The sequence below is a fragment of the Gilliamella sp. wkB7 genome, assembly GCF_001693435.1.
In the GTDB taxonomy this organism is placed as follows: Bacteria; Pseudomonadota; Gammaproteobacteria; order Enterobacterales; family Orbaceae; genus Gilliamella; species Gilliamella apicola_N.
This window is the reverse complement of record NZ_CM004509.1, coordinates 57,672-173,014: the sequence shown is the minus strand read 5'-3', so window position 1 is coordinate 173,014 and position 115,343 is coordinate 57,672. Positions and strand designations below refer to the sequence as shown.

Genomic DNA, 115,343 nt, shown 5'->3' with positions numbered 1-115,343 from the left:
TTGCTTTTGGTACATCTGGAACGATCAAATCCATTTACAAAATACTGTTGGATTTGGGTGTAAGTGATGGGATCATAACTCAAAAACGGTTAGATGATCTAATCAGTTATATTTTAGAATTTGAATCTTTCTATGATATTCAATACCCTTCTCTTTCCGATGAAAGAAAAAATGTTTTTGTTAGCGGCCTTGCTATATTTAGCGGTGTTTTTGATGCATTAGAGTTACAAGACTTAAGATATTGTCCCGGTGCTCTACGAGAAGGCGTATTATATGAACTCATTGATGGTCCCAATTATCGAGATATTAGAGAAACGACAGCTGAGACTCTCTCTCAACATTATAATATAGACGAACGGCATGCAAAGCAGGTTGTTAAAACAACCAAGTATTTATATTCACAGTGGAAAAGACAATCTCCTATTATTATTCCAATGCATTTAGAATCAATATTATACTGGGCAGCACAATTACATGAAGTAGGATTAAAAATCAATTTTTCTTCTATACATAAACATTCAAGTTATATTTTACAAAATAGTAATCTTCCTGGATTTAATGAAGAACAACAGCTTCTTTTATCTTCTCTTGTTCGTTATCATAGAAAATCAATAAATATTGATAATTTGCCATATTTCAGCCTTTTTGAATATAAGCATATTATTTCATTATTACAGATATTGAGATTATCAATATTAATCAATAATCAGCGTAATAATGATCTGAATTTAAATGCTTTTCGTTTGAAGTTAATTGATGACAAATTAACAAATATTACTTTAGAGATAGATGAGGGATTCATTGAAAATAATAAACTTATTTTGCTTGATTTAGAACAAGAACAAAAATATTGGAAAACAGTCAATGACTGGAAGTTATCAATTAAAATATTTTAAATAAATTTAATTAATATGTTTTTACCGCTAGTTAAACTAGCAGTAAAAACATTTCTTGAGTAAAAAAATTACTTTATTGACCTAACCCTATCATTTTCCACCATAATAAACCAATGGTGAAAACAATAATTAAATTCACAACACTACATACAAAACCAACTTTCCACCATGTTTTTACCGGTACAAATCCTTCAGCGAATAATAGTGGATTCCTAGCATTGGCAAATTGTGTAATTGAACCAAAATAATTTGTACAAATAACTAGTGCAAAGATAGCTATCATTTGTGGTAGACCGAGTGCAATTGCTACAGATAAAAATACAGGAAACAAAGCTGCAATATGAGCATTACCGCTGGCAAAAAAGTAGTGTAAATAAACGTAAACGGTACACAATATAATAATAACAAGCACCCAACTACTTTCACCTAAATGCCCTTCTATTGCATTACCTATAGTATTACCTAACCACTTAGTTACACCAAGTTTGTTTACTTGTCCTGCCATCATAAGTAAAGCTGCAAACCAAATTAAAGTATCCCAAGCAGCTTTTTCTCCTTTAATATCATCCCAACTCAATACGCCTGTTAAAATTAATAGAGTTAAGCCAATAAAAGCTGTAGTAGTTGAGTCAATATCCAATTTATTACCAAAAATCCAAAATACCAAAAGTAGTATCACTGTACTTCCCATTATAATTTCTTTACTGGTAACGGGACCCATTTTTTTTAGTTCTTCCGTTGCTAATTTTGGTGCTTCAGGTGTTTTTTTAAGTACTGGATTGGTCAAAAAATAGATAACTAACGGAATGATAATGAAAGAAGCTAAACAAGGAGCAATAGCAGCAATAAACCATTGACCCCAACCTAATGTTATGCCAAGCGAAGATGTTACTAATTTAGCCGCCAGTAGATTTCCAGTGAATGCCGTTAAAAACATTGCCGATGTAATATCATTGATATGACTGATCGTTAGCATCAAAAAAGTTCCAATGCGGTTTCGTGAATCATCTTTAGGATTTGAATTAAAATTAATGGCTAAAGCTTCAGCAATTGGGTAAATTACGCCTCCCGCTCGAGCTGTGGTACTTGGAATTGCAGGTGCTAAAGCAATATCAGTTACTGATAATCCATAGGCTAAACCTAATGTATTTCGTCCGAGAATTTTCACAAGATAATAAGCGATACGTTTACTTAATCCTGTTTTAATAAAACCACGAGCGATCATAAAAGCGATAACAATAAGCCATATCAATGTACTATTTAATTCGCTTAGCGCGATTTTAATTGATTCTGTTGCAGAAGTAGCTCCAGATGGTCTTAACACCGCAAAAATGGTAATCGCCAGTAAACCAATTGCGCCAATAGGCATAATTTCTGCAACAATACAAGCAATAGTAGCCACAAAAATAATACTTGTCCGCCATCCTTCTATACTGATTCCATCAGGAGGTAATACAAATAGCCATAAAATGGCTGAAATAGCAGCGATAATAATAAATGGTAGCCATTTAACCGGTGGCTTTTTTATTGTATCCATTGCATTTTCCTTCTTGTTTTAAAAAGATTTAATTTAGTTTAAAAAAATTACTTTTTAGATAATTATTTAATTTTGTTAATCGTTAATTATTTGGCAAGTGAAACTATAGGTGTTTATTAATTTTATTATTTTTTTCAATGAATTTATCGAAAAACATTTACTTTATATATTTGCTACTTTATAGATCATGATATTCACTTATTCATTGTGCAATACATACACCTTTAAGAAAATTTAGGTATAATTAAATAATAACATTAGATTAATTTTGACTAGATGTTTATCATTACCTAAATTCACGGAGATCACCTTTAGTAGGTGAAACTTAATAACAAATTGGTTATCAAGTTTCTGATAGTATAAATATTCCACCTAAACAACGGCTTTTCTAGTCTAATCAAACTTCAATAGAACCGTTGCTTTTAATAAAATCGAATATATTCAAACTACTAATTTAATATTGATGAATATAATCTGTAGCTTTTTTGCCTGCCTGTAAACCAAAGATAATGATATCTGCAACTGCATTTCCACCAATACGATTGGCACCATGTACGCCTCCAACCACCTCACCAGCGGCAAAGACGCCTTCAATAACATGATGTTGAGTATCTAATACTTGTGTTTCCGGATTGATAGTTACTCCTCCCATAGTATGATGTATTCCTGGTGCAATTTTTATCGCATAAAATGGGCCTTTATTAATAGGATGACGCATCCCTGTTGTTCGACCAAAATCTTCATCATGTTTATTCAAAATAAAATTATCATAACGTTTTATTGTTTCAGTCAATGTATTTGCATCAATGGATAACTGTTTAGCTAATTCATCAATAGTATTGGCTTGAGTCACAAAATTACGTGAAACATACTCCTCTACCGATTTATTTTCATCACGAACTTGTTGATCAAATAAGATATAAGCATAATGTTCTGGTAAATTATTGATACTATTGGAAACTTTATCGCGTGTATCTAATTCATTAACAAAGCGTTTTCCATCTTGTGATATTAATATTGCACCTCCACCACGAATTGATTCAGAAATGAGGTAAGCGGTTGTTTGTTCTACAGTAGGATGAATTTGAATTTCTTTCATATCCACCGTACCTGCACCAAGCTTTTCTAGGATGGTAATTCCCGATCCTGTTGCTCCTTTATGATTAGTTGTCACAAAACCTTTGAGATCAGGGCGATATTTTTCAACCATTTCTCTATTTGCGCCAAATCCACCGGTAGCAATGATTACTGCTTTTGTTTTAATGGTATGAATTGAACCATCTTCTTGGGTAACTTCCACCCTGTTTACTTTATGATTTTCAGTTAAAATCTTAGTGACGTTGGTATCAAGCATAACTTCAATACCACGATTATTGATATTTTTTACCAATCCACTTATTAAAAAACCACCTACGGCAGCCCCACTTTCTGGTCGATGAGTTCGATCGATACTCATGCCTCCAGTTGTGGTAATACCACTTAACGTAATGCCATTTTTATCTAACCAATCAATAGCATCTGGAGCATTGTCGACAAAATAACGTAACAAATCAGGATTATTTTTGTTTTTTCCTCCAATCATTGTTTCTTTATAGAAAAGATCTTTACTATCGATGATTCCTTTCAGTTTTTGAAATTTAGTTTCTGCAGCATTCATACCGGCCGATGCTTTATTGGTATTTCCCCCAATGACTGACATTTTTTCAATAATGACTACATTGGTACCTAAATCATGTGCACGAATTGCCGCTGCTAATCCCGCTCCTCCGCTTCCAACAATAACAATATCAAAAGATTTATCATCTGGATCACCACCTTCGGCCAAAATGGCATCTTTATTGGATTTAACCATGGCCTTAGTTACCGCTTTTTTAAATGCTTCACATTGAGTTGTAGCACCAGAAATAGTGTCAACATGAGGACTATTTGAACTAATAATTCTATCTTTTATTTCATTAAAATTACTTAATACATTATCATCAAAATTATTTGCATTAACTAATTGCATATCTTTAATATAGTCTTTTGCTAATTCAACATTGATCGTAAATTCATAGGATTCATCATTGACTTTCTCTTGATAATTACCTGGTTTAAATTTTTTGTTATTTAAATTTACATCTCGAATTAAACTTTCAACTAATGGAAAATGCCATAATGGCACTGGGATTTTGAGTTCTTCTCGCTTATCGCTATTGATAAACAATTCAAGCTTTTCACCATTTTTGATTCGACTTGTCCAATCTGGATAGGCAATGCAGGCTCGACCAACAGCAACTAAATCATAACCATTTTTTAAGGCAGTTTCTAAATCGGTTTGATTAATTACATTACCAACCCCGACAACTGGAATTTTAGCTAATGTGTCAGAACGCATTGCAACATATTTTTTAATCAATGGTGTTGGATCTTCAATATTGACAATTGAGGATCTTAAAATCGTTCCCATTGAAAAATGAACATAATCTAAACCTTTTTCAGCTAATTTCTCAAGTAAATACATAGTATCATCAAAACGAATACCTGGTATTTCTAACTCTTCTGGTGAAAAACGATAGCCAATAATAAAATCAGAGTTCCCAAACTGCTTAACAATATTGTGAGTTATATCCAAAACGGCTAAGGGAAATCTTGTTCGATTATCCCGACTCCCTCCCCATTTGTCATTGCGTTGATTTGAATTTGGTGAATAAAATTGCTGAATTAAATAGGTATTAGCACCGTGGATTTCTATACCATCAAAACCTGCTTGGATAGCTCGTCTAACTGCTTCTCCAAATTTTTCGATCATTTGATCTACTTCGTTAGCCGTTAGTTCTATAGGTGTAGCTGCTTCAGGTCTAGGGGCAGCAATCGCACTAGGGCCTACAGGGGAAAGTCCACCAATAAGCTTGGGCTCCACCATTCTACCTCCATGATAAACCTGAATGATTGCTTTTGAACCTTTTTCTTTAATTGCATGAGCTATTTTTGCTAAACCCTCAATTTTGTCATCACTATCTAGTCCAATAGCACCAGGAAAAGCTAACCCTTTTTGATCGACAAAACCACATTCGACAATAATAGTTCCAATTTCTCCAGATCTAGCATTGTAATATTCAATTAGATCGGATGTTACAGAACCTTCATAAAATCCAGAACAAGTAGTCATTGGTGCCATAATTATGCGATTCTTTAATTCAACACCATTGGGTAATGTTAATGGTTCAAAAGCATTTTTCTTTGTCATTTTAGGTACCTGATAATTACTTAAATTAATTTATAATTGGTAATAATAACATTACTAATAATCATCCTCTACCGACAATAGCTTCATTAGCAAGGTTAGTATCATTTTTTCGACAGAAATTTTTTTTAAATTTATTAAAAAATTATAAAATAATTTACTTTTTAAATAATTAAATATTGTTTATTTTGTATCATTTTTTCCATTTTTGATTAATAAAAATGGATTTTTAGTCTAAAAAAAAACACTATAACTATTTCATTTACTTGCAAATTTTTTAATACTTTATTCTTGAACTTTAATTCTAATCAGTTAGAATGCTTAAAAAATTATATAAAAAGGAATGGTAGATGATTGTGGCACATACACACAAACTGAAAGAAACATTAAAACATCATTCTTTTTCTATTTTAATTAATGATCCTCCATTATGGAGGATTTTTTATTTTAAGCCTATCTTTTTTTATTTTCATCTCAGATTACCAATCAAATTCAATATAAGTACACCAAAACAGGAGCAAGCATGAAACCTTTGATCCCTTTTTATAATCCAAGTATTAGTTATGAAGATAATTATGCTCAAGGGCCTTTTGGACTTTTCAGTCAATTAGATAAGGCAGAACAAGTAACAACTCTGCCTACTAAATTTTTAAATGTTGATGTGAACTTACCGTTTGGAATGCCTGCCGGTCCATTATTAAATGCAAATTATATCAAAGCAGCTTTTGTATATGGATTTGATTTATGTGTGTACAAAACAGTTAGGACAAAAATGCATAAATGTCACCCTTTACCAAATGTTTTGTCCGTACATCCTAAAGGTAAACTAACCAGTAACCTTGATACAGTTTTAGCCGATACCAATTATAATCAGCCATTATCAATTACTAACTCCTTTGGCGTTCCTTCTTTTGCTCCTGACGTTTGGCAACCAGATATGGCTGAGGCAGTTAAAGCAGCGAGTCATGGTCAATGTGTAATTGGTAGCTTTCAAGGAACGCAAGGCAATGGCGCAATTGAAAAAGACTATGCTTTAGCAGCAAAATTAGTTAGAGAAACTGATGCCCCCATTCTAGAAGCCAATCTGAGTTGTCCTAACGAAGGTGCAAGTAAACTACTTTGTTTTGATACGGATAGAGTGGAGCGTATTGTTAATGAAATAAAAACAGCCGTACCTGATCGCCCTCTTATTTTAAAATTAGCTTATTTTCCTGATGATGAAAGAATTGTGTCGTTATTAAAACGAGTTGGCTCAATTATTGATGGTTTAAGTACTATTAATACCCTTTCGGCTAGACCTGTAGATGCAAATGGCCATCCAGCATTAGGAGAAAATAGAAAAGAAGGTGGAGTCTGTGGTGATGCTATTCGTTGGGCAGGTTTGGATATGGTGACTCGTCTAGCTAAATATCGTCAGCAAATGGAATTAAACTTTGCAATTATTGGCGTTGGCGGCGTAAGCTCAAGTGAACATTATCAGGAATTTATAAAAGCTGGTGCTAACGCAGTAATGAGTGCTACAGGCGCTATGTGGAATCCTTTACTTGCAATAGAAATCAAAAAGAGTTTAAAACAATAATAAATGGATACTCTAAAAAGTTACAGGGTAACTTGTATACCCTTTAACTTTTTAAATTAATTTAATCTTATTTATAACAATATTACTTTTATTTATTTTTATTGAAATAAATATAACCGAATATAAGATGTGCTAGAAAAACAGTAACAAGAATAATTCTAACATGTAATGAATTAAAGATAATAAAAGGTATGAGTAATACAATAAATACCATTAAAAGCATTTTAAATAAACTTGTTTTTGAAGCTTTTTTCTCAATCAACATTTTTTGAATGTAAATTTGATAATATTTACTTTTAGTAAAATAAGAATAAAGGCGATCAGAACTATTCAGCCAAAGATAAGCTGTTAATAAATAAAAAGGCACAGTAGGTAAAACTGGCACAAAAATACCAACGGTTCCTAATATAAAAGAAACACTTCCCAATAATATAAATAAACTTTTTTTTAACATTAAAAAATTTAGCTCTAAGTAAATTTACTGTTTAATTAACATCAATTTAATATAATACAGCTGATGTTTTTTTTGAAAAATGCTTTTGTTAGCCACATCATCCCTATTCTGCTGACTATGAACATCAGTAATATAATTAAGTTTCTGTTCATGTTCTGTAATGAAAGAGTAATTAAAGTACTTTATATTTCATTAATTTTAATATGATCTATGGAAAGTTCGAATATATTCATATCTTATTAATATATAGAGAAGTCAATTCTATTATCATTTTCTCCTATTTTAGAACTAGGATATTACCGCAATAATTAAGTAATATGCTTATTAATGATTTTAAGACATAGACCAATTTATTCACACTATAAAACATAAACTATAGTGTTTATATATTGAAAGTCGATATAGATTTTATATTATTACGACCAAAAGTATTATCATAAAATATATAAAACATAGAATCGAGAAACCCATCGTTATTTTCAACTTTTAATTCACCATTTTTGAACTCTTATAATTAATAGGTACTTTTTCTGGGATTATTTCTTACCATTAATAAACAACAGCAGAACTGACTATTATAGTGTCAATTTTTTGGATATTTATAATAATCAAGTAAAGTTTTTAAGTATGTGTTTTGTTACTTAATTTCAGCTTTCTTTAATACACAATATTAGATATCTTAAGTCAATAAAAGAAGATGATTAAAATATTAACTTAGACAAACTGTTGCAATTTCTCAATGGAATCGGATACAACAATACCTGACGTTAGAAATTTATGTAAGTTATCTATAGCGTTAGAATTCAAAACAGATTAAGCCTAGGCATTTTATGAATAGAATTCACCCACGCCCGTTGTAGGGCTTAGATATTTAAAGAAAAACTGATACTGTTAGACATTATGCTTATTTGTCATCATGGCTTTGATTAGTGATGGTCGAAAATGGATTATCTGAAAATGACAGCAATTTGACACTAAGAATTTTACAATAAAAAAAGCGCTTTCGTGGAGCGCTCTAATTGAATGAACTTCTATAATAATTGGCGGAACGGACGGGGCTCGAACCCGCGACCCCCTGCGTGACAGGCAGGTATTCTAACCAACTGAACTACCGCTCCGCTTTTTAGATTCCTTTAATGAACAACATTAAAGTAGGCGTGATATTAAAGATTATTTTCTTGTTCGTCAATCATATTTTTAAAATCATTGTTCAATTGAATATAAAAGCATCATTAATGTAATTTCCACATGGCTTCACCACTTTTCTTTTCAATTTTTTTTAGGATTGATTCATGTTCAGAAAGCTCGTATTCCGTTGCCTTTATAATCTTTAACGGATTACCTGTACGTTCTATTCTTTTGATAACACTTCCCTCTGTTGAAGTTGAAAGATGTTCATCCGAACTAAAAGCCAGAGTTGTTTGCCCGCCTGTCATAGCTAAATAAACTTCAGCTAAAATCTCGGCATCAAGTAAAGCGCCATGAAGAGTTCGATGAGAATTATCTATCTGATAGCGTTCACAAAGAACATCTAAATTATTACGTTTACCGGGAAACATTCGTCTTGCCATAGCTAAAGTATCGGTTACGATACAATGCTCAGATGTTTTAAAATCTAGACCACAAAGCCGGAATTCATAATCCATAAATCCGACGTCAAATGAAGCGTTATGAATCACTAGCTCTGCGCCATCAATGAATTTAATAAAATCATGAGCAATATTTTTGAAAATCGGTTTATCTTTAACGAATTCATCACTTATGCCATGAACTCTAAAAGCCTCTTCATCAATTAAGCGTTCAGGATTAATATAGACATGAAAATGATTGCCAGTTAATCGACGGTTAACCACTTCAACAGCACCAATTTCAATAATCTTATGACCTTCATAATGATTATTGCCCTCTTGATTCATACCTGTGGTTTCTGTATCTAATACGATTTGGCGAGTACAATTAGTTATCACATTATTCTCTTTTTATGTATTAATAAATGTTGGGAAAAACAAAATAATGGTATAGTCTAGCACTAAAACTCTTTGATGTTGATATCTGCGAAAATTGAAGTAAATAATTTAATCAAATTAGTACAAATATTTTACTATTTTATATCAAAATCACATTCAAAATGTTATTTGATTTTTAAAAAAGATTAATAAAATGTTAAAACAAATTGAAATATACACAGATGGTTCTTGCCTTGGTAATCCTGGTCCTGGAGGATATGCCGCAATATTAAAATATAAGCAAAACGAAAAAATCTTATCTCAAGGTTATTTTAAAACAACAAACAATCGCATGGAATTATTAGCCGCTATTGTTGCCTTAGAGCAATTAAAACAAACTTGCAAAATAAAACTCTATTCAGATAGTCAATATGTACGTAATGGGATTACCAATTGGATACATGGATGGAAAAGAAATGGCTGGAAAACATCCAATAAAAAACCTGTTAAAAATGTAGATTTATGGATGCGTTTAGACAAATTGGTTCAAACGCATGAAATTGAATGGATTTGGGTAAAAGGTCATGCTGGACATATTGAAAATGAACGTTGTGATGTAATTGCCAAATCCATGGCTCAAGCACCAAGCTTATCCGATGTTATATTTGAACAATCATTATCTGAAAATGAAAATAATGACGATAGTGAAATGAATTTATTTTGATAGATTATCGATAATAAGTGTAAATTTTTAATAAATTGCAATAGGTAATATTAACGGAGTCAATAATAAATGTTTCACTTACATGTCATTCCCGCATTAAAAGATAACTATATATGGTTATTAGAAAATTCACATAATCAGGTCATCATAGTCGATCCTGGTGATGCACAAGTGGTCATTAATTATCTTAATCAACATAAACTATTACCACTTGCAATTTTACTTACTCATCACCATATAGACCACGTTGGAGGTGTTAGTGGGCTAAAAACCAAATATCCTGATATATTCATTTATGGTCCAAGTGAGATTAATTTACCAATTACCTATCTAACTAATCAACATGAAGTTAGTATTGGTGATTTCAATTTTGAGGTGTTCCATTTACCTGGACATACTTTGGGACATTTAGCTTATTATTGTCATCCTTATCTGTTTTCTGGTGATACATTGTTTTCTGCTGGATGTGGAAGAATTTTTGAAGGAACTTATCAACAAATGTTAAGTTCGCTTAAAAAATTAAAACAGTTGCCTGATGATACTCTTGTTTGTGCTGGACACGAATACACTTTAGCAAATTTAAATTTTGCTAAAAATATGGTTCCAGATGACAAAGAAATAAACAAATATTTTGATAGTATCCATAATAAATCAGTGACTTTACCTTCTATTTTAAATGAAGAAAAACAAATTAATTTATTTTTACGATGCGAAGAAAAATCTTTACAAGATAAATTCAATTTTAACGATGAATTAGAGCTGTTTGCTTTTTTTAGGAGCCTAAAAGATAATTTTTAGGTATAATAGTAATCTTAAACAATATAGAACTTAGTCTGTCTAATGAAAAAATTATTAATATTTACAGTGTTATGCTCTTTTTTAGGTGCATGTCAGCAGTATAGTGGGCCACGCCATAATGCAGTTGTTAGAATAAAGTACTCAAAAAATACCGTAGTGAGTAATAGACAAACTGTCAGTAATAGTAATTATGTATCTATCACGCAAAATCCATGGCAGTATATAAACAATCAGATTAATGTTAATGTTCCCGATAATAGTCGCATTAAAGCTGAAAGAGAAATATTATTACGTGATCCCCAAGGATTTGAAACAATCGCATTACGTTCGGAGCCTTATGTTTATTATATAGTTAATCAATTACGTAAAAATAATTTACCTGTTGAGTTAGCTTTAGTTCCTTTAATTGAAAGTGCTTATGATCCATTAGCAACATCATCTGCTCAAGCGGCGGGTTTATGGCAATTTGTACCTATAACAGCAAAAGAGTATGGCTTAAAACAGAGTAATTATTTTGATGCTCGCCGTGATTTAATTGCATCAACAAATTCAGCCATTACATTATTACAAAATTTAAACGAACGCTTTAATGGCGATTGGTTGTTAACGCTTGCTGCTTATAATGCTGGTGAAGGGCGCGTTAGAAGAGCAATCGAGAAAAACCATGCTAAAGGTTTATCCACTGACTATTGGTCTTTAGAATTACCTAATGAAACAATGCATTATGTTCCTAAAATTTTGGCAATCGTGGATATTGTAAAAAATAATACCCGATATGGTATTAAATTACCTGATTGTAATTATGAAAATTCATTGGTCAGAATTGATATAACTAAAAACATTTCATTGGCTAAAATTGCTCAATATACAGGATTGTCACTCAATGAGTTAACAACCTATAATGCGGGGTATGTACAGCAAACCGTAAATGGTCCTTTCCATTTGCTTATTCCACATGCTCAAGCCAAAAGTTTATTCCAAAAATTACAAGCAGAAAATCTTGTAGCAAATGAAATAACTGAGCTTTTGCAAGATGTACCACATGCTCCGATGCCATTTGAAGTTAAATCATCGGCAGTACAACATAATGATCTAAATCATCAAAAGATCAGTTCAATTGTGGAGAATAATAGTAACAATACTCAAATCACCTATCAAGTGAAAGCGGGTGATAATCTTTATAGCATTGCGCAAAATTATCGAGTGAAAATTACCGATCTGTTGTTGTGGAATAACTTAAAAAATCAGAGAATTAAAGAAGGTGATGTCCTAACAATTAACCTTGTGAATGCAAATCCAATTTAAAACTTACATAAAGAGGATTATGATCTGATGCAGTTGTACTAATTATTTGTGCTGCATCAGGCTGTAATCCTCGATAAAAAACAAAGTCTAAAGGTCTTCCCATAAATGTTTTTCTAATATCAACGCTGAAATTTACGGGGTTAAGTCCAATTGAACTCACTAGATAAAATAATAAATCTAAGCGCTGTTTACTCCATGCATTAAAATCCCCTGCTAATATTACTGGACCATGATGTTCTTTAATACGTTTTAATAAAATATGGATTTGTTGGCGATAAACCTTAATTCCAATACTAAAATTAACAGCATGAATGTTTGCTACCAATAATTGTTGTAATGAATTTTTAATAGGATAGATAGTTATTAACGCTGATTTGGGAACCCGAATTAGTGGCTCTATTTCTCTAAAAGACAAAAGATCTGTTGGTAAATTATCGGCTATAGTCATAACACCAGCATAAATATCTTTCAAACAATATGCTGGAACATGATCTGCTATTTTATTGTGTCGTGAAATAAAATTTAATAATTGAGGTGTAGTTTGGGCTTCTTGTAATAAAATTAGTTTAGCTTTATCCGCATAAAGCTCTAAAATATTGATACATTCCGCCCTCTTTTGCTTAAAAATATTCCAAACTAAAATTGAAAAATATTCTTGATCAATGAGTGGTTGCTTTACCACTATATGATGGTTAGGTAATATCAATTCTACATCGCTATTTCTCTTATATCTTAATGTATAATTGCGTTTTCTGAACATTTTAAATATTGGTTTTTTGTTTTACATACTCATCAAAGGATAAGGTATCACTTTGCTCTTTTTTCTTTTGTTTTTCAATAGACAAAATACGCTGTTGAACAAAATCGCTATCAGTCAATATTGCTAAAGGTTCTGCTGAGAGTTGTTTTTTATATTGAGATGCAAGGACTAAACCAAATTTAGAAGTGCCTAAATCACTGATAGCTTCAAGCGTTCTAGCAGATAAAGTTAATTCAGGTTGGTCAAACATCACATCCAACTTTTCACAAACCTTTCGATATTGTCGATGCTCGTCATTATGATCCAAAACATCCGCGACTCTAAGCAAATCTTTAAACAAATTATGCCCAACTTTAGATAATGGTTCCCGATAACTATCACAGCCCATACCTATTTCCAAACCAGGCTTACGCCCTTCCATGATTACTCGATTCCAATTTATTTTAGAACACTCAAGTTCTTCACTACTCATTTCTGGTGCAGGCGCTAATGCACACCAAATTAAGAAAAGATCGATAAAACGAATTTGTTCTTCGGTGATACCAATAGGTGAAAAAGGATTGATATCTAACGCTCGAACTTCAATATACTCAATACCGCCACGCATAAGTGCATCAGATGGCGATTCTCCAGATCTTGGTACCCGTTTAGGGCGAATCGGTGCATAAAACTCATTTTCAATTTGTAATACATTATCATTCAATTGACGATAATGGCCATTTACTTTGACACCCAACTTACTAAATTGTGGTGACTTAGTATGGGTGGCTCGTTTAAGGCCTTCAACATAAGTATCTAAATGATTAAATGTTATACCTAACTGTTTTTGTGCATCATTTGTGTAGCCAATATCACTTAGTCTTAATGACGTTGCATAAGGTAAATAACAATTTCCGTTTGTTTGTTCAATAAAAGCTTTCGCTTTTTCTGGGTTTTGAATAAATGAAGAACATATAGATGGAGAGGCGCCGAATAGATAAGGAATAACCCACCCAAAGCGATAATAGTTACGGATTAAAGTAAAATAGCCTTCAGAAATAACGGCTTTACCTTCTTCAGTATTTTTTACGCCATCTCTAGCTTGCCAAAATGCCATTGGTAATGAAAAATTATAATGAACCCCTGAAATAGTTTGCATCATTGCGCCATAACGGTTTTTTAAACCTTCACGATACACCGTTTTGAAACGTCCTTCATTTGATGATCCATATTGTGCCAAAATAATGTCATCTTCGTTTGCGACAAAACATGGCATACTTAAAGGCCACATCAATTCATCGCCAATATTAACACTAGCATAACGATGCAAATCACGTAAAAATGTTAACATATAATCAATATTGGTATTAACTGGCGTAATGAATTCAAGTAGAGATTCAGCAAAATCAGTTGTGATCCAAGGGTGCGTGAGCGCGGAGCCTATATTGGCTGGAAAAGGTGTTTTTGATAAGGAACCATCAGGTAAAATACGCAAAGTTTCTCGCTCAACACCGCGTTGAATGCCTTGTAAAATTGTATAATGTTTTTCTAACCAGCTAAGTGCTTTAGAAACATCGGGTATCATAATTTTGCGTTTCCATAATTAAGATTGATTTTTGCCATATTAACATAAATTACAGCCTATCATGGGCTATTTTTATAATATACAATCAATAAATTAATATTTGTTCATCTTTAAAGATAAACTTCACTATTATATTCATAATAGAGCTGTTAATTAAAAATTATCAGATAAACATTATTTTATATTTAAATAGAAACATAATAATCTGTAGAGGGCAATCTTTTCGAGAATAATAAGAGTCAATAGAGTTGATAATTAACCTACTCTATTGATTTAAAATTTAATTATAGTTTAACTTTCACTTTGCTTTTTTTGGTTAGCAACATAATCTTCATCGACAGGTGTGACGATTTTATTTTTGTGATCAATAAGATAGGTTTTACCAAAACCAATAACAATGCGTCCTGATGTTGGTGCAATTTTAAATAAGTTAAAATCATTCATCTCACAAAGCATATAAACCATCTTGCTCACCCGTTTAGCAAGCTGATCGATTACTTTCTCAAAAATTGGTAAATTTTTATCAACAATTTCAGCTGTTGCTTGAGAACTTAAACGTCTACGTGCATAAATATTTTTTGTCTTAGATTCATCATCAATAATAATAAAAGAAATTTGAGGATTGATTTTCATATTTTGACTATGTGGTGCTAAATCAGAAATAAGAACATAATAATCACTTCCATCAAAGAAATAAGGTGAATAACTGGTTTCAACTCCTCCATCTTTATTTATAGTTGATAGTATGACTGTTAACACGGTTTCATGTAAGCTATCTAATGTATCTTGAACGTTATTAGTTTTGGATTCTGCCATAAAAACTCCTTATTTAATTTAACTTTTATTTTTTTACTTAATCTGTTATCTCTTTTTTTATAATATTAATTGATTGCATTGTTTGAAATAAGACGATATATCCGAATGAGAAATTATAATAAAACTACTATTTGTTAAGTTAGTTTGTAACAATTTTAGTAATTGATGTTCTGAATGTTTATCTAATGCATTTGTCGTCTCATCCATAAATATCCAATCAGGTTTATGCAATAAAATCCGCGCTATCACTAAACGCTGTTTTTCACCTCCAGATAGTCTATTTAAATCGTAATCTAGTAACTTTTTTTCAATATCTTGAGCTAAGAAACCTACCTCTGCTAAAATTTGTTTAATACTGTCTAAATCCTTTTCTAATAAAGGGTTAGGATAAGCCACTGCATGAGCTAATCCTCCCATAGGAAAATAAGGATTTTGTGATAAAAAGAGTTTATTAGCTTTTGGTAACTCAATATAACCTTCATAGTAGGGGTAAATTCCTGATAATAATTTAAACAAGGTCGATTTACCTATTCCTGACACTCCTGACAAGATGATAGATTCCCCTTTATTTAATCGCAGTTCGGGTACTTTAAGCAAAACCTTACCACTTGGATTTTTTATAATTAGATTATTTATTAATAAAATATCCGTATCTTTTTCAAATTGCCTTTGTTGGTTATGCATATCAGCTATCAATCTCGCACGATTAATAAACTGACATAAACGGTGGCTACAGGCAGTCAGCTCAGCTAAATTATTATAATTGAAAATAAACCACGATAAATTAACCACCACATTACTAAATGTCTTACTAATTTGCATTAATGATCCAAGGCTAACTTTGCCAATTAGGTAAATAGGTAATGCAAAAAAAGTGGGTATTTGTAAAACAGTAAGATTATAAGGTCGAGTAAAACAACCTAAAAATAACTGTCGTTTAATTAACTGATACCAATTTGTCATGATGTTACTAAAATGCTGATCGAGTATCTCTCTTTCAACTTTTTCTCCGTTTAATAAGGCTATCGGTTCTTTTGATTCTCTAAATCGAGTTAAAGCAAAACGGTAATCCGCCTCTTTATGCTGTTGTTGAATTAATAAAGCTTTCAAAGGATTACCAAGCCAATGAGTCAGGTAAGAACAGATAATGACATATATTGGCGCTAACCAAACCATATAGTGTGAAAGACTAATATCAAAACCCAATAGATTAAACGATAAAACGAAGTTATCTGTAATTTGCCATAGCAATATAAAATACGTAACTAGACCGATGAGTTGAGTGATAAAAGAAAACCCCTCATTGGTTAATTTATCAACAAACAACTGGCAATCTTCAGCAATGCGTTGTTCAGGATTATCTATTTCACCTTGTTTATTATTCAAAAACCAATAGGTTTTATTATTTATCCAATGATCTAATATCGTATCATTAAGTACTTTACGCCATATAATAACGGTAATTTTTCTTAAATAATCTGACATTAAAAAAGTAATGGCACCTAGGATTGTTAATAAAATAAAAACGCCAATTTGATTTACTACTTCTTGTAAATTATATTTTTCCAGTGCATTGTAGAAATTTTTATTCCAACCAATCATCTCCAAACTAATTTTAATTAAAACAATTTTTAAACTTATCACAATGAAAGCGTAACAAAATCCCCATTTACCTTGCTTAGTTTTGGTGCAGAGTTTTATAAGCAAAAAAATATTTCTTAATGTTTGCAAAACTTTTACTCTCAATAAATAACCATTGTTAAAAGCCACCTACTCTGCTTTTTAATCAGAAACGGTGTCCTTGTTTATATTCAGACGATCTTTTAAAAATTTACCACCACATCAACAGTGAAAGTTCTTCCCGGTGCTGTTTGTAGCTCAATCGGATTGGTTGCTTTTACATTATCTTGTGGATTTTTATAATATGTACTAAACATTGGCCACTTAAAGTAACGTCGATCGAAAATATTTAAGACTGATGCCCTAAAAGTAATATTTTTACTAGGATGCCAATTAAGATACGCATCATAAATAGCATATCCTTTAGGTTTGAATACTTCATCGTTAGATGAACTATCTTTTGACACACGTGTCACAGCTTTAGAGAACGTTCCAACTAACTCAGTATCAAAATTGTATTCTGGATGATGCCATTTAAGGCCAATAGTACCTTGTAAAGGCATTGCTTCATTAAAATATGACTTCTTTTCACCAGGTGTTTCTTGTTTTTTACCATGTTGATAAGATGCGGAAGTATTTAAAGTCCAGTTATTTGAAAACCGCCACTCAGCCGATGATTCCAATCCCCAAAGATTTACTCTTGATAAATTTTTATATGTATAATCTTTAGGGCCAACACGAATAAAGTTTTTAATATAATTACTATAGTCAGCTTTAAAGGCACCAAAGCTAAACCAACCATTGGTATAATCGCCCCTTAATCCTGCTTCGTACGATTTAACTTTTTCTGGTTTTAAATTAGGATTAGGGATCAAATTCATCGATACCGATGGCAAAGAAGTATATAACTGTTGAGCTGTTGGCATTTTAAAGCCTTCAGCATAACGGGCATAAATTGAATATTGATCTGTAAGGTTGAATAAAGTTCCTAATTGAGGAATCAAGCGATGAGAAGTTAATTTACGAGGTTCTTTTCCTTTAATAACAGCATAATAACTATCAATATCAGGTTTAATTTTATAAGTAGCATAACGTAAACCAGGTTTAACTTTTAAACGTTCCGTAAATATATGAAACTCATCTTGCAAATAAATATCTGCTCGCTGAGTTTTAGAATTAGCAAAATTGAATCCACCTCCAATGGTAGTTATACCATTTTTTGTACTTTTATTACGGTAATCGCTGTGGGTAATATCGCCTTGAAATCCATACACTAAATCATGATCAACATTCAAAAAATCCAAATTTGAATTGAATTGTAAATCAACTTGCCAAAATTTCTCTTTATAATCATTTGTAGTATAGGTATAGATTGGATTACGCTTTCTATCGATTTGTTCACGACGAGATTTTAGATAACGTTCTTGGGGAGAATAAGAGATCATTGTTTTGATTTGATCGATAAAAGGCAAAGCGGGTGACCATGAGTCTTCTATAGCATAACGCTTTCTTGTCTGTATTTGAGTTCTTCTATAATCACCATTAAAAGTACCAGAAGATTGTAAACCATAATCGTATAACTGTTTAACAAAAGAATTAGAGCGGAAATTTTCAAAAGTTAATTTTGTCTCACGATTATCATTATGATAAACCAGTTTTGACAACATATTTTCAGCTTTTGCATCTAACGGATTGAGTTTATTACATCTAATTGCGTTTTCGCCTCGAGGACATCCCCATATCCCCCCATTCGCTTTAGCTTTTTTTAGCTTTGTTTCTTGATAGTCACGTCGACTAAAACTGATAAGTGCTTCTAAATTTGGCATTAATTCTAATGCCAGCATACCTGTTTTTGTATTCTGCTTATTCAAGCTATCATAAGCACCCTTAATTTGTACTGCATAAGGTTTACCTTTCAATAAATCATTAGGATCTAATGTTTTGAATGCAACAACTCCACCTAATGCATCCGCTCCCCATAAAACTGAACCCGGTCCCCGCACGATTTCAACAGTTTTAATTGTCGATAAATCGATAAAATTACGATTACCGTCTTGCAAACCTTCGATTACTCTTGCACCATCAACCTGTAATTGCACCCGATTCCCAGACATCCCTCTAATTCTGATTCCACCCAAATTAACATAAGGGTCGGTCCCTGATGTTTGTCTATTTACCGAAATACCGGGAAGATAACGGACTAAATCTTCCATTGTTGTCATTTGATGATCATCAATGGTCTTTTTACTTATGATATCGACAGTTTCTGGAATGGTTAATTTAGCTTTTTTTTGCCGACTTGCTGTCACAGTTATTGTTTCTAATTCATCATTATCCGCCAATACAGGCAAAGAGATTGAAGCAATTACAAAAGTTAAAAAGATATTATTTACTCTCATTCACACACCATAAAACATATTAAAACTTATAAAGTATTGCTCCAATATTTGATGTTTATCATATTTATTGCGCTAATCTAACAAATTTACTTAAAGCGATCAATGATAATAATTATTACTAACATTTAATAATGATTATCATTAGTATTTATATTGAACGTTTTTAATATTAAGTGAGATAACGAGATTTAGATTTATTATCGAGGGACAGATAAGTAAAATTGAGTTATCAAAATGAGATTGTTATTACTAAAAAATTTATAACAAATCACAAGTAGAAAATTGATTAGCCATTATCGACTAATCAAAATAGAATTAATTATTTTTTCGCTAATAAAACTAAAATTTCCATATGTGATGTATGAGGGAACATATCAAATAGTTGAACCTTTACTATTTGATAATTGGATAAAAAAGTTAGATCCTCGGTTAACGAAGTCAAATTACAACTGGAATATAAAACATAGTTTGGTTTAACATTTTCTAAATATTGCATCAAATCTTTACCTGCTCCACGACGAGGAGGATTAAGTAAAACTAAATCAGGTATATCTTGCATACCAATGGCGTACTGTGTTGCATCGAGTGATTTGAATGTCAAATGTTTAAAATCTAAAGTATTTGCTGTTTTTGAGGCGCACTCAATAGCATCAGAATTAATTTCGATACCTGTTAATTTAATACCATTTGATGCGGCATTATTGACACAACTCAAACCAAACCCGCCTACCCCACAAAAGAGATCCCAAATAGAGTTAATTGGCAGAGTTGCAACCCACTCGCTTGCTGTTTTATAAAGGTTTTCCGCGATATAAGTATTCGTTTGAAAAAAACTTTTGGACTTAATATACAGTGGAATATGATTTAATGTCATAGGTAAAAAAGCATTATGAGTTAGAACAATTTCTTGATCACCTTCTAAAATTGCTGCATGCTTAGGTTGAATATTAATTGAAACAACAAGTAAATTTTGAATCTTCTCTTGCAACTGTTTATAGGTATCTCTGATTTTTTGAACGAATTTATCTGATTTTACTACGAACCTTAACATATATTTGTGTTCGCCAGCACTGACGCTCTCGTTGATAATTACAAATTTCAATTCACCTTTTCGCTTATTGATATTATATGGAACTAAACCCTGTTTCCGAATGTAACTACGAACTATTTTAAGGATGCTTTGCATACTGTGGGTATAAAGAGGACAATCACACAAATCAACAGTTTCATCACCATTTTGAATACCTAATACTGGTTTTTCAACGGTCCCAAGCACAGCCATTTTAGCTTTATTACGAAAAGCTGCCTCGCGACTCGCAAAAGGAGATTTAACGTCTAATGGTTTAAAAGGAATTAATTGTTCTAAAATTTTATTTTGTTTAATTTCAAGTTGAGTTGGATAAGAATAGTCAATCCACTGACAAGATGAACATTTATTTTGTTGATAATAACTACATTGCATCACTATATAACCTTTTTTTATAATCAATAATTATATACTTAAACTATGCTAATAAATATTAGTTTTCAATTTTATACTAAAACGTACCCTTAACCTGAAACTTCTTTACAAAAAAATTATGTATTTAATTTACACAACTAATTTATTAATCGCGATGATTTGACGAAACAACGGTATATGATAGGATATTGCCATGAAAATTACAGGAAAACTCTAATGTCTATTAAATTAAAAACCCCCGCTGAAATTGAAAAAATGCGTGTAGCAGGAAAACTTGCTGCTGAAGTATTAGAAATGATTGAACCCTATGTAAAACCAGGTATTAGTACTGGTGAGCTTGATAAAATCTGTTACGATTATATTGTTAATGTTCAAAAAGCTATACCAGCCAATATTGGTTATAGTGGTTATCAACATACTACTTGTATTTCAATCAATGATGTCGTTTGTCATGGTATTCCAAGTTTTGATAAAAAATTAAAAGATGGTGATATTTTAAATATTGATGTAACTGTTATTAAAGATGGTTATCATGGCGATACGTCCCGAATGTACATAGCGGGTAAACCAACTGTTGCCGGTGAAAAACTTTGCCAAGTTACCCAACAAAGCTTATATGAGGCAATAAAAATTATCAAACCAGGTATTCGTTTAAAAGAAATTGGTAAAACAATCCAAAAATATGTTGATAAATTTGGTTTTTCATCAGTCCGTGAATATTGTGGTCATGGTATTGGCGAAGTGTATCACGACGAACCGCAAGTTCTACATTACGATGCAGATGATGGCGGTGTGATTTTGAAGTCAGGAATGACCTTTACCATTGAACCAATGGTGAATACTGGTGATTGGCGAACACGCACAATGAAAGACGGTTGGACAGTGAAAACTAAAGACCATGGTCTTTCTGCCCAATATGAACACACTCTTTTAGTGACAGATAATGGTGTTGAAATTTTAACATTGCGTAGCAATGAAGATTTTCCACGAATTATTGAACATTAAATAAAGAAAGATTCAACAATTTTATTATTGTTGAATCTCCTCATTTCTCAAAATTTATCCAATACTCTTAGATTCGAATTTTTTTCCTCTAATTTCTTGTTTAATTCATCAACTTTACTTTTATATATTTTTTCTTTCAAAATTTTAATATAAGGTCGAAATAGTTCATCAGTACGACAATCAAGGCTCAATATAGAAAATAACCACATTAACATGCGTAAACAAAATCGTTTATATTTTGGTTTCATAAAAATTAATATAAAAGTGTATAAAGTTTACGGCGATAAGCACTTGCTAAAGGATTACTTGTTCCAAGAGCAGCAAGAAGATCCAGTAATGTTTTTTTCACCTGTCCATCCCCAGCATTTAGATCATGAGTTAATGGTTTAAATAACAATTCTAGTGCTTCTTCATGTCGCCCTACTTGCATTAATTGTGATGATAATTGAATCATAAGTTCAACATTATCAGGTTGTTTGGCAAGTTCAGCTTGCAATTGTTGTAGTTCAGGTGAATTGGCTGCTTGCTCAAGCAATTCTATTTCAGCTTGCAATCCATGAAAATCAGAATCTTGATCTTGAAGAGGAATTGTTGCTAATACTTCTTTAGCTTCACTAAGCTGTTTTTGTTCTATTTGAGCTTTAACTAACATTAAGGCGATATCTGTTCTTGGTTTACCTAAATGATCGGTTAATGTTTTCCATGCTTGTCTTAATAATGGTAAAGCCTGTTCATATTTGGCTTCATTAAACAAATTTTGTGCTTCAATCAATTTAAGTTCATCTTCATTTGGTAGAACTTTCTCTAAAAACGCTCTAATCGTTTCTTCTGGTTGTGGACCTTGAAAACCATCAATAGGTTGTCCATTTTGAAATAAATAAACAGTTGGGATAGCGCGTAAACCAAATTGTGCAGCTAACATCTGCTGCTCATCACAATTTACACTGGCTAATACAAACTGCCCATGATATTCATTTGCTAAATTAGTTAATGTTTGTGTCATTGCTTCATAATTTGGGCTTCTAGGAGACCAAAAATAAAATAACACTGGATATTTAGAAGAGGTTTCTATAACCTCTTGAATATTTTGCTCATTAACATCAAAAATGAATTGGTTTTGCATAATATGTCCTAGTAATATGATGAGTTATTATTTGTTCTTTAAAATTTTATCCATTAATCTATCTGGAAGCAAACGTTTAGCAATAGCTGCAATTTTAGTTACTTTTGTTACCCTGTAACGTATTCTTGGTTTCGGATGTTCTAATGCATGAAACAGATAGGGCAAAACAGCTTCAGGAGGCAGAGTAAAACGTTTTGCAATTGTCGGATTTTTCACAATATTTTCTTTTTCTGTTTGATTAACATTATTAGAGAAATAGGTTTTTAATGGACCCGGCTCAATTAGACAAACTTTAATACCTGTATTACTCAATTCTAATCGTAACACATCAGACCAAGCTTCTAATGCATATTTACTTGCACTGTATGCGCCTCGACCTGGTGTAGCTATAATACCAACAATTGAACTTGTTTGAATAATTCGACCTACATTTTGTGATAACATGGCTGGCAATAGTAGCTGAGTCAACTGATGCACACCAAAAAAATTAGTAGAAAATTGTGATTCCAACTGCTCACGATTTATGCTATTTAATCGTCCATAAACACCAAATCCAGCGTTATTGAATAATGCGTATAACCTACCCCCTGTTAATGCCAATACTTCTTGTGCAGCATGAGTAACTGATTCAGGATTATCTAAATCAAGTAGAACACATTCAAATCCTTGCTCCATGAGTTTTTTTCGATCGGCTTCTTTACGGCATGAAGTAATGACACGATATCCACGTTTTTTAAGGGCAATCGCTGAAATTAAGCCAATCCCACTAGAACAACCCGTAATAAAAATCGTTTGCAACTTTGTTTGCTCCGTTATATTAAAATATTGTCAAGTTTGTTTATAGCAATTATGATAGCACAACTAAATTCAAGTTACTTATTGTAAACCAAGAGGATCAAATGAAAATTGCCATTATTGCCGCAATGGAAGAAGAAGTTGCTATACTTAAAAGCAAAATAACCCATTACCATGTAGAACGCCATTTAGAGTACGACTTTCATCTTGGACAAATCGCAAATTGTGAAATTGTTTTACTGCAATCTGGTATTGGTAAAGTAGCTGCGGCATCTGGTACTACTTTATTATTAAATAATTATAAAGTTGATGCTGTAATCAATACGGGATCAGCAGGAGGACTCTCTTCTGAACTTAATATTGGCGATATTATTGTGTCAAAAGATGTATTTTATCATGATGTTGACTTAACCGCTTTTGGTTATAAGCCTGGACAAATGTCCGGTTGTCCGGTTGCATTTGAAGCCGATTCAAAATATCAATTATTAGCCAAAACTTGCATTAAAAAACATGGTGTTAATGCTATCGAAGGATCAATTGGTAGTGGTGATGCTTTTATAAATGGTAAATCTAATTTAGAAAGAATAAGGCAAACTTTCCCTGACGCAATTGCGGTTGAAATGGAGGCTGCCGCAATCGGTCATGTTTGTTGGTTATATAAGACGCCATTTGTCGTAGTTCGTGCAATTTCAGATAATGGGGATAGTGAATCTGCTATTGATTTCCAATCGTTTTTGAAAGTAGCTGCAGCTCAATCATCATTGATTGTTGAATCAATGTTAAGTGAGCTTGCTTAAAACGCCAATTACCAATATTTATAAAAGTTATAAGCCATATGTTCTAAATAAAGGCTCTCTCCAACCAGATAACAGTTCTGGTTGGCTTCCGTTTTTATCTGCTTGCCATTTTACATATTGATTAATTAATCGCCGTGAAAGTAATAAATCTTGATTCAATCCAGTATGAGAACAAATATCTTGGGCAATAAGTTTTAATTCATCACTAATTTTTTTGTAATTAGGGTAACTCGTTATCCTACAAATTGGCGATAATTCCGGAACAGGTTCTGACAAAATATTTAATATTTTCTGTCCATATAAACGAATTTCTTTCCCTTTCAAGCCTAAATTACCCAGTTGTGCTAATGAATTTGGCGAGTATCGGGCAATGTTCCATAATGTCTTTTCATGTACAACGAAATTCAATGCTAAATCTTGTTCTTTCGCTAATTTATAACGCCAACTGGCTAATTTATATAATTGTCCTAAACTTCGCCCTTTTAATTGCCAACTGTTTTTGATATTCAGATAAGCATCATTTGGATCTATTGTTTCACATTTACGGGCGACAACCATCTGGCTTTCTTGATAAGCTGCTTCTAAATATCCTTTTGAGGTTAATTGTGCTTTTAAAATATTGACTAAAGGATACAAATACAATACATCATTAATCGCATATTCACATTGTTTATCCGTCAATGGTCTCTTTAGCCAATCAGTTCTCGTTTCACTTTTATCAAGTTCCACCTGTAAATATTTATTAACTAAGTTTGCATAACCACTACTTAGTGGATTATCCAAAAATGAAGCCAAGATTTGGCTATCAATAATAGGTGTTGGAATAGAGCCAAATTGATGAAAAAAAACTTCAAGATCTTCGCTACAGGAATGGAAATACTTTTCAATGTTAGGATTACTTAAAATGCTTAAAAAAGCATGCCAATTAGTAATATTAATTGGATCAATGAGCGCTGCGTGCTCACCATTAAAAACTTGTAAAAGCCCTAAATGAGGATAGAACGTTCGTGTGCGAACAAATTCAGTGTCCAAGGCCAAAGCAGTGCTGTTTCCGATTTTTGAACAATAATCAATTAATTGCTCATTATTAACTATATATTGATAAGACAAAGTTTAAATTCCTACATAGAAAAATTAAAGAACTCAGTGGTTTTTTCATCGAATGTTACGTCAATGACGACTATTTCAGAACGTGTCATTAAGCGAATTGGAGGCCCCCAAAAACCAAATCCACTACTTACAATACTGGTAAAATGCTGTTTTGTATTTTTATATATTCCATAATTATTTTTATAGATTAATTTTTCAATAAGGTTAATAGGAAATACTTGACCAGCATGGGTATGCCCAGAAATCATTAAATCGACACCTAAATTTGCAGGTTCATTGAGATCATGTGGCTGATGATCTAACAATATAATTGGTTCGTCGGTATTAGAAAACATGATTAAATCTGACAATGATGCACGTTTAATATCATAATGCGATGAAGAAAAATCATCCCGACCGATGAAAGTAACACCTACGTTATCAAGATAAACGACACCATCTTTTAAAACTTTCATATCAGCTTGTTTAAAAGCATTGATAATATCTTGTTCATGATTATTTTCTTCTTTAATATTCAAATATTCATGATTACCAAAAATAATATAGGTTCCATATTTTGACTTAAATTGCTGAAATTGTTTATTAAAACCTTTTTCAGTAAAAGGTTGTAACCGTCTATCTAATGTATCGCCAGTAATTACAATAAAATCTGCATTGAGTTGATTTACTTTATCAACCATGTCTTGAATTCTATCAGAAGAAGTCATGTCATTAATATGAATATCACTCAATTGCACAATACGAAGTTTATTGACCTTTGCCCTTTTATTAATTTTAACTTGATAGTTAACTACGCTAGGCTCTATCGCCATTTCATGACCGTAATAAAATAATGAAAAAACACCAAGAATATACACAACTTTAGTTGCTAGTTGAGGTTTTAATCTTTTTTTACTGATCCAACGCCCAATATCAAAAATTAATGACATAAAAACACTGCAAATCATTATTGCACAAACATTATTTAAGATTAGTGGAAGCCAATATGTTGAAATGTTTTCAGATAACCTTGATAAGACAATTGATAATCCAGCCATAATAACAACTGTCCAATAAACAATTTGGTAATAACTTGTTAAAGAAAAGTTAAACCAAAACTGCCATCGTTTTCCTAGATAGACAGCCATTAAACCACTAATGATAATAGCTATAGAAATGGCTATGAAAGCTGCAATAGTCATAATTATCCAAACAATAGAAGTCAAAAAATGTTATGATAACAGAATTTATTTCAATAGCACCAATATGTTTTATGAATATTAAAAAAGATCAATTATTTTCTACCCCAATTGATAAACTAGGTGATTGGACATTCGATGAAAAAGTTGCCGAAGTATTCCCTGATATGGTTCAACGTTCCGTACCGGGTTATTCGAATATTATTTCCATGATTGGAATGCTCGCAGAAAGATTTGTTCAACCCAATTCAACAATTTATGATTTAGGTTGTTCATTAGGAGCTGCTACTCTATCCATTCGTCGGAATGTCAATGAAAAAAACTGCCGTATTATTGCTGTTGATAATTCACAGCCAATGGTTCAACGTTGTAAAAGACATATCGAATCTTATAAAGCCATTACCCCAGTCGAAGTGATTTGTGACGATATTTGCAATATTGATATGCAAAATGCCTCAATGGTGGTACTGAATTTTACTTTACAATTTTTAACACCTGAAAATCGCCAACAAGTTTTAAATAAAATTTATCAGGCATTAAAACCTAATGGGATCTTGGTTTTATCTGAAAAATTTAGTTTTATTGATTCAACCGTTGATGATTTGCTGTTTAATATGCATCATGATTTTAAACGTGCAAATGGTTATAGCGAACTTGAAATTAGTCAAAAACGAAACATGCTAGAGAACGTCATGCTTACTGATACCATTGAAACCCATAAAAAACGTTTATCGGATGCAGGTTTTAAACATATCGATACTTGGTTTCAATGTTTTAATTTTGGCTCAATCATTGCCATTAAATAACGCATTAATCTACATTATCAAAAAGGAAAAAAGAATGATTGATTTTGGTGATTTTTACCAGATTATCGCAAAAAATAAATTGAGCAAATGGCTTGAAGTATTACCTGCACAACTTGCCAATTGGCAAAAAAGTAACATTGATAATCGTTTTAATCAATGGCTCAACAGTATTAAACATCTACCTACGATTAAACCTTATCAAATTGATCTATTAAATAGTGTAACGGTCGAAACTGAACAACCGATTTCAATCGGTGACCAACAACGTATTACTCAATTACTTAAAAATATGATGCCTTGGCGTAAAGGTCCTTTTCATCTTTATGGTATTAATATCGATACTGAGTGGCGTTCAGATTGGAAATGGGAACGATTGATTCCGCACATTAATAATCTTGAAGGACAAACAGTTTTAGATGTGGGATGTAATAGTGGTTATCATTTATGGCGAATGGTTGGAGCAGGCGCTAAGCTAGCGGTTGGTATTGATCCTATGGCACTTTACCTTTGTCAATTCGAAGCGATTCGCAAATTGTTGGGTAACGATCAACGTGCTCATTTATTACCGCTTGGAATAGAAGAACTGCCTAAACTCAATGCGTTTGATACCGTATTTTCTATGGGCGTTTTATATCACAGACGTTCTCCTTTGGATCATCTATTTCAATTAAAAGATCAATTGATTGATGGTGGGCAACTAGTACTTGAAACTTTAGTTATTGATGGTGAGCTACATCAAGCTTTAATGCCAGGCGAACGTTATGCGCAAATGCGAAATGTCTATTTTATTCCATCGGTTCCAACGATGATTAATTGGTTACATAAATGCGGATTTTCTGATGTTAAGATGGTTGATAAATCAGTAACGAGTTTGGAAGAACAACGTAAAACCGAATGGATGACATCAGATTCATTAGCTGATTTCTTAGATCCAAATGATTCAAGTAAAACCATTGAAGGCTACCCTGCACCAATGCGGGCAGTATTTATAGCTAAGAAATAAGATTAATTAAGCAACCAACCTCTCATTCTGTTGAAAAGCCCATTTTCTAAGGATGAGCGGTTAACTGATTAAATCAAATATCGTTAACTTTTAGCCCTGATAAAGAACTAAAATTAATTGTAAAAGTACTCTTTAAAACTTTCTGATTTCTATTTTTTAATCACTTTTATAGAATGATTTATAATGTGGAAATTAGGGTTAACAATCAATAATATTTACCATTTTTATCTAGAGTACTTCAAAAAATAATGAAAATTGTAAAAAAGTTTGAGGAAAACTATACGTTTCAGTATAAAACTCATTTATTGATCATTAACCAATACTTTTCGTTATCATCTATATAAGTTAATCTGCAAACAATATTTACAGTTAATTATTTGAAACTAGCTCATTTTATGGACAAATCTCATTCATTGAAAGTATTGCGGGTACAATTCGATGATCAGTATATTCAAAACGAAATAGAAAACGAATATCATAATGATTTAGTACATTAATCAAATTTTCGTTATGACAAAATTCATGATTAAATCTTATCCGCAGATCTTCCGCAAGGTATTGCGCAAGTATGGTTTGGCTATCGGATGGGATTTTAAATTCAAATAAAATATTGTTGCTATTATAGCTAATATTAGTAATTTCGGTGCCATCTGCTGTTTTGAAAGGAAATTTGCCCTTTTTACCTAATAGGGAACTTTTTGCACTCTCAACAATCGCTGAACTTACTTTATCAACCGAAAGTATATCATCATCGCTATAAACGGGAGAAAACACCATAATTCCAGAAAGCAATACCATTAATTTAACCAAATTTCTCATTATTTTATCCTTTAATCCTGCTTTATCACTCTTTTTAGTAAAATGAAGTTTATTCTGGTATACCTATATCAATAGATAATAATAGTAATATTTTATCTTTTTTAATTATTATTTAAATAAATGAAATTTGTTAATTATCATACACAAAATTTTAGAAAAAAAGAGTATCTAATAAATTTATATTTGTCGTTTTAGTCAATATTGCTAATCAATCATTTTTGCGTTGAACCCCACAAATAGAGTGGAATCAGATAAAAAATAAATTTTTATTTATTTTTTAAGTGACATTGTCACATTTATAAAGGCTTGGTCATCTCTATTTTGATGCGTTTAACTCTATTTGTTAATCATTTTATCTATTAAAGTAGTCATAAATATTGATAAAGCGAAAAAGCGTTAAATACCAAAGAGATCATTGGTGTAATAATAAATATTGAGGTGCGATTATATTGATTGAATAAAGTGCATAAAAAAGGTAACACAATGGTTACCTTAGGATATAACAAAAAGATTATTTCTTATTTGGATGAGGATCTTTAACTGAATCACCTTGACCTGACATAATATACCAGCCATTTTTACTATGAGGTTTTTTATTATGTTCTGGGCAAGGAGGTAACGATTTTTTACTTTGGTTTGAATATACATAGCCACAATCAGCACATTTAAAAGTGCCAGCTGAAGCGTCACTACCGTATGCAGCAAATTTTTGTACCATTATAAGCTCCTCCAGTAAATTAATATGAATGATAAGTACAATACTTATCAATTTTATATATAAACGCTGATCTAGCAATAAATCAAGCTAAGAAATGGTTTTATTTTGACCATTTTCATTATTTAAGCATTATTAAAATAGTTAATTTACAAAAAAATTAATTTGAGCAACTTATCACGGATTTATATAAGTTAATTGATGCTGGTCATCAAAACTTATCATAATTTGACCATTAGGATGAGTAACAATTTTTACAGCCGAAAAATCAGTAATTGTGAGTTGTGCGCCAACACTTAATAAGTTCTCTCCCCCAATGCCAACAAGCTGGCTACTCAACCTATTTGTCATGAAATGCTTGCGCTCGCCATACCAGAAAATTATCCAAAAGATCTGAGCAATAACTTTCAAGAAATATTAAATCATTACTCATTATATCAACTTGATAACATTACCTATCCTTGTCTAGCTAAGCAAACCGAACAATTTTTAAAAAGTAATCAAATGAGAGCCAACAAAATTTTTGTAAAAGGTGATCTGACAACTCTGCTAGCTTTAGTTGCTAGTGGTAACGCTGTCGCTTTAATTCCCCAAAGTATGCAGCAATTTCTACCAGTAAAGGTTAAACTGCTCATTCCTGAACAAAATACTGTTCAATGGGAAATTGCAATGGTTTGGAATCACGAAATTAACAATGATTATCGTGATAAATTTATAAAAATCGTCAATACTCAAAAATAATCAACAAGGCATTGATAATTTGTAAAAATATTATGTAACCTAAATAAGTTATAATTATTTAACTTTTCGAAAAAAGATACCAAACAATAAAAATTGCTCCGACTATTATAAATGTTTTAACTAAACGATTTTTTATATCATTACTCACCTTCTTTATCTCAACTGCATCGATGAATTGATCGAATGATTGAATAAAATCATCAAATGAATTGGAAACATGAGCTATTCCCTGATCTTCATTCGACCATAGATAAATAGTTCCATAGTCGTCTTCTTTTAATGAGATTAAATAACTATTAAGGTTATGATCGTAAGCAAAAGGTATCATGAATTGCAATTCTGGATTTTCAATCAATAGTTCATTATATATTCGTGTTATGGTCGAATGACCATATTTGATGCTATAAAAACCACTCAAATATTCACAATTATGATCATTCACTTTAGGAAAATCCCCACCATTAAATTCATGGAAAAAATCGAGAAAAGAAGAAGGAATTTTCTCATTAAATAGTCGGTTGAAATCAATAATATCTTCATAGGTTAATTTTTGTTGACTATTTTCAAGTATCAATGCCATTTTGTGTTTCCTTTTTAATATTAACTATTTTATATCCTATGGTAATCACCCCATGACATATACAATTCTGATATTAATTGTTCAATGATGTATCGTTTTGCATTCCTATAAAATCATTATAAATTAGATAGATAACTACATCTATTTTTAAAGTTAAAGATGATAATTAAAAAATAGTATTGCGAGCGTCTATTAGATCTTATTTCATAATAATAATCAAATGGAGAATGTTTTCGTCGTTCAATGTGATTAACTGAACTGATTGTAACAGAAAACTTGCACAAATTTTTGTCGATTTTGTCCTTTTTGTTTTTTTTAAGAATATAAATACAAAGTAGTCTTATATTTTTTAGAATTTACGTAAAAATTGGGATTCTGTTCACAATTGAACATTTAAATAAAAAGTATTATTTTCTTATAACCGTTAATTACTGATTTTCCTGTATTTGCTTTGATATTTCTATAATCAAGAAAACTATCACAATCCAAGTTAAAAATTGGATATAAACCTATTTTTCTTTGTTCTGAATTACAATAAAACGGCATAATATCTATTGATTAAATGATTTTATATTATTTAATATTTTAACAATTTCAAAAAAATTTATTATTTTAAATGTTAGTAGTTTTTTAAGTCATCTCAATTCCAACATTCGATGATTCTTAAAATAATATTGTTTTGATTTTCTATTATTAATTAGATAATAACGTAAAACTAATAACTAACTTTGCCAAGAAGTTTGAGGTCTTACCTATGTTTCAGTATAAAATGTCAAATTATCTTTAGATCTAATATTATTTATAAGTATCATAATCGAATAATTAATTAGTTTCAGTCTAATCATTTTTAAATATATATTCTCACAGTTGTATTTCACTAAAATTATGCTAGTTTTATTAATATACTACTCTATCGGGTACTTGTTCACCAAATCATACGATAGGTTTAATATTTAACTAGAGTGATTGGAGATTTTATTTAAAGTTGAAAACTTTCGGTTGATGTATTTTGATTGTCGATATTATTAACCAAACGACTTTAGAATCATTAGTTGCTTAAAATTTGTTACTATTTAGTAATATATTAATGTGCGATTTGCAATAGGAATAATTTATTGAAATTCAATGAATTTAATCATCATATTGTAAAAAAGCATCATTTTCAAAAAAGAAAACAAAAGAATTAAATAAATCATATAATGTTAATTTGTCTAATTGATTCTTAGCTACATCAATAATACTTTCAATATCCCCTTTCTCTAATGTTGGTATCCAATTTTCTTCAATAGCTTTCTTAGGTAAATTAATTTGGTAATTTTTGTCAATATCCTCATCATCACAAAAGAATCCCATTGTATCAAGTGTCCAAGATTTTGAATCAGGAGGCAAATAAAACCAATCATTTGGCATGTTTTCAATATCAATCAATACATCTTGTATAGATATTAAAGCCATTTTTACTCCATAATATTTATAAATAATTTTATTTGTCTTGTAGACAATTTTCTTTTACTAATGTATTAGGATAGATTTGAAAATAGCGCTTAAACGAGACTGGACATGTCACTAAAGGCGAATATTTTAAAGCCCATGGCAAACTTTTAATCGGCTTGCTGAACAGTTTAATTATCCAACCATCACTACCGTTTGGCGACATAAATTTAAAACTTATGGAATCGTCATTTAGGATTTCAATATCTCCAATCTTGAAAATACTTGGTGTTAACCAACCAGTCAGCCCACCAATAACAACATGATCAACAATTTTTTTGCTCTGATAATCAAGCAAATAGATGTACAACTCTTCGTCATAAAGTCCCATATCAATATCGATGACAAACAATAAAAGATAACGATTGTTATAAAGATAAGCTGCTTTTAAATCACAAACTTCCAGTTTGTCATGAAAACAAACACCATCGACTTCAACCTGCGCACCTATTATGCCCTTTTTATTGCGAGGTAACGCTTTTAAAATAATATTGGATAGTGGTTCTATCATGATCATTTCCTAATAAAAATGCTTAACTCTTATACAATAATATTAACAAAAAACTTTATCAATATAAAAGTAGAGATATTCATTATCAGAATAGTAAGTTGGATCTTCTTATAAATAGCATTGATTTTATTAATTGAATTATTATATGAAAAGAAGTATTTTTACTCCCCTTCCTTTTATTTGTAACAAATTATCGCTTTTGATAAATCAAGTAACTTAGTCTAAAAAAGGGTTCTATTTAACGTTTATAATATCTAACCTATCCTGTTTTTTAACACTGATTTACAAAAAGATTTTTTAAATTATCAATTGCACTCATTGACTCATTTCTATCAAAAATATATTAGACAGATGGAAAGGTATGAGCGCTTTGTGGTGATATAATCAAATAAAACATGTTCAACATTAGGATATGTAAATAATTTTTTTACATAGGGAATATGGTTTTAATCTACTGCATTATTAAGGCTATCTGCGACTACTGAACCAATCAACGATCTTCTAATACCACCCATTAAAATAACAACAAGAGCACAAGCTGGAATCTTGACGATATATTACTAATTACCTAACCTTCCAAATCAACTTCCTGTAATAGTTCCCCAATTCCCATTCCTTGTTCTACAGTTTCTTTGGAATTAATTTTAGCCTTAAATCAGCAATCGATTATGAGTTTTTTGGATAGAGGTTTTAAATCAATAACTTAGTTATTAATCAATTAGTTAATTATGCATATAAAAACATATTAAGCACTATAAAATCATTTTCGATCGCCAATATACCGCCATTTTTTATTTAATCTAGTTTGTTATTATTGAAATAAAATGACTCAATTTCTATTTAATTAATCATGTTCTAACGGATTTAATCTCACGGCATCTTCGAAGTGATCGGGAGCAAAATGAGCGTAGCGCATGGTCATTTTAATATCGGTGTGACCTAATATTTTTTGCAGGACTAATATATTGCCACCATTCATCATAAAGTGGCTCGCAAAAGTGTGGCGTAATACATGTGTTAATTGTCGATCAGGTAGCTCAATACCAGTTCTATCTAATGCCGAGCGAAAGGCCGAATAACAACCAGTAAAAAGCTGGCCATTTTTATTGGGAATTTGTTGAAATAACTCATCACTAATTGGAATTGTGCGGTTACGTTTACCTTTAGTATTAATGTAGGTGATTTTTCCGTCTTTGACTTGAGCGCTTTTTAAGCTTTCAGCTTCACTCCATCTGGCACCAGTTGCTAAACAAATTTTAACAATAATGGGTAAATCGGTTGCACTACTTTGCTGACAAGAATTGAGTAAAGATTGAATTTGTTCTTTGGATAAATAAGCCATCTCTTGTTCATCAGTTTTAAATGAACGAACGAGTTCTAAAGGATTTTTATGCTGCCACTCCCCTAACCGAATTAATTCGTTAAACATCGCTTTAAAGTAGGTTAATTCAAGGTTCATCGTTCTAGGAGCAACCGTTTTAATGCGATCAGTTCGATATATCTCACCATCAATCCGCTTTTGGCGATAAGTAGTAAATTGTTTTGCAGTGAAATTTGTTGCTAATGGATTGTTCATACAATCACTGGCAAAAAGCATTGCTTTTAATCGAGTTTGACCATCTTTTAAGGTTTGACCGTGCAGCGAATACCAGCTTTGGATTAATTCAGATAAACGACGCTTATCAATTTTTTCATTAATCCAGGGTTTTTGATTTGCTTGCTCTTCAAGATAATTTTCATATGCTAATGCCTCCCCTTTGGTGGCAAAATTTTTACGGATCCTACGACCGCCAGGGAGATATTTTTCAAATAACCATTTTCCATTAGGTTGTTTTCTTACTGACATAATTACAATTAGTCCTTTGCTAATCTAAATCAATTGTCCTTTTAATTCGCTAAATTCTTGTTCAGTAATGGCTCCCTTATCTTTTAAGCTTGCCAACCGTTCAAGTTTAACTAAAGTTTCATCGGAAATAATCGCTTCTTTAGATTGTTCAGCTGGTTTAAATTGTCCTTCACCTGTCGCTAACCATTGTAATGATGCACCAGTTTCATCCATACATTTGACAACAAGATCAGAAGGAAAGAGATCTCGTCGATAACGGATTGATAAACTTGCTGCTGATGTTCCTAAATAATTGCTGTATTCGACTTTGGATTTAAACCCATAAGCCTCAATGATTCTGTCCAATACTTTGGCACCACCAGAATTAAAATTAATACTCATTTTGAATTAAGCCTAAGTTAATTTTAAAATAAAAATATAATTGACATTAAGCTTAGCTTAATGATAAATTATATTTAGTTTAATTTTACATATAAATACACATAATTACATATAAGCATATTTATGTTAGGAATAATGCACTATGATGACAACAATTTCAATCACTATTTCTGCTCCGTACGTCACTGTTGATGAATTTGCACGAGTTTCAGGCATGAACCCGCGTACTGTTAAAAAATATGTACATGAAGGATTGCTACCAACGCGAAAAAAAAGAATCACAGGTAAACATGACCGCTCAACAACATTAATTAATATGACCGCCCTTACGCTTGAAGGGGCGAAAGCATTTAATCCTGAACTAAATTTGATGGAGCAATAATATGAGCCAGGCTATCTATTTAAGTCAAAAATCGACTACCCAACCGTTAGTTATTTTTATTCAAATCAATAAACATAATCCAAATGGTTGGATTGAAAAAAGTAATGGTAAAGCCATTAAATTAAAGCAAGTTAATCATCGCCAAAACTAACTCAAACCATTTGATAAAGCCTTTGTCTCTTTCGAAAGACATGGCTCTTTTTTGATTCAAACTACATTTATATAAGGAAGAGCGATGAATAATATTGAACAATCTCGTCAACTTGAACATATAAGACATCTATATCAATTAATTCATGGACATCGCAGCTTAGTTCGCAGCAATTTTAATCGGTTAAAGCCAGGACAAAAAAGACTGTTATTAGCAGCCGCAGGCATAACATCATTAAACACAAGATTGTCGTATTCAGAGCATAATTTAAACTTTGATCAGCTTAACGATAATGAAGTAGATAACTTAGAGATAGGACTTCGCCGTTTACAAGCTATTGTGGATGTTTTTGCTCACTGTGAAGCACAAGATTTTACCAAACAATAATGAATATCAAAATGAGGAAAAAACATATGAACTCAAGCAATATTACTCAATCTAAATTAAACGATATATCGGGAAAAGTTAAACAAAAAACCGAACAACGACTTTGTGATCTTTATATAAATCGCTTAATGCAAATAGGCGGTCATATTTTAGATCAAAATTTAACTGCTAGCGAAGTAAATGAATTGCTTTATCAAGAAGCAGAAAAACTTCGCTATCAAAGTTATGAGACTAACGCCTAATGCGAGATATTATAGACCAAGCAAATGATTTGGCTCAGCTTGAACTCGATAATTTACTTGCTAATCGTCAAACTTTTACCGGCGAATCAGCAAAGGATTGTATCGAATGTGGCGAGCCAATCCCTGAAAAACGTAGACAATTGTTAAAAGGTTGTCAACTTTGTATCGATTGTCAAAGTCTAAAAGAACTGCGAGCCAAACGATAATTGCTACCGAGAATTTATGACCAGTCAATCTTTCTCTTTACCTTTTATTCCAGCTAAAAATAAACATTCACTATTATTAGCTCTGCGTGATTACTATGAAAATATTGGGCAATATTTACCTAATAAAAAATTAGTAAGAACGCCAATAGCCCAGTTTGATTATGAAAAAAAAATGCCACAATCTATCAGCTATAATGAAATTAAATTGTGGCAAGTTGATCAAGAAGACCACCCATTCCGTACTCAATTTTTTAGTGATTTACCTGATTTCTTAGCTGGTTATTTTGCTGATAAATATATTAATCTTTTTCATGCTGAAGGAAGAAAACAAGCCAATAGTTTTTTACGACAAACTTTAGGTGGCAATATTCAGGCAAGAATATCGCAAGTCAAAGCACGTTATCAAGTAGACACGCCCAGTGCCTTATCGATTAATTTTTCCGAGGAATTTGCCCGATTAGCCACATTGAGTACAAAAAAGTTAGTAAAATTAAGTGTTGACATAGTCAATTATCTAAATAAACACATCCAGACCTGTCTTGCCGATCAGGCCTTTTGTTTAACAGATAATAATATTGAGAGCAATAGTTTAGAGCAAAAACTTTATCGAACAGTCTTAAAAGAATTAAATGGAATTAATATTATACCCCCCTATTTTAATGATTTTAAAAATCACAAATTAACTAATGATAATTGTATTAAAGCATTAGCTAAAATAACCAATCATGAATGGTGGCAACGTAAATTAAAAACTCGCAGAGATTTTGAACATGAACATTTTGCAATTGCCGTAGGCCAAGTACAAAAAAAGGCATCTCCTTATGCTAGTCGTAGCTGTCAAATGGAATGGCAAGAACAAAAACGTCGCAATCAAAAATATCTTGAAAAGATGGCAATAGAAAATCCAGAAACGGGTGAACAAATACCATTGGAGTTACAAGTTTATAAATCGGTAGCTAATCCAGCAATAAGACGTGTAGAACTTATGACACGAATGCGCGGCTTTGAAGATTTAGCAGATCAGTTAGGTTATCAAGGTGCTTTTATAACCTTGACAGCCCCAGCTAAATATCACAGTGTGCATGCTAAAGGCGGCTTTGTTGAGAACTGGCAAGGTAACACTCCACGAGAAACACAAGCCTACTTATGCAAAATTTGGTCACGAATTCGGGCTAAATTAAATCGTGAAAATATTCAATTTTTTGGTTTTCGTGTTGCCGAACCTCATCATGATGGTACACCTCACTGGCATATTTTAATCTTTATGCATCCAAAAGATATTAAAAAAGCTTTTTATAGTATGTGGATATATGCTATGGATGAAGATGGAGAGGAAAAAGGTGCAGCCATCAATCGTTTTGAATTTAAAAATATTGATAAACAAAAAGGATCTGCAACTGGCTACATCGCCAAATATATTGCCAAAAATATTGATGGATATGCACTAGAAAACGAAATTGATACGCAAACAGGCGAAAACTTAAAACTATCATCTAAAGCGATAACCGCTTGGGCCAGCCGCTGGAAGATTCGCCAATTTCAACAATTAGGGGGGGCACCCGTCAGTGTATGGCGAGAACTGCGTCGTTTAAAAAATAAAAAAGTAGCCAATGATATTATCGATCCAGTATTAGCATCGGCCGATATTGGTGATTGGGCAGCTTATACTACTCATCAAGGTGGACCATTAGTCAAACGCAAGGATATTAAAGTCCGACTTGCTTATGAGGATAAAGTTAATCAATATGAAGAAATTATCAAAAAAATTAAAGGGGTCTATGCACCGATTCATGGTTTTGCATCTTTTATTTGCACCCGATTAATTAAATGGAAGCTAGTTCCCAAAAATATCAGTAATGGCGTAAAAACTAATGATGTATCTTTATTGCGGGCGGAACGCACGCCTTGGAGTTCTGTCAATAACTGTACTCACACAGTTAATTTTGAACAACAAAGACAAACTATTAAGCAACAACTGAAAATTATCGGTTTACCAGATAATGATTTAAATGTGAATCAACTCTACTTAAGACGAAGTATCAGACTAAATGCGCATCAGCATCTTATGTTAACTGATTCTCTAAATGGGCTTCATCTAATAGTAAATAATCATTATATTAAACAGAAAAAAAGACCACTTAAAAACTATATCAATGCCACATTTAACTAAAGCAAAAAAGACATTATTGGTGTTTTTTACTTAGTGAATAGTGTAAGATGTTAAGTTAAAAATATATAAAAATGCTAAATATTTTAGCAAAAAATAAACAAATATACTAAATATATTAGAAATTATTAACTACTTTTGTTTTAAGTCATTTTAAAGTGACTTGATCGAAAAAGTAATTATTATGTACTAAATATAAAAACAGCATTTGAGGAGAAATTGAAATGAATGAATTGGAAAAAATAAAAACAATAGAACGTGCAGAACTACTTTCACGAATCATTACTGAACATATTCATTTACGGGAGCCGGATAAAGACATAATAATGTTTTGGTTTCGGGATTTACTTGAGCCATTAAAGGAGCAAATAGCCACTAAACATCCGGATAACCCAAATAATCCATAATCACTTTAGGATAGTTGAAAATAGTTCATGCCCACTTAACTATAATCATCAACTATCCACTATATAATCTAAAAAACTAAACTTAATGAAAGCTTCTCTTTATATCCTAATAACATAAATTTATTCATTATTTGCTAATAATTATTGTCAATAATTCATTATAGCAATGACTATTTATATAAATTAAACTTTAATACTTAAATTTTTAATTAACATCTGAAACCAGACAAATACTCATTTTTTTTAGTCAAAATACATGATTTTAATTGTCTAAACTCTCACTACAAAATCTTATCAACAATAATTATTAATCAATTGATTAATAACAAATTTTAAAAATTAACTTTTCATTATAAATTAGGAGGAAAGAGTGAAAAACTGTATAATTAAACAGTGTTAAGGAGTTGCTTTTTTTATCCTTTGATTCTTGATAACTGATATCAGGATTGGAATATGCTTATTAAAAAGGATAGTAAAAAATGATAGCAAATTTCGCATTACAACATTAATTGATTAAATGTTTATTTTCGGCTTTTGCTGGAACATTAGTCTTTTTAGTGTTTAGCTGTTTTAATTGGCAATCTGAACTTACCTGCGACATAGCTATGGCCAAGGTAGTTGGTCGGGAGTCAGCTTAATTTAAATTCGAAATAAAAATTAGTTAAATATATCAAAGGAAATGAAAAGTCATGAAATTAACCGAACACTTCACATTAGAAGAATTTACTCGCTCAACAACAGCCACTCGACTAAAAATAGATAATCATGTGCCAGATGAATTAATGGTAAATATTTATCTGACAGCTAATAAATTAGAATCAGTTAGAGAAGTTTTAGCCCATCCAATCATCATCACATCTGGATACCGCTGCCCTGCTTTAAATAATCAGGTGGGAGGGTCGCAAACCAGCGCCCATACCAAAGGGTTAGCAGTTGATTTCCACTGTGCTTACGGTAATCCAAAACAAATTTGCCAACGATTAATTATGGCTGACGTTGAATTTGACAAAATCATCCAAGAATATAATCAATGGGTTCATATTGAATTTAGTCACATAAACCAACGCCGTCGTGTACTTACTGCAGTTAAACAAAACGGAAAAACTATTTATTTACCAGGATTAATATGAACAAAAACAACGTCACTATTGCTTTTGCATTTATGTTATTGTTTTTTATTATTAGCGATTTACTGCATGCTAAACAATTAGCACAAAATGAAGCTAGTCAATTGGCTCAAAAATTAGGTCAATTACAGCAAATAATTATAAAAAATAATCAAATTATTGCTAATAATGAAAAAAATAAACAGTCTTTAGAACAGCAATCGTTACAAAATCAGGAACAGATTAATGGTCAACTCAAAGAGAATTATTGCGCTAACCAGCTGGTGCCTCTGCCTATTTCTGGTAGCTTGTACAACCGAGCGAAAAATCTTCGTCAGTCAACCAATACCAGCGAATTTACTCATTAGTTGTCAGCCGAATTTGCCTCCAAAACCAATGACCTTTGGTGATAGTCTTAAATACAACGAACATCTATTGCATGTCATTGAAAAATGTAATGCGGATAAACAGGCCATTCGAGAGATTAATAACTCTGACGGCAACTGATTTTTGTTAATTGAAATACAATACTTTATCGTATTGTATTTCAATTTGTCACAATTTGGCTTAATTGCTTAAAAATGATTTAACAACGACCATAATATTAAAAAGATATTTATAACGAGTGACCCTCACACCTCGGCGGTGCAATGGTTTTAATAGATCGATACCTTTGTTGTCCGCCGAGATCTATTTATTAAAACATCATCAATGTCGCTGTTAAAAATAAGTCTAAATTAACTATGGAGTAATTTAAAAATGATTGTTTATACCATGCAAAATGAAACTATTGATGCACTAGCCTATCGAGTTTTTGGTAAAACAGCGGGAATTGTAGAAATAATTTATCAAAACAACCCAAAACTATGTGAATTGCCAGCGATATTACCTATGGGTTTAGAAGTAAACGTTCCAGAATCAGTATCTGAAAAAAATTTTAATTCTATAAATTTATGGGACTAACTTAATGACAGAACCCACCAGTTTAACTTTTACCTCATTTATAAGCGCTTTTTCATTATCAATGATTTATCCAAACATTGAAAATGGGATTATCTTAGGCGCTCTTTGTGGTTCTATTTTATTAGTAATTAGTGAACAATGTATTTCTCTTTTGCGTCGTATCGTCCTATTTCTTATCTCATTTTCTATGGGGTTACTCTTAGCTGAGATGACGCTGTATTTACTCATCCCAATTTTTCCAACCAATATTCAAACTAAAATGCCACTTGGCTTAGGTGCATTAATTTCATCAGCTATTAGCGTTAAATTATTACTATGGTTAATTAAAAAATTCGATGATCCAACTAACTTTTTCAATTACTTTAGAGGCAAAAAATCATGATAACGACACTTAATACTATTTTTTGTTTAATGATTGCAGTGCGATTATTTACTTTTGATCGTAACAATTACCGCTACAAAATTAAATACTGTTGGTTAGCTTGGTTGATGATTGTATCAAGTGCTGCTGTTAGCTTATTTTCATTTATCGATCTACCCCATCGTGCTTATCTAGCTCAAGTTGTGATGAACATAACATTATTACTTTGTTTATTTAAAAGTAAAGGCAACATAAGCATTCTAAGTCGTTCAGCAAAATCGGCTAACAAAACAAATTCACAATAAAATAATTGTGATAAATTGAAAAATAGCCGTTTAAGCAAGTAAATAGCTGAATTAAATATTTGGACCAATGCGAATGGATTGAGAATTGAGAATTGAGAATTGAAAGTTATTTTATTTCAACCTCAGCTATCTTTCACTAAATTAAAATTAACTGTTTTAAAGTAACCAAGATTATTCATAAATATTAGAAGGATCGGTATGAAAAAAATTAACGATTTAAAAAAATATCTGTTAAAAAAAAATCTGCTAGACAATAACTCAGCAACTAAAAATCAATTTATCGTCAAAGATGGTATTGTTGAGCCTTTCTCTGTGGACAATTCAGGATTCCAATACCATTTCACCTTATCGATGAATTTAACTAATTATCGCTACCCTTTTGAAGATTTAATCGCCAGCATAGTCATTTGGATGCAAGCCAATCAGCCAGATGCCATGATAAGTCTACAATCGCGCCAACAAGCAATTAAATTTAACATTGCAAATATCATTGGCAATCAGTGTGATTTAACAATTGAATTAACATTATCAGAACGGATCAAATCAATACAACAGCAAGATAAATTGGAATTTAACTCATTAACCGACCGAATAATTTTGCAAGAACCATTAGAAAAGTATGGCTATTAATAACTGTTACTTTGCGTAGCAAATAAAATGCTGACATTAGCATAGACATTTCAAATTTAATGACAAATAGATGTTATTAGGGGCTTTAAACCCCCTTTCTCCGACTTTTTTGATGTTAAAGATTCTTTTTTAATATTCATTTAACATAGTGTTTTATTATTTTATTTAAAACAAAAAATGATTAATCAAGAAGTTATTGATTAAATTATTTCAAATAAAACATAAATTTTAGTTAACTCACTGAAAATTTGTAATCCCAACCACTACAACTACACTTACTTTATTTTTAATTGATAAAATTTCATCATAGTCGTTATGGAAAATTATCATCCCGCCGACCTAGTCGACATTCTTCGAAAAATTGAAAACCTGATTCGCCCTGGTGTAATTTATCAAACCAATGGCGATCGGGTTAAAGTCCGTACAGGTGAATTAATTACAACTTGGTTACCTTGGTTTAGTCATCGTGCAGGTAAAAGCCGTACTTGGTGGCGCCCATCGGTAGGTGAACAAGTATTTATTTTGAGCCCTCATGGTAACCTTTTGTTAGGTTGTGTATTACCTAGCATTTATTGTGATACAAATCCTGCTCCAGCTAAATCTGAAGATGGTTATTTTGTGACATTCCCTGATGGTGCATCATTTGAATATGAACCAGAAACTAGTCAATTAACCATCAAAGGTATCAAAATCGCTGTGATTGAGGCCAGTGAGCAAATAACCGCTAAAGCAGGTAGCAAAATTCAACTTGATGCTCCGTTAGTAGAGTGTAGTGATCATGTAACATTCAAATCTTTTAGTGCAAGTGGTGGTGGAGCTAAAGGGAATACAGGTACATTAACTGGTAATGTCATTCATAAACAAGGTCAATTATCATCAAACGGTGTTGTATTAGATTCTCACATCCACATTGGCGTTAAAGCTGGTGGTGATTCAACAGGAAAACCACAATGAGTTATATAGGCATGAACAGCAAAACAGGACGAACAATTAGCGATATGGAACATATCAATCAATCAGTTAAAGATATTCTTACCACACCAATTGGTTCCAGAATAGAGAGGCGCAATTATGGTTCATTACTGTTTTTACTTTTAGATAACCCGAATACAGAAGCAACAAAATTACGCGTGGTTTCAGCAACGGTATTGGCACTATCTCAATGGGAACCAAGAATAAAACTTGATACAGTCGATGTTTTACCTGATAAAGAAAAATTAACCTTACAAATAACGGGCTCACGAATAGACAAACCAAATCAAACCTTTACTAGCGAAATTGAGGTAGCAACATGGCGACATTAACTGATCTTTCAAAATTACCTTCTCCAAATGTGATTGAATCGTTAGATTTTGAGGAGATTTTTAATCGTCGCAAAGCTAAATTTCTTTCACTTTATAGCGCTCAAGATCAAGAAGAAGTTGCTAAAACATTACAATTTGAAAGTGAGCCAATAGTAAAACTATTACAAGAAAGCAGCTATTATGAACTGCTCCTACGACAAAGAATAAACGAAGCATCACAAGCACTTATGATTGCTCACGCTAAAGATCAGGATTTAGATAATTTAGGAGCAAACTTTAATGTTCATCGTTTGATCATTCAAGCTGAAGATAATAGTGTTGTACCAGCTATTAAAGAAATCAAAGAAGCTGATAGCAACTTTAGAATGCGAATTCAATCAGCATTTGAAGGCTTATCGGTCGCTGGACCTCGAGCTGCTTATGAATTTTTTGCTCGAAGTGCTGATGGCCGTGTGTTAGATGCCGCAGCAGAAAGTCCATCACCAGCTTGTGTTACATTAGCAATATTAGCACGTGATAATAATGGTATTGCCTCTGATGAATTGATTGAAATTGTTAAAAAAGCGGTTAATCAAGACAATCGTCGTCCGATTGCCGATAGGGTAACCGTTAAATCGGTAGAATTAATTAATTATCAAATCAAAGCAAAACTTTACTTATATCCAGGGCCTGAATCAGAACCAATTAGAAAAACAGTCATGGATAATTTGCAAGCTTATATTAGTGAAAAACATCGAATTGGTCGAAGAATCAGTCGCAGTGCAATCATTTCAGCATTACATGCTGTTGGTGTACAACGTGTTGAACTTCAAGAGCCTGCACAAGATATTATCATCAGCCGTGAGCAAGCTAGCTATTGTTCAAATTATCAAATTGAGGTAGCAGGTTATGGTGAATAAAACACTACTTCCGCCTACAGCTACCAAACTGGAAAAAAAACTTTCACAAACGATTACTTGTGATCCTCCTATACCACTACGCACACTTTGGGATCCACAAACATGTCCATATGAATTACTACCTTATTTGGCATGGCAATATAGTGTAGACCGTTGGGATGAAAAATGGTCTGAGCAGATCAAACGAAAAGTTATAGCTGAAGCGTTTGAGATTCATAAATTCAAAGGTACTAAAGAATCAATTCGCCGTGCTGTCGAGCCATTTGGTTTTTTAATAAAAATTAGTGAGTGGTGGCAAAACGATCAAATTCCAGGTTCTTTTGCGCTAGAAATTGGCGTATCAGATACTGGCATAACCGAAGAATCTTATAAAGAACTTAGTCGCATAATTGATGATGTTAAACCCGTATCACGTCAATTATCAAATTTGGTTATTCAATTAATATCTAAAGGTTCCTTACCCATTGGTGCTAGTAGCTATGATGGTAATGCTTTAGACATCTATCCCTATATTGCAGAATCAGTAACAACGCAGCATGAGAACCATCTTGGGATAACTATTCACTTAATCAATACGTTAGATATCTATCCCTATATTACTGAAACAATAACAACGCAATATGAAAGCCATTTTGGCACAACTATTCATTTAATCGATACTATGAGGATAACAAAATGAATCAAACATATTATACAGTTTTAACCCAAAAAGGGGTTGCATTATTAGATAATGCAACCTCATTAGGCGTTCCACTTAAAATAACTCAAATGGCAGTGGGTGATGGCAACGGTAATATAACTAAACCCGATGCAACCCAAACCAAATTAGTTAATGAAGTTAGGCGTGCTGCTATCGACACATTATTCGTCGACAATGAAAACCCTTGTCAAATTATTGCAGAACAAGTCATACCTGAAACTGATGGTGGCTGGTTTATTCATGAAATTGGCTTATTTGATGATGAAGATAATCTGATCGCTGTAGGTAACTACCCTGCAACTTATAAGCCTAACTGCCTTGAAGACAGTAGTCGAACACAAGTGATTAGAATGGAGTTCATTGTCGATAACACAGAAGCTATTGAGCTGAAAAACGAAACAATCGAAGTATTTGCTGCGCGGAAATACATTGAACCAAGAGCCGACGCTACTCAAACGGCTGCAACTCAAAAATATGTTAATGATACAATTACCGCAAAAATCACTGCCCATGAAAAATCAACCAATCACCCAGATGCCACCACTAGTGCCAAAGGTTTTGTGCAACTGAATTCAGCAATTAATTCTAAGCTCGAAACTCAAGCCGCAACACCACGAGCGGTCAAAAAAGTGTATGATAATGCAGTAAAACGTGCTGGTGACACAATGACGGGTCAATTAACATTATCAAATAACGGATTGAAAATAAATTATGCTAACAATGATTCAATGACATTGATGACTTTAAGCGATAAATATTCACATTCGTTTTATGATGCTAAAACTAACACATCGAAAAGCAAATTAGACTACAATTCAACCCAAAACATTTGGCAATTCAAAAATGTAGATGATGTAACTATTAACGATAAGTCAGTTCTAAAAGCAGGTGATCATGGGATTGGTACATATGACGGTGCTAATTTGGATGATCCAGAAAAACGATTGTTAGCCGGTTTCTATGGCATAGATACCGATCAACTTCTCTCAAGTCTCCCAAATGTACATGGTTCTGGAACGCTGGCAGTGTATGGTAGTAAAACTCGATGGACTAGATTCATTGAGCAATTATATATTGCAGAGACTACTCTACCAAGAACACCAAGACTTTTCAGCCGTTGTGGAGCTTATAATAGTAAAGATGCTTGGGTTGAGTCTATCACAGAAGCAAATATAGACCGTTTTTTAACAACACCTGTCGGCGTGCCACAACCGTGGCCTAGATCCTTTGCACCAAAAGGCTATTTATTGTGCAACGGAGCTAGTTTTGATGCAAATAAATATCCGAAACTAAGTTATGCGTATCCGAATGGAAAATTACCAGATTTACGAAAGTGGGATGGTAGTAAAGATATTCAATTTATCTATATAGTTAAAGCTGAATAATCAGGAGGATATTGATGAAATACCAATTACAACCAGAATCAGCAGTATTAGATAATAGCGGCTTAACAATTTCAACCGGCTGGGTCGTTGTTTATAATGTTGACGCTAAAGGTGAATTTTTACAAGCCACCTATCAATATTTACCAATTGGTGTTGGCTTACCGGCTAATGCTTATTTAGAAGCACCACAAAGCGTTAAAGAGAATCAGGCAATCATTCATGATGGTCAACAATGGACCTATCCTAAAGATTTACGTGGCACTAAGATTTACTCAATTGAAACGGGGGGAGAAACTATCCTTCAAGAGGTCGGTGAAATTCCTGATGGTTTTACTGAATTAAAACCAACTAGTGAATTTGATAGCTGGGATGGGAAAAAATGGCAGTTTGATAAAAATAAACAACATCAATATGAAGTCAATCAAGCTTCAATCAAGAAAAATCAACTTCTCTCTGAAGCAGCTTCACAACTCAGTTATCTACAAGATGCGGTTGATTCACAAATTGCTAGTGAGCAAGAAACACAATTACTCGTTGAATGGAAAAAATATCGAGTGCTAATAAATCGTATTGATATTGAACTAGCGCCAAATATTGAATGGCCAAACCAACCAAAATAAAGTTAATTAATCAACAAAAACCTTAGTAATTTCACTAAGGTTTTTTTATTTACATCTTATATTTCTAACGATTTGCTATTTTAGCTGTTTGTAATCATTTTTTTTACAACCCCATCCATTAACTAATTTTTTTAGACTATGTCACTATCTTTAGCAATCCATTTTATAAAATGTAAATCTAATGCACTTTATAAGGTATTCATAAACTAGACATTTAAAATAAACACAATCAGCTCATTCGCTCACCCTATTGGCGATTCGAATTTAGTTTATAGAATAAAAATATGAGTCAAAAATTTTATATGTTAATTACCCAACAAGGGGTTGCATTACTAGCCAATGCTACCGTTTTAGGTATTCCACTCAAATTAAATATGAAATCCATTTTGGCACAACTATTCATTCAATCGATACTATGAGGATAACAAAATGAATCAAACATATTATACAGTTTTAACCCAAAAAGGGGTGGCATTATTAGATAATGCAATCTCATTAGGCATTCCACTTAAAATAACTCAAATGGCAGTGGGTGATGGCAACGGTAATATAACTAAACCCGATGCAACCCAAACCAAATTAGTTCATGAAGTTAGACGTGCTGCTATCGACACATTATTCGTCGACAATGAAAACTCTTGTCAAATTATTGCAGAACAAGTCATACCTGAAACTGATGGTGGCTGGTTTATTCATGAAATTGGCTTATTTGATGATGAAAATAATCTGATCGCCGTAGGTAACTACCCTGCTACTTATAAGCCCAACTGCCTTGAAGACAGTAGTCGAACACAAGTGATTAGAATGGTGATCATTGTCGATAACACAGAAGCTATTGAGCTGAAAAACGAAACAACTGAAGTATTTGCCGCGCGGAAATACATTGAACCAAGAGCCGACGCTACTCAAACGACTGCAACTCAAAAATATGTTAATGATACAATTACAGCAAAAATGACTGCTCATGAAAAATCAACCAATCACCCAGATGCCACTACTAGGACCAAAGGTTTTGTGCAACTGAATTCAGAAATTGATTCTAAGCTCGAAACTCAAGCCGCAACGCCATTAGCGGTCAAAAAAGTGTATGATGTGGCAAACGGAGCAGTAAAACGTGCTGGTGACACAATGACAGGTCAATTGACATTATCAAGTAAAGGATTGAAAATAAACAATGCTAACAATGATTCAATGACATTGATGACTTCAAGCGATAGTTATTCACATGTGTTTTATGATGCTAAAACTAAAAGATCGAAAAGCAAATTAGACTACGATTCAACCAAAAACATTTGGCAATTTAAAAATGTAAATGATGTAACTGTTAACGATAAATCAGTTCTAAAAGCAGGTGATTATGGAATCGGTTCAGCAGAAGGTGGTGCCCCATTAAGTAATGCAAACGACATATTGTTAACCGGTTTCTATGGCACAGACACATTTAATCGCCCTGGTCTTCCTGATTTAGGATATGACAATCATTGGTCAACGCTGGCAGTTTATGGTAGTGGAAGCCAATCGGCTGGTCATGTTGAGCAATTATATGTTCCGGCATCCAAAGGACCTAGAATTCTTAGCCGTAATGTATTTCATTTAAAAGATAAAAAGGAATGGATTGAGTCTATCACGGAAGCAAATGTAGATCGTTTTGTACCACCAGTCGGCGTACCACTACCATGGCCTAAATCTAAACCACCTGTAGGATATTTGGAGTGTAATGGAGCTGACATTGATGCGGAAAAATACCCGAAACTAGCTTATGCATATTGGGATAGAAAATTACCAGATTTACGAAATTGGGATAATTCTAGAAATAAAGATCGCCCTGATGGTAAAAATATTACATTTATGTATATAGTTAAAGCTGAATAATCAGGAGAATATTGATGAAATACCAATTACAACCTGAATCAGCAGTATTAGATAATAGCGGTTTAACAATTTCAGCTGGTTGGGCCGTTATTTATAACGTTGACTCAAAAGGTGAATTTTTACAAGCAACCTATCAATATTTACCAATTGGTGTTGGTTTACCGGCTAATGCTTATTTAGAAGCACCACAAAGCGTTAAAGATAATCAGGCAATCATTCATGATGGTCAACAATGGACCTATCCTAAAGATTTACGTGGTACTAAGATTTACTCAATTGAAACGGGGGGAGAAACTATCCTTCAAGAGGTGGGTGAAATTCCTGATGGTTTTACTGAATTAAAACCAACTAGTGAATTTGATAGCTGGGATGGGAAAAAATGGCAGTTTGATAAAAATAAACAACATCAATATGAAGTCAATCAAGCTTCAATCAAGAAAAATCAACTTCTCGCTGAAGCAGCTTCACAACTCAGTTATCTACAAGATGCGGTTGATTCACAAATTGCCAGTGAGCAAGAAACACAATTACTCATTGAATGGAAAAAATATCGAGTGCAGGTAAATCGCATTGATATTGAACAAGCACCTAATATCGAATGGCCAAACCAACCAAAATAAAGTAACGAATAAACAAAAACCTTAGTAAAATTTCACTAAGGTTTTTTTATTCACATCTTATATTTCTAACGTTTTGTTATCTTAGCTGTTTGTAATCATTTTTTTTACAAATCCATCCATTAACTAACTTTTTTAGACTGTGTCATTATCTTTGCCAAGCCATTTTATAAAATGCAAATCTAATGCATTTTATAAGGTATTCGTAAACTAGACATTTAAAATAAACACAATCAGCTCATTCGCTCGCCCTATTGGCGATTAGAATTTAGTTTATAGAATAAAAGTATGAGTCAAAAATTTTACACGTTAATTACCCAACAAGGGGCTGCATTACTAGCCAATGCTACCGCTTTAGGTATTCCACTCAAATTAAATATGAAATCCATTTTGGCACAACTATTCATTTAATCGATACTATGAGGATAAAAAAATGAATCAAACATATTATACAGTTTTAACCCAAAAAGGGATTGCATTATTAGATAATGCAACCTCATTAGGCGTTCCACTTAAAATAACTCAAATGGCAGTGGGTGATGGCAACGGTAATATTACTAAACCTGATGTAACCCAAACCGAATTAGTTCATGAAGTTAGACGTGCAGCTATCGACAAATTATTCGTCGACAATGAAAACCCTTGTCAAATTATTGCAGAACAAGTCATACCTGAAACTGATGGTGGCTGGTTTATTCATGAAATTGGCTTATTTGATGATGAAAATAATCTGATCGCCGTAGGTAACTACCCTGCTACTTATAAGCCCAACTGCCTTGAAGACAGTAGTCGAACACAAGTGATTAGAATGGTGATCATTGTCGATAACACAGAAGCTATTGAGCTGAAAAACGAAACAACTGAAGTATTTGCCGCGCGGAAATACATTGAACCAAGAGCCGACGCTACTCAAACGACTGCAACTCAAAAATATGTTAATGATGCAATTACAGCAAAAATCACTGCTCATGAAAAATCAACCAATCACCCAAATGCCACCACTAGTAACAAAGGTTTTGTGCAATTGAATTCAGAAATTGATTCTAAGCTCGAAACTCAAGCCGCAACGCCATTAGAGGTCAAAAAAGTGTATGATGTGGCAAACGGAGCAGTAAAACGTTCTGGTGACACAATGACAGGTCAATTGACATTATCAAGTAACGGATTGAAAATTAACAATTCTAACAATGATTCAATGACATTGATGACTTCAAGCGATAGTTATTCGCATGTGTTTTATGATGCTAAAACTCAAAGATCGGAAAGCAAATTAGACTACGATTCAACCGAAAACATTTGGCAATTTAAAAATGTAAAAGATGTAACTATTAACGATAAATCAGTTCTAAAAGCTGGTGATTATGGGATTGGTGCAAATTTCGGTGCTCCATTAAGTGATCCAGAAAAACGATTGTTAACCGGTTTCTATGGCATAAGTACCGATAAATTTGCCTCAAATCTCCCAAAGTTCACATATAATAATTGTAGTGCAGCGTTGGCAGTTTATGGTGGGGATGGTTATTACAATGGTCACGTTGAGCAATTATACGTTACTGATTATGAATTACCAAGACTTTTTAGTCGTTGTGGATTTTACACTAGAAAAAGGGCTTGGGTTGAGACCATCACAGAAGCAAATATAGATCGTTTTTTAACGCCAGTCGGCGTCCCACTACCATGGCCTAAATCTAAACCACCTGTAGGATATTTGGAGTGTAATGGAGCTAACATTGATACGGAAAAATACCCGAAACTAGCTTATGCATATTGGGATAATAAATTACCAGATTTACGAAATTGGGATAATTCTAGAAATAAAGATCGCCCTGATGGTAAAGATATTACATTTATGTATATAGTTAAAGCTGAATAACATTCAAGAGATGGAAGAAATTCCTGATGATTTTACAACTTAAAGACTAGCCAAAATAAAGTAACTAGTAAACAAAAACCTTAGTAATTTCACTAAGGTTTTTTTATTCATATTTTTTATTCCAGCGATTTGCTATTTTAGCTGTTTGTAATAATTTTTGTCACAAAATAATTGATTAACAATTTTTTTGTGACTGTGTCACTATCTTTATTAAGCTATTTTATAAAATGCAAATTTAATGCACTTTATAAAGTATTTATAAACTAGACATTTATAACAAACACAATCAGCTCATTCGCTCACCCTATAGGCGATCCGAGTTTTGTTTGTAGGGTAAAATATGAGTCAAAAATTTTATACGTTAATTACTCAACAAGGGGCAGCATTACTAGCCAATGCTACCACTTTAGGTATTCCACTCAAATTAAGTAAGATGGCTGTTGGTGATGCAAATGGTAGTGCGACAACACCAGATGCCAGTCAAACCAAATTAATTCATGAAGTATATAAAGCACCGCTTAATACATTAACCACGGATGAAAAAAATCCTAATCAAATCATCGCTGAATTAGTTATCCCTGAAAACCAGGGGGGGTGGTTTATTAATGAAATTGGTTTATATGATGAAGATGATACTTTAGTCGCTGTCGGTAATTGCCCTACTACCTATAAACCAAAACTATCCGAAGGCAGTGGTCGAACACAAGTCATACGAATGATTTTTGTGGTTGATAATGTTAGTGCGGTTACCCTTAAAATTGATCCATCTATAGTATTAGCCACCCGTCAATATGTGGAAGATTTAATTACCAGCAAAATGGCCAATCATGAACAAACTACTAATCACCCTAGTGCCACCACAAACTCAAAAGGGTTTGTTCAGTTAAATTCAGCCATTGATTCTAATCTTGAAAACCAAGCAGCAACACCTTTGGCAGTTAAACAAGTTAATGAGCGCGTAAACGAAATTACTGATAAATTTCATTGCGACGGACTTGAATCTCGCATCTATTCAGAAGATAAGCGATTTTGCTTGCTTATACGTAACGATGGTTCAATTGTGGGATATGATGTTAATGAAAATAAAATAATATGGCATTTTCAAAGAGAGGGATTCTTAAATGCAAAAATATCAGTGGATAATATTTTTGATTTAGAACACTTTATTAGTAATAAATCGATTCCAGTTGGAACCCCACAACCTTGGCCATGTAAACAACCTCCTGAAGGCTGGCTTGAGTGTAATGGTTCACCTTTCGATAAAGAACAATATCCTAAACTAGGTGCCGTATACCATCGTTGGCTACCAGATTTGCGAGGTGAATTTATAAGAGGTTGGGATCACTGGAAAGGAGCAGATCCAAATCGAGAAATATTAAGCTGGCAAGATTGCATGATTCAAAGTCACAACCATAGTACACTAATTGCAACCTACAATGAGCAAGGTGATGGTAATCCATGGGGTTCTGGTAGTGATAGATATGAAGAAGATTATATTTTTGACACAGCATATACGGGCGGACATGAGACCCGTCCCCGCAATGTTGCATTTATGTATATAGTTAAAGCAGAATAATTAGGAGGATATTGATGAAATACCAATTACAACCAGAATCAGCAGTATTAGATAATGACGGCTTAACAATTTCTGCCGGTTGGACAATTGTTTATAACGTTGATGCCAAAGGTGAATTTCTACAAACAACCTATCAATATTTACCAATTGGTGTTAGTTTACTGGCTAATGCTTAATTATTTGCTGAATTGAAAAACTATCGAGTGCTGGTAAATCGCATTGATATCGAACAAGTGCCAAATATCAAATGGCAAAACCAATCAAAATAAAGTTAATTAATCAACAAAAACCTTAGTAATTTCACTAAGGTTTTTTTATTCATATTTTTTATTTCTAGCGATTTGCTATTTTAGCTGTTTGTAATAATTTTTGTCACAAAATAATTGATTAACAATTTTTTTGTGACTGTGTCACTATCTTTAGCAATCCATTTTATAAAATGTAAATCTAATGCACTTTATAAAGTATTCATAAACTAGACATTTATAACAAACACAATCAGCTCATTCGCTCACCTTATAGGCGATCCGAGTTTTGTTTGTAGGGTAAAATATGAGTCAAAAATTTTATACGTTAATTACTCAACAAGGGGCAGCATTACTAGCCAATGCTACCACTTTAGGTATTCCACTCAAATTAAGTAAGATGGCTGTTGGTGATGCAAATGGTAGTGCGACAACACCAGATGCCAGTCAAACCAAATTAATTCATGAAGTATATAAAGCACCGCTTAATACATTAACCACGGATGAAAAAAATCCTAATCAAATCATCGCTGAATTAGTTATCCCTGAAAACCAGGGGGGGTGGTTTATTAATGAAATTGGTTTATATGATGAAGATGATACTTTAGTCGCTGTCGGTAATTGCCCTACTACCTATAAACCAAAACTATCCGAAGGCAGTGGTCGAACACAAGTCATACGAATGATTATTGTGGTTGATAATGTTAATGCGGTTACCCTTAAATTTGATCCATCTGTAGTATTAGCTACCCGTCAATATGTGGAAAATTTGATCACCAGCAAAATGGCCAATCATGAACAAACTACTAATCACCCTAGTGCCACTACAAACTCAAAAGGATTTGTTCAGTTAAATTCAGCCATTGATTCTAATCTCGAAAACCAAGCGGCAACACCATTGGCCGTAAAGAAAGCATACAATCTGGCAATTGACGCAGCAAAAAAAGCATACAATCTGGCTACTGATGCAATAAAAAAAGCTAATGATTTAATATCTGCTCATGAAAAATCAACTAATCACCCCAATGCTACTACAAACTCAAAAGGGTTTGTTCAGTTAAATTCAGCCATTGATTCTAACCTCGAAAACCAAGCGGCAACACCATTAGCCGTAAAGAAAGCATACAATCTGGTTACTGACGCAATAAAAAAAACAAATGATTTAATATCTGCTCATGAAAAATCAACTAATCACCCCAATGCTACTACAAACTCAAAAGGGTTTGTTCAGTTAAATTCAGCCATTGATTCTAACCTCGAAAACCAAGCGGCAACACCATTAGCCGTAAAGAAAGCATACAATCTGGTTACTGACGCAATAAAAAAAACAAATGATTTAATATCTGCTCATGAAAAATCAACCAATCACCCCAATGCCACTACTAAATCTAAAGGTTTTGTGCAATTAAATTCTTCAATCGATTCAACTATTGAAAATCAAGCAGCAACACCATTAGCTATTAGAAAAGTGTATGATGTGGCAAATGGAGCAATAAAACGTTCTGGTGACACGATGACGGGACAATTGATATTATCATCTGATGTAGGAATAAAACACAAATATAATGACAGTGAAGATTTGATGGTATTGAAGACATTTGACGATAATTATACACATCATTTTTATAATGCAAAAACAAATCAATGGCAAAACAAATTAATTTATAATTCAACAACAAATTCGTGGTGTTTTGAATATATTAATGACGTTATGATTAATGGCAAATCAGTATTAAAAGCAGGAGATGCTTATCAAAACTACGGTTTATTAAATAATACTGATTTAAATACACTCACGGGCACAAAATTCGGGTTTTATGGTCAAATTACAGATGCTAATGCAACTTCTAGCTCAAATTACCCTATCCAATTGGCTGGAAATTTAGCTGTATACCAAAATTATGCGGATATAGGAGTAGAAGGCTGCACGCAGGTATATTATACATATAGTAACAGTAGAATATTTATTAGAAATTATTTTTCACGCACAAAAACATGGACTAAATGGACTGAAAAAATCACAACAGCAAATATCAACAATTATCTACCTATCGGTATTCCTCAACCATGGCCATGTAATCAACCTCCTGAAGGTTGGCTTGAATGTAATGGTTCTGGTTTTAATAAAAATCAATTTCCTAAACTGGGTGCTGCATACCCCCAAGGTTTTCTGCCAGATTTACGAGGTGAATTTATTCGGGGTTGGGATAATGCTAGAGGAGTTGATAAAGAACGAGGGATCTTGAAGTGGCAAGCTCCCCAAATTTCAGCGCATAAACATGTTGGAGGATGGGGTGAAAATCGTAGTGATTATAATAGTTCTCAAATGCAAAGATCTGCACCATTTGGATGTACTGGCAACACAGGCTATTGGGCTGGTGCAAAAGGTAGTGATTTTGATAATGGATTTTTCTATACAAACGACGCTACCAATGGCAGTATAAATGTTTCTGCAGGAACTACTTCATGGCATGATTTAAATCCCAATGGATTAGTTGGTAATGAAACTCGCCCCAGAAATATCGCATTTATGTATATAGTTAAAGCAGAATAATTAGGAGAAAAATAATGAAATATCAATTACAACCAGAATCAGCAGTATTAGATAATAAAGGCTTAACAATTTGAGCTGACTGGGCAATTGTTTATAACATTGACATTAAAGGTGAATTTCTACAAACAACCTACCAATATTTACCAATTGGTGTTAGTTTACTGGCTAATGCTTAATTATTTGCTGAATTGAAAAACTATCGAGTGCTGGTAAATCGCATTGATATCGAACAAGTGCCAAATATCAAATGGCAAAACCAATCAAAATAAAGTTAATTAATCAACAAAAACCTTAGTAATTTCACTAAGGTTTTTTTATTCATATTTTTTATTTCTAGCGATTTGCTATTTTAGCTGTTTGTAATCATTTTTTTTACAACCCCATCCATTAACTAATTTTTTTAGACTATGTCACTATCTTTAGCAATCCATTTTATAAAATGTAAATCTAATGCACTTTATAAAGTATTCATAAACTAGACATTTATAACAAACACAATCAGCTCATTCGCTCACCTTATAGGCGATCCGAGTTTTGTTTGTAGGGTAAAATATGAGTCAAAAATTTTATACGTTAATTACTCAACAAGGGGCAGCATTACTAGCCAATGCTACCACTTTAGGTATTCCACTCAAATTAAGTAAGATGGCTGTTGGTGATGCAAATGGTAGTGCGACAACACCAGATGCCAGTCAAACCAAATTAATTCATGAAGTATATAAAGCACCGCTTAATACATTAACCACGGATGAAAAAAATCCTAATCAAATCATCGCTGAATTAGTTATCCCTGAAAACCAGGGGGGGTGGTTTATTAATGAAATTGGTTTATATGATGAAGATGATACTTTAGTCGCTGTCGGTAATTGCCCTACTACCTATAAACCAAAACTATCCGAAGGCAGTGGTCGAACACAAGTCATACGAATGATTATTGTGGTTGATAATGTTAATGCGGTTACCCTTAAATTTGATCCATCTGTAGTATTAGCTACCCGTCAATATGTGGAAAATTTGATCACCAGCAAAATGGCCAATCATGAACAAACTACTAATCACCCTAGTGCCACTACAAACTCAAAAGGATTTGTTCAGTTAAATTCAGCCATTGATTCTAATCTCGAAAACCAAGCGGCAACACCATTGGCCGTAAAGAAAGCATACAATCTGGCAATTGACGCAGCAAAAAAAGCATACAATCTGGCTACTGACGCAATAAAAAAAGCTAATGATTTAATATCTGCTCATGAAAAATCAACCAATCACCCCAATGCTACTACAAACTCAAAAGGGTTTGTTCAGTTAAATTCAGCCATTGATTCTAATCTCGAAAACCAAGCAGCAACACCATTGGCCGTAAAGAAAGCATACAATCTGGCAGTTGACGCAGCAAAAAAAGCTAATGATTTAATATCTGCTCATGAAAAATCAACCAATCACCCCAATGCTACCACAAACTCAAAAGGGTTTGTTCAGTTAAATTCAGCCATTGATTCTAACCTCGAAAACCAAGCGGCAACACCATTAGCCGTAAAGAAAGCATACAATCTGGTTACTGACGCAATAAAAAAAACAAATGATTTAATATCTGCTCATGAAAAATCAACCAATCACCCCAATGCCACTACTAAATCTAAAGGTTTTGTGCAATTAAATTCTTCAATCGATTCAACTATTGAAAATCAAGCAGCAACACCCAAAGCGGTTCGTGATACTTATGAGTACGCAAGAGTAGTCGATAATAAAGCAATAACTGCTCATGAGCATGCCAATAACGCTCATAATAGAATTAGTGAGACCAACAATGCATTATCAAATATAACAGATAGATTAAAATATTTAAATGACCGCTCTCAACTCTCTACAGCTAACAAACGTTATGTTTTTGTTATCCAAGACGATGCTGCTGCAGGTGTATTTGATGTTGTTAATGACAAATTTGTCTGGAGTTTCAATAATGATGGTTTGTGTGCCGGCTATGTTGATTCATCACGAGTTGGGGGATTAGATCAATTTGTTAAAGATAGAACGACACCGGTGGGAGTGCCGATGCCATGGCCACAAGTTCATCCACCTACTGGATATTTTGAATGCAATGGAGCTGAATTTGATAAAAACCAATTTCAAAAACTAGCTGCTGCATATCCATCTGGAAAATTACCAGACTTACGAGGTGAATTTATTAGAGGTTGGGATAATACGAGGGGATCTGATCCATCTCGAATGATTTTAAGTTGGCAACAAGATACAATTCGAAACATTTATGGTAATGTGTGGCCAATTTCAGAAACATTTGGTCATCATGGCGGTACAGGTGATGGAGCATTTAGAGCGTTTAGCAAAATGGCTAAAGGAACGCCGACTAGCACTGATGAAGGGGGCGCTGGTGGATTTAGTTTTGATGCATCACGTGTTGTACCTGTTGCTCATGAAAATCGACCACGTAATGTCGCATTTATGTATATAGTTAAAGCAGAATAATAAAGAAAAGACAAAGTTAGTTTACTGGCTAATGCTTAATTATTTGCTGAATTGAAAAACTATCGAGTCCTGGTAAATCGCATTAATATCGAACAAGTGCCAAATATCAAATGGCAAAACCAATCAAAATAAAGTAACTAGTAAACAAAAACCTTAGTAATTTCACTAAGGTTTTTTTATTCATATTTTTTATTTCTAGCGATTTGCTATTTTAGCTGTTTGTAATAATTTTTGTCACAAAACAATTGATTAACAATTTTTTTGTGACTGTGTCACTATCTTTATTAAGCTATTTTATAAAATGCAAATTTAATGCACTTTATAAAGTATTTATAAACTAGACATTTATAACAAACACAATCAGCTCATTCGCTCACCCTATAGGCGATCCGAGTTTTGTTTGTAGGGTAAAATATGAGTCAAAAATTTTATACGTTAATTACTCAACAAGGGGCAGCATTACTAGCCAATGCTACCACTTTAGGTATTCCACTCAAATTAAGTAAGATGGCTGTTGGTGATGCAAATGGTAGTGCGACAACACCAGATGCCAGTCAAACCAAATTAATTCATGAAGTATATAAAGCACCGCTTAATACATTAACCACGGATGAAAAAAATCCTAATCAAATCATCGCTGAATTAGTTATCCCTGAAAACCAGGGGGGGTGGTTTATTAATGAAATTGGTTTATATGATGAAGATGATACTTTAGTCGCTGTCGGTAATTGCCCTACTACCTATAAACCAAAACTATCCGAAGGCAGTGGTCGAACACAAGTCATACGAATGATTTTTGTGGTTGATAATGTTAGTGCGGTTACCCTTAAAATTGATCCATCTATAGTATTAGCCACCCGTCAATATGTGGAAGATTTAATTACCAGCAAAATGGCCAATCATGAACAAACTACTAATCACCCTAGTGCCACCACAAACTCAAAAGGGTTTGTTCAGTTAAATTCAGCCATTGATTCTAATCTTGAAAACCAAGCAGCAACACCTTTGGCAGTTAAACAAGTTAATGAGCGCGTAAACGAAATTACTGATAAATTTCATTGCGACGGACTTGAATCTCGCATCTATTCAGAAGATAAGCGATTTTGCTTGCTTATACGTAACGATGGTTCAATTGTGGGATATGATGTTAATGAAAATAAAATAATATGGCATTTTCAAAGAGAGGGATTCTTAAATGCAAAAATATCAGTGGATAATATTTTTGATTTAGAACACTTTATTAGTAATAAATCGATTCCAGTTGGAACCCCACAACCTTGGCCATGTAAACAACCTCCTGAAGGCTGGCTTGAGTGTAATGGTTCACCTTTCGATAAAGAACAATATCCTAAACTAGGTGCCGTATACCATCGTTGGCTACCAGATTTGCGAGGTGAATTTATAAGAGGTTGGGATCACTGGAAAGGAGCAGATCCAAATCGAGAAATATTAAGCTGGCAAGATTGCATGATTCAAAGTCACAACCATAGTACACTAATTGCAACCTACAATGAGCAAGGTGATGGTAATCCATGGGGTTCTGGTAGTGATAGATATGAAGAAGATTATATTTTTGACACAGCATATACGGGCGGACATGAGACCCGTCCCCGCAATGTCGCATTTATGTATATAGTTAAAGCAGAATAATTAGGAGAAAAATAATGAAATATCAATTACAACCAGAATCAGCAGTATTAGATAATGACGGCTTAACAATTTCTGCCGGTTGGACAATTGTTTATAACGTTGATGCCAAAGGTGAATTTATACAAACAACCTATCAATATTTACCAATTGGTGTTGGCTTACCAGCTAATGCTTATTTAGAAGCACCAAAAAGTGTTAAAGATAATCAGGCAATCATTCATGATGGCCAACAATGGACCTATCCTAAAGATTTGCGTGGCACTAAAATTTACTCAATTGAAACAGGTGCAGAAACTACCCTTCAAGAGGTAGGTGAAATTCCTGATGGTTATACTGATTTAAAACCAGCCAGTGAATTTGATAGCTGGGATGGAAAAAAATGGCAATTTGATAAAAATAAACAGCATCAATATGAAATCAATCAAGCTTCAACCAAGAAAAATCAACTTCTCGCTGAAGCAACAACGCAAATCAGTTATTTACAAGATGCTGTTGATTCACAAATTGCCAGTGAGCAAGAATCACATTTATTAAGTGAATGGAAGAAATATCGAGTGTTAGTAAATCGCATTGATATCGAACAAGTGCCTAATATCGAATGGCCAAACCAACCAAAATAAAGTTAATTAATCAACAAAAACCTTAGTAATTTCACTAAGGTTTTTTTATTTACATCTTATATTTCTAGCGATTAGTTATTTTAGCTGTTTGTAATCATTTTTTTTACAACACCATCTATTAACTAATTTTTTTAGACTATGTCACTATCTTTAGCAATCCATTTTATAAAATGTAAATCTAATGCACTTTATAAAGTATTCATAAACTAGACATTTAAAACAAACACAATCAGCTCATTCGATCGCCCTATAGGCGATTCGAATTTTTTTATAGGAATGAAAATATGAGTCAAAAGTTTTATACGTTAATTACTCAACAAGGGGCAGCATTACTAGCCAATGCTACCACTTTAGGTATTCCACTTAAATTATGTAAGATGGCTGTTGGTGATGCAAATGGTAGTGCGACAACACCAGATGCCAGTCAAACCAAATTAATTCATGAAGTATATAATGCACCACTTAATTCATTAACCACGGATGAAAAAAATCCTAATCAAATCATCGCTGAATTAGTTATCCCTGAAAATCAGGGGGGGTGGTTTATTAATGAAATCGGTTTATATGATGAAGATGATACTTTAGTCGCTGTCGGTAATTGTCCTGCTACCTATAAACCAAAACTATCCGAAGGCAGTGGTCGAACACAAGTCATACGAATGATTATTGTGGTTGATAATGTTAATGCGGTTACCCTTAAATTTGATCCATCTGTAGTATTAGCTACCCGTCAATATGTGGAAAATTTGATCACCAGCAAAATGGCCAATCATGAACAAACTATTAATCACCCTAGTGCCACTACAAACTCAAAAGGGTTTGTTCAGTTAAATTCAGCCATTGATTCTAACCTCGAAAACCAAGCAGCAACACCATTGGCCGTAAAGAAAGCATACAATCTGGCTACTGATGCAATAAAAAAAGCTAATGATTTAATATCTGCTCATGAAAAATCAACCAACCACCCCAATGCTACTACAAACTCAAAAGGGTTTGTTCAGTTAAATTCAGCCATTGATTCTAACCTCGAAAACCAAGCGGCAACACCATTAGCCGTAAAGAAAGCATACAATCTGGTTACTGACGCAATAAAAAAAACAAATGATTTAATATCTGCTCATGAAAAATCAACTAATCACCCCAATGCTACTACAAACTCAAAAGGGTTTGTTCAGTTAAATTCAGCCATTGATTCTAACCTCGAAAACCAAGCGGCAACACCATTAGCCGTAAAGAAAGCATACAATCTGGTTACTGACGCAATAAAAAAAACAAATGATTTAATATCTGCTCATGAAAAATCAACCAATCACCCCAATGCCACTACTAAATCTAAAGGTTTTGTGCAATTAAATTCTTCAATCGATTCAACTATTGAAAATCAAGCAGCAACACCATTAGCTATTAGAAAAGTGTATGATGTGGCAAATGGAGCAATAAAACGTTCTGGTGACACGATGACGGGACAATTGATATTATCATCTGATGTAGGAATAAAACACAAATATAATGACAGTGAAGATTTGATGGTATTGAAGACATTTGACGATAATTATACACATCATTTTTATAATGCAAAAACAAATCAATGGCAAAACAAATTAATTTATAATTCAACAACAAATTCGTGGTGTTTTGAATATATTAATGACGTTATGATTAATGGCAAATCAGTATTAAAAGCAGGAGATGCTTATCAAAACTACGGTTTATTAAATAATACTGATTTAAATACACTCACGGGCACAAAATTCGGGTTTTATGGTCAAATTACAGATGCTAATGCAACTTCTAGCTCAAATTACCCTATCCAATTGGCTGGAAATTTAGCTGTATACCAAAATTATGCGGATATAGGAGTAGAAGGCTGCACGCAGGTATATTATACATATAGTAACAGTAGAATATTTATTAGAAATTATTTTTCACGCACAAAAACATGGACTAAATGGACTGAAAAAATCACAACAGCAAATATCAACAATTATCTACCTATCGGTATTCCTCAACCATGGCCATGTAATCAACCTCCTGAAGGTTGGCTTGAATGTAATGGTTCTGGTTTTAATAAAAATCAATTTCCTAAACTGGGTGCTGCATACCCCCAAGGTTTTCTGCCAGATTTACGAGGTGAATTTATTCGGGGTTGGGATAATGCTAGAGGAGTTGATAAAGAACGAGGGATCTTGAAGTGGCAAGCTCCCCAAATTTCAGCGCATAAACATGTTAGCGCATTGGGTGAAAATCGTAGTGATCTTAATAGTTCTCAAATGCAAAGATCTGCACCATTTGGATCTACAGGCATTAAAGGCTGTTGGTATGGCGGAGCAAGTAGTGATTATGATAATTCACTTTTCTATACGAACAATGGTACCAATGGTAGCATAAATATCCCTGCTGGTACTACTTCATGGAATGATCTAAACCTTCCTGGATTAGTCGGTGATGAAACTCGCCCCAGAAATATCGCATTTATGTATATAGTTAAAGCAGAATGATTAGGAGAAAAATAATGAAATATCAATTACAACCAGAATCAGCAGTATTAGATAATGACGGCTTAACAATTTCTGCCGGTTGGACAATTGTTTATAACGTTGATGCCAAAGGTGAATTTATACAAACAACCTATCAATATTTACCAATTGGTGTTGGCTTACCAGCTAATGCTTATTTAGAAGCACCAAAAAGTGTTAAAGATAATCAGGCAATCATTCATGATGGCCAACAATGGACCTATCCTAAAGATTTGCGTGGCACTAAAATTTACTCAATTGAAACAGGTGCAGAAACTACCCTTCAAGAGGTAGGTGAAATTCCTGATGGTTATACTGATTTAAAACCAGCCAGTGAATTTGATAGCTGGGATGGAAAAAAATGGCAATTTGATAAAAATAAACAGCATCAATATGAAATCAATCAAGCTTCAACCAAGAAAAATCAACTTCTCGCTGAAGCAACAACGCAAATCAGTTATTTACAAGATGCTGTTGATTCACAAATTGCCAGTGAGCAAGAATCACATTTATTAAGTGAATGGAAGAAATATCGAGTGTTAGTAAATCGCATTGATATCGAACAAGCGCCTAATATCGAATGGCCAAACCAACCAAAATAAAGTTAATTAATCAACAAAAACCTTAGTAATTTCACTAAGGTTTTTTTATTTACATCTTATATTTCTAGCGATTAGTTATTTTAGCTGTTTGTAATCATTTTTTTTACAACACCATCTATTAACTAATTTTTTTAGACTATGTCACTATCTTTAGAAATCCATTTTATAAAATGTAAATCTAATGCACTTTATAAAGTATTCATAAACTAGACATTTAAAACAAACACAATCAGCTCATTCGATCGCCCTATAGGCGATTCGAATTTTTTTATAGGAATGAAAATATGAGTCAAAAGTTTTATACGTTAATTACTCAACAAGGGGCAGCATTACTAGCCAATGCTACCGCTTTAGGTATTCCACTTAAATTATGTAAGATGGCTGTTGGTGATGCAAATGGTAGTGCGACGACACCAGATGCCAGTCAAACCAAATTAATTCATGAAGTATATAAAGCACCGCTTAATTCATTAACCACGGATGAAAAAAATCCTAATCAAATCATCGCTGAATTAGTTATCCCTGAAAATCAGGGTGGTTGGTTTATTAATGAAATCGGTTTATATGATGAAGATGATACTTTAGTCGCTGTCGGTAATTGCCCTACTACCTATAAACCAAAACTATCTGAAGGCAGTGGTCGAACACAAGTCGTACGAATGATTTTTATGATTGGTAATGGTAATGATCTTTCTCTTAAAATTGATCCATCTGTAGTATTAGCTACCCGTCAATATGTGGAAGAATTAATCACCACTAAAATAGAGGTATTAGAGCAATTCGTTAAAGATAAAATTACACCGGTGGGAGTGCCGATGCCATGGCCACAAATTCATCCACCTACTGGATATTTTGAATGCAATGGAGCTGAATTTGATAAAAACCAATTTCAAAAATTAGCTACTGCATATCCATCTGGAAAATTACCAGATTTGCGAGGCGAATTTATTCGGGGTTGGGATAATGCTAGAGGCGTTGATCCAAATCGAATGATTTTAGATTGGCAGCAAGATGCTATTAGAGATATATGGGGCCGCTTATCTGTCGTTGGTCGAAGTGCGGGTCAAGGACCAATTGAAGCAGAAGGAGTTTTTAGTTCTGATTCTCGATGGAGTGCTGCAGTGAGAACAGGCAGTGCTGATGATTGGGGGAGAGTTTATTCCTTCAATGCATCACGTGTTGTACCAGTTGCCAATGAAAACCGTCCCCGCAATGTCGCATTTATGTATATAGTTAAAGCAGAATAATTAGGAGAAAAATAATGAAATATCAATTACAACCAGAATCAGCAGTATTAGATAATGACGGCTTAACAATTTCTGCCGGTTGGACAATTGTTTATAACGTTGATGCCAAAGGTGAATTTATACAAACAACCTATCAATATTTACCAATTGGTGTTGGCTTACCAGCTAATGCTTATTTAGAAGCACCAAAAAGTGTTAAAGATAATCAGGCAATCATTCATGATGGCCAACAATGGACCTATCCTAAAGATTTGCGTGGCACTAAAATTTACTCAATTGAAACAGGTGCAGAAACTACCCTTCAAGAGGTAGGTGAAATTCCTGATGGTTATACTGATTTAAAACCAGCCAGTGAATTTGATAGCTGGGATGGAAAAAAATGGCAATTTGATAAAAATAAACAGCATCAATATGAAATCAATCAAGCTTCAACCAAGAAAAATCAACTTCTCGCTGAAGCAACAACGCAAATCAGTTATTTACAAGATGCTGTTGATTCACAAATTGCCAGTGAGCAAGAATCACATTTATTAAGTGAATGGAAGAAATATCGAGTGTTAGTAAATCGCATTGATATCGAACAAGCGCCTAATATCGAATGGCCAAACCAACCAAAATAAAGTTAATTAATCAACAAAAACCTTAGTAATTTCACTAAGGTTTTTTTATTTACATCTTATATTTCTAGCAATTTGCTATTTTAGCTGTTTGTAATCATTTTTTTTACAACACCATCTATTAACTAATTTTTTTAGACTATGTCACTATCTTTAGCAATCCATTTTATAAAATGTAAATCTAATGCACTTTATAAAGTATTTATAAACTAGATATTTAAAACAAACACAATCAGCTCATTCGATCGCCCTATAGGCGATTCAAATTTTTTATAGGAATGAAAATATGAGTCAAAAGTTTTATACGTTAATTACTCAACAAGGGGCAGCATTACTAGCCAATGCTACCGCTTTAGGTATTCCACTTAAATTATGTAAGATGGCTGTTGGTGATGCAAATGGTAGTGCGACAACACCAGATGCCAGTCAAACCAAATTAATTCATGAAGTATATAAAGCACCACTTAATTCATTAACCACGGATGAAAAAAATCCTAATCAAATCATCGCTGAATTAGTTATCCCTGAAAATCAGGGTGGTTGGTTTATTAATGAAATCGGTTTATATGATGAAGATGATACTTTAGTCGCTGTCGGTAATTGCCCTATTACCTATAAACCAAAACTATCCGAAGGCAGTGGTCGAACACAAGTCATACGAATGATTATTGTGGTTGATAATGTTAATGCGGTTACCCTTAAAATTGATCCATCTATAGTATTAGCCACCCGTCAATATGTGGAAAATTTGATCACCAGCAAAATGGCCAATCATGAACAAACTACTAATCACCCTAATGCCACCACAAACTCAAAAGGGTTTGTTCAGTTAAATTCAGCCATTGATTCTAATCTCGAAAACCAAGCGGCAACACCATTGGCCGTAAAGAAAGCATACAATCTGGCTACTGACGCAATAAAAAAAGCTAATGATTTAATATCTGCTCATGAAAAATCAACCAACCACCCCAATGCTACCACAAACTCAAAAGGGTTTGTTCAGTTAAATTCAGCCATTGATTCTAACCTCGAAAACCAAGCAGCAACACCATTGGCCGTAAAGAAAGCATACAATCTGGCTACTGACGCAATAAAAAAAACAAATGATTTAATATCTGCTCATGAAAAATCAACTAATCACCCCAATGCTACCACAAACTCAAAAGGGTTTGTTCAGTTAAATTCAGCCATTGATTCTAACCTCGAAAACCAAGCGGCAACACCATTAGCCGTAAAGAAAGCATACAATCTGGCAGTTGACGCAGCAAAAAAAGCTAATGATTTAATATCTGCTCATGAAAAATCAACCAATCACCCCAATGCTACTACAAACTCAAAAGGGTTTGTTCAATTAAATTCAGCTACTAATTCAACAATTGAAAATCAAGCAGCAACACCCAAAGCGGTTCGTGATACTTATGAGTACGCAAGAGTAGTCGATAATAAAGCAATAACTGCTCATGAGCATGCCAATAACGCTCATAATAGAATTAGTGAGACCAACAATGCATTATCAAATATAACAGATAGATTAAAATATTTAAATGACCGCTCTCAACTCTCTACAGCTAACAAACGTTATGTTTTTGTTATCCAAGACGATGCTGCTGCAGGTGTATTTGATGTTGTTAATGACAATTTTGTCTGGAGTTTCAATAATGATGGTTTGTGTGCCGGCTATGTTGATTCATCACGAGTTGGGGGATTAGATCAATTTGTTAAAGATAGAACGACACCAGTGGGAGTGCCGATGCCATGGCCACAAGTTCATCCACCTACTGGATATTTTGAATGCAATGGAGCTGAATTTGATAAAAACCAATTTCAAAAACTAGCTGCTGCATATCCATCTGGAAAATTACCAGATTTGCGAGGCGAATTTATTCGGGGTTGGGATAATGTTAGAGGAGTTGATCCAAATCGAATGATTTTAGACTGGCAGCAAGATGCTATTAGAGATATATGGGGACGGGTATCTGTCGTCGGTCGAGGTGCTGGTTATGGACCAGTTCAGGCAGAAGGAGCTTTTGCAATTGATTCTCGATGGAGTGCTGAAGTGAAAGCCGGCAACGCAGATGAATGGGGACGACTGTATTCCTTTAATGCATCACGTGTTGTACCAGTTGCCAATGAAAACCGTCCCCGCAATGTCGCATTTATGTATATAGTTAAAGCAGAATAATTAGGAGAAAAATAATGAAATATCAATTACAACCAGAATCAGCAGTATTAGATAATGACGGCTTAACAATTTCTGCCGGTTGGACAATTGTTTATAACGTTGATGCCAAAGGTGAATTTATACAAACAACCTATCAATATTTACCAATTGGTGTTGGCTTACCAGCTAATGCTTATTTAGAAGCACCAAAAAGTGTTAAAGATAATCAGGCAATCATTCATGATGGCCAACAATGGACCTATCCTAAAGATTTGCGTGGCACTAAAATTTACTCAATTGAAACAGGTGCAGAAACTACCCTTCAAGAGGTAGGTGAAATTCCTGATGGTTATACTGATTTAAAACCAGCCAGTGAATTTGATAGCTGGGATGGAAAAAAATGGCAATTTGATAAAAATAAACAGCATCAATATGAAATCAATCAAGCTTCAACCAAGAAAAATCAACTTCTCGCTGAAGCAACAACGCAAATCAGTTATTTACAAGATGCCGTTGATTCACAAATTGCCAATGAGCAAGAAGCACAATTACTCATTGAATGGAAAAAATATCGAGTGATGGTAAATCGCATTGATATCGAACAAACACCAAATATTGACTGGCCAAAAAATCCAAATAATTAATTTTAAGAATAATCTCTGTCATTTAGCTATACGATTTAGGATAATAAATGACAGTTTTTAAGTTTGTTATATACATTATATCTGATAAAGATTTTCAATATAAATTGTAATGATTTTAAGTACAAATCCAATCACTAACTCCTTTGTAATAAATATGTAAATATTGATAAGTACATTAACTTTACAATATGTAAATTACAACGGAGAACTTATGGCTAACGACTATCATCACGGCGTCCGAGTCATCGAAATCAACGAAGGTTCACGCTCTATCAGAACAGTATCAACTGCTGTTATTGGTATTGTTTGTACTGGCGATGATGCCGATGAGACGCATTTTCCACTTAACACCCCAGTTTTGATTACCAATGTCAATACCGCAATTGGCAAAGCTGGCTCAATAGGAACACTTAAACCAACACTAGAAGCAATTGCAGATCAATGTTCACCTGTTATTGTTGCGGTTCGAGTTGAAGAAGGTGCAACTATTGAAGAGACTGAAGCAAATATCATTGGTACTACGACTGAAGATGGCAAATATACTGGTATGAAAGCACTGCTTTCAGCACAAACTCAATTAAAAGTAAAACCACGTATTTTAGGTGTGCCTGGTTATGACTCATTACCTGTTGCAACTGCGTTAGTCTCATTAGCACAAAAATTACGTGCCTTTTGTTATGTTTCAGCTTTTGGTGCTAAAACCAAAGAGCAAGCGGTACTTTATCGCGATAAATTAGGTGCTCGTGAAGCAATGGTAATTTGGCCAAATTTTATCGGCTTTGATAACACACAAAAACAAAACGTCACTTTAGCTGCAACGGCTAGAGCTTTAGGGCTACGTGCCCAAATTGACCAGAAAGTTGGTTGGCATAAAACTTTATCAAATGTTCCTGTCAATGGTGTTACGGGCATTTCTAACGATGTATTTTGGGATTTGCAAGAAGAAAGCTCTGATTCAAATTACTTAAACGAACACGATGTAACTACCTTAATTTGCAATCAAGGCTATCGCTTCTGGGGATCTCGAACTTGTTCTGCTGATACATTATTTGCGTTTGAAAACTACACTCGTACAGCACAAGTATTAGCTGACACTATCGCTGAAGCACAATTTCAATTAGTTGACGCACCAATGCATGCTTCTTTAATTAAAGATTTAATTGAATCAATTAATAATAAATTCCGTGAATTAAAATCTAACGGTTATATTATTGATGGTAAAGCATGGTTTGATCCTGAAGCTAATACAGCAGACATTCTAAAAGCAGGTAAATTATATATTGATTATGATTATACACCTGTCCCGCCACTTGAAAATCTTATGTTACGCCAACGCATTACCGATAAATATTTGGTTGATCTGGCTAATTCTGTCGCCACTAACTAAGGGGGAATAATTAAATGGCTCTACCAAAAAAACTCAAATACTTCAATGTTTATGTCAACGGAACCTCTTTTGTTGGTGAAGTAGAATCATTCACACCACCAAAATTAACACGAAAATTTGAAAATTATCGTGGTGCCGGCATGCCAGCAAGCGTTCCAATCGACATGGGATATGAAGATGATGCATTAAATATTGAATGGACAATCGGTGGGTTAGCTCATGAAGTACTAAAACAGCATGGTAGTTCACTCAATGGCGTCACTTTACGTTTTGCAGGTGCTTATCAAAAAGAAGATAGTGAAGACTTTGTTAAAGTTGAAATTATCGTTAACGGTCGTCATAAAAAACACGATCGTGGTGAACTTAAACTGGGTGGAAGCAACCTAACCAAAATTACGACGAAATGCACTTACTATAAAGAGATCGTCGATAACGAAGAAATTATTGAAATCGACGTGATCAACATGATCGACAAAGTAAACGGTGAAGATCGTCTATCAAAAGCACGCAATGCAATTGGACTATAAAAATTATATTTACAATTAATTATTTAGATAAAAAAGCCCGAAAGGGCTTCTTACGAGGGGAAACAAATGGCTAATATAAAAAAAATCACTTTAAAAACTGGAATTACATCAGGTAAATCCACCATAAACGAATTAACTATTCGCAAACCTTTAACAGGTGATTTACGTGGAGTTAAATTACTCGAATTTATTGATTTAGATATCGATTCATTAGCAAAAGTATTACCACGCATTACAACACCATCTATTGCTGAACATGAAGTATTTAATTTAGATTTAATTGACTTATCGGAAATTACTAAAGAGGTAATTAATTTTTTGTCCCCGAACTCGAACGATGCCAACAAGGAATCCCTAACCGAGTAGAAGAGGCAATGGCAGATATTGCGTTAATCTTTCATTGGCAACCGTCTGCCATGGATGAACTAAACTTATCTGAACTCATGGAATGGCGAGAGCATGCTCGTGTCAGAAATGGTACTAATTATCAAGAATAATCACTAAATAAATTATAAAAAATAAAAGGCACCATTTGACATTATTGATTTTTATATAATTTTAAAAATAGAATCATATTTAATTAATGCGCTCAATATAAACATCATTAATCAAAATCAGAAATACAGAGTTAATTAATTATGACCAAAAAATCTAAGAAAAAATCAAAACAAGAAAATAATAGATTTGGAGCTAATAATACGAATAAGCCTCAGTCTAATGTAAAGTCTTCTGAATTTAATGATTTAAAAAAAGTTAATGAGCAGGCTAATTCTATCATCGTTAACAAAATTTCAGATAATGAAGAAAAAAGAATCTCGAAAAGTAAAGAAATAAAAGAAACTAAAGTAAATGTCGTCAAACCGACATTAAAAAAATTAGAAAAAACATTTTATTTCCCTATTAAATTTAAGCCTGCAATAAATAAGGTAGCAAGACAAGTTAAAAGTCTACGTGATCTACAAGGAAAACCAATTAAATCATTTGACAATATTAAATTTAAAATTCAATCATTTAACCAACAAATATCGCCCCTCAAAGGAGCATTAGGTATTGCTGAGCAAGTAGAATACAATGCCAAATTAGGTATAACCAAACAAAGCGATCTAATAAGTGAACAACACAAACAACTGCTAAATTTCACCAAAATCTCGACAATATCGGCCAATACATTTGGTTTACCAATCAAAAAATCAGCAACGAATTTGAGTGAAATTACCAACCCATTTAAAATTCCAATAGAAAATATTGAAATTTTAACTGACACGATTAACCATTTAAGTGACAACACCGATGCTAATGCTGCAAACATCATTAGAAAATTAAAAAGCATGGTTGATATTGCTGATAAACTCAATTTTAAAAAAGTTATGGCATTAAATTCAGCATTCTTAAACTTAAATATAAAAACAGATGGAGTGATTGCTGATACGTACGCTATTGACAAAAGTTTATCAACAAAAACTCAATCAAATCATTTCCAAAAAACTTTACAATCACTTGAATTTGATACCATTGGAATAATACAAAAAATACAAATACCCATTAAACAACAAAATACAACACAACAAACACAAATTCATAGAGACCTATTTGGTACCAAACAAACCCAAAACGTAAACAAGCTTACTAATAATTTGCCTTTACTTAATCAACAACAAACAATAATTAAAAGTCCAAATGCAAATGGTTCGTTACAACTAAAAGCCGATATCAAAGGTAAAAGCTTCGCTTCACAATACCAATTGTTAAAGGCCTCACTAACGAACATATCAAATTCAATCGGTGGCTCCATACAAGGACTAATAGTTAGTGCAATGCCATTGTTAACAAATCTAACAGTAAGTACCCGGCAATTGATTAATAACCACCCTACTTTTGCAGCTACGTTTATAGAAATAATCTCAATTACATCCATTATAAGTACAGCACTAAGTGCACTAGGGAAAATACCTACCAAAATCTTTATAAGTACATTAAATCGATTAGAAACTGTTATCACAACAGATAGTCGAGCATATTTACTCAATTCTATCGGGATTGTCGCCACTACTACTCTTGTAATTAGAAAAAATTGCGAACTATTCAGTGCCTTTTTCAGTGGTTTTTGTGAAAGACTTACCAATGAAATACGACCATTAAGAGATACATTTTCTTTTTTAGACCCAATATTTACTACTACCAGTGATGCAATTGGTAGAGTAATTAATTGGTTTAGTGAATTATTAGCACTAATAAAACTATTTAAAACGATCGTTGAAGTGGTGAGTAATGTCTGGGATCTTATTAAGTCATTGCCTGACAAAATAGCTGCAATATCAAGCAAAATAAAAGAACTTCTTACTGACGAAAATGGGTTATTGTCCATATTTACCATTTTTGTGAGTGATATTGTTAATATGCTAACAAATGGTATGAAAAATCGATGTAATGACTTAAAAGATAATATTTTAAAGTTTGGTAATGATGTATCCAGTTGGTTCAAATCAGAATTAGTAGTTAATTCACCATCAAATGTCTTTAAAAAATTCGGTATTAATGTTATTGAAGACTATCAACTATGGATTGATAGAACGCAAGGTGGTGTTCTAGATTCAATGAGTAAATTTACTGACAAAGTCACAATAAATGCACCATACATGCCATTAAATACTATGAATAATAGAACAACTCCTATTGACAATTCGGGAATTAGTAATATTCAAGAAGGAATATCACAATACTACATTACCATCAATGCAGCACCTGGCATGAATGAACAAGAAATAGCAAGAGTTATCACTCAAGAACTTGATCGTCGAGAACAACAGAAATTATTTCAAATTAGAAGCAGCTTAAGGGATATTTACTAAAATGATGATGTGCTACGGTTTTTTTGTTTTTTGCTTAAAAACATTACCCTTTCAAAATATGAAAGTAAACAAAAGTTGGAACTGGGCAGCTAATAATAGAGTCAACCAACGCTCAGCATTACAATTTACAGGTCCTAATAACGAAACAATAACTTTATCAGGTACAGTATACAGTGAAATAACTGATGGTAGGGTCAGTATTGACCTTTTGGAACGTATGGCGGATTTATCAGTACCAATGCCACTCATTGAAGGCAACGGTGTACCACTTGGTTTTTTTGTACTAAATAATGTTGATAAAACTTACACCGAACTAAATCGTAATGGCACTCCGCGAAAAATTGATTTCACCATCAAACTAACTAAAGTTGATATTCCTGACTTTTTTAGTGAAAGTGCAATCAAAGACATTATAGATATTATTAAATAGGTGCAATATGGCTAGTCCTTTCTTTAAAATTATGTTATTAAATGATGAAAAAAAACTAGATATCACCCCAAAGTTTGATAATCGCCTAATATCAATGACGATTGAAGATAATAATGGATTTGAAGCAGACACAATTGATTTGGTTATTGATGATTCTGACCAAAAAATAAAGTTACCTCAGAGAGGGGCAAAACTAGAAGTTACGCTTGGCTGGTCAGCTGACAACCAAAATACCACTATTAATAATAAACAAGAGGTAATATTGGGAGCAAATATAAAAAATATTTTTAACATCACACAAGTTACTCATTCTGGAGCACCTGATATCATCACTATTAGAGGAGCTAGTGCCAATCTATCCGAAATATTTATAAATAAACTTCATGAACGAATGTATGACAATATTACTATTAATACTTTAGTATCGACTATTGCCTCAACAAATACTTTACCATATCGTTGCTCAGAAGAAATTGGTTCTATAAAGATATTTAACGTTTACCAAACGAAAGAATCAGATAGCTCCTTTCTTACTCGAATAATTGATGAGTATGGAGGAGGCATGAGCATCAAAAATGGTATGCTATTAGTATTCAAGAAAGGACAAGGGATTACCGTAAATGGTAAGGCTATTCCACCAGCAGTTATCAAAAGAGAATCTGGAAACTCACATTCTTATACCATAAATAATGATAGTGAATATACAGGCGTAAAAGCCTTTTGGTATGATTTTAACAAACCTGAACCAGAGCAACATGAAATTATATATAAAAAAAAAACAACTAATGAAATAACTAATGAAACAAATAATGAAATAAATAATGAAACAAATAATGAAATAAATAATGAAACAAATAATGAAACAAATAATGAAACAAATAATGAAACAAATAATGAAACAAATAATGAAACAAATAATGAAACAAATAATGAAATAAATAATGAAATAAATAATGAAACAAATAATGAAACAAATAATGAAATAAATAATGAAACAAATAATGAAACAAATAATGAAACAAATAATGAAACAAATAATGAAACAAACATATCTAAAAGTGAAACTGACGATAAAAATAATGAAGATAAGATCAAAATAATAAGATATGTTTATGCAACTAAAGAAAGTGCTGAACAAGCAGCTAAAACCACAATGGAAAAAATTGAACGTGGTATAGCAACTTTTTCACTTAAACTTGCCTTAGGTCGCCCAGATTTATTTACCGAAATGCCAGTTAGAGTAGAAGGTTTCAAAGAAGAAATAAACTCTACTGATTGGACAATTAAAAAATGTACACATTCATTAAATAGATCATCAGGTTTTACAACTGAAGTTACATTGACAATTAAACCATAAAAACAAATTTAATTAATTTTATCAAAAATTCATCAATAGTTTCAATTCTCAGCAAATGATGGCTCACTACAAAGAGCCATCAACTTAATCAAAAAAACTCATTAAAGTTGATAGTTAATCAAGCTATAGTTTACCGAAACTTTATGGTCATTTAATAAAAGACAATGCAAAATTAAATAAAAAGTAAAATAGAAAAATACTAGACTTAATCTTAAATTAATGTAAAATTAATCTAAGCTTAATAAAAAGGAGTTTGTCACATGAAATGTCCACATTGCCGAAATAAAACATTTATAAGATCGAGTGAAGAAATTAGTAACTTAACCCGCAAACAGTATTACCAATGCTCCAATATATTTTGCGGACATACTTTCACTACAATGCAATCAATATCTGAAACTATTGTACCCAGCGCAATACCAGATCCAAAAGTTAACATACCAATATCGCCATACAGCCGGCACGCCAAAAAAGTCTAAAACATTACCAGGTTGAATTATAAATCAATCTGGTTCCCTATTTCTAGTACAACTATCTACAGCTTACTTTCTACTTTCTACTTTCTACTTTCTACTTTTTTGCAAGATAAAAAGGTTAAATTCGAAAAATATCAACCGCCATTTTATCGCCACAGCCAAAAATTACACTATTAACTAAATATTATAAAAGGAAGTAACTTATTGAAATTAAATATTTTTGATGGTGGCCCCTACTGGACTTGAACCAGTGACCAATCGATTATGAGTCGACTGCTCTGACCAACTGAGCTAAGGGGCCATTTAGATGTGCTACTGACTTAGTAGGGTTGCGATTATAATAGAGTTAAATGGAATTTGCTATAGTTAAATTGATAAAATAGGTTGATTTGCTTAATTATTAAGCTTTATTTCATTGGATTTTGTCCAGTTATAAGATCTGATATTATTTGTTTAATTATCCTGATACAATAATTTGGTTTATTTTCGTGCTTTATTGGTTGAGGGAATATTATGTCTATAAAAAAATTATTACTTATTAGTACAGCCATTTCAACAGCATTTTTTTTAAATGCCTGTAGTGGTTCTAACTATCAACCTACGGCTGGTGGTAGTCAAGTTCAGTTTATTGATACTAAGCCTGCTGCTAACTGTCAATATTTAGGTAAAGCAGAAGGACGTCGTAGTACTTTCTTTTCAGGTCTGAAAACTCACAGTGAGCTTATTCGTGATGCAGCATCGGAACTTAGGAATAATGCCGCGGCGATGGGTGGAAATATGATTTACAATGCGCAAGATGCCTCACAACAATATATTTCTGATATTGCACCAACGGATGCAGTCATGGTCGGTGAAGTTTATAGTTGTAAATAAGATTATTATTTAATAAAAAGGGAGATCTTATTCTCTCCCTTTTTTAATTCAAATTTAAGCTTAGTTTAACCATTTTGTTTTTCAAATTGCTTCATAAAATGAATTAAGTAATTTACTCCTTCAATATCCATTGCATTGTAGATCGATGCTCGCATACCACCAGCAATTCGGTGACCTTTAATACCAATGATGTTTGCCTTAGTTGCTTCGCTAACAAATTTTTTATCGAGTTCTTCATTTGGCGATAAGAAAGTAACATTCATTATCGATCTATTAGCTGTAGCAACAGTATTGCGGTAAAAATCAGATTGATCAATAAATTGATAAAGTAATTGCGCTTTAGCTTGATTGCGCCTTTGCATTGCATTCAATCCACCAAGACTTTTAATCCATTTAAAGACTAATCCAGACATATACCAAGCAAATGTTGGTGGGGTGTTAAACATTGAATCATGATCTTGCAAAGTTTTATAATCTAATACCGACGGTAGGATTTTATGAGCATAACCAATAAGATCCTCACGTACAATAACAATGGTAATACCTGATGGACCAATATTTTTTTGTGCACCCGCATAGATTATGCCATATTTACTTACATCAATGGGTTGCGATAATATACAAGATGAAAAATCGGCTACAACTGTTTTATCACCAAAACTAGGCTCTTCAAAAATTTCAATACCGTCAATAGTTTCATTTGGACAATAGTGTACATAAGCCGAATCATCGCTTAATTTCCATTCAGACATAGGTTTAATCGAGGTTAGACCGTTTTCTTTTACAACAACATTTTGTTCCTTTATTTGACAATATTTGCTGGCTTCTTTAGCAGCACATTGGCTCCAATATCCGCTATTTATATAATCAGCAGTAGTTTTATTACCTAAAATATTTAATGGTACAGCGGCAAATTGTGCTCGAGCACCACCTTGGCAAAACAAAATTTTATAATTTTTCGGTACGTTTAATATCTCACGCAGATCGTCTGTTGCTTCAATAGCACATGCATCAAAATCTTTGCCTCTATGGCTTAATTCCATAACAGAAGCATCAGTATTATGCCAATTTAACAGTTCATTTTGTACTTGTTTTAATACATCGACAGGTAATTTGGCTGGGCCAGCACTAAAGTTATAACTTTTACTCATTACAGTTCACTTCAATCCATTTAAAAAAGAGTTCTATTTTTACACTCTCTTAAAAGATATACAATCATATTATTTGTAAAAATATTTGTTTAATCGCTAGATTTGCATAAAAATGCCGACTGGTTGTCGGCAAGGTATCAGATAATTAAAAAAATAATTCGGATGATTAGGATAACTGCTTTTTAGCGTTTTCAATAGCAATTTTAACTTGTAGTGGCGATACACCACCTTTAGCTGAACGTTTAGCTAAACAAGATTCTAACGATAGTACTTCGTAAACATCTTTATCTATAACTGGGCTAAATAACTTTAATTCTTCTAATGAAAGTTCTTCTAATGCTTTTTGTTTTGCGATTGCACCAACAACAGCCTCACCAACAATATGATGAGCTTCTCGGAAAGGGATACCTTTTGAGACTAAATAATCAGCAAGTTCAGTTGCATTTGAGTAACCTTGTTTTGCTGCTTCTTGGCAATTTTTATAATTGATTTTGATATCTTCTAAAACTAAAGCTGACATATCTAAACATTCTTGCCAAGTATCGATAGCATCAAATAAATGTTCTTTATCTTCTTGAAGATCTTTATTGTAAGCCAAAGGCAGGCCTTTAAGTGTCATCATAGCGCCAGCCAATGCTCCAGCCACTCGCCCTACTTTACCGCGAATGAGTTCTAATGCATCAGGATTTTTCTTTTGAGGCATAAGTGAGGAACCAGAAGTTACTCTATCGGATAATTCAACAAAATTTGCTTCACCACTATTGAAAATAATAAGGTCTTCAGCAAAACGCGATAAATGAACCATCCCAATGGAAGCATTGTTAAGTAATTCTAAAATATGATCACGATCGGATACGGAATCTAAACTATTATTAGTTGCTTTTGCAAAACCGAGCCAGTGAGCCAATTCATCGCGATCCATTGGATATGCAGTACCAGCTAATGCCCCAGAACCTAAAGGGCTGACATCTAAACGTTTTAATGTATCTTGTAATCGGCTAATATCTCGGGTTAGCATTTCAAAATAGGCTAAGCACCAGTGTGCAAAAGTAATTGGCTGAGCTCTTTGTAGATGAGTATAACCAGGCATGACAACACTTTGATGTAGTTCTGCTGTTGTCACTAATGCTTGGCGTAGATGATTTATAGCATTAATTAATTGTGATATTTCAACCTTGCACCATAACTTAAGATCGGTGGTTGATTGATCATTTCGACTTCGACCTGTATGTAGCTTTTTACCTAAATCACCAATTTTTTCAATTAATTTTTGCTCCACCCAACTATGAATATCTTCCGCATCACTTTGTAAAATTTGCTGCGGGTCTTGTTGAACCGAATTAAGTAATTCATTTAAAGCTTTTTCTAATTTTTTCTGTTCATCATAAGATAAGACATTAACAGTAACCAATGCTTTAGACCAAGCAATTGATCCAATGATGTCTTGCTCTGCAAGACGATAATCAAAACGCAATGAATCATTAAATTGTTTAAATCGTTGATCTGCTGCTTGGCTGAAACGCCCACCCCATAATGCCATAATTACCTCAATACTATCTTTAATTATTTGTACTACGATTTTTATTTATCGTTGTTAACTGGTTATATTTTTATAATAAATCTAAATTTAATCAATCATAAAAGCAATATATACAGGACATTGCCTGTATATATTGGTTACTTTATTTAATTTAACTACAAATCAGAAATTACTTTTTCGCTTTTGATTTAGTTTTGACTTTAGTTGTCGCTTTTTCCTTATCTTCTGCTTTGGTTACAGTTTTTTTAGCCTTTTTTGCTGGTTGTTTTTGCTTTTCTTCATTTAAAGCACGAATGCGTGACGATAATGAGAATAGACGAATAAATCCACCGGCATGGCTATGATCATAAACTTCATCTTCACCAAATGTAGCAAATTCTTCATTATATAAGCTATTTGGTGATTTCTTTTGTACAGCAGTTGCACTGCCTTTATAGAGTTTTACCACAACTTCACCCGTCATATCTTCGGCTAGAACTTCTGCAGCCGCTTGGATTGAACGACGATATGGAGCAAACCAGCGACCATCATAAACAACATAAGCCATTTCTAAACCTAATTGTTCACGCCATTTGAAACTGTCACGATCTAAAATTAATTGCTCTAAACCTCTTAAAGCGGTCATCATGATGGTTCCACCCGGAGTTTCATAACAACCTCGAGACTTGATACCTACTAAACGATTTTCAATGATATCGACACGACCTACACCATGTTTTGCACCAATTTTATTTAATGTTGCCACGCAATTATATGGAGATAATTTTTTTCCATTGACTGAAACAACCTCACCTTTTTCAATACCAATTGTGACAAGTTCTGGTTTATTTGGTGCATCTTCTGGTGAGACAGTCCAAGCCCAGCAATCAGCATTAGATTGATTCCAAGTGCTCTCAAGAACACCACCTTCTGTAGAAATATGCCATGCATTTTCATCACGACTGTAAATTTTTTCAACGGTTGCTGTGGTAGGAATTTTACGAACTTTTAAATAATCAATTAGGGCCTCGCGCGAACGTAAATCCCATTCACGCCAAGGAGCGATTACTTTAAGTTGAGGAGCAAGCGCCGTATAGGTTGTTTCAAAACGAACTTGGTCATTACCCTTACCTGTTGCTCCATGACAAAGTGTATCTGCTCCAACTTCTAAAGCATATTCCACTTGAGCTTTAGCAATAATTGGTCGAGCCATTGAGGTACCTAAATAATAAGTACCTTCATATAAAGCACCTGTTTTTAATACTGGATAAACATAATCTTTTACAAATTCTTCTCGTAAATCGACAACCTTACAAGCTACCGCACCCGATGCTTTAGCCTTTTTTTCGACATCTTTTAATTCTTTCGGATCTTGACCAACATTAGCCACAAAAGCATAAACTTCACATCCTCCATAATTCTCTTTTAACCAAGGAATAATCGCTGATGTATCCAAACCACCTGAATAAGCTAATACAACCTTTTTTATTTTACTTTTTTTCATGCTATACCCTTTATAAATTAACTTACGATAAGTAAATGAGCTAATGTTTATATGTTTTCAATATTTTAAATATTGGTAACTAGTCTAATATACTGTTTGTATTTTATTTAAGCAATAATTCTTGTGCCAGTCACATCTGATTTTCCATTAAATAATTCAATTAATTTATCCGCTTGTTTCCAGCTTGCAATATCAATAGGTCGTCCTAATGCTTTTGCAGCTTCAAAAGCTGAATTAACTTTGACAATCATACCATCGGTAATTACGCCATTTGCAATAAGCTGATCGGCTTGCGCTCGCGTTAAAGATTGAATGAGCTGTTTGTTTTCATCAAGAACGCCCACCACATCAGAAAGCAAAATCAAATCCGCATTTAAAGTTTTGGCTAAAGCTACTGCGGCATGATCCGCATTGACATTCATCATTTGCCCATCTTCAGTAATACCAATTGAACTGACAATAGGCAAATATCCTGAATTTATCAATAAATTAATTAAAGTGGGATCGCCGGCTCTAGCTTCACCTACATAACCTAAGTCTTCGGAAATTTGTTTAACTTCAACACTATTACCATCAGCTAAACAGAGTCCAACAACTGCTATTTGTAGTTTTTTGGCTTCTGACAATAATCGGGTATTCGCACTACCAGCAAGACTACCAACAATTACATCAATCTGATCTGCTGGTGTAACACGTAAACCATTACGACGAACAACTGGCATGGATAAACGATCCATTAATGAATCAACAACGCTACCGCCTCCATGAACAATAATTAATGGTCGACGGAAATTCTTTTTATATTCTTGAATAATAACAAATAGATTACTTAAAGCATCTTTATTATCAAGTAATATACCGCCAAGTTTAATAATTAATGGTTTCATTTCTGCTTCCTATGTAGTTTTAATTTTGGTTTATTATCCAAAATCAGATTTATTTAGACTTCAATATGGTAATTAAAAATCATGTGTCTATTATAATAGTGAAGTGGTTTGCTCATAACCAAAACGAATATTCATACATTGCACAGCCTGAGCGGCAGCACCTTTTAATAAATTATCCTCAACCGAAATCAGAATCAAATGTCGATCTTTTAAGGCAAAACCAATATCACAATAAGGCAGGCCTACTACTGCTTTTAAAGCAGGCCAATCTTTTTCATAAACTCGAACTAAAGGTTTATCTTTGTAGTATTTATTTAATGCATTGAGAATATCTTGAGAAGTTACCCCGTCTTTAACTCTACAAGTAATGGTTGCATGAATACCCTGTTTAAAACAACCTAAATGTGGTGTAAAGATAACCTGCTGCCCTAAATGTATTGCAATTTCGGGTTGATGGCGATGAGTAAACAGCCCATATGCATGCAAACTTACCTCACAAAAACTATTATTATGCGTTGATTTTCGACCCGCACCACTTACACCACTGACTGCATTAATGACTGGCCATTGAGTATTATCTAATAAATTTTCTTCAATTATAGGTTTAAGCGGTAATTGTGCAGCTGTAGGGTAACAACCGGGGACAGCAATCAATTGAGCTTGTTTTATCTTTTCATCATTCCATTCAGCTAAACCATAAACAGATTTATTTAGCCATTTTTGATGTCGATGGGTAAAACCGTAATAATCGGTATAAAACTCTGGAGAATTAACACGATAAGCACCAGATAAATCAAAAACAGTGCAACCTTTTTCTAAAAAATAAGGGGCAATTTCATGACTAACAGAATGCTCTGTAGCTAAAAAGACAATATCAACATCATTGATATAACAAGAATAATCAGATGTGGCAATAAGTGGTAGGTCAATTATTCCTTTTAATTGAGGATGTAGATTATTATCAGAAATAAGTTTACCGCCGTCTTGACTGTTTTCCGATACCGTTAAAGCGATTAATTCAATATGTGGATGCTTACTTAAATAATAAGCTAATTTTGCACCTGCATAACCACTCGCTCCAATAATAATTGCCTTTAACATGTCTATCCTAATTTATTTAAGTGCAACAATGTTATATATAGTAGGTTATTTATAAAGTTAATACAAGCGAAAAATGAATTTTTATTCACTTTTTATGAATTTATTTTCAATAAGCGCTGTTTATATTAATGCAAATACAAAGCAAAAAATCAAAATAAGAAACTAAGTTAACTATGCCTGCTCTTAAATATTAGCAGGCATATAAAATGAATAGTTTATTTCAATTGAGTCGCGGATTTTAATATCGCTATAAGTAATTCCCAATATCGAATAACACTTTGAATATTCACTCTTTCATCTGGAGAATGAGGTGATACAATTGTTGGACCGATTGATATCATATCCATATTTGGATAAGCTTGCTTAAACAATCCACATTCAAGTCCTGCATGAATGACCATAATCTTAGCTTTTTGTGAGAATATTTCGTAATATTTATCTTTAGCTAATTGTAAAAGACTTGAATTCAAATTTGGCTCCCAACCTGAATATCCTCCACTGATTTCGTAATTGGCGTTGGTCAATTGACTAAGCGATATCAGAGTTGAAACAACTGCATCTTTTGCGCTATCAACTTGTGAACGAATTAGATAATGAGTATTTAATTGATTCTCTACAATATTAACAATACCTAAGTTAAGTGACGTTTCGACAACACCATGCAACTGATCGCTCATACGAACAACCCCATTAGGTGCGGCATGCAAATAATTAATTATTTTATTTTGATGTTCAATAGTTAATACACGTTTAACTTCATCAGAAGTTACTTCAGCTAAACTTATCTGTATAGAAGGTTCAACATGCCCTAATTCATCATTTAAAATTGTTTGATATTGCTTAACAATAGATTCAAGTTGAGGTAAATCTTGTTTACTTAATGTCATTTCAACAAAAGCTTCTCTAGGGATGGCATTACGCAACGAACCACCTTTTATATCAGCTAATCTGAACGAAACATCTTGCGCATATTCAGCTAAAAAACGGGCCATTAATTTAATTGCATTACCACGACCTAAATGAATATCGCATCCAGAATGTCCTCCTTTAAGGCCTTTAAGCGAAATACTTATATAACAATCATGCTTTTCTGGAATGACTGCGTATGCAACTGCAAAAGTGGAAGTAAAATCAACGCCACCCGCACAACCTGTAAATATTTCTCCTTCATCCTCTGAATCGGTATTAATTAGATAATGACTTTTTAACCAATTAGGTTGAAGACCAAAGGCTCCATGCATACCTGTTTCTTCTGACGTAGTAACTAAAACTTCAATAGGGCCATGTTCAATGGTGGGATCAATTAAAACCGCTAATGCTGAAGCTAATCCTATACCATTATCCGCACCTAAAGTTGTACCTTTAGCTTTTACCCATTCACCATCAACATAAGGTTGAATTGGATCAGTAGTAAAATCGTGAACGGTTTCTTCATTTTTTTGTGGCACCATATCCATATGAGCTTGTAGGGCAATAGATGGACAATTCTCCATGCCTTTACTGGCTGGTTTGGTTAATAAGATATTACCAACTTTATCAAGTTCACAATGAATGTGATGGGTATTTGCAAAATCGACAATGTATTTAGTAATCATTTGTTCATGATGAGATGGATGTGGAATTTTACAAATATCGTTAAAAATCTGCCAAATAGATTTTGGCTTTAAAGTAGAAAGCATAATTTAACCTCAATATTGTGTCAGTAATAAATTAATGAGTAGTTTTTTTCATGTAATCGCTTTATAATAAGGTGCAATTTTACATCTATTTTTAGTCCATTAATATTAATTTATTATATTCGTATATTCGATTAAAATTGCAGGTTACTCATGTCAATAGAACAAACTTTAACAGAAGAAGAAATCAAAGCCCAAAAACAGCATAAAGCAGAACTTATCGCTGAAAAAGAAAAATTTAATGTCACTTGGGAAATGTTACAATCTTACGGGCGCCAACTATCCAAACGTTTGTTACCTGCAAACCAATGGAAAGGTATTATTGCTGTTAGCCGTGGAGGTCTAGTTCCTGCTGCTATCCTAGCTCGTGAATTAAGTATTCGTTACGTAGATACAGTTTGTATTTCAAGTTATGATCATGATCATCAACGTGAAAAGTTAATCTTAAAACAAGCAAATGGTGATGGTGAAGGCTTTATTGTTGTTGATGATTTAGTCGACACGGGCAACACCGCACATACTATTCGTGAAATGTATCCAAAAGCTCGATTTGTTACTATTTTTGCTAAACCAGCAGGTAAACCGCTTGTTGATGATTATATTGTTGACATTGCGCAAGATACTTGGATTGAGCAACCTTGGGATACAGGGGTAATGTTTGTTAAACCTATTAGCGATAATCAATAAGGATATTAAACACCAATTATGACTACTACCGAAAATTTATCTGCTCAGATATTTAAACCACATTACGATTATCCTGAAACATCAGCGCTTATTAATCGTATAGACAGTAGCGACGGTAGTAGCATAAGTCCCTTGGATGGTGAAATTGATTCAAGATGGTATCGGATCATTAACCCTTTTTTATGGATTTGGCGAGGATTACCTAAATTAGAGGTTGAAGAACTTTTATCCAAAATTGCCGCTTCAACAAAACGTCATACCAATGAAAAATGGTTAGATACTGTTATTGGTTATCAATCAGGTAATTGGGTTTATGAATTTTTAAATCAAGCTGCTTTGTGGCAATCTAAAGCTGATTCAATCGATCAAGAAAACCCGAGTGAAGAAGATAAAATTAATTTACATAATTATTTTCTTATCGCGAGTGAATATTCAAGCATTGCTAGTTATCCACATTTCAAAAATGATGAACTAGCTATGTATGCACAAACTTGTGCTTATCAAGCTTATATGAAAGCACTCAATTATTCCCTCTTTACAGTCAGAGAGCTGGAATTTAAAGTCGAGAATCGTAGTGTTAAAACGTTTTTGCACTTACCAAAAACGGACAGCACTTGCCCTGTTGTATTAATATGTAATGCTTTGGGCAATTTACAAATTGATTATTATCGTTATTTTAAAGAGTATTTAGCTCCTCGTGGATTCGCTATGTTAACGGTTGATCTACCAACGGTAGGATATAGCCGTAATTTTGCTTTAACTCAAAATAGTAGCCAGATTCATCAAGCAATATTGGAACAACTTTCGTCCATTCCATGGGTTGATAATAGTCGCGTTATTTTAGCAGGATTTCGATTCGGCTCTCATCTTGCAACACGGTTAGCTTATTTGATGCCTAATAAGATTAAAGGTTTATTCAATTTTACGCCCTTTGTTCATCAAATATTTGTAGATAAGGATTTGCAAAAAAACCTACCAAATAGCTATAAAGACATGTTGGCTAGTCGCCTTGGATTACCTTCTATATCTAATTTGCAATTAGCAGCAGAATTAAATTATTTTTCACTTAAGAATCAAGGATTATTAACTCATGCTTGCCCTGTACCAGTCATGAATATTATTTTTGAAGAAGATGTATTAAGTAATTTAAATGAAGCAAAATTGATTCGTTCAATTAAACAAAGTAAATTAGTAACCATACCTAAAACACCATTACAAAAAAGCTTGCATGATGCGTTAACTCAGTCCGTAAAATGGATGGAGTCGGTTTTGTAAAATCTGATTTAAAATAAGAGTATGTTATGACCATTAAAAAACAACAAACTGTCGTTGTTAAATTAGGTACCAGTGTATTGACCGGTGGCACAAAACAGTTAGATCGTGCACAAATGGTCGAACTAATTAGGCAATGCGCCAGTTTACATCAAGATGGACATAAAATTATTATTGTTACATCTGGAGCCATTGCCGCAGGTCGTGAATATCTTAACTACCCTACTCTTCCCAATACTGTTGCATCAAAACAGCTACTTGCATCGGTTGGTCAAAGTAAACTAATACAACTTTGGGAACAACTCTTTTCAATCTACAAAATTTATATAGGCCAAATGTTGTTAACACGTGCCGATCTTGAAGATCGAGAAAGATTTTTAAATGCGCAAGATGCTTTAAAAGCCATGTTGGACAATCACATTATTCCCATTATTAACGAAAACGACGCAGTAGCAACCGCTGAAATTAAAGTCGGTGATAATGATAATTTATCCGCCCTAGCAGCTATTTTAGCTGAAGCCGACAAATTAATTTTATTAACAGATATTGCGGGTTTATATACCGCCGATCCAAGATCAAATAAAAATGCAAAATTAATTCATGAAATCGACAATATTGACGATAATTTACGTAGTATAGCTGGAGACAGTGTTTCTGGGCTTGGTACTGGTGGTATGGGTACTAAAATACAAGCGGCTGAAGTAGCAGGAAGTGCTGGAATTGAAGTTATTATTGCGGCAGGTAATAAACCGAATGTTATTATTGATACTGTAAATAACCAATCAGTTGGCACACGCTTTATCCCGCCTAAGACCCCCTTAGAGCATCGTAAACATTGGTTATTTGGTGCGCCCAAAGCGGGCAAAGTTTTATTAGATGATGGCGCAGTAAATGCCATTTTAAATAATGGCAGTTCACTTTTACCCAAAGGTATTTTACAAGTTGAACAAAATTTTTCTCGTGGCGAGGTCATAGATATTTGTGATAAAACAGGTAAAAGTATAGCTCGTGGGGTAAGCCGTTATAATAGTGATGCATTAAAACAAATTGCCGGACATCACTCACAAGAAATTAGCCAAATTATTGGCTATGAGTATGGCTCTGTCGCCGTACATCGAAATGATATGATTATTAAATAACAAACAACAAGGAAATAAAAAATGGGACTAGCTATAGGTGGTGTAATAGCTAACTGGTTTGGTGTATTAATCATTTACATCAATTCACTCCAAGATGAACTTTATGGAATTATGTTACCAATTGCATGCATATTTGCTTTAATAAGTACGGTAGGAATATTATTTGCGGGAAAAAATAAAAAATTAGCAGGTACTTTAATTATTACTGGCAGCATATTATTTGTCCCTTTGGGGTTGATTGGGGTTTTTGGTGCTAAAAAATAATTAGTCTTGCTAATGAAGCAACATTAGAAGAAAGACGCAATTCATAGAAATATCATGGATATCACTTTGTTAAGGATAATAAATGGAATCTCAAAATCAAAATATAGAACAATTTCAAGCTCGACGTAATGTAATATTTTTGATGATAGTATGTGTCATAGCATTTTTCATTCTGTTAATACTTCCTATAGGTAAAAATGTAAGTCTCGTATTACCTTTAATCTTACTTTTTCGTGCTATTTGGCAATTTAATATGATTTATATCTCAATTGGAGATGATTATATTACTTATAGACCTACTGCACCTTTAAAAGGTTCAGTGAGTATGCTTTTTGAAGAAATCTCATCAATTGATTATCAAAAAAATAAAGTAATTATTAATTACAAAAACAAAATTAGTAATAAAGAAGAAACTGTAAAAATACCTTTATCAGTCATGGAAGATGAGGCAAAAGAAAAACTTCTAACTACTTTACATACTGTATTAAAAGATAAAGAACAATAAGATAATAAAATTGATGATTTAGAGCAAAGATTAAGACATCTTTGCTCTAAATTTTTTAATGAATTGATAACTCCACATTAGAAGAGTGATGCTTTTCTAGTACAAATTGCGAGACATCATTCACAAAAAAGAAGCAAAATTATCGGCAATGAATACTGATCACGCCGTAAATTTAGAAAATATAATTATAAAATAATAAATTATTAACATAAGGATAAATGATGGAATCACAAAATCGAACAGTAAAAGAATATTATGCTCGCCGTTTTTTATTACCAACAATAGTGATAGGAGTCATTGGAATCATTATCCTGTTAGCATTACCCGTTAAAAGTGGGTCATCTATTATCATGCTTACATGCTCTCTATTAATTTTTGTTTTTCAATATATGTCGGTTTATATTACCATTGGTGAAGATTTTATAACATTGCGACCAACTCCAATGAAAGAGGAGAACAAAGTATTTTTTAAAAATATAAAATCCATACAATATGAAAAAAAATATGTATCTATTGATTATTACAACGATACGAGTAAAACTGAAGAAAATTTGAAAATTCCTTTTAATCGTTTGGATAATAATACTAAAACTGAACTTTTAAATAATTTACATACTTGTCTAAAAGATAAAGAAACATTAACCAATTAATACTAAAGCAAAATTATAAGCATTCATCTTTTAGTTTTGTCTGATAATTAAAAAGTATTTTTACAGATATATTTTTTTAATATGAAGTCATCACCATAGCTAAAAATAGGATATCGTTGTATTAAAGTGATGATATTTACTCTAATACATGTTTTAATATTCAATTAAGAAATCTTTTTAGGAAAGTCCAATTTATTCTAAGATATTCGTGAATCAAATTAATAAAGGTCTAAAATGATAGTTCAAATGGGAAAAGAGGCAAAATTTGCTTCTTATCAATTAGCGCAATGCTCTACTACAACTAAAAATAAAGTTTTAGCGGTTATCGCTGATTTATTGGAAAAACATACCCCAACAATTCTTGCCGCTAATGAAAAAGATATCCAAGCAGCCAAAGAACAAGGATTAAATAAAGCGATTTTAGATCGTTTATTATTAACACCTGAACGATTATTATCAATTACCAATGATGTACGAAAAGTGATTTCATTAATCGATCCTGTTGGTCAAATTATGGATGGAGCCACTTTAGAAAACACTTTAAAGTTACAGCGTCAAAGAGTGCCATTAGGTGTGATAGGCGTAATATATGAAGCTCGTCCTAATGTGACGATTGATATTGCTGCACTTTGCCTTAAAACGGGTAATGCAGCTATATTAAGAGGGGGTAAAGAAACCATCCATACCAATCGAGCAACCGTAGCCATTATTCAACAAGCACTGGAGCAAGTGGGTTTACCTAAAGCAGCAATACAATTTATTGATAATCCCGATCGAAAATACATCAATGAACTACTTAAACTTGATAAATATGTTGATATGATTATTCCTCGCGGGGGGGCCTCTTTACACAAACTTTGTCGTGAGCATTCAACCATACCAGTTATTACGGGTGGAATTGGTGTTTGCCATATTTTTGTCGATGAAAGTGCCGATTTTGATAAAGTATATCCTATTATTTTAAATGCTAAAACTCAAAGACCAAGTACATGTAATACTCTAGAAACATTGCTTGTACATACTAAAATCGCTAAAACATTTTTACCTAAACTTAGTCAAATTATGGCGGATCATCAGGTTATATTACATGCCGATGCAGAGGCATTCAAAATTTTAGAAACAGGTGTTGCCAATGTGTTTCCTGTTGATGATGAAGAATTACGTCAAGAGTGGCTATCCAAAGATTTAAATATAGTTATTGTTGATTCACTTGAATTGGCGGTTGAACATATTCGTGAATACGGCAGTGGTCATTCAGAAGCAATATTAACACGTGATTTAACCAATGCTGAGAAGTTTGTCAATTTAGTCGATGCAGCGGCTGTCTATGTCAATGCATCAACTCGCTTTACCGATGGTGGACAATTTGGTTTAGGTGCTGAAGTCGCTGTTAGCACACAAAAACTACACGCACGTGGGCCGATGGGACTTGAAGCGTTAACAACGTATAAATGGATTGGTTATGGTGATGATTTGATTCGTCAATAACAACAATTAGAGTAACTGTTCGGTAAATCCGAACAGTTTTACTTAGTTTTAGGTTAATCAAAATTGCGCATCAATAAGGCATAATTTAAATCAATCTCTTCAGGAATTGGAATATAAACAATATGCCCATCCCCGAGTCCTGCTGGAACAGGTTGCCCTTTCTTATTTTCCATACGTTCAATAATAAAAGTCGTATTACCTTTAGGTGTCATCATCTCTACACTGTCACCTACTGAAAACTTGTTTTTAACAATAATTTCAGCCAAACCATTTAAACGCGCTCCACTAAACTCCCCAACAAACTGCTGTCTGTCTGATACTGAATGGCTATGCACATAATTTTGCATATCTTCATGTTTGTGACGACGTAAAAATCCTTCGGTATAACCACGGTGGGCTAAAGATTCAAGCTCAGTTAACAAACGAGGATCAAAAGGTTTACCCTCACTTGCTGCATCAATTGCTTGACGATAAACTTGAGCAGTTCGAGCACAATAATAAAAAGATTTAGTACGGCCTTCTATTTTTAATGAATGTACCCCAATTTTAGTTAAATCACCAACTAATTCAACCGCTCTTAAATCTTTAGAGTTCATTATATATGTGCCATGCTCATCTTCAAAAGCTTGCATATATTCGCCAGGACGTCCTGATTCTTCTAACATGAACACTTTATCCGTAGTGGAACCTATGCCTAAAGTTGGCTCCACTTGCTGAACGGGAATCGGTTCACACTTATGTACAATTTGCCCTACTTCGTCTTCTTTGCCTTCCGCAATTTTATATTCCCAGCGGCAAGCATTAGTACACGTACCTTGGTTTGAATCACGTTTATTGATATAACCTGAAAGTAAACAACGTCCAGAATATGCCATGCAAAGCGCACCATGAATAAAAACTTCTAGCTCCATTTCTGGTACTTTTTCTCGAATTTCAGCAATTTCATCTAATGACAATTCACGCGACAAGACCACTCGAGTTAATCCGATTTTGTGCCAAAATTTTACAGTAGCCCAGTTAACGGCATTGGATTGCACAGATAAGTGAATTTCCATTTCTGGAAAATGTTCACGGACTAACATAATTAAACCAGGATCGGACATGATAAAGGCGTCTGGTTTCATGTTGACAATAGGCTCTAAATCCCGAATAAAGGTCTTTAATTTAGAATTATGTGGAGCAATATTAACAACGACATAAAACTTTTTACCTTGCGCATGGGCTTCGTTAATGCCAATAGCTAAATTTTCATGATTAAATTCGTTATTACGAACACGTAAGCTATATCGAGGTTGTCCAGCATAAACTGCATCCGCACCATAAGCAAACGCATAGCGCATATTTTTAAGGGAACCAGCAGGAGAAAGTAACTCTGGTTTTGCATATAAAAGTGTCATTAAAAAATGCCTCTGATTTCAAGTCAGTATTACAGTATTGTAATAGGTTAAGCAAAAATAGGCTGGCATTTTACGCTTAAGCATAGCAATTGGCAAATTTATTGTATCAACGGTGAGTCACACAAAGTTTAATCGCATTAATTAGAAGTTAATGTCATATAATATGTTTAAATTATTATCAGTTTGAAGTAATGCGTGATTATAAAATTTTTTTAATTGCCAATTTATATAATCTAACTATTCAAAAATCATTTAGAAACGAATTTAATTGTTATGATAAAAACAAGATAAATTGAAATTCTTGACTGTATTGTTTACTTAATTAACATTGCACAATTTTAAAATTATCACTCTTCTTTACCCCTATTTAGTAATGGCAAATATTCTTGCCAACGATATTCTCGGATCGGCATAGGTTTTGCCTCATCAAAATAAAGGACTAATGCTGGTTTTATACCATTCCAATTATCTACAAACTCATACCCAACCAAATGACCATCTTTAATTAACCTTTTTGCTTTCGCATGATAATTAAAATAACTCATAATAGGCCTTAATAGAAAAGTTTAACAATTAAATAAAACGTATTTATAAATATCTAAATACTTGCAATTTTTCGTTCTCACTTATAAAAACTCAGCAATTATTATCCCCAAAACCCTTGAATAAACTTGTGGATAAAAGTGGTAACATATTAAAAAAAATAACTTTATTACACAGATCAATCTCTAGCCAGCTTTCATTGATAGTAAATTTTTTCATCATGGTGTTTGTAGGTTTATAAAGACTTATAATAAAGTTCATTCTAAAACTCAAATCGATTATTAAAAAAATTGCATAATTTATAAGATATAACTTATAAGTTCACACTCATAGAGAGTTTATATTGATTAAATCATGTTTATTATGAATTAAATAATAAATCTTATTTTAAAATCTGTTTTATCGTTGTTTACATAAGGCTAGAGTGAGATATTCATAATAATCAGACGATTATCAACATAATAGTTAATTGATAATATAACTTTCAATTTTCTTCTTATGTTAGATTAGGTTGGGATAATGATTGGATTAATTGTTCATAATGGATAAATAAAAGTCCAAAAAGTGGGATATTTAATTTATAACGATTGTAATTTAATCAACAACCAGATCTAACATAAAAATACTATTGCATTTGAGAGATTCCTTCTCGGCACTATCCTCCTTTAAAAGGTATGTTTACTCTAAATACATATTTCCTATTATGTAAAATAGGAAATACGAATCAATTTAACTAATCTAACCAATACAAATTTATTTTTACAAATTCGTCCTAACTATATTGATTAGTAAGATAAGTCTCATGGTAGTCTTCAACACGACAAATCAAAGGGCGATCTTTATAGATTTTACACAAATTCGTCACTTCATCAAAATGCACGTAAGTTGAATCACCACGATCAAGAAATTTTGTTTGCAAACTTTTTCCAACGTTCTACTAATATTTACCACATTTGTTACATGGTAATAAACTAAAAGTATTATAATCTTTCATAAATTCATCATCCCCTTTATCTTTATAAATCTGCATAACGAGGCAATAAACCTAATTCACGTAACTTAATATCGACACTATTTACAGCTTTGATATCATCTGTATTTTTCTCATCAAAAAAGTGTGGTAGAGTAACAACCAACGATCCAGCTGCATGTCCTTCATGATCTGTGGGGCTAATCACATCAAACGCCTGTGGAACTATATTATGGGATAACTGAACTTTAGGTAAGTAAATCATCCATGCAGCCGAAAGCCTATCTGGAAAAACTTTTTTCTCAGGTGTATAATTATTATTTACCATAATATATGCGCCATCAAATTGCTCAGACAAAGCAAGACAAAATTTTTGAATATTATTTAAATCTATTTCTGATAAAAGAATATCATAATCCAACCTGATCTTAACCTTAAATGGTTGTCCACAAGTTTGTTCATATATACTATACACTAATGCGGCCCCCTCTGTTTTTTTATCCCAGATAGCTAAGCCAAAATGTCTTTTGTCTTTATGATATTCTTGTGTTAATTTTTTTAAACCAATTTCTGTAATACCATCTTTGTCAAACACCTTATGAATCGATGATTTTTTTTTCGATGAGCTACATAAATACCAATCTTGTTCTCTGTATAGATATTGGTATTGGATTTTTAAAATGTTATTAACATGCTCTATACATGTTATAAGTGATAAATACTTTTTAGGATAAAAAAAGATATCAAAAATTAAATTTTTTTTCATAATTAATGATCCATGTTATTTTGATAGTGGCATATAAATTGTGTATAAGTTAGGATAATTATCCTTTATCGTTTGAAAATAACGGTATGCCTTACTAGTCATCCACACCCAACAGCATTTAGCAGGATAATTTAGTCTACATACATCATCATGCCTTTTTGCTTGATTATCAAGCTGTTCATAATTTTTATAAGCCCATTTTTGCAATTCTGGGGTTCCATTAACTTCTTTAAATAAATGATCGTAACGCGCTTTAGCTTCTAAAAATAGACAAAATCTAGGTTCCCATCCATCAAACTCTACTGGTGGATTACCTGGTCCTTTAAAATATACCCATTCAATAATATTTTTTGAAGTTTTATCATTTTTTTTTTTGGGATACCAGTATGAACCGCAAATTATTGATTGGTAATCTAACGATAATTCACTCATACCAGAACGATCTTTTATTTCCATTTTTACTCGTTTAAATGTTTCTGGTGGGCAATTACATTTGTTTCGACATCTGTCTCTTTCTAATTTTATTTGTATCATTGCTATTGTTGAAGTTCTTAAAGTTATTTGGTCACTTCCAGTAATACGCTCAATTTTTGCTGATTTACTTGGCAATTCTGTAGGTTTTGGGGGACTAACAGTTGGGCTTTTCTTACTAGCTTTATCTACATAAACTGCTACCGCACCTGTTCCTATTATCATAACAGCTATTTCCTTAAGCTCAATAATAGCTGGTATTACTTGTGCTACCATAATTTATCCTTAATTATTTTGTTGAATTTTAATACCTATTCTCAATAAATCTTCAAACTGAATTTCAGGATTTTCACCTGGTTTCTCTATCCATGCTTTAAAATTTTGATTATCTTTTATACCTGGAGTAGTTGCTTCTGCACATAAGAAAGCATCTATTAGCAATTCTTTTGAAAATCCTAATTCAAGAAGATAACAATAAGTTGTTTTTAACCGAGTAAATAAATGATCGATTTCTTCATCAGGTAAATTTAAACGACTATCATTTTTGAATTCATATATGAGTTTCCAAAGATATTCATCGTTTTCTTGATCTAAAATGTTATTCAATTGCTCTATTGTAAGTTTTATCATAATTTTCCTGCATTCAATGAATGATAATTATTCTCGTAATAATAGATCCATTCATCAATTTGAAGTGTAAAAATTTTAATTTGTTGTTCTGTCAAAACACTAGGTAATTTGTATAATACTCTTGGGTCATAATAACGCAGTAAGGCATAACGATTATCTTCTAGTGTTATATGAAGTTTATTTTCTAAATTATTTAGTAAATATTCAAAAGAGAGTGATGAAATTATCCAAGATACAGACGGATACTTTTGTTCTAGTTCTATGATTTGATTCTGAAAATCACTATTCATTTTTTTAATATAACAAATCCAAGGTCCAGCAAAAGCCATATCTTTATTGCTTGGTTGAAGAAATAAAGGTTTTATCCATTCATTTTCAATGATTTCTTCTTGAAAGAAACGCTCATACTCAAGTCCATCAATTAAGGTATATAAGTGTAATTTATTTCTTGAATATTTTTGGTGTTCAATTAATATTTGACTAGATATGTGTTGATTTAACATCATCGTTCTCCACTAATCACAAGCATCTCGCCATTTTCAGCCGCTTTAATCAAACAACTCAAACAAATACGATTTGTAGTCACAGATATCGCATTTGCTAAGATTGGAGATGATATATTAATAGTTTTAGGTCCCATCTTCTGTAATGCATTACTTTTTATATAAACATTATCAGCTGTGCCCAGTTCTATCCCTGCGCTACTGATTTTGATGTATGAACCGCCACACATTAACGTCAACTCTTTACTTGCGGTAATCGTCAGCTTTCCATCCACACTGTCTATTTTAATATCTTGCTTAGCAGCCATATTCAGGTTGGCATTTTGTGCCTGCACGTTAACATCACCTTGGTTGGCAAAGACTTTCATTCCTGATTTATGAGCAAACAGACCGATGGATTCACCGGATGAGACAGTAATGTTTTTTAACGCATTGATGTCAGTTTGGTTTTCACTGGTCACCGATACGCTGTTTGATGTGGACAGTTGGATGTTTTCCGGACTGGTTAAAGCGATGCCCTCTTGCGCATAAGCAATAATGCCACTTTGGGCTAATTGGGTTAATGTCGCTTTAAGTTGCTCTTGACTGTCGGTATCCGCACCATGAGCTTCAGAGGCAGTTGCTGCATTTTGCAGTGCTTTAGCAATTGATAATGCATTTTCAAGCTGGGTAATGGCACCTTGCATATCAAGCTGTTTACCCTGTGCCTTAGGCTCGGTCTGACTGGTCAGGTATAAACCTTTATTGGCAGCAATTGCCCCCCACTCATCGGTGCGCAGTTCAAATCCCTCACCACGCTGCTCTTTGTTTTGGTCAACTAAATGCCCGATGTTAAGCTGGGTTTTACCGTATTCGGTCGCTAACTTAATGTGCTCTTGTCCGCGCTTATCATCCATCCGCAGTTTGTTGTTAGCAGGAGTACGAATTACATTTCGATGTTTGTTTATGGTAGTCACATGGTCAGGGTGGCCACTGTCATGCATCGCATGCGCGATATAAGGTCGGTCCGGATTACCGTTAGTAAACGCTACCGCAACTTCTGTGCCGTCAATCAGTGGAAAGTGAAAACCATAGGTACTGCCTGCATACGGTTTAGCCAGTCTTAACCATAAACTCTCTTCACCGTTTCGCCACTCTTTTAAATCAAAGTTAAATTTAACCCGATAGCGCCCTTGTGTATCAATATAACCATAGGTGTCATTATTCGGACTGGTTACCCGTGCCGGTAAAGTGCCGTCAATAGTCGGAAAAGGAATCGGCTCGGGGCGGTAAGGTTTTAATGGCTGGTAAGGTATGGCAGTAAAAATCAGTTCATAAGCCTCACTGCGGTTTCCCTGTCCTTGCACCGTTAATATCATTACTCCCTCATCTATTCCAGCTATCGTACTGCCTTTGATGCGGATATGTTGACCCGGAGCTAAAGTGGCCTGATTACTTTTACCCCGGATAACAATTTGACGGCTAATGGCGTGTTCATGGCGAATGCGGGCATACCATTCACCACTTTCAACACCATTACTTGTGTTAGCTTGATTACGGTCAATATCACTGCTGTTGTTATTGCTATTACTACTGTTAGTGTTAACGCTATTATTGTCGTTGTCATTACTATTGCCGTTACTGCCTTGACTGCCGTCGGTATCGATATCACTACTGTTTTCATCATTATTACTGTTATGATTATTTATATCATTGTTATTGGTATTACTACCATTACCATTGCTATTTAACCCTTTATAGTGCTCATCATAACGGTAATCAGTACCGTAAGTGGTGTTATCTTTTAGTTGGCTATTAACCTCACCCAGTAAATTTGTCTGCGCATCGCGGTAGTTATAATCCTGTACTTGTACCGAAGATTCCACCATCTGACTGTGTAAGGTCATATCCCAGACACTTTCAACGCTGTTATCCAGTGTACCACTCGGTTGTTTGTACACAATATCAGCCACCTGCTGATAACCTTGCTCATAATCACTGATGACCAACACATCACAGTTGTGTTCACCATGTGTTTCAAACCGGAAATAGACCCCCACATCAGCAAGCAGTCTTTGAATAAATTCAAGGTCACTCTCCTGCCACTGGGTGATAAATTCACGCTCCGGATATTGCTCTTTAAGCGCTAAACGATAATCAATCCCTGTATAACCATGACCACGTAAGACCTCTTCAACCACACTGATAACACTTTGATTCTGAAAAATAGCACAATTATGACTTAATGCCAGTTTGGCTAATTGCGAGGATAAGACAACCTGATAACGGGCTTCATCGTTACTGACTGATAATTGACTGAACTGGGTTATCACACCATAAAGAGTGCGTGAGCTACCCTGAGATAATAGTGAATTTAACGGATTAAGCGGATTAAATTGGGTTAAAGAATTAAGTGAATCGAGTGGATTGGATTGTTTAAGTTTATCTAACTGCTTTAATGGCTCATTAAGTCCTTCGGCGGTAAAATCGCTTAAACTACTAGAATTAGCAGGGTTAAAACTCAAATGGGCATTTTGGTTAAGAAATGACTCAACAGAAAGTTGTTTATCCGAGCTAGTGAAAGTAATCGTATAGTGCCAAGGTTGGTTAAGTTGCTCATTACCCTCAACCTGTAAAACTGAAACCTCAGCAGGCAAACCATCAATATTTAACGTATAGCGATTATGACCGACTCCATTAACCAAACCATTCTTTAAACCACGACTTAAACCATTGCCCAATTGATTCACCAAATTGGTTAGTCCTTTATCCATGTTATCCTCAATATATTTCATGTATATAGCAAATATAACTTTTTTTATTTAACTATTTATTATTATTAATAATTTTTTAGTATTATTTTTAATAAAAATTTGATTATTATTAAATTCATCATTATTAATTAAATTTATGCATGAAGTTACGTTAAAAAGCAATCTAAGAATAGATATAAAATACACTGTTTCGAGTATTTTACAATCTTTTTTTTTATAAATTCTGTAAATCATAATTTATTGAGATAACATACTGATATTGATAATAAATAAAATGAAAATACTGGGATATGATAGCGTTTTAAAGCGTGTTTACGTCCAGCAAAACAAGGGGTAATAAGAGAAATAATTTGCTCGCTCGGTTTAAGCATAGCATACACTTCATAATGGTCAGTATGCTTTTCGGCTACAACTTCAACCAAATCACCTTCATCAAATTTATAATAACCCAGCCAACCTTTTAACTTAATTGTATTATTTAGTTTAGCTGTAAAATATTGTGATGGGAAATAATTACTTACATGTATACTATCATCATGCCCTATTGCCGCTAAACCAGCACTGTTATTCCCAGCTAATGTTGCTAGCGCCGCTCTACTCCGTATTTTAGCATTCAGTTTTTTCCTCTCTTCTTTACTCAAATAAGCATCATCACCCACGGGTGCATAACAGAATATTCCTTTAAACTCCGAAAGTGTACCCGTTATTTTTACTAAATTTTTAGGAGGTAAAATGGGATCAGTAATACTGATCCCCGTTTTTTTTAATAACTCTTCTTTATTATTATAAAGAATATCTTTTCCATCATATTTTGCGTAGGGCATAATTAGCCTTCTTAATTTTTATTTATACTTATTTTTTCGCTTTCATATTCAATAATTAGTATTCATTTAGGATCAGTTTCCGTAATCAACATATTTTCCTGTTTTTTCATCCAAAACACACCACTCTAATCGGCTCTCTAAAATGCCTTTTTGCACATCAGGTGGATAGTCTGATAAGGTTGTTTCTTTGGGTATGGGTTTGCCTTTTTTGCCTGCTTGCCTAATCACTTTTGGCCAACGTGGCTGCCAGCATAAGCATTCCGATATAAAATAACCTGTCGTGTAAACGGGTAATAGAATTAAAAATACCGGGATTAATAACAGATACATCACTATGCTTTTTGAATTTTGTGCTGCGTGGATCATCGGGCTGATATGGCCACCTAATCCATGAAATGGCATTGGTAAATGGGTGCTAAGTCTTGGTTTGGGTAAATTTTCTGGCCCATCTTCCATATAACGGCGAATAAATTCCCATTCATCTTTATAGTCTTGACCTTTATAGGTATTTTTCCCTATCCCGACTGAGTGAGCAATAGGAAAACCCGTTTTATAAGGATGAAAAACAATTAAATTCACCATATTGGTGCCATTCATATCCGAACCACTGTCACCAAAGTTACCCGGCATAATATGATCCCATTTAAATACGACAGTACCGCCACAATATTTAGGGCGCTGAATATAAACTTGCCTTGTTACCCGATTAAACCGTACCCGTATATGGCGTACGGTAAACAGTTCCAATCGATAAACATAACGGAAATAGCGGATGCATAAATATAAAGAGATAAAACAAATAATTCCAAAAAAAATTAAAGTGATAACATAGCCTCCTATTTCATCTGTCTGATTATTAAACAACATTCTAATACTATATATAAAATTAAAACCTGAAGTTAAAGGAATAAAAAAAATTAATAGACTAATCCAAGTAATAATTCCACGAAAATTTTCAAACATTCCACCACGAATCTCGAGATAGCGTTTATTATAAGCATAATATGGGCCAATGGCTCTTGGGTTATTACTGACTGACTCTTTAGTCCAATCCTTTTCAACTTCGCTGAGTTTCATATCACTACTGCTATAACCCATTTCTAATTTTTTTCGCGTTTCTTTTTTTATGGAGTTGCCAAACCATAATAAATATTCACCGATATACATTAACCTTTACATCCCTTTTTTTAATCACTATTACCGTAATCAACGTATTTTCCGGTTTTTTCATCCAAAACGCACCACTCTAATCGGCTCTCTAAAATGCCTTTTTGTACGTCAGGTGGATAGTCTGATAAGGTTGTTTCTTTGGGTATGGGTTTGCCTTTTTTGCCTGCTTGCCTAATCACCTTTGGCCAACGTGGCTGCCAGCATAAGCATTCCGATATAAAATAACCTGTCGTGTAAACGGGTAATAGAATTAAAAATACCGGGATTAATAACAGATACATCACTATGCTTTTTGAATTTTGTGTTGCGTGGATCATCGGGCTGATATGACCACCTAATCCATGAAATGGCATTGGTAAATGGGTGCTAAGTCTTGGTTTGGGTAAATTTTCTGGCCCATCTTCCATATAGCGGCGAATAAATTCCCATTCATCTTTATAGTCTTGACCTTTATAGGTATTTTTCCCTATCCCGACTGAGTGAGCAATAGGAAAACCCGTTTTATAAGGATGAAAAACAATTAAATTCACCATATTGGTGCCATTCATATCCGAACCACTGTCACCAAAGTTACCCGGCATAATATGATCCCATTTAAATACGACAGTACCGCCGCAATATTTAGGACGCTGAATATAAACTTGCCTTGTTACCCGATTAAACCGTACCCGTATATGGCGTACGGTAAATAGTTCCAATCGATAGACATAACGGAAATAGCGGATGCACAAATATATTAAAATTGAAGTAACTATTAAAAAAAACATTATTGTAAATATACCAGAAGCAACATTTCCTCTTTCATGATTATATAGCCTTGAAGCTATTGTTAATGCCATTAACATGCTAAATACAGGAGCAGAAAATATCAATAAACTTATCCAAGTAACAATCCCTCGAAAATTTTCAAACATTCCACCACGAATCTCGAGATAGCGATCGTTATAGGCATAGTACGGACCAATGGCTCTTGGGTTATTACTGACTGACTCTTTAGTCCAATCTTTTTCAACTTCGCTGAGTTTCATATCATTACTGCTATGACTCATTTCTAATTTTTTTCGTGTCTCTTTTTTTATGGAGTTGCCAAACCATAATAAATATTCACCGATATACATCTATAATGTCTCCGTAATAGCTTGATTCCAGGTTGATAATTCTTCAGTTAAATCTACAAATTTTTCACGGTCTGGTTCCTTGCCAAAACAGCAGCGATCAAACCATTTTTGAAGTGCATTGTCATCATTAATAATAAGCACAAACGAAACAATTAGTATAATAAATGAAGCCATAAATACAATTCTACCTATAACAAGGGCACTTCTAAGTGCAAAGCGTCCAATCGAAAGCCCCAAATCAGCTATTTTCACCCAAATGGTTCGTTCTGTACTATAACTAACAATCCTATCTAACCATGGTGCAAGCGTACCCAATACAGTTACAAATTGCCCAATACTAAGCGCCAAAGTTGCCAGCCCTCTCGCAAAATAAGCAGTGGCAATAATGTCCTTATCTTTTTTGCTTGTTTCATAGCCATCAATAAAATCTAATACGGCCATTACCCCTCCAGCTATCGTAGATATACTTGCCGACCACAAAAACAACCGACCAAAGGCATTAATAGTAACATGTCCAATTTTAGAATTTGGTTTGTTACCAATGCTATATTCAATTGTGCTTATATATACCTGTAAGGCGGCAGCAATGCTTGTCACAGTCGATGTAAGGAATTCAGCTACTTCCCGAATATTATCAATATGACCTGTTTTAAATTTTTGGTATGAATCGTAAGCGCTGAATCCAAGTAAGACGATAGCAAAACGAGTATTGACTAAATCAGCATTTCGGAAGTTTTCTTGTGCAATATTTTCAAGTTGCGGAACACCTCGTTTAGCCGTAGCTGAAAATCTTACACGATTAATATTATAACCCATATCATACATATTAGTCGCGGTTCGATTAAGCGAACTTATGATAAGATTCCCCACGGCATTGTGGAGACGCACCTCTGCACTCGATACAGTAATTCTTAAAAAATTTCTTACTAAATCTGTTAATGTCAAGGATAATATTGCTATTGGAAATCCTCGTTCTGCTAGTTGATCTATAATAGAACCTACTGTATTAATATGTTCAGTAAGGTTATTTAATAGTTCAATTGCTTTATTAACATTGGGATCAGTCTCATCTGTTTCAGGAGCATCAATTATCGCAATTGATCGTTGTATATCTAAATATTGATTGATGTCATCAATTAAACTTTTATTGTTAAAAAGGTATGTACGCATAACTAAGTTATCACGGGTTATTTGCGATGCATTCCACCATTGGTCAAGTATATCGGTAATTTCTGGCGAACTGCTTGTTCCATGTAGGCACATACTCATCTGAAATTGAAACATAATTCCGTCGAGTTTTTTGCTTTCATCATAAAGATCTAATGCTGTAATCAATTGCTCCGATTTTAACCATTTTATGTAGTCTTTAGTTCTTAGCTCTGCAAGTTTTTCAGCTTGTTCTGATTTTTCTTTAAAATCATTTTCAAATTTATTAAATTTTTCTTGTGATAAACGACTCCAATATTTTTTTTGAAACTCTTTCTCTGCTAGCTCTTGTGTATAGATAGATTCCACATTTTCGTTATACCATTCTTCACTCTTATCAAGTATTTTATTACTTTGGTTTTTAAGACCTTCAGGAATATAAATACCTTGCATTGCTTTAGTATTCTGTTTTTTTTGCTGCTCAACCGATTTCGAGTAACTCTGTATTAACTTTTTTATACGGCGATCATGAAATGACTTTTTAAATTCATCAAGTTGTTTTTTAACAATTAGACGATGTTCATTCGAAATCCCTTCATTATCTATAGCTTCCATCCAGGGTTTCATTTTTTTTTCAAGTGCTTCGTTACGACGATTATTTAAACTTTGTGTAATTCCTATCGCATCGTTAACTACAATTGCAGCGCCTTTGCGAGCGTTTAATTTTTTACAGAGTGATAAATAACGACCATAATATTTCTGAATATCTTTATCAAAAAAAGTGGCGCGATTTGTATATATGTAATGAGTTAATTGAAGTTGTTTGTTAGCACTATCCCGTTCTCCAAATTTAAATTCATAAGGCAATTTACTGCGCAAAAAAGCCTCTTGTTCAGCAATCTCTATTGCCGTTGAAAACTCTAGTATATTTGAAAGTAAAGCTTCATCTTTTATCGATCTCTGACCACTTCGTATTTGCTCTGGTGTCATGCCTTCTAGTTCGAATTCTGGAGTAGTCAGGTAAAACTCTAACCGTTCATTAGTTATTTTATTTGGACTAAAAATAAAATGAATTTTATAGATATCTTTACTATTTTTAAAGCTGATATATGAAGCATCCGCTCCGTCAGTAGCTATATTGCAATTATAATCAGGGGGAATCGAGGGTATCGTATTAATATTTTCAAACTCTGTTAGACATCCTTCAGGGCTGGAAGAAAATGCTCGCCACTCTTTCTTACCATTTTTATAGTCAACAAGCACATATAAATAACCTTGTCTAAGCATTTGTATACAATAATTAGAGTGTTCTAATGGTAAATTTTTTACCATTTCTTGAGCAAAATCTGGTAAAGGAGGGACTTCTACATTAGCTTTAAGATTATTTTTTATCATACGGTTTTTAGCTAAATAACCGCTAACTGATAACCGAGTTGGTAGAACAATTAAATCGCCTTCTTTTTCTTGACATTTTGGACACCGCCTACCAGAATCGTTCTCCTTAATTTTCGCAGCTGCTATTAATTTAATTAATTCATCTATTGATGCCATATTTTATTCCTGCTCTAATTGTTGCAAATATTTTTTAATTTGATGAATATTACTATTTTTCATCATATTGGAAAATTGATTGTAGGTTGTTTTCCGAAAGAATTGTTCAGATTTTTCCATAACATGATTAACAATATAATCCATTTTTTGTTGTTCTGGCGTATTAAATGAGGCCTTATAAATCCAGTCTAAAATCAATGTTAGAGTGTTTTGTTGACTCCCTGACAAAGGAGAATTTTGTTGTCTCATCATTTGATATTCATAAGCGTTATAAGCTTGAGCAATGTTAATTTTTTGCCATTGATTTGTTGTTATTTCATAATCAATATCTGACAGTATTAATTCTGGTTTGTGATGTAATTCGATATAACTATTTTGCCAATAGTACCAATATTGAGTAACGCCTAATAATTGATTTAATTGTTTTTTATTTAAGATATTTACTAAATGTTTTAAGACATATGGGTCATAAAATCTTAAAAAATAACATTTAGCTTTATACGACATAAACATAGCATTACTAATATGATTTTGTATGTTTTTCACACTGTACGGTGAAATAATTAAAGCAATTGCAGCCGATTGATTATTCTTTAACTCACTAATCACTTGATCAACATAACTTACTCCTTTCCTTATTGTACATAGCTGCAAACATTCATGATCCTGTGAAACCGTATCTTGTCTATCTCGAATTGGTACAATTGATTCAAATTCAAAATTATGCTCAAAGAAAAAATCATCGTTAATTTTTGGATCAATTAATAAATATACCTTGCCAAATCGATTCATTTGCTTAGCTATAATATTACTGATATCTGTTTCTGCTATGTTTTTAATCATTGTTATCTTTCCACAATAATAGCATGCTTATTTGCTTCATCTTGTTGTACACCATTGCATATCGATGGTAATTCCCGTTGAATGTTTCTTTGTGCTGGTCCCATTTTCTGCATAGCATTACTTTTTATATAAACATTATCCGCCGTGCCCAGTTCAATGCCTGCACTGCTGATTTTGATGTATGAACCGCCACACATTAACGTCAACTCTTTACTTGCGGTAATCGTCAGCTTTCCATCCACACTGTCTATTTTAATATCTTGCTTAGCAGCCATATTCAGGTTGGCATTTTGTGCCTGCACGTTAACATCACCTTGGTTGGCAAAGACTTTCATTCCTGATTTATGAGCAAACAGACCGATGGATTCACCGGATGAGACAGTAATGTTTTTTAACGCATTGATGTCAGTTTGGTTTTCACTGGTCACCGATACGCTGTTTGATGTGGACAGTTGGATGTTTTCCGGACTGGTTAAAGCGATGCCCTCTTGCGCATAAGCAATAATGCCACTTTGGGCTAATTGGGTTAATGTCGCTTTAAGTTGCTCTTGACTGTCGGTATCCGCACCATGAGCTTCAGAGGCAGTTGCTGCATTTTGCAGTGCTTTAGCAATTGATAATGCATTTTCAAGCTGGGTAATGGCACCTTGCATATCAAGCTGTTTACCCTGTGCCTTAGGCTCGGTCTGACTGGTCAGGTATAAACCTTTATTGGCAGCAATTGCCCCCCACTCATCGGTGCGCAGTTCAAATCCCTCACCACGCTGCTCTTTGTTTTGGTCAACTAAATGCCCGATGTTAAGCTGGGTTTTACCGTATTCGGTCGCTAACTTAATGTGCTCTTGTCCGCGCTTATCATCCATCCGCAGTTTGTTGTTAGCAGGAGTACGAATTACATTTCGATGTTTGTTTATGGTAGTCACATGGTCAGGGTGGCCACTGTCATGCATCGCATGCGCGATATAAGGTCGGTCCGGATTACCGTTAGTAAACGCTACCGCAACTTCTGTGCCGTCAATCAGTGGAAAGTGAAAACCATAGGTACTGCCTGCATACGGTTTAGCCAGTCTTAACCATAAACTCTCTTCACCGTTTCGCCACTCTTTTAAATCAAAGTTAAATTTAACCCGATAGCGCCCTTGTGTATCAATATAACCATAGGTGTCATTATTCGGACTGGTTACCCGTGCCGGTAAAGTGCCGTCAATAGTCGGAAAAGGAATCGGCTCCGGGCGGTAAGGTTTTAATGGCTGGTAAGGTATGGCGGTAAAACTCAGTTCATAAGCCTCACTGCGGTTTCCTTGTCCTTGCACCGTTAATATCATTACCCCCTCATCTATTCCGGCAATCGTACCGCCTTTGATGCGGATATGTTGACCCGGGGCTAAATTGGCCTGATTACTTTTACCCCGAATAACAATCTGACGGCTAATGGCATGTTCATGACGAATGCGGGCATACCATTCACCACTTTCAACACCATTACTTGTGTTAGCTTGATTACGGTCAATATCACTGCTGTTGTTATTGCTATTACTACTGTTAGTGTTAACGCTATTATTTTCGTTGTCATTACTATTGCCGTTACTGCCTTGACTGCCGTCGGTATCGATATCACCACTGTTTTCATCATTATTACTGTTATGATTATTTATATCATTGTTATTGGTATTACTACCATTACCATTGCTATTTAACCCTTTATAGTGCTCATCATAACGGTAATCAGTACCGTAAGTGGTGTTATCTTTCTGTTGGCTGTTAACCTCACCCAGTAAATTCGCCTCTGCATCGCGGTAGTTATAATCCTGTACTTGTACCGAAGATTCCACCATCTGACTGTGTAAGGTTATATCCCAGACACTTTCAACGCTGTTATCCAGTGTGCCGCTCGGTTGTTTGTACACAATATCAGCCACCTGCTGATAACCTTGCTCATAATCACTGATGACCAACACATCACAGTTGTGTTCACCATGCGTTTCAAATCGGAAATAGACCCCCACATCAGCAAGCAGTCTTTGAATAAACTCAAGGTCACTCTCCTGCCACTGGGTGATAAATTCACGCTCCGGATATTGCTCTTTAAGTGCTAAACGATAATCAATCCCTGTATAACCATGACCACGTAAGACCTCTTCAACCACACTGATAACGCTTTGATTTTGAAAAATGGCACAATTATGACTTAATGCCAGTTTGGCTAATTGCGAGGATAAGACAACCTGATAACGAGCTTCATCGTTACTGACTGATAATTGACTGAACTGGGTAATCACACCATAAAGAGTGCGTGAGCCACCCTGAGATAATAGTGAGTTTAACGGATTAAGCGGATTAAATTGGGTTAAAGAATTGAGTGAATCGAGTGGATTGGATTGTTTAAGTTTATCTAACTGCTTTAATGGATTAGTCTGTTTTAATGAATCTAAAGGATTAGCCGAAGTTAAGGAATTAAGTGCATTAAGTCCTTGAGTTGCAAAGTCGCTTAAACTGCCAGAATTAGCAGGGTTAAAACTCAAACGGGCATTTTGGTTAAGAAATGACTCAACAGAAAGTTGTTTATCCGAGCTGGTGAAAGTAATCGTATAATGCCAAGGCTGGTTAAGTTGCTCATTACCCTCGACTTGTAAAATTGAAACCTCAGCAGACAAACCATCAATATTTAACGTGTAACGATTATGACCTGCTCCATTAACCAAACCTTGTTTTAAACCCCGACTTAAACCATTACCCAATTGATTCACCAAATTGGTTAATCCTTTATCCATGCTATCCTCAATATATTTCATGTGCGCTGCAAATAAAACTTTGTTTTATTAAACTATTTATTATTAATATTTATTTAATATTATTTTTTACTAAAAAATTGATTATTTTAATGATTTACCATTATTAGTTAAATATTTTTATGAAGTTACGTTAAAAAATAATCTAAAGAGCGTATAAAATACGCTTTTTTACGTTTTTTGCAATCTTTTTAACATATCTTTGAATTTAATTACTTGCATAACTTACTGATATTATTAATAAATAAAATATCACTAAAAATTTGTTGCTTAAATATGATCAAAAAAGGATTAACAAACAGAATTTGGATATTGCGGATTTTTTATTAAGTATTTTGCACAGAATTTTTATTAAAATTTATATCTAAAAAAATCATTTTTTCTAAAACATAACCATGACCTGAAAATTATTAATAAAAATAATGGACTTCACAATTACCTAAAAATATGCTTTTTAAAATTTATCTATAAGGCTATGAATAAGATTTTAGTGTGATTAAATAATTGAGTTGAGGTTATTTTAAATAATCTAATTATATTATTATGTTATAATTTACTATGTAAAAAATATTTAGGAGTCTATACCATTTGATCTTTTTAATTGAGTTAAACTTTCTGTTTCTGATATTAATAAAAATCATGAATGATTGAAAACATGCAGATTTTTAAACTTTTCATGTGTTGTGTTATTCATCAATCCATATCAAATATTTGAGTGTAAAACGATTTTTTAATAAACTCTATTATTAATTTGAAATTTTTCACAAAATTAAACTGCCGTTTAAAATAACCATTTTTTTAAATAAATTAGACTTAAATCAAAATACATACCCGATCTAAAACTTTTCAACAATAGTCCAAAAAACTAATGTTAATGATAAAAGATCAGGTATTTTTAGTTTATTTAAAAATGTCTAGCTATTGAGATAATACATATTTTTTAAAGAAACATTTTAAGTTTCATTTATACCCAACATCTTACTCATCTTCAGATTCCTCTGGTTGGAGATCGGTTGGGGTTACATTGTCGAAACGTGATTGCCATTCTTTAGAAGTTTGGCTATCTTGAATTTTACCGTTATTTGATGTAAAACCAAATGAAGCAATCATTGGAGCTCGCGCTTGTTTTAGTAAAGCATTAGCATTAACATAATTTTGTGGATAAGGGTTTTTACCTATTTCACAAAGTTCTGGTACTTCACCTGCCTGAACAACTACTCCCCCATCGTAGGGATGAAAAATAACCTCTTCATCACTATTTTTCTGTTTAACTTCATCAAGACTACCTAATTTTTTAGTAAAAAGTTCTTCACTAAGAATAGTTAACCAGTTAATGCTTTTAAATCCATCTCTAAAATGTATATCTTCTTCATCGGTTGAAATATCTAAACCTAAATATTTACGAGCTAATTCACCTTCTAAATATTGATAATCATAATATTTATAACGTTGTCTTATACCTAAACCGAAAAAACCATGTAAAGGTTTTAAAATTTGGCTTACTTGTCGGATGAATTCTACCATTTTATCCACACCAAAATATTTTAATTCATAAATTGGTAAATAAAGTTGTAGATAACTCACTGTGTTATATTCTTTTTCAAGAGATTCAGATCTTGATAAAACTTTTATTAAATAATCAGGAATTAGATATAGTTTATCTACATTACTCCAATAAAAACTTAGAGTATCTAGACAAAACCCATTATTGAGTATTATTTTTTGAGCTAAACTGATGTTTTGATAGCGATATAGTGTATTGGGATCCCCATTCCCAAAGCCATGAGTAAGGTGATCTCCCCAATTTTTATCGTATAATGCTAGAACTTGGTTAATTGCTTGACGTTTCTCAGATTTATAAGATTTGTCCAAGTAAAAGCATCCAACTAAGCCAATTTTTAAAGCACTTTCGGTGTGATCAAAATCCAAATAATGACCGAAACCAAATTTATCATAGTTTAGTTTATATTCATCTAAGAGTTTCTGCAATTTATCGTTCATTAGTTTATCCTATTTTTTTATCTGACATTGCATTAGTCAATACCTTATTGTATTAAATATGAAACGTTTTATTTATGTTAAGGAGTTGATAATTAATAGATAAAATATTAGCTATGGTGATAAAAAAAATGGTGTTATACCAATATTGCTTTAATTGTTCATTATGAACAAAATTCAAAAATGAAATGATTAAACTCATCTCATCAATAGTTAAAGTATAACGATTATGATTAAAATTTATATAAAACTGATTAATGAATTCGAATGATTCATTTTTCATACATTTCTCCTTTTATCATCCTTACATATTGTAATGATTATTATTTATAAATTTTTTTAATATTGATTTTTTTAGAATTTTTATTTGGTATTATGATTATCATTTTAACTAAAGTAATCCTATTTATATTTATTCACTTAACAACTTACAAAAGTTTACAAAAAATAACCAAATATAGTGTATAAACTACCTGTTTTATAATAATTTGCAACTATTTTTATCTGTTTATTTTACTTTTTTAAATTGTTTTCAATATTTTGAGTGAAATTTATACAGCAACAAAGCAGATAAAATTCAATAAGTCCTATTATCAGCTTATGAATAACACTTACATTTCTTTAGGATGGATGACAAAGTCTAATTTTAAATAAATAATATAGAATCATAAAAAGAGTTATGAAAAAATGGGATATTAATAATCTTAGTAAAAGAAGATATAAGACGTAGATTTAACTACATATTGGTTAATGTTTTATTAAGTAACTATTTTTTAACATATTAAGGAAAATAATTTTTCATTATCTTCCCTAATAATTATAAAGAATTATAAAAATTCATATCACTCATTTTATTTGTTAACTAAATTAAGATGATTTTGAACTTCTTCTGTTGCTTTTTTAAGATCTTCTTGAAATTTAGGAATAGTGAGTAAGCGAGAATATTCAACAGCGCCTACTAACCGCCCTGCATCGACATCACTTTGCCAATGAGCACCACAGATCATACGACTCTGACCAAATTCATATCCACGTTTTATAATTGCTTCAGCGTGTGACGGAGCTATTTGAGCGAGAACTAATGCTAAAGTCCACCCGTAAGAAGTATGACCTGACGGAAATGATCCGTTTTGACGTAAACGTTCTTCTTCATCTTCAGGTTGGCATGTGTGATTACCAAAGTAGACAAATGGACGTCCTCTTTTATATGCTTCTTTCGCTGTTTTAGTCGCATTATCAGCTGAATCTACCAGAAGATCACCTAGCATTTTATATAAAGTTGGAGTTGTTTCAGGTGAAATTGTGATTCCTAAAGGGACAGAAAAAATTTTAGCGACGTTTGGAGTATGCAAGTCAGCATCGATCGTTGCCTGTTTCCAACGTTCTGTTCCTTTGAGGTTATACCCATGAAGATAAGCAATTTTGTCTGCTTCAAATTCAGGAGTACCTTCTTTTGGATACATCGGCAAATATGCTTTACTACTCACAGCTTGCTCAGCAGTATGATAAGTAATCCCTATTTCATGACCCAAAAAATCCTCGGTTGAGCCTTTTTGAAAAGCGAATGATGATGAAAAAAATAGAGAACAATAGAGTGTAGTAATCAATATTGTTAATTTTTTAACGCTTACATTTTTTTTCATTATTTACTCCTATTACCTAATTTATGATTAAACAACAATGAATTAACTATGGAGAGCTTGAAATTATAAAAAAGCGATTAATTAATGGAGCGCCAAAGCTCTAAATTTTTTAAAATATAAAACATATGTATTATAGGTTATACGATATTTTCACTATCTACAATAACATTAGGTTATTTATATTTATATAAAAAATTTTTTAGTGATTTTTATCTTCCACAATTAAAAGTTAACCTAACCTCCTACGAGTAATGTATTAGAATCGATACTGAAATCTTTTTAAATATTGATGCGGTATTTAAATCCAAAGCGGAATACAAAAGCTACAAGTTATTATTTTAAATTCTGGTGCTATTGGTGTTTTACTATTTATTTTTTTAGATCTAATTTTAATACCAACTGGTTTATATCATTTTTCCTGTGGTTCAATTTACTTTGGCCCTATTGTTACTGATGGCGGGATTGTGAATTATTGGATTTCACTCATTTCAGAATTTGCAGATAGCACTATATCGTTAACAGAACTTTTCCCTCAAAGATGATTTATGCTCATTGGAATGAGAAAAGTATTTGGTTTCATTGGCATCTCAATGGCGATTTATTCCACCGAAAAAAACTCAAAATAAAATAATGATAAAATTTGACAAAAAGCGATAACTTTTCTTGACGGTTTAGGAGAAAAAGACAATATTTCACATTTAACTAATTGCGCAATGCAGCTTCGTGTTCAAATAACAATCAAGAATTAGTGTATGACATCGAATATTTTCAAAGTAATAGCACAATAAATATTGTAAACAAAGGCAAATCTATACAAATTATTGTAGGATTAACGATTACTCTTGTCAGAGAAGAGATGAATGCATTAATGAAATAAAAACCAATTTAGTAAGAAGGCAATACAGATACCATGCTATTTATATTACCTTTTTTTACTAAATTATTTAACAAAAAATATTTAAGTAACAGTTTATTGAATAATAAACCTGATTTCTTACCTCTTAATGATTAACTTATATTCAATTATTTCTTCTATAACTGCAAATTATTTTAATTGATATCGATTATATCACACAAATGATCCAACCATTTTTTAATGTCAATTTTTTCGCCATTTTCAAATTCTATTTTAGATTTAATATTCTCAATTGGTGCTAAAATTCTTTTCTGTTTAGATACCCTTTTCATTAAGATTGCTTTATCATTGTTATGAAAAATATAGTATTTTTCAATTTCAAATAGTTCTTTATTGTTATTTATGGGCAAGAATACTTTTGTCGGAGGATCAAAGGTAAAAATATACTTTTCATTGAGAGATAATTGTTTTCGAACATGATCAGCAAATTTAAATATTATATTTAATTCTAACTTTAAAACCTCATTACATAAAGATTTGAAACTATAATGTGTTGCATTAATGGTAATTTGGATCGTCGATGTAAGTTCATTAAAGGCAATTTGTTCAATTTTATGACCATTTGCAACAGACAGATAAAAGTTACCATCCTCTTTTAGACTTAATTGTTTTATATAACCACTAAAATTTTTGCTATTACCTGGTAAATTGAAATTCGCAAATATTGCATCACTTTCCCAAATAAGAGCAACACCTTGATTCATCCTATAATTCAAATACTCATAACTTTTCTCATTATTTTGAACCGTTTTTATTACTTTAGGTTTGACCATTTTTTTAAGTAACCATTTATCATGAAACAGCCGTAAGAAAATGAAACCAAACAAACAGAAAAAGATGATTATCAATGAGATGAGTTTCAAATAAGAAACAAATTCAGGCATAAAAGCTTTGTTAAAATACCCCATCAAACTCGTGATAATGAAAACCAATATAGAAACTACAAAAAACAACTTTATTGTTATAATTATTTTCATCAATTCCTTTCCTAGAAAAATCCAACTTTTATTAATCCATATACTAATTACATATTAAATAAATACCCAATTACTAAGCATTAGTTAATTTTTAACTGGATGAATAGTTATTTAAATTAGTAATATAAATCCATTTTAATACAAAACAGCATAAGGTTGCTAGATTATAAAGGCAGATCTTCCATAATATGCTTGGGAATTAGGTTCTCGGTTTGTTGTAAAACCATTATTGATAAATAAATTACTGATTAAGGGTAATGAAATAATTTTTTCATATTTTAATTATACTATTTTGGCAACCGATAAATTGGCATTGTCTAAACATTCACATTACTATATTTAAGATAATTAAATAAGTTATTGTGTTAATTCTAATAATGTATCAAGTAAAACATCCGCTCCTGCTTTACACCATAATGTTGTTATTGATTCCGCTTCATTATGACTTATCCCTTTAATACAAGGAATAAATATCATTGAAGTCGGGACGACTGTACTTAAATGACATGCGTCATGACCTGCTCCTGAAATCATCTCAATGGCAGAATAATTATTTTTTACCGTTGCATTTTTTACAGCGTTTATACAGGCGGGATCGAAATGTATGGCTGGCATACTCAGTATTTTTTTGATTTCAAGTTTTAAATTTAATTTTTTTGTTATTTCAGATAATAAAGCGTACATTTGTGTTTCAAAACTTTCCAACAAATCTGAATCATAATGTCGTAAATCAATAGTAAAAAAGCAATGTCCAGCAACAACATTACGAGAATTAGGACTAACCGTTATCATACCAACTGTTAAGCGAATATCTTTACTGTCTGGATTCAAAGCTAATTGATTCAAAGCGGTTACGCATTCAGACAAGCCGACAACTGCATCTTGGCGCATATTTACTGGTGTAGTTCCTGCATGAGCAGCCAAACCACTTAAATTTACTTCGTACCAACGTTGGGCAAATGCACCTTTAACAATACCAATAGTTTTATTTTCGAGTTCCAATATAGGCCCCTGCTCAATATGAGCCTCGATAATAGCTTTAATCGAATAATTTTCTGTATTATCACTTCCCAAATAGCCTATTTTTTCTAAAGCTTGTTTTACTGTAATTCCTTG

General features: G+C 33.1%; 113 protein-coding genes, 2 tRNA genes and 1 pseudogene (2 of these 116 cut by a window edge). 67 read left to right on the top strand and 49 right to left on the bottom strand.

The features are described from left to right. Positions 1–896: the 3' portion of a Ppx/GppA phosphatase family protein gene (locus A9G17_RS00805; RefSeq protein ID WP_216354905.1), read on the top strand. The gene continues 628 nt to the left of window position 1, outside the view; the window shows 896 of its 1,524 coding nt (coding positions 629–1,524); its start codon lies off the left edge, out of view; the stop codon is at positions 894–896. A 73-nt stretch (positions 897–969) separates the two neighbouring features. Here the strand turns inward: A9G17_RS00805 and A9G17_RS00800 are convergent, their stop codons facing one another. After that, entirely contained in the window at positions 970–2,433 is a 1,464-nt protein-coding gene (locus tag A9G17_RS00800) for a DASS family sodium-coupled anion symporter (RefSeq protein ID WP_065737067.1), read from the bottom strand. Positions 2,434–2,887: 454 nt separating this feature from the next. Continuing rightward, positions 2,888–5,662 carry a flavocytochrome c gene (locus A9G17_RS00795; RefSeq protein ID WP_065737066.1) on the bottom strand — a complete coding sequence of 925 codons (2,775 nt, stop codon included), beginning with the start codon at positions 5,660–5,662 and terminating at the stop codon, positions 2,888–2,890. A 520-nt stretch (positions 5,663–6,182) separates the two neighbouring features. Between A9G17_RS00795 and A9G17_RS00790 the strand changes: the two genes are divergently transcribed. Then, positions 6,183–7,238: a tRNA-dihydrouridine synthase gene (locus A9G17_RS00790; protein WP_065737065.1), complete on the top strand. Its 1,056-nt coding sequence runs from the start codon at positions 6,183–6,185 to the stop codon at positions 7,236–7,238. Positions 7,239–7,326: 88 nt separating this feature from the next. Here A9G17_RS00790 and A9G17_RS00785 read toward each other — a convergent pair whose 3' ends face one another. The 3 genes from A9G17_RS00785 to dnaQ form a co-directional block, all read right to left on the bottom strand. After that, on the bottom strand, positions 7,327–7,692 hold the full coding sequence (locus A9G17_RS00785) for a YbaN family protein (RefSeq protein WP_065737064.1): 366 nt from the start codon (positions 7,690–7,692) through the stop codon (positions 7,327–7,329). A 1,041-nt stretch (positions 7,693–8,733) separates the two neighbouring features. Beyond that, positions 8,734–8,810: transfer RNA gene (locus A9G17_RS00780), tRNA-Asp, on the bottom strand. A gap of 114 nt (positions 8,811–8,924) precedes the next feature. Then, a complete protein-coding gene (dnaQ, locus tag A9G17_RS00775; protein WP_065737063.1) occupies positions 8,925–9,659 on the bottom strand; it encodes a DNA polymerase III subunit epsilon in 735 nt (244 codons plus the stop codon). A 193-nt stretch (positions 9,660–9,852) separates the two neighbouring features. On the opposite strand from dnaQ, the gene rnhA reads away from it, so the two are divergent. The 3 genes from rnhA (at position 9,853) to A9G17_RS00760 (ending at position 12,465) form a co-directional block, all read left to right on the top strand. Continuing rightward, positions 9,853–10,362, top strand: coding sequence for a ribonuclease HI (rnhA, locus tag A9G17_RS00770; RefSeq protein ID WP_065737062.1), 510 nt, complete (start codon positions 9,853–9,855; stop codon positions 10,360–10,362). Positions 10,363–10,431: 69 nt separating this feature from the next. Next, on the top strand, positions 10,432–11,160 hold the full coding sequence (gloB, locus tag A9G17_RS00765; protein WP_065737061.1) for a hydroxyacylglutathione hydrolase: 729 nt from the start codon (positions 10,432–10,434) through the stop codon (positions 11,158–11,160). 42 nt (positions 11,161–11,202) lie between these two features. Further along, complete coding sequence (locus A9G17_RS00760) at positions 11,203–12,465, top strand: transglycosylase SLT domain-containing protein (RefSeq protein WP_065737060.1); 1,263 nt, start codon at positions 11,203–11,205, stop codon at positions 12,463–12,465. On the opposite strand, the gene A9G17_RS00755 is transcribed toward A9G17_RS00760, so the two are convergent. From A9G17_RS00755 to rlmC, 6 genes are all read right to left on the bottom strand, one after another. Continuing rightward, the gene (locus A9G17_RS00755) at positions 12,437–13,225 is read right to left on the bottom strand and encodes an endonuclease/exonuclease/phosphatase family protein (RefSeq protein ID WP_065737059.1); all 789 of its coding nucleotides are present in this window, start codon (positions 13,223–13,225) and stop codon (positions 12,437–12,439) included. The genes A9G17_RS00760 and A9G17_RS00755 overlap by 29 nt on opposite strands. Before the next feature lies 1 nt (position 13,226). Next, complete coding sequence (gshA, locus tag A9G17_RS00750; protein WP_065737058.1) at positions 13,227–14,789, bottom strand: glutamate--cysteine ligase; 1,563 nt, start codon at positions 14,787–14,789, stop codon at positions 13,227–13,229. A 291-nt stretch (positions 14,790–15,080) separates the two neighbouring features. Then, a complete protein-coding gene (locus tag A9G17_RS00745; RefSeq protein ID WP_081301616.1) occupies positions 15,081–15,605 on the bottom strand; it encodes a HugZ family pyridoxamine 5'-phosphate oxidase in 525 nt (174 codons plus the stop codon). A 57-nt stretch (positions 15,606–15,662) separates the two neighbouring features. Next, positions 15,663–17,375 carry an ABC transporter ATP-binding protein/permease gene (locus A9G17_RS00740; RefSeq protein WP_081301615.1) on the bottom strand — a complete coding sequence of 571 codons (1,713 nt, stop codon included), beginning with the start codon at positions 17,373–17,375 and terminating at the stop codon, positions 15,663–15,665. Between the two features lie 53 nt (positions 17,376–17,428). Continuing rightward, a complete protein-coding gene (locus A9G17_RS00735; RefSeq protein WP_065737057.1) occupies positions 17,429–19,624 on the bottom strand; it encodes a TonB-dependent hemoglobin/transferrin/lactoferrin family receptor in 2,196 nt (731 codons plus the stop codon). Between the two features lie 319 nt (positions 19,625–19,943). Continuing rightward, positions 19,944–21,086, bottom strand: coding sequence for a 23S rRNA (uracil(747)-C(5))-methyltransferase RlmC (gene rlmC / locus A9G17_RS00730; protein ID WP_065737056.1), 1,143 nt, complete (start codon positions 21,084–21,086; stop codon positions 19,944–19,946). Positions 21,087–21,302: 216 nt separating this feature from the next. Between rlmC and map the strand changes: the two genes are divergently transcribed. Next, entirely contained in the window at positions 21,303–22,091 is a 789-nt protein-coding gene (gene map / locus A9G17_RS00725) for a type I methionyl aminopeptidase (protein ID WP_065737055.1), read from the top strand. A 253-nt stretch (positions 22,092–22,344) separates the two neighbouring features. Here map and A9G17_RS00720 read toward each other — a convergent pair whose 3' ends face one another. Together A9G17_RS00720 and A9G17_RS00715 are read right to left on the bottom strand one after the other, a co-directional pair. Further along, positions 22,345–23,214: a co-chaperone YbbN gene (locus A9G17_RS00720; RefSeq protein ID WP_065737054.1), complete on the bottom strand. Its 870-nt coding sequence runs from the start codon at positions 23,212–23,214 to the stop codon at positions 22,345–22,347. Between the two features lie 27 nt (positions 23,215–23,241). After that, positions 23,242–24,012 (bottom strand): SDR family oxidoreductase, encoded by a 771-nt coding sequence (locus A9G17_RS00715; protein ID WP_065737053.1) that lies wholly within the window; start codon positions 24,010–24,012, stop codon positions 23,242–23,244. A gap of 101 nt (positions 24,013–24,113) precedes the next feature. Here A9G17_RS00715 and A9G17_RS00710 point away from each other — a divergent pair, with 101 nt between their 5' ends. Beyond that, positions 24,114–24,806 (top strand): 5'-methylthioadenosine/adenosylhomocysteine nucleosidase, encoded by a 693-nt coding sequence (locus A9G17_RS00710; protein ID WP_065737052.1) that lies wholly within the window; start codon positions 24,114–24,116, stop codon positions 24,804–24,806. Between the two features lie 27 nt (positions 24,807–24,833). Here A9G17_RS00710 and rnd read toward each other — a convergent pair whose 3' ends face one another. Both rnd and A9G17_RS00700 read right to left on the bottom strand, forming a co-directional pair. After that, positions 24,834–25,916 (bottom strand): ribonuclease D, encoded by a 1,083-nt coding sequence (gene rnd, locus A9G17_RS00705; RefSeq protein ID WP_065737051.1) that lies wholly within the window; start codon positions 25,914–25,916, stop codon positions 24,834–24,836. 11 nt (positions 25,917–25,927) lie between these two features. Beyond that, on the bottom strand, positions 25,928–27,097 hold the full coding sequence (locus A9G17_RS00700) for a metallophosphoesterase (RefSeq protein ID WP_065737050.1): 1,170 nt from the start codon (positions 27,095–27,097) through the stop codon (positions 25,928–25,930). A gap of 71 nt (positions 27,098–27,168) precedes the next feature. On the opposite strand from A9G17_RS00700, the gene cmoA reads away from it, so the two are divergent. Both cmoA and cmoB read left to right on the top strand, forming a co-directional pair. After that, positions 27,169–27,900 (top strand): carboxy-S-adenosyl-L-methionine synthase CmoA, encoded by a 732-nt coding sequence (gene cmoA, locus A9G17_RS00695; protein WP_081301613.1) that lies wholly within the window; start codon positions 27,169–27,171, stop codon positions 27,898–27,900. Positions 27,901–27,934: 34 nt separating this feature from the next. Then, positions 27,935–28,903, top strand: coding sequence for a tRNA 5-methoxyuridine(34)/uridine 5-oxyacetic acid(34) synthase CmoB (gene cmoB, locus A9G17_RS00690; protein ID WP_065737048.1), 969 nt, complete (start codon positions 27,935–27,937; stop codon positions 28,901–28,903). A gap of 393 nt (positions 28,904–29,296) precedes the next feature. Here the strand turns inward: cmoB and A9G17_RS00685 are convergent, their stop codons facing one another. The 3 genes from A9G17_RS00685 to A9G17_RS13010 all read right to left on the bottom strand — a co-directional run bounded on the left by A9G17_RS00685 (position 29,297) and on the right by A9G17_RS13010 (position 30,788). Further along, the gene (locus tag A9G17_RS00685; RefSeq protein WP_065737047.1) at positions 29,297–29,722 is read right to left on the bottom strand and encodes a hypothetical protein; all 426 of its coding nucleotides are present in this window, start codon (positions 29,720–29,722) and stop codon (positions 29,297–29,299) included. Positions 29,723–30,233: 511 nt separating this feature from the next. After that, entirely contained in the window at positions 30,234–30,440 is a 207-nt protein-coding gene (locus A9G17_RS00680) for a hypothetical protein (protein ID WP_065601662.1), read from the bottom strand. A 174-nt stretch (positions 30,441–30,614) separates the two neighbouring features. After that, the gene (locus tag A9G17_RS13010; RefSeq protein ID WP_176714234.1) at positions 30,615–30,788 is read right to left on the bottom strand and encodes a hypothetical protein; all 174 of its coding nucleotides are present in this window, start codon (positions 30,786–30,788) and stop codon (positions 30,615–30,617) included. 3 nt (positions 30,789–30,791) lie between these two features. Here A9G17_RS13010 and A9G17_RS00675 point away from each other — a divergent pair, with 3 nt between their 5' ends. Next, positions 30,792–31,178: a LysR substrate-binding domain-containing protein gene (locus tag A9G17_RS00675; protein WP_065737046.1), complete on the top strand. Its 387-nt coding sequence runs from the start codon at positions 30,792–30,794 to the stop codon at positions 31,176–31,178. Positions 31,179–31,236: 58 nt separating this feature from the next. On the opposite strand, the gene A9G17_RS00670 is transcribed toward A9G17_RS00675, so the two are convergent. From A9G17_RS00670 to A9G17_RS00650, 5 genes are all read right to left on the bottom strand, one after another. Then, a complete protein-coding gene (locus A9G17_RS00670) occupies positions 31,237–31,758 on the bottom strand; it encodes an SMI1/KNR4 family protein (RefSeq protein ID WP_065737045.1) in 522 nt (173 codons plus the stop codon). Between the two features lie 1,131 nt (positions 31,759–32,889). Then, positions 32,890–33,213, bottom strand: a complete 324-nt coding sequence (locus A9G17_RS00665) for a DUF7716 domain-containing protein (protein ID WP_065737044.1) — start codon at positions 33,211–33,213, stop codon at positions 32,890–32,892. Between the two features lie 28 nt (positions 33,214–33,241). Continuing rightward, positions 33,242–33,760, bottom strand: coding sequence for a hypothetical protein (locus A9G17_RS00660; RefSeq protein ID WP_065737043.1), 519 nt, complete (start codon positions 33,758–33,760; stop codon positions 33,242–33,244). A gap of 844 nt (positions 33,761–34,604) precedes the next feature. After that, complete coding sequence (locus A9G17_RS00655; RefSeq protein ID WP_065737042.1) at positions 34,605–35,606, bottom strand: phage integrase; 1,002 nt, start codon at positions 35,604–35,606, stop codon at positions 34,605–34,607. A 24-nt stretch (positions 35,607–35,630) separates the two neighbouring features. Continuing rightward, positions 35,631–35,987 (bottom strand): helix-turn-helix domain-containing protein, encoded by a 357-nt coding sequence (locus A9G17_RS00650; protein ID WP_065737041.1) that lies wholly within the window; start codon positions 35,985–35,987, stop codon positions 35,631–35,633. A 142-nt stretch (positions 35,988–36,129) separates the two neighbouring features. Between A9G17_RS00650 and A9G17_RS00645 the strand changes: the two genes are divergently transcribed. The 48 genes from A9G17_RS00645 to A9G17_RS12725 all read left to right on the top strand — a co-directional run bounded on the left by A9G17_RS00645 (position 36,130) and on the right by A9G17_RS12725 (position 76,506). Continuing rightward, a complete protein-coding gene (locus A9G17_RS00645; RefSeq protein ID WP_025315541.1) occupies positions 36,130–36,369 on the top strand; it encodes a MerR family transcriptional regulator in 240 nt (79 codons plus the stop codon). 1 nt (position 36,370) lies between these two features. Next, complete coding sequence (locus A9G17_RS13005; protein ID WP_172397882.1) at positions 36,371–36,520, top strand: hypothetical protein; 150 nt, start codon at positions 36,371–36,373, stop codon at positions 36,518–36,520. A gap of 84 nt (positions 36,521–36,604) precedes the next feature. Continuing rightward, positions 36,605–36,907, top strand: coding sequence for a hypothetical protein (locus tag A9G17_RS00640; protein WP_065737040.1), 303 nt, complete (start codon positions 36,605–36,607; stop codon positions 36,905–36,907). Between the two features lie 26 nt (positions 36,908–36,933). Then, positions 36,934–37,149, top strand: a complete 216-nt coding sequence (locus A9G17_RS00635) for a DUF2732 family protein (protein ID WP_065737039.1) — start codon at positions 36,934–36,936, stop codon at positions 37,147–37,149. Beyond that, positions 37,149–37,355, top strand: a complete 207-nt coding sequence (locus A9G17_RS00630; protein ID WP_065737038.1) for a TraR/DksA family transcriptional regulator — start codon at positions 37,149–37,151, stop codon at positions 37,353–37,355. The genes A9G17_RS00635 and A9G17_RS00630 overlap by 1 nt, the downstream gene beginning before the upstream one ends. Before the next feature lie 16 nt (positions 37,356–37,371). After that, entirely contained in the window at positions 37,372–39,525 is a 2,154-nt protein-coding gene (locus A9G17_RS00625) for a replication endonuclease (protein ID WP_065737037.1), read from the top strand. A 221-nt stretch (positions 39,526–39,746) separates the two neighbouring features. Further along, positions 39,747–39,929, top strand: a complete 183-nt coding sequence (locus A9G17_RS00620) for a hypothetical protein (protein WP_065737036.1) — start codon at positions 39,747–39,749, stop codon at positions 39,927–39,929. A 689-nt stretch (positions 39,930–40,618) separates the two neighbouring features. Continuing rightward, entirely contained in the window at positions 40,619–41,059 is a 441-nt protein-coding gene (locus tag A9G17_RS00615) for a D-Ala-D-Ala carboxypeptidase family metallohydrolase (protein ID WP_065737035.1), read from the top strand. Beyond that, on the top strand, positions 41,056–41,403 hold the full coding sequence (locus A9G17_RS00610) for a hypothetical protein (RefSeq protein WP_065737034.1): 348 nt from the start codon (positions 41,056–41,058) through the stop codon (positions 41,401–41,403). Before A9G17_RS00615 ends, A9G17_RS00610 begins: the two co-directional genes overlap by 4 nt. After that, positions 41,300–41,542, top strand: coding sequence for an Rz1-like lysis system protein LysC (gene lysC, locus A9G17_RS13350; protein WP_437177181.1), 243 nt, complete (start codon positions 41,300–41,302; stop codon positions 41,540–41,542). The genes A9G17_RS00610 and lysC overlap by 104 nt, the downstream gene beginning before the upstream one ends. Before the next feature lie 252 nt (positions 41,543–41,794). After that, positions 41,795–41,998: a tail protein X gene (locus tag A9G17_RS00605; RefSeq protein WP_065737033.1), complete on the top strand. Its 204-nt coding sequence runs from the start codon at positions 41,795–41,797 to the stop codon at positions 41,996–41,998. Between the two features lie 4 nt (positions 41,999–42,002). Then, positions 42,003–42,380 (top strand): putative holin, encoded by a 378-nt coding sequence (locus A9G17_RS00600; RefSeq protein ID WP_065737032.1) that lies wholly within the window; start codon positions 42,003–42,005, stop codon positions 42,378–42,380. Continuing rightward, positions 42,377–42,664, top strand: coding sequence for a phage holin family protein (locus A9G17_RS00595; protein WP_065737031.1), 288 nt, complete (start codon positions 42,377–42,379; stop codon positions 42,662–42,664). The genes A9G17_RS00600 and A9G17_RS00595 overlap by 4 nt, the downstream gene beginning before the upstream one ends. Before the next feature lie 198 nt (positions 42,665–42,862). Next, the gene (locus A9G17_RS00590; protein ID WP_065737030.1) at positions 42,863–43,294 is read left to right on the top strand and encodes a phage tail protein; all 432 of its coding nucleotides are present in this window, start codon (positions 42,863–42,865) and stop codon (positions 43,292–43,294) included. A 315-nt stretch (positions 43,295–43,609) separates the two neighbouring features. Then, the gene (locus A9G17_RS00585; RefSeq protein ID WP_065737029.1) at positions 43,610–44,248 is read left to right on the top strand and encodes a phage baseplate assembly protein V; all 639 of its coding nucleotides are present in this window, start codon (positions 43,610–43,612) and stop codon (positions 44,246–44,248) included. Further along, positions 44,245–44,598, top strand: coding sequence for a GPW/gp25 family protein (locus A9G17_RS00580; protein WP_065737028.1), 354 nt, complete (start codon positions 44,245–44,247; stop codon positions 44,596–44,598). Before A9G17_RS00585 ends, A9G17_RS00580 begins: the two co-directional genes overlap by 4 nt. Beyond that, entirely contained in the window at positions 44,586–45,497 is a 912-nt protein-coding gene (locus tag A9G17_RS00575; protein WP_065737027.1) for a baseplate J/gp47 family protein, read from the top strand. The genes A9G17_RS00580 and A9G17_RS00575 overlap by 13 nt, the downstream gene beginning before the upstream one ends. Next, positions 45,487–46,176, top strand: a complete 690-nt coding sequence (locus A9G17_RS00570) for a phage tail protein I (RefSeq protein ID WP_065737026.1) — start codon at positions 45,487–45,489, stop codon at positions 46,174–46,176. Before A9G17_RS00575 ends, A9G17_RS00570 begins: the two co-directional genes overlap by 11 nt. Further along, positions 46,173–47,582: a phage tail-collar fiber domain-containing protein gene (locus tag A9G17_RS13345; RefSeq protein WP_065737025.1), complete on the top strand. Its 1,410-nt coding sequence runs from the start codon at positions 46,173–46,175 to the stop codon at positions 47,580–47,582. The genes A9G17_RS00570 and A9G17_RS13345 overlap by 4 nt, the downstream gene beginning before the upstream one ends. Before the next feature lie 14 nt (positions 47,583–47,596). Beyond that, on the top strand, positions 47,597–48,202 hold the full coding sequence (locus A9G17_RS00560) for a tail fiber assembly protein (protein WP_065737024.1): 606 nt from the start codon (positions 47,597–47,599) through the stop codon (positions 48,200–48,202). 284 nt (positions 48,203–48,486) lie between these two features. Further along, positions 48,487–48,621: a phage tail protein gene (locus A9G17_RS13000; protein WP_172397894.1), complete on the top strand. Its 135-nt coding sequence runs from the start codon at positions 48,487–48,489 to the stop codon at positions 48,619–48,621. A 10-nt stretch (positions 48,622–48,631) separates the two neighbouring features. Continuing rightward, positions 48,632–50,074 (top strand): phage tail protein, encoded by a 1,443-nt coding sequence (locus A9G17_RS13205; RefSeq protein WP_065737023.1) that lies wholly within the window; start codon positions 48,632–48,634, stop codon positions 50,072–50,074. 14 nt (positions 50,075–50,088) lie between these two features. After that, positions 50,089–50,694: a tail fiber assembly protein gene (locus A9G17_RS00550; RefSeq protein ID WP_065737022.1), complete on the top strand. Its 606-nt coding sequence runs from the start codon at positions 50,089–50,091 to the stop codon at positions 50,692–50,694. A 285-nt stretch (positions 50,695–50,979) separates the two neighbouring features. Next, positions 50,980–51,102 (top strand): phage tail-collar fiber domain-containing protein, encoded by a 123-nt coding sequence (locus A9G17_RS12745; protein ID WP_081301611.1) that lies wholly within the window; start codon positions 50,980–50,982, stop codon positions 51,100–51,102. Positions 51,103–51,124: 22 nt separating this feature from the next. Continuing rightward, entirely contained in the window at positions 51,125–52,564 is a 1,440-nt protein-coding gene (locus A9G17_RS00545) for a phage tail protein (protein ID WP_065737021.1), read from the top strand. 340 nt (positions 52,565–52,904) lie between these two features. After that, positions 52,905–54,140 (top strand): phage tail protein, encoded by a 1,236-nt coding sequence (locus A9G17_RS00540; protein WP_065737018.1) that lies wholly within the window; start codon positions 52,905–52,907, stop codon positions 54,138–54,140. A 14-nt stretch (positions 54,141–54,154) separates the two neighbouring features. Continuing rightward, positions 54,155–54,316 (top strand): hypothetical protein, encoded by a 162-nt coding sequence (locus A9G17_RS12995; protein WP_176714233.1) that lies wholly within the window; start codon positions 54,155–54,157, stop codon positions 54,314–54,316. A gap of 12 nt (positions 54,317–54,328) precedes the next feature. After that, positions 54,329–54,409 (top strand): tail fiber assembly protein, encoded by an 81-nt coding sequence (locus A9G17_RS13340; protein WP_081301610.1) that lies wholly within the window; start codon positions 54,329–54,331, stop codon positions 54,407–54,409. A 283-nt stretch (positions 54,410–54,692) separates the two neighbouring features. Continuing rightward, positions 54,693–56,939: a phage tail-collar fiber domain-containing protein gene (locus A9G17_RS00535; RefSeq protein WP_065737020.1), complete on the top strand. Its 2,247-nt coding sequence runs from the start codon at positions 54,693–54,695 to the stop codon at positions 56,937–56,939. A gap of 188 nt (positions 56,940–57,127) precedes the next feature. Beyond that, a complete protein-coding gene (locus A9G17_RS13335; RefSeq protein ID WP_081301610.1) occupies positions 57,128–57,208 on the top strand; it encodes a tail fiber assembly protein in 81 nt (26 codons plus the stop codon). Positions 57,209–57,491: 283 nt separating this feature from the next. Next, positions 57,492–59,420: a phage tail-collar fiber domain-containing protein gene (locus A9G17_RS00530; RefSeq protein ID WP_065737019.1), complete on the top strand. Its 1,929-nt coding sequence runs from the start codon at positions 57,492–57,494 to the stop codon at positions 59,418–59,420. Positions 59,421–59,471: 51 nt separating this feature from the next. Beyond that, complete coding sequence (locus A9G17_RS13330; RefSeq protein WP_141677598.1) at positions 59,472–59,552, top strand: tail fiber assembly protein; 81 nt, start codon at positions 59,472–59,474, stop codon at positions 59,550–59,552. Between the two features lie 282 nt (positions 59,553–59,834). Beyond that, positions 59,835–61,070, top strand: coding sequence for a phage tail protein (locus tag A9G17_RS00525; protein WP_065737018.1), 1,236 nt, complete (start codon positions 59,835–59,837; stop codon positions 61,068–61,070). Positions 61,071–61,084: 14 nt separating this feature from the next. After that, the gene (locus A9G17_RS00520; RefSeq protein WP_065737017.1) at positions 61,085–61,690 is read left to right on the top strand and encodes a tail fiber assembly protein; all 606 of its coding nucleotides are present in this window, start codon (positions 61,085–61,087) and stop codon (positions 61,688–61,690) included. 284 nt (positions 61,691–61,974) lie between these two features. Further along, positions 61,975–64,188 (top strand): phage tail-collar fiber domain-containing protein, encoded by a 2,214-nt coding sequence (locus A9G17_RS00515; RefSeq protein ID WP_065737016.1) that lies wholly within the window; start codon positions 61,975–61,977, stop codon positions 64,186–64,188. Positions 64,189–64,202: 14 nt separating this feature from the next. Continuing rightward, positions 64,203–64,808 (top strand): tail fiber assembly protein, encoded by a 606-nt coding sequence (locus tag A9G17_RS00510; RefSeq protein ID WP_065737013.1) that lies wholly within the window; start codon positions 64,203–64,205, stop codon positions 64,806–64,808. Between the two features lie 284 nt (positions 64,809–65,092). Beyond that, positions 65,093–66,055, top strand: coding sequence for a phage tail-collar fiber domain-containing protein (locus A9G17_RS00505; protein WP_065737014.1), 963 nt, complete (start codon positions 65,093–65,095; stop codon positions 66,053–66,055). A 14-nt stretch (positions 66,056–66,069) separates the two neighbouring features. Next, positions 66,070–66,675, top strand: a complete 606-nt coding sequence (locus A9G17_RS00500; protein ID WP_065737013.1) for a tail fiber assembly protein — start codon at positions 66,070–66,072, stop codon at positions 66,673–66,675. A 283-nt stretch (positions 66,676–66,958) separates the two neighbouring features. After that, positions 66,959–68,854 carry a phage tail-collar fiber domain-containing protein gene (locus A9G17_RS00495; protein ID WP_065737012.1) on the top strand — a complete coding sequence of 632 codons (1,896 nt, stop codon included), beginning with the start codon at positions 66,959–66,961 and terminating at the stop codon, positions 68,852–68,854. Between the two features lie 14 nt (positions 68,855–68,868). Next, complete coding sequence (locus tag A9G17_RS00490; protein WP_065737011.1) at positions 68,869–69,477, top strand: tail fiber assembly protein; 609 nt, start codon at positions 68,869–68,871, stop codon at positions 69,475–69,477. A 211-nt stretch (positions 69,478–69,688) separates the two neighbouring features. After that, entirely contained in the window at positions 69,689–70,864 is a 1,176-nt protein-coding gene (locus A9G17_RS00485) for a phage tail sheath protein (RefSeq protein ID WP_065737010.1), read from the top strand. A gap of 14 nt (positions 70,865–70,878) precedes the next feature. Beyond that, positions 70,879–71,391, top strand: a complete 513-nt coding sequence (locus A9G17_RS00480; RefSeq protein WP_065737009.1) for a phage major tail tube protein — start codon at positions 70,879–70,881, stop codon at positions 71,389–71,391. A 66-nt stretch (positions 71,392–71,457) separates the two neighbouring features. Further along, complete coding sequence (locus A9G17_RS00475) at positions 71,458–71,757, top strand: phage tail assembly protein (RefSeq protein WP_065737008.1); 300 nt, start codon at positions 71,458–71,460, stop codon at positions 71,755–71,757. A gap of 8 nt (positions 71,758–71,765) precedes the next feature. Further along, positions 71,766–71,888, top strand: a complete 123-nt coding sequence (locus tag A9G17_RS12730; RefSeq protein ID WP_081301609.1) for a GpE family phage tail protein — start codon at positions 71,766–71,768, stop codon at positions 71,886–71,888. A gap of 141 nt (positions 71,889–72,029) precedes the next feature. Next, positions 72,030–74,240, top strand: a complete 2,211-nt coding sequence (locus tag A9G17_RS00470; protein ID WP_065737007.1) for a phage tail tape measure protein — start codon at positions 72,030–72,032, stop codon at positions 74,238–74,240. Positions 74,241–74,298: 58 nt separating this feature from the next. Beyond that, on the top strand, positions 74,299–74,670 hold the full coding sequence (locus A9G17_RS00465) for a phage tail protein (RefSeq protein WP_442903422.1): 372 nt from the start codon (positions 74,299–74,301) through the stop codon (positions 74,668–74,670). 7 nt (positions 74,671–74,677) lie between these two features. After that, positions 74,678–76,027: a contractile injection system protein, VgrG/Pvc8 family gene (locus A9G17_RS00460; protein ID WP_065737005.1), complete on the top strand. Its 1,350-nt coding sequence runs from the start codon at positions 74,678–74,680 to the stop codon at positions 76,025–76,027. A 260-nt stretch (positions 76,028–76,287) separates the two neighbouring features. Beyond that, positions 76,288–76,506: an Ogr/Delta-like zinc finger protein gene (locus A9G17_RS12725; protein WP_081301608.1), complete on the top strand. Its 219-nt coding sequence runs from the start codon at positions 76,288–76,290 to the stop codon at positions 76,504–76,506. A 221-nt stretch (positions 76,507–76,727) separates the two neighbouring features. Here A9G17_RS12725 and A9G17_RS00455 read toward each other — a convergent pair. After that, positions 76,728–76,804 (bottom strand) — tRNA-Ile (locus A9G17_RS00455). 212 nt (positions 76,805–77,016) lie between these two features. Between A9G17_RS00455 and A9G17_RS00450 the strand changes: the two genes are divergently transcribed. Next, positions 77,017–77,376, top strand: coding sequence for a DUF4156 domain-containing protein (locus tag A9G17_RS00450; RefSeq protein ID WP_065737004.1), 360 nt, complete (start codon positions 77,017–77,019; stop codon positions 77,374–77,376). 65 nt (positions 77,377–77,441) lie between these two features. On the opposite strand, the gene serC is transcribed toward A9G17_RS00450, so the two are convergent. The 6 genes and pseudogenes from serC to A9G17_RS00420 form a co-directional block, all read right to left on the bottom strand. Continuing rightward, positions 77,442–78,527 carry a 3-phosphoserine/phosphohydroxythreonine transaminase gene (gene serC / locus A9G17_RS00445; RefSeq protein ID WP_065737003.1) on the bottom strand — a complete coding sequence of 362 codons (1,086 nt, stop codon included), beginning with the start codon at positions 78,525–78,527 and terminating at the stop codon, positions 77,442–77,444. A 166-nt stretch (positions 78,528–78,693) separates the two neighbouring features. After that, positions 78,694–80,067 carry an argininosuccinate lyase gene (gene argH / locus A9G17_RS00440; RefSeq protein WP_065737002.1) on the bottom strand — a complete coding sequence of 458 codons (1,374 nt, stop codon included), beginning with the start codon at positions 80,065–80,067 and terminating at the stop codon, positions 78,694–78,696. A 265-nt stretch (positions 80,068–80,332) separates the two neighbouring features. Further along, a pseudogene (locus A9G17_RS00435) lies at positions 80,333–81,550 on the bottom strand (argininosuccinate synthase); the annotation flags it as partial. 107 nt (positions 81,551–81,657) lie between these two features. Next, positions 81,658–82,437 (bottom strand): acetylglutamate kinase, encoded by a 780-nt coding sequence (gene argB / locus A9G17_RS00430; RefSeq protein WP_065737001.1) that lies wholly within the window; start codon positions 82,435–82,437, stop codon positions 81,658–81,660. Positions 82,438–82,527: 90 nt separating this feature from the next. Then, the gene (gene argC / locus A9G17_RS00425) at positions 82,528–83,538 is read right to left on the bottom strand and encodes an N-acetyl-gamma-glutamyl-phosphate reductase (RefSeq protein WP_065737000.1); all 1,011 of its coding nucleotides are present in this window, start codon (positions 83,536–83,538) and stop codon (positions 82,528–82,530) included. Between the two features lie 215 nt (positions 83,539–83,753). Next, entirely contained in the window at positions 83,754–85,217 is a 1,464-nt protein-coding gene (locus A9G17_RS00420; protein WP_065736999.1) for an aminoacyl-histidine dipeptidase, read from the bottom strand. Positions 85,218–85,469: 252 nt separating this feature from the next. Between A9G17_RS00420 and gpt the strand changes: the two genes are divergently transcribed. The 7 genes from gpt (at position 85,470) to proA (ending at position 91,219) form a co-directional block, all read left to right on the top strand. Further along, on the top strand, positions 85,470–85,901 hold the full coding sequence (gene gpt, locus A9G17_RS00415; protein ID WP_039127501.1) for a xanthine phosphoribosyltransferase: 432 nt from the start codon (positions 85,470–85,472) through the stop codon (positions 85,899–85,901). Positions 85,902–85,919: 18 nt separating this feature from the next. Further along, the gene (gene frsA, locus A9G17_RS00410) at positions 85,920–87,176 is read left to right on the top strand and encodes an esterase FrsA (RefSeq protein WP_065736998.1); all 1,257 of its coding nucleotides are present in this window, start codon (positions 85,920–85,922) and stop codon (positions 87,174–87,176) included. Between the two features lie 26 nt (positions 87,177–87,202). Then, positions 87,203–88,312 (top strand): glutamate 5-kinase, encoded by a 1,110-nt coding sequence (gene proB, locus A9G17_RS00405; RefSeq protein ID WP_065736997.1) that lies wholly within the window; start codon positions 87,203–87,205, stop codon positions 88,310–88,312. A 21-nt stretch (positions 88,313–88,333) separates the two neighbouring features. Next, positions 88,334–88,576 carry a hypothetical protein gene (locus A9G17_RS00400; RefSeq protein WP_065736996.1) on the top strand — a complete coding sequence of 81 codons (243 nt, stop codon included), beginning with the start codon at positions 88,334–88,336 and terminating at the stop codon, positions 88,574–88,576. 82 nt (positions 88,577–88,658) lie between these two features. Continuing rightward, on the top strand, positions 88,659–89,081 hold the full coding sequence (locus tag A9G17_RS00395) for a hypothetical protein (protein WP_065736995.1): 423 nt from the start codon (positions 88,659–88,661) through the stop codon (positions 89,079–89,081). Between the two features lie 221 nt (positions 89,082–89,302). Continuing rightward, on the top strand, positions 89,303–89,731 hold the full coding sequence (locus tag A9G17_RS00390) for a hypothetical protein (protein WP_065736994.1): 429 nt from the start codon (positions 89,303–89,305) through the stop codon (positions 89,729–89,731). A 234-nt stretch (positions 89,732–89,965) separates the two neighbouring features. After that, positions 89,966–91,219 (top strand): glutamate-5-semialdehyde dehydrogenase, encoded by a 1,254-nt coding sequence (gene proA / locus A9G17_RS00385; protein WP_065736993.1) that lies wholly within the window; start codon positions 89,966–89,968, stop codon positions 91,217–91,219. A gap of 53 nt (positions 91,220–91,272) precedes the next feature. Here proA and trhP read toward each other — a convergent pair whose 3' ends face one another. The 17 genes from trhP to A9G17_RS00300 all read right to left on the bottom strand — a co-directional run bounded on the left by trhP (position 91,273) and on the right by A9G17_RS00300 (position 112,334). Next, a complete protein-coding gene (trhP, locus tag A9G17_RS00380) occupies positions 91,273–92,616 on the bottom strand; it encodes a prephenate-dependent tRNA uridine(34) hydroxylase TrhP (RefSeq protein ID WP_065736992.1) in 1,344 nt (447 codons plus the stop codon). A gap of 347 nt (positions 92,617–92,963) precedes the next feature. Further along, entirely contained in the window at positions 92,964–93,161 is a 198-nt protein-coding gene (locus A9G17_RS00375; RefSeq protein WP_065736991.1) for a thermostable hemolysin delta-VPH, read from the bottom strand. A gap of 770 nt (positions 93,162–93,931) precedes the next feature. Further along, positions 93,932–94,078: a YkgJ family cysteine cluster protein gene (locus A9G17_RS00370; protein ID WP_218059737.1), complete on the bottom strand. Its 147-nt coding sequence runs from the start codon at positions 94,076–94,078 to the stop codon at positions 93,932–93,934. 97 nt (positions 94,079–94,175) lie between these two features. Next, complete coding sequence (locus A9G17_RS00365; protein ID WP_065736990.1) at positions 94,176–94,895, bottom strand: Imm52 family immunity protein; 720 nt, start codon at positions 94,893–94,895, stop codon at positions 94,176–94,178. Positions 94,896–94,910: 15 nt separating this feature from the next. After that, positions 94,911–95,642, bottom strand: coding sequence for a Tox-REase-5 domain-containing protein (locus A9G17_RS00360; RefSeq protein ID WP_065736989.1), 732 nt, complete (start codon positions 95,640–95,642; stop codon positions 94,911–94,913). Positions 95,643–95,651: 9 nt separating this feature from the next. Next, a complete protein-coding gene (locus A9G17_RS00355; protein ID WP_065736988.1) occupies positions 95,652–95,996 on the bottom strand; it encodes a hypothetical protein in 345 nt (114 codons plus the stop codon). Beyond that, positions 95,993–96,499, bottom strand: coding sequence for a DUF4123 domain-containing protein (locus A9G17_RS00350; protein ID WP_065736987.1), 507 nt, complete (start codon positions 96,497–96,499; stop codon positions 95,993–95,995). The genes A9G17_RS00355 and A9G17_RS00350 overlap by 4 nt, the downstream gene beginning before the upstream one ends. After that, a complete protein-coding gene (locus A9G17_RS00345; protein WP_065736986.1) occupies positions 96,499–99,252 on the bottom strand; it encodes a type VI secretion system Vgr family protein in 2,754 nt (917 codons plus the stop codon). The genes A9G17_RS00350 and A9G17_RS00345 overlap by 1 nt, the downstream gene beginning before the upstream one ends. Before the next feature lie 230 nt (positions 99,253–99,482). Then, positions 99,483–100,076: a hypothetical protein gene (locus A9G17_RS00340; protein ID WP_065736985.1), complete on the bottom strand. Its 594-nt coding sequence runs from the start codon at positions 100,074–100,076 to the stop codon at positions 99,483–99,485. Positions 100,077–100,148: 72 nt separating this feature from the next. Further along, positions 100,149–101,243: a DUF6708 domain-containing protein gene (locus A9G17_RS00335; protein WP_065736984.1), complete on the bottom strand. Its 1,095-nt coding sequence runs from the start codon at positions 101,241–101,243 to the stop codon at positions 100,149–100,151. A gap of 20 nt (positions 101,244–101,263) precedes the next feature. After that, positions 101,264–102,364 (bottom strand): DUF6708 domain-containing protein, encoded by a 1,101-nt coding sequence (locus A9G17_RS00330; protein WP_065736983.1) that lies wholly within the window; start codon positions 102,362–102,364, stop codon positions 101,264–101,266. Beyond that, a complete protein-coding gene (locus A9G17_RS00325) occupies positions 102,365–105,061 on the bottom strand; it encodes a T6SS effector BTH_I2691 family protein (RefSeq protein ID WP_065736982.1) in 2,697 nt (898 codons plus the stop codon). Positions 105,062–105,064: 3 nt separating this feature from the next. After that, positions 105,065–105,904 carry a DUF4123 domain-containing protein gene (locus tag A9G17_RS00320; protein ID WP_065736981.1) on the bottom strand — a complete coding sequence of 280 codons (840 nt, stop codon included), beginning with the start codon at positions 105,902–105,904 and terminating at the stop codon, positions 105,065–105,067. 2 nt (positions 105,905–105,906) lie between these two features. Next, positions 105,907–108,696: a type VI secretion system Vgr family protein gene (locus tag A9G17_RS00315; RefSeq protein ID WP_081301603.1), complete on the bottom strand. Its 2,790-nt coding sequence runs from the start codon at positions 108,694–108,696 to the stop codon at positions 105,907–105,909. Between the two features lie 975 nt (positions 108,697–109,671). Continuing rightward, the gene (locus tag A9G17_RS00310; protein ID WP_065736979.1) at positions 109,672–110,694 is read right to left on the bottom strand and encodes a type VI immunity family protein; all 1,023 of its coding nucleotides are present in this window, start codon (positions 110,692–110,694) and stop codon (positions 109,672–109,674) included. Positions 110,695–110,746: 52 nt separating this feature from the next. Then, positions 110,747–110,974, bottom strand: a complete 228-nt coding sequence (locus A9G17_RS00305; protein WP_065736978.1) for a hypothetical protein — start codon at positions 110,972–110,974, stop codon at positions 110,747–110,749. Between the two features lie 568 nt (positions 110,975–111,542). Next, a complete protein-coding gene (locus A9G17_RS00300; protein WP_176714232.1) occupies positions 111,543–112,334 on the bottom strand; it encodes an acid phosphatase in 792 nt (263 codons plus the stop codon). A gap of 653 nt (positions 112,335–112,987) precedes the next feature. On the opposite strand from A9G17_RS00300, the gene A9G17_RS13325 reads away from it, so the two are divergent. Beyond that, the gene (locus tag A9G17_RS13325; RefSeq protein WP_081301777.1) at positions 112,988–113,083 is read left to right on the top strand and encodes a PTS transporter subunit EIIB; all 96 of its coding nucleotides are present in this window, start codon (positions 112,988–112,990) and stop codon (positions 113,081–113,083) included. A 301-nt stretch (positions 113,084–113,384) separates the two neighbouring features. Here A9G17_RS13325 and A9G17_RS00295 read toward each other — a convergent pair whose 3' ends face one another. Together A9G17_RS00295 and A9G17_RS00290 are read right to left on the bottom strand one after the other, a co-directional pair. After that, complete coding sequence (locus A9G17_RS00295; protein ID WP_065736977.1) at positions 113,385–114,227, bottom strand: hypothetical protein; 843 nt, start codon at positions 114,225–114,227, stop codon at positions 113,385–113,387. Positions 114,228–114,584: 357 nt separating this feature from the next. After that, positions 114,585–115,343, bottom strand: the 3' portion of a protein-coding gene (locus A9G17_RS00290) for a M20 family metallo-hydrolase (RefSeq protein WP_218059736.1). It continues 480 nt past the right edge of the window; only the last 759 of its 1,239 coding nucleotides appear in the window; its start codon lies beyond the right edge, outside the window; its stop codon occupies positions 114,585–114,587.

What these genes read in the sequence shown, in the direction of transcription:
- A9G17_RS00540 (WP_065737018.1), top strand. Translation starts at nt 52,905, where the DNA reads ATGAGTCAAAAATTTTATACGTTAATTACTCAACAAGGGGCAGCATTA.
- A9G17_RS00795 (WP_065737066.1), bottom strand. Translation starts at nt 5,662, where the DNA reads ATGACAAAGAAAAATGCTTTTGAACCATTAACATTACCCAATGGTGTT.
- A9G17_RS00470 (WP_065737007.1), top strand. Translation starts at nt 72,030, where the DNA reads ATGACCAAAAAATCTAAGAAAAAATCAAAACAAGAAAATAATAGATTT.
- A9G17_RS00520 (WP_065737017.1), top strand. Translation starts at nt 61,085, where the DNA reads ATGAAATATCAATTACAACCAGAATCAGCAGTATTAGATAATGACGGC.
- A9G17_RS00515 (WP_065737016.1), top strand. Translation starts at nt 61,975, where the DNA reads ATGAGTCAAAAGTTTTATACGTTAATTACTCAACAAGGGGCAGCATTA.
- A9G17_RS00550 (WP_065737022.1), top strand. Translation starts at nt 50,089, where the DNA reads ATGAAATACCAATTACAACCTGAATCAGCAGTATTAGATAATAGCGGT.
- A9G17_RS00320 (WP_065736981.1), bottom strand. Translation starts at nt 105,904, where the DNA reads ATGATTAAAAACATAGCAGAAACAGATATCAGTAATATTATAGCTAAG.
- A9G17_RS00510 (WP_065737013.1), top strand. Translation starts at nt 64,203, where the DNA reads ATGAAATATCAATTACAACCAGAATCAGCAGTATTAGATAATGACGGC.
- A9G17_RS00630 (WP_065737038.1), top strand. Translation starts at nt 37,149, where the DNA reads ATGCGAGATATTATAGACCAAGCAAATGATTTGGCTCAGCTTGAACTC.
- A9G17_RS00305 (WP_065736978.1), bottom strand. Translation starts at nt 110,974, where the DNA reads ATGAAAAATGAATCATTCGAATTCATTAATCAGTTTTATATAAATTTT.
- A9G17_RS00790 (WP_065737065.1), top strand. Translation starts at nt 6,183, where the DNA reads ATGAAACCTTTGATCCCTTTTTATAATCCAAGTATTAGTTATGAAGAT.
- A9G17_RS00535 (WP_065737020.1), top strand. Translation starts at nt 54,693, where the DNA reads ATGAGTCAAAAATTTTATACGTTAATTACTCAACAAGGGGCAGCATTA.
- A9G17_RS00420 (WP_065736999.1), bottom strand. Translation starts at nt 85,217, where the DNA reads ATGCTTTCTACTTTAAAGCCAAAATCTATTTGGCAGATTTTTAACGAT.
- A9G17_RS00680 (WP_065601662.1), bottom strand. Translation starts at nt 30,440, where the DNA reads ATGGTACAAAAATTTGCTGCATACGGTAGTGACGCTTCAGCTGGCACT.
- A9G17_RS00590 (WP_065737030.1), top strand. Translation starts at nt 42,863, where the DNA reads ATGAAAAAAATTAACGATTTAAAAAAATATCTGTTAAAAAAAAATCTG.
- A9G17_RS12745 (WP_081301611.1), top strand. Translation starts at nt 50,980, where the DNA reads ATGAGTCAAAAATTTTACACGTTAATTACCCAACAAGGGGCTGCATTA.
- A9G17_RS00525 (WP_065737018.1), top strand. Translation starts at nt 59,835, where the DNA reads ATGAGTCAAAAATTTTATACGTTAATTACTCAACAAGGGGCAGCATTA.
- A9G17_RS00355 (WP_065736988.1), bottom strand. Translation starts at nt 95,996, where the DNA reads ATGATAAAACTTACAATAGAGCAATTGAATAACATTTTAGATCAAGAA.
- rlmC (WP_065737056.1), bottom strand. Translation starts at nt 21,086, where the DNA reads ATGCAATGTAGTTATTATCAACAAAATAAATGTTCATCTTGTCAGTGG.
- A9G17_RS00345 (WP_065736986.1), bottom strand. Translation starts at nt 99,252, where the DNA reads ATGGATAAAGGACTAACCAATTTGGTGAATCAATTGGGCAATGGTTTA.
- A9G17_RS00595 (WP_065737031.1), top strand. Translation starts at nt 42,377, where the DNA reads ATGATAACGACACTTAATACTATTTTTTGTTTAATGATTGCAGTGCGA.
- A9G17_RS00620 (WP_065737036.1), top strand. Translation starts at nt 39,747, where the DNA reads ATGAATGAATTGGAAAAAATAAAAACAATAGAACGTGCAGAACTACTT.
- A9G17_RS00530 (WP_065737019.1), top strand. Translation starts at nt 57,492, where the DNA reads ATGAGTCAAAAATTTTATACGTTAATTACTCAACAAGGGGCAGCATTA.
- proB (WP_065736997.1), top strand. Translation starts at nt 87,203, where the DNA reads ATGACCATTAAAAAACAACAAACTGTCGTTGTTAAATTAGGTACCAGT.
- A9G17_RS00335 (WP_065736984.1), bottom strand. Translation starts at nt 101,243, where the DNA reads ATGTATATCGGTGAATATTTATTATGGTTTGGCAACTCCATAAAAAAA.
- gloB (WP_065737061.1), top strand. Translation starts at nt 10,432, where the DNA reads ATGTTTCACTTACATGTCATTCCCGCATTAAAAGATAACTATATATGG.
- A9G17_RS13005 (WP_172397882.1), top strand. Translation starts at nt 36,371, where the DNA reads ATGAGCCAGGCTATCTATTTAAGTCAAAAATCGACTACCCAACCGTTA.
- A9G17_RS00400 (WP_065736996.1), top strand. Translation starts at nt 88,334, where the DNA reads ATGGGACTAGCTATAGGTGGTGTAATAGCTAACTGGTTTGGTGTATTA.
- A9G17_RS00295 (WP_065736977.1), bottom strand. Translation starts at nt 114,227, where the DNA reads ATGAAAATAATTATAACAATAAAGTTGTTTTTTGTAGTTTCTATATTG.
- A9G17_RS00500 (WP_065737013.1), top strand. Translation starts at nt 66,070, where the DNA reads ATGAAATATCAATTACAACCAGAATCAGCAGTATTAGATAATGACGGC.
- map (WP_065737055.1), top strand. Translation starts at nt 21,303, where the DNA reads ATGTCTATTAAATTAAAAACCCCCGCTGAAATTGAAAAAATGCGTGTA.
- A9G17_RS00300 (WP_176714232.1), bottom strand. Translation starts at nt 112,334, where the DNA reads ATGAAAAAAAATGTAAGCGTTAAAAAATTAACAATATTGATTACTACA.
- A9G17_RS00475 (WP_065737008.1), top strand. Translation starts at nt 71,458, where the DNA reads ATGGCTAATATAAAAAAAATCACTTTAAAAACTGGAATTACATCAGGT.
- rnhA (WP_065737062.1), top strand. Translation starts at nt 9,853, where the DNA reads ATGTTAAAACAAATTGAAATATACACAGATGGTTCTTGCCTTGGTAAT.
- A9G17_RS00800 (WP_065737067.1), bottom strand. Translation starts at nt 2,433, where the DNA reads ATGGATACAATAAAAAAGCCACCGGTTAAATGGCTACCATTTATTATT.
- A9G17_RS12995 (WP_176714233.1), top strand. Translation starts at nt 54,155, where the DNA reads ATGAAATACCAATTACAACCAGAATCAGCAGTATTAGATAATGACGGC.
- proA (WP_065736993.1), top strand. Translation starts at nt 89,966, where the DNA reads ATGATAGTTCAAATGGGAAAAGAGGCAAAATTTGCTTCTTATCAATTA.
- A9G17_RS00645 (WP_025315541.1), top strand. Translation starts at nt 36,130, where the DNA reads ATGATGACAACAATTTCAATCACTATTTCTGCTCCGTACGTCACTGTT.
- A9G17_RS00670 (WP_065737045.1), bottom strand. Translation starts at nt 31,758, where the DNA reads ATGGCATTGATACTTGAAAATAGTCAACAAAAATTAACCTATGAAGAT.
- A9G17_RS00505 (WP_065737014.1), top strand. Translation starts at nt 65,093, where the DNA reads ATGAGTCAAAAGTTTTATACGTTAATTACTCAACAAGGGGCAGCATTA.
- A9G17_RS00685 (WP_065737047.1), bottom strand. Translation starts at nt 29,722, where the DNA reads ATGAGAAATTTGGTTAAATTAATGGTATTGCTTTCTGGAATTATGGTG.
- frsA (WP_065736998.1), top strand. Translation starts at nt 85,920, where the DNA reads ATGACTACTACCGAAAATTTATCTGCTCAGATATTTAAACCACATTAC.
- A9G17_RS00745 (WP_081301616.1), bottom strand. Translation starts at nt 15,605, where the DNA reads ATGGCAGAATCCAAAACTAATAACGTTCAAGATACATTAGATAGCTTA.
- A9G17_RS00575 (WP_065737027.1), top strand. Translation starts at nt 44,586, where the DNA reads ATGGCGACATTAACTGATCTTTCAAAATTACCTTCTCCAAATGTGATT.
- A9G17_RS00785 (WP_065737064.1), bottom strand. Translation starts at nt 7,692, where the DNA reads ATGTTAAAAAAAAGTTTATTTATATTATTGGGAAGTGTTTCTTTTATA.
- A9G17_RS00325 (WP_065736982.1), bottom strand. Translation starts at nt 105,061, where the DNA reads ATGGCATCAATAGATGAATTAATTAAATTAATAGCAGCTGCGAAAATT.
- A9G17_RS00310 (WP_065736979.1), bottom strand. Translation starts at nt 110,694, where the DNA reads ATGAACGATAAATTGCAGAAACTCTTAGATGAATATAAACTAAACTAT.
- A9G17_RS00660 (WP_065737043.1), bottom strand. Translation starts at nt 33,760, where the DNA reads ATGATAGAACCACTATCCAATATTATTTTAAAAGCGTTACCTCGCAAT.
- A9G17_RS00615 (WP_065737035.1), top strand. Translation starts at nt 40,619, where the DNA reads ATGAAATTAACCGAACACTTCACATTAGAAGAATTTACTCGCTCAACA.
- argH (WP_065737002.1), bottom strand. Translation starts at nt 80,067, where the DNA reads ATGGCATTATGGGGTGGGCGTTTCAGCCAAGCAGCAGATCAACGATTT.
- A9G17_RS13345 (WP_065737025.1), top strand. Translation starts at nt 46,173, where the DNA reads ATGAATCAAACATATTATACAGTTTTAACCCAAAAAGGGGTTGCATTA.
- serC (WP_065737003.1), bottom strand. Translation starts at nt 78,527, where the DNA reads ATGAGTAAAAGTTATAACTTTAGTGCTGGCCCAGCCAAATTACCTGTC.
- A9G17_RS00675 (WP_065737046.1), top strand. Translation starts at nt 30,792, where the DNA reads ATGCTTGCGCTCGCCATACCAGAAAATTATCCAAAAGATCTGAGCAAT.
- A9G17_RS00365 (WP_065736990.1), bottom strand. Translation starts at nt 94,895, where the DNA reads ATGAAAAAAAATTTAATTTTTGATATCTTTTTTTATCCTAAAAAGTAT.
- A9G17_RS00465 (WP_442903422.1), top strand. Translation starts at nt 74,299, where the DNA reads ATGAAAGTAAACAAAAGTTGGAACTGGGCAGCTAATAATAGAGTCAAC.
- A9G17_RS00700 (WP_065737050.1), bottom strand. Translation starts at nt 27,097, where the DNA reads ATGACTATTGCAGCTTTCATAGCCATTTCTATAGCTATTATCATTAGT.
- A9G17_RS00360 (WP_065736989.1), bottom strand. Translation starts at nt 95,642, where the DNA reads ATGGTAGCACAAGTAATACCAGCTATTATTGAGCTTAAGGAAATAGCT.
- A9G17_RS00640 (WP_065737040.1), top strand. Translation starts at nt 36,605, where the DNA reads ATGAATAATATTGAACAATCTCGTCAACTTGAACATATAAGACATCTA.
- A9G17_RS00585 (WP_065737029.1), top strand. Translation starts at nt 43,610, where the DNA reads ATGGAAAATTATCATCCCGCCGACCTAGTCGACATTCTTCGAAAAATT.
- argC (WP_065737000.1), bottom strand. Translation starts at nt 83,538, where the DNA reads ATGTTAAAGGCAATTATTATTGGAGCGAGTGGTTATGCAGGTGCAAAA.
- A9G17_RS00340 (WP_065736985.1), bottom strand. Translation starts at nt 100,076, where the DNA reads ATGCCCTACGCAAAATATGATGGAAAAGATATTCTTTATAATAATAAA.
- A9G17_RS00760 (WP_065737060.1), top strand. Translation starts at nt 11,203, where the DNA reads ATGAAAAAATTATTAATATTTACAGTGTTATGCTCTTTTTTAGGTGCA.
- A9G17_RS00605 (WP_065737033.1), top strand. Translation starts at nt 41,795, where the DNA reads ATGATTGTTTATACCATGCAAAATGAAACTATTGATGCACTAGCCTAT.
- argB (WP_065737001.1), bottom strand. Translation starts at nt 82,437, where the DNA reads ATGAAACCATTAATTATTAAACTTGGCGGTATATTACTTGATAATAAA.
- A9G17_RS00655 (WP_065737042.1), bottom strand. Translation starts at nt 35,606, where the DNA reads ATGTCAGTAAGAAAACAACCTAATGGAAAATGGTTATTTGAAAAATAT.
- A9G17_RS00580 (WP_065737028.1), top strand. Translation starts at nt 44,245, where the DNA reads ATGAGTTATATAGGCATGAACAGCAAAACAGGACGAACAATTAGCGAT.
- A9G17_RS00545 (WP_065737021.1), top strand. Translation starts at nt 51,125, where the DNA reads ATGAATCAAACATATTATACAGTTTTAACCCAAAAAGGGATTGCATTA.
- A9G17_RS00485 (WP_065737010.1), top strand. Translation starts at nt 69,689, where the DNA reads ATGGCTAACGACTATCATCACGGCGTCCGAGTCATCGAAATCAACGAA.
- A9G17_RS13000 (WP_172397894.1), top strand. Translation starts at nt 48,487, where the DNA reads ATGAGTCAAAAATTTTATATGTTAATTACCCAACAAGGGGTTGCATTA.
- A9G17_RS00600 (WP_065737032.1), top strand. Translation starts at nt 42,003, where the DNA reads ATGACAGAACCCACCAGTTTAACTTTTACCTCATTTATAAGCGCTTTT.
- A9G17_RS00495 (WP_065737012.1), top strand. Translation starts at nt 66,959, where the DNA reads ATGAGTCAAAAGTTTTATACGTTAATTACTCAACAAGGGGCAGCATTA.
- A9G17_RS00450 (WP_065737004.1), top strand. Translation starts at nt 77,017, where the DNA reads ATGTCTATAAAAAAATTATTACTTATTAGTACAGCCATTTCAACAGCA.
- A9G17_RS00350 (WP_065736987.1), bottom strand. Translation starts at nt 96,499, where the DNA reads ATGTTAAATCAACACATATCTAGTCAAATATTAATTGAACACCAAAAA.
- A9G17_RS00460 (WP_065737005.1), top strand. Translation starts at nt 74,678, where the DNA reads ATGGCTAGTCCTTTCTTTAAAATTATGTTATTAAATGATGAAAAAAAA.
- A9G17_RS13010 (WP_176714234.1), bottom strand. Translation starts at nt 30,788, where the DNA reads ATGACAAATAGGTTGAGTAGCCAGCTTGTTGGCATTGGGGGAGAGAAC.
- A9G17_RS00755 (WP_065737059.1), bottom strand. Translation starts at nt 13,225, where the DNA reads ATGTTCAGAAAACGCAATTATACATTAAGATATAAGAGAAATAGCGAT.
- A9G17_RS00665 (WP_065737044.1), bottom strand. Translation starts at nt 33,213, where the DNA reads ATGGCTTTAATATCTATACAAGATGTATTGATTGATATTGAAAACATG.
- A9G17_RS00490 (WP_065737011.1), top strand. Translation starts at nt 68,869, where the DNA reads ATGAAATATCAATTACAACCAGAATCAGCAGTATTAGATAATGACGGC.
- cmoB (WP_065737048.1), top strand. Translation starts at nt 27,935, where the DNA reads ATGATTGATTTTGGTGATTTTTACCAGATTATCGCAAAAAATAAATTG.
- A9G17_RS00390 (WP_065736994.1), top strand. Translation starts at nt 89,303, where the DNA reads ATGGAATCACAAAATCGAACAGTAAAAGAATATTATGCTCGCCGTTTT.
- A9G17_RS00625 (WP_065737037.1), top strand. Translation starts at nt 37,372, where the DNA reads ATGACCAGTCAATCTTTCTCTTTACCTTTTATTCCAGCTAAAAATAAA.
- A9G17_RS00635 (WP_065737039.1), top strand. Translation starts at nt 36,934, where the DNA reads ATGAACTCAAGCAATATTACTCAATCTAAATTAAACGATATATCGGGA.
- A9G17_RS00710 (WP_065737052.1), top strand. Translation starts at nt 24,114, where the DNA reads ATGAAAATTGCCATTATTGCCGCAATGGAAGAAGAAGTTGCTATACTT.
- A9G17_RS00610 (WP_065737034.1), top strand. Translation starts at nt 41,056, where the DNA reads ATGAACAAAAACAACGTCACTATTGCTTTTGCATTTATGTTATTGTTT.
- A9G17_RS00570 (WP_065737026.1), top strand. Translation starts at nt 45,487, where the DNA reads ATGGTGAATAAAACACTACTTCCGCCTACAGCTACCAAACTGGAAAAA.
- A9G17_RS00395 (WP_065736995.1), top strand. Translation starts at nt 88,659, where the DNA reads ATGGAATCTCAAAATCAAAATATAGAACAATTTCAAGCTCGACGTAAT.
- cmoA (WP_081301613.1), top strand. Translation starts at nt 27,169, where the DNA reads ATGAATATTAAAAAAGATCAATTATTTTCTACCCCAATTGATAAACTA.
- A9G17_RS00650 (WP_065737041.1), bottom strand. Translation starts at nt 35,987, where the DNA reads ATGAGTATTAATTTTAATTCTGGTGGTGCCAAAGTATTGGACAGAATC.
- A9G17_RS00330 (WP_065736983.1), bottom strand. Translation starts at nt 102,364, where the DNA reads ATGTATATCGGTGAATATTTATTATGGTTTGGCAACTCCATAAAAAAA.
- A9G17_RS00480 (WP_065737009.1), top strand. Translation starts at nt 70,879, where the DNA reads ATGGCTCTACCAAAAAAACTCAAATACTTCAATGTTTATGTCAACGGA.
- trhP (WP_065736992.1), bottom strand. Translation starts at nt 92,616, where the DNA reads ATGACACTTTTATATGCAAAACCAGAGTTACTTTCTCCTGCTGGTTCC.
- A9G17_RS00375 (WP_065736991.1), bottom strand. Translation starts at nt 93,161, where the DNA reads ATGAGTTATTTTAATTATCATGCGAAAGCAAAAAGGTTAATTAAAGAT.
- gshA (WP_065737058.1), bottom strand. Translation starts at nt 14,789, where the DNA reads ATGATACCCGATGTTTCTAAAGCACTTAGCTGGTTAGAAAAACATTAT.
- A9G17_RS00315 (WP_081301603.1), bottom strand. Translation starts at nt 108,696, where the DNA reads ATGAAATATATTGAGGATAGCATGGATAAAGGATTAACCAATTTGGTG.
- A9G17_RS12730 (WP_081301609.1), top strand. Translation starts at nt 71,766, where the DNA reads ATGGCAGATATTGCGTTAATCTTTCATTGGCAACCGTCTGCCATGGAT.
- gpt (WP_039127501.1), top strand. Translation starts at nt 85,470, where the DNA reads ATGTTACAATCTTACGGGCGCCAACTATCCAAACGTTTGTTACCTGCA.
- A9G17_RS00735 (WP_065737057.1), bottom strand. Translation starts at nt 19,624, where the DNA reads ATGAGAGTAAATAATATCTTTTTAACTTTTGTAATTGCTTCAATCTCT.
- A9G17_RS12725 (WP_081301608.1), top strand. Translation starts at nt 76,288, where the DNA reads ATGAAATGTCCACATTGCCGAAATAAAACATTTATAAGATCGAGTGAA.
- A9G17_RS00560 (WP_065737024.1), top strand. Translation starts at nt 47,597, where the DNA reads ATGAAATACCAATTACAACCAGAATCAGCAGTATTAGATAATAGCGGC.
- A9G17_RS00720 (WP_065737054.1), bottom strand. Translation starts at nt 23,214, where the DNA reads ATGCAAAACCAATTCATTTTTGATGTTAATGAGCAAAATATTCAAGAG.
- A9G17_RS13205 (WP_065737023.1), top strand. Translation starts at nt 48,632, where the DNA reads ATGAATCAAACATATTATACAGTTTTAACCCAAAAAGGGGTGGCATTA.